The 89,327-nt window shown below is 37.5% G+C and carries 89 protein-coding genes; 28 read left to right on the plus strand and 61 right to left on the minus strand.

Going from position 1 to position 89,327, the window contains the following annotated elements:
• Window positions 1-297 precede the first annotated feature (297 nt).
• Entirely contained in the window at window positions 298-1,161 is an 864-nt protein-coding gene (locus tag D1953_RS19445) for a nucleotidyltransferase-like protein (RefSeq protein WP_119118806.1), read from the minus strand.
• Between the two features lie 246 nt (window positions 1,162-1,407).
• Here D1953_RS19445 and D1953_RS19450 point away from each other — a divergent pair, with 246 nt between their 5' ends.
• Window positions 1,408-1,755, plus strand: a complete 348-nt coding sequence (locus D1953_RS19450; protein ID WP_119118807.1) for a YgzB family protein — start codon at window positions 1,408-1,410, stop codon at window positions 1,753-1,755.
• A gap of 35 nt (window positions 1,756-1,790) precedes the next feature.
• Here the strand turns inward: D1953_RS19450 and perR are convergent, their stop codons facing one another.
• The 7 genes from perR to D1953_RS19485 all read right to left on the minus strand — a co-directional run bounded on the left by perR (window position 1,791) and on the right by D1953_RS19485 (window position 7,253).
• Window positions 1,791-2,234, minus strand: a complete 444-nt coding sequence (gene perR / locus D1953_RS19455) for a peroxide-responsive transcriptional repressor PerR (protein WP_119118808.1) — start codon at window positions 2,232-2,234, stop codon at window positions 1,791-1,793.
• A gap of 154 nt (window positions 2,235-2,388) precedes the next feature.
• Window positions 2,389-3,333: a D-2-hydroxyacid dehydrogenase gene (locus D1953_RS19460; RefSeq protein WP_119118809.1), complete on the minus strand. Its 945-nt coding sequence runs from the start codon at window positions 3,331-3,333 to the stop codon at window positions 2,389-2,391.
• A gap of 184 nt (window positions 3,334-3,517) precedes the next feature.
• Complete coding sequence (bcp, locus tag D1953_RS19465; protein WP_119118810.1) at window positions 3,518-3,988, minus strand: thioredoxin-dependent thiol peroxidase; 471 nt, start codon at window positions 3,986-3,988, stop codon at window positions 3,518-3,520.
• Between the two features lie 64 nt (window positions 3,989-4,052).
• Entirely contained in the window at window positions 4,053-4,472 is a 420-nt protein-coding gene (locus D1953_RS19470) for a potassium channel family protein (RefSeq protein WP_119118811.1), read from the minus strand.
• Between the two features lie 150 nt (window positions 4,473-4,622).
• Window positions 4,623-5,408, minus strand: a complete 786-nt coding sequence (locus D1953_RS19475; RefSeq protein WP_119118812.1) for an ABC transporter permease — start codon at window positions 5,406-5,408, stop codon at window positions 4,623-4,625.
• Window positions 5,409-5,412: 4 nt separating this feature from the next.
• Complete coding sequence (locus D1953_RS19480) at window positions 5,413-6,204, minus strand: ABC transporter permease (RefSeq protein WP_119118813.1); 792 nt, start codon at window positions 6,202-6,204, stop codon at window positions 5,413-5,415.
• Window positions 6,205-6,245: 41 nt separating this feature from the next.
• Window positions 6,246-7,253, minus strand: coding sequence for an ABC transporter ATP-binding protein (locus tag D1953_RS19485; RefSeq protein WP_119118814.1), 1,008 nt, complete (start codon window positions 7,251-7,253; stop codon window positions 6,246-6,248).
• Between the two features lie 177 nt (window positions 7,254-7,430).
• Between D1953_RS19485 and D1953_RS19490 the strand changes: the two genes are divergently transcribed.
• The 4 genes from D1953_RS19490 to D1953_RS19505 all read left to right on the plus strand — a co-directional run bounded on the left by D1953_RS19490 (window position 7,431) and on the right by D1953_RS19505 (window position 16,001).
• Window positions 7,431-8,726: a glutamate-1-semialdehyde 2,1-aminomutase gene (locus tag D1953_RS19490; protein ID WP_119118815.1), complete on the plus strand. Its 1,296-nt coding sequence runs from the start codon at window positions 7,431-7,433 to the stop codon at window positions 8,724-8,726.
• A 317-nt stretch (window positions 8,727-9,043) separates the two neighbouring features.
• Window positions 9,044-13,516, plus strand: coding sequence for a glutamate synthase-related protein (locus tag D1953_RS19495; protein ID WP_119118816.1), 4,473 nt, complete (start codon window positions 9,044-9,046; stop codon window positions 13,514-13,516).
• Between the two features lie 272 nt (window positions 13,517-13,788).
• Entirely contained in the window at window positions 13,789-14,883 is a 1,095-nt protein-coding gene (locus tag D1953_RS19500) for an FUSC family protein (protein ID WP_119118817.1), read from the plus strand.
• Window positions 14,884-15,101: 218 nt separating this feature from the next.
• Window positions 15,102-16,001, plus strand: coding sequence for an EamA family transporter (locus D1953_RS19505; protein WP_119118818.1), 900 nt, complete (start codon window positions 15,102-15,104; stop codon window positions 15,999-16,001).
• Window positions 16,002-16,102: 101 nt separating this feature from the next.
• Here the strand turns inward: D1953_RS19505 and D1953_RS19510 are convergent, their stop codons facing one another.
• The 5 genes from D1953_RS19510 to fabL form a co-directional block, all read right to left on the minus strand.
• The gene (locus D1953_RS19510; protein ID WP_119118819.1) at window positions 16,103-17,851 is read right to left on the minus strand and encodes an ABC transporter ATP-binding protein; all 1,749 of its coding nucleotides are present in this window, start codon (window positions 17,849-17,851) and stop codon (window positions 16,103-16,105) included.
• A gap of 84 nt (window positions 17,852-17,935) precedes the next feature.
• Window positions 17,936-18,466, minus strand: a complete 531-nt coding sequence (gene ntdP / locus D1953_RS19515; RefSeq protein ID WP_119118820.1) for a nucleoside tri-diphosphate phosphatase — start codon at window positions 18,464-18,466, stop codon at window positions 17,936-17,938.
• Window positions 18,467-18,855: 389 nt separating this feature from the next.
• Window positions 18,856-19,104 (minus strand): YgaB family protein, encoded by a 249-nt coding sequence (locus D1953_RS19520; RefSeq protein ID WP_119118821.1) that lies wholly within the window; start codon window positions 19,102-19,104, stop codon window positions 18,856-18,858.
• Window positions 19,105-19,270: 166 nt separating this feature from the next.
• The gene (locus tag D1953_RS19525) at window positions 19,271-19,528 is read right to left on the minus strand and encodes a gamma-type small acid-soluble spore protein (RefSeq protein ID WP_119118822.1); all 258 of its coding nucleotides are present in this window, start codon (window positions 19,526-19,528) and stop codon (window positions 19,271-19,273) included.
• Window positions 19,529-19,604: 76 nt separating this feature from the next.
• Window positions 19,605-20,354 (minus strand): enoyl-[acyl-carrier-protein] reductase FabL, encoded by a 750-nt coding sequence (gene fabL, locus D1953_RS19530; protein ID WP_119118823.1) that lies wholly within the window; start codon window positions 20,352-20,354, stop codon window positions 19,605-19,607.
• A gap of 72 nt (window positions 20,355-20,426) precedes the next feature.
• On the opposite strand from fabL, the gene D1953_RS19535 reads away from it, so the two are divergent.
• A complete protein-coding gene (locus D1953_RS19535) occupies window positions 20,427-20,651 on the plus strand; it encodes a hypothetical protein (protein WP_119118824.1) in 225 nt (74 codons plus the stop codon).
• 57 nt (window positions 20,652-20,708) lie between these two features.
• On the opposite strand, the gene mutY is transcribed toward D1953_RS19535, so the two are convergent.
• Window positions 20,709-21,827, minus strand: coding sequence for an A/G-specific adenine glycosylase (gene mutY, locus D1953_RS19540; RefSeq protein WP_245980276.1), 1,119 nt, complete (start codon window positions 21,825-21,827; stop codon window positions 20,709-20,711).
• A gap of 208 nt (window positions 21,828-22,035) precedes the next feature.
• Here mutY and D1953_RS19545 point away from each other — a divergent pair, with 208 nt between their 5' ends.
• Window positions 22,036-23,013 (plus strand): metal-dependent hydrolase, encoded by a 978-nt coding sequence (locus tag D1953_RS19545; protein WP_119118826.1) that lies wholly within the window; start codon window positions 22,036-22,038, stop codon window positions 23,011-23,013.
• Between the two features lie 140 nt (window positions 23,014-23,153).
• Here the strand turns inward: D1953_RS19545 and D1953_RS19550 are convergent, their stop codons facing one another.
• Window positions 23,154-23,420: a YfhJ family protein gene (locus tag D1953_RS19550; RefSeq protein ID WP_119118827.1), complete on the minus strand. Its 267-nt coding sequence runs from the start codon at window positions 23,418-23,420 to the stop codon at window positions 23,154-23,156.
• A gap of 110 nt (window positions 23,421-23,530) precedes the next feature.
• Between D1953_RS19550 and D1953_RS19555 the strand changes: the two genes are divergently transcribed.
• The gene (locus D1953_RS19555; protein ID WP_119118828.1) at window positions 23,531-23,686 is read left to right on the plus strand and encodes a small, acid-soluble spore protein K; all 156 of its coding nucleotides are present in this window, start codon (window positions 23,531-23,533) and stop codon (window positions 23,684-23,686) included.
• 213 nt (window positions 23,687-23,899) lie between these two features.
• Here D1953_RS19555 and D1953_RS19560 read toward each other — a convergent pair whose 3' ends face one another.
• A complete protein-coding gene (locus D1953_RS19560) occupies window positions 23,900-24,211 on the minus strand; it encodes a YfhH family protein (protein ID WP_119118829.1) in 312 nt (103 codons plus the stop codon).
• A 69-nt stretch (window positions 24,212-24,280) separates the two neighbouring features.
• Window positions 24,281-25,078 carry a recombination regulator RecX gene (gene recX, locus D1953_RS19565; protein ID WP_119118888.1) on the minus strand — a complete coding sequence of 266 codons (798 nt, stop codon included), beginning with the start codon at window positions 25,076-25,078 and terminating at the stop codon, window positions 24,281-24,283.
• Window positions 25,079-25,188: 110 nt separating this feature from the next.
• Between recX and D1953_RS19570 the strand changes: the two genes are divergently transcribed.
• The 3 genes from D1953_RS19570 (at window position 25,189) to D1953_RS19580 (ending at window position 26,623) form a co-directional block, all read left to right on the plus strand.
• Window positions 25,189-26,094, plus strand: a complete 906-nt coding sequence (locus D1953_RS19570) for a TIGR01777 family oxidoreductase (protein ID WP_119118830.1) — start codon at window positions 25,189-25,191, stop codon at window positions 26,092-26,094.
• A 190-nt stretch (window positions 26,095-26,284) separates the two neighbouring features.
• Window positions 26,285-26,410 (plus strand): YfhE family protein, encoded by a 126-nt coding sequence (locus D1953_RS19575; RefSeq protein ID WP_119118831.1) that lies wholly within the window; start codon window positions 26,285-26,287, stop codon window positions 26,408-26,410.
• A gap of 30 nt (window positions 26,411-26,440) precedes the next feature.
• Complete coding sequence (locus D1953_RS19580) at window positions 26,441-26,623, plus strand: YfhD family protein (RefSeq protein ID WP_119118832.1); 183 nt, start codon at window positions 26,441-26,443, stop codon at window positions 26,621-26,623.
• 445 nt (window positions 26,624-27,068) lie between these two features.
• Here D1953_RS19580 and D1953_RS19585 read toward each other — a convergent pair whose 3' ends face one another.
• On the minus strand, window positions 27,069-27,257 hold the full coding sequence (locus D1953_RS19585) for a hypothetical protein (protein WP_119118833.1): 189 nt from the start codon (window positions 27,255-27,257) through the stop codon (window positions 27,069-27,071).
• Window positions 27,258-27,546: 289 nt separating this feature from the next.
• Between D1953_RS19585 and cidR the strand changes: the two genes are divergently transcribed.
• Together cidR and D1953_RS19595 are read left to right on the plus strand one after the other, a co-directional pair.
• The gene (gene cidR, locus D1953_RS19590) at window positions 27,547-28,446 is read left to right on the plus strand and encodes a cidABC operon transcriptional activator CidR (RefSeq protein WP_119118834.1); all 900 of its coding nucleotides are present in this window, start codon (window positions 27,547-27,549) and stop codon (window positions 28,444-28,446) included.
• A gap of 173 nt (window positions 28,447-28,619) precedes the next feature.
• Complete coding sequence (locus tag D1953_RS19595; RefSeq protein ID WP_119118835.1) at window positions 28,620-28,991, plus strand: hypothetical protein; 372 nt, start codon at window positions 28,620-28,622, stop codon at window positions 28,989-28,991.
• A gap of 115 nt (window positions 28,992-29,106) precedes the next feature.
• On the opposite strand, the gene D1953_RS19600 is transcribed toward D1953_RS19595, so the two are convergent.
• The 4 genes from D1953_RS19600 to D1953_RS19615 form a co-directional block, all read right to left on the minus strand.
• Entirely contained in the window at window positions 29,107-30,150 is a 1,044-nt protein-coding gene (locus D1953_RS19600; protein ID WP_119118836.1) for an AI-2E family transporter, read from the minus strand.
• A 213-nt stretch (window positions 30,151-30,363) separates the two neighbouring features.
• Window positions 30,364-30,594: an excisionase family DNA-binding protein gene (locus tag D1953_RS19605; RefSeq protein ID WP_119118837.1), complete on the minus strand. Its 231-nt coding sequence runs from the start codon at window positions 30,592-30,594 to the stop codon at window positions 30,364-30,366.
• A 141-nt stretch (window positions 30,595-30,735) separates the two neighbouring features.
• Window positions 30,736-31,896, minus strand: a complete 1,161-nt coding sequence (locus tag D1953_RS19610; protein WP_119118838.1) for a toxic anion resistance protein — start codon at window positions 31,894-31,896, stop codon at window positions 30,736-30,738.
• On the minus strand, window positions 31,893-32,549 hold the full coding sequence (locus D1953_RS19615) for a 5-bromo-4-chloroindolyl phosphate hydrolysis family protein (RefSeq protein WP_119118839.1): 657 nt from the start codon (window positions 32,547-32,549) through the stop codon (window positions 31,893-31,895). The genes D1953_RS19610 and D1953_RS19615 overlap by 4 nt, the downstream gene beginning before the upstream one ends.
• Before the next feature lie 634 nt (window positions 32,550-33,183).
• On the opposite strand from D1953_RS19615, the gene D1953_RS21475 reads away from it, so the two are divergent.
• Window positions 33,184-33,486, plus strand: a complete 303-nt coding sequence (locus D1953_RS21475) for a hypothetical protein (RefSeq protein WP_425454294.1) — start codon at window positions 33,184-33,186, stop codon at window positions 33,484-33,486.
• Window positions 33,487-33,539: 53 nt separating this feature from the next.
• On the opposite strand, the gene rluF is transcribed toward D1953_RS21475, so the two are convergent.
• The 14 genes from rluF to D1953_RS19690 all read right to left on the minus strand — a co-directional run bounded on the left by rluF (window position 33,540) and on the right by D1953_RS19690 (window position 47,231).
• On the minus strand, window positions 33,540-34,241 hold the full coding sequence (rluF, locus tag D1953_RS19625) for a 23S rRNA pseudouridine(2604) synthase RluF (RefSeq protein ID WP_119118841.1): 702 nt from the start codon (window positions 34,239-34,241) through the stop codon (window positions 33,540-33,542).
• A gap of 252 nt (window positions 34,242-34,493) precedes the next feature.
• A complete protein-coding gene (locus D1953_RS19630) occupies window positions 34,494-34,718 on the minus strand; it encodes a helix-turn-helix domain-containing protein (protein ID WP_119118842.1) in 225 nt (74 codons plus the stop codon).
• A 6-nt stretch (window positions 34,719-34,724) separates the two neighbouring features.
• On the minus strand, window positions 34,725-35,537 hold the full coding sequence (locus D1953_RS19635; protein WP_119118843.1) for an HAD family hydrolase: 813 nt from the start codon (window positions 35,535-35,537) through the stop codon (window positions 34,725-34,727).
• Between the two features lie 11 nt (window positions 35,538-35,548).
• On the minus strand, window positions 35,549-36,658 hold the full coding sequence (locus tag D1953_RS19640; RefSeq protein WP_119118844.1) for a cysteine protease StiP family protein: 1,110 nt from the start codon (window positions 36,656-36,658) through the stop codon (window positions 35,549-35,551).
• A 20-nt stretch (window positions 36,659-36,678) separates the two neighbouring features.
• On the minus strand, window positions 36,679-38,058 hold the full coding sequence (locus D1953_RS19645) for a phosphoribosyltransferase family protein (RefSeq protein ID WP_119118845.1): 1,380 nt from the start codon (window positions 38,056-38,058) through the stop codon (window positions 36,679-36,681).
• Window positions 38,052-39,239: an HpcH/HpaI aldolase/citrate lyase family protein gene (locus D1953_RS19650; protein WP_119118846.1), complete on the minus strand. Its 1,188-nt coding sequence runs from the start codon at window positions 39,237-39,239 to the stop codon at window positions 38,052-38,054. The genes D1953_RS19645 and D1953_RS19650 overlap by 7 nt, the downstream gene beginning before the upstream one ends.
• 59 nt (window positions 39,240-39,298) lie before the next feature.
• On the minus strand, window positions 39,299-40,072 hold the full coding sequence (locus D1953_RS19655) for a TerC family protein (RefSeq protein ID WP_119118847.1): 774 nt from the start codon (window positions 40,070-40,072) through the stop codon (window positions 39,299-39,301).
• Between the two features lie 57 nt (window positions 40,073-40,129).
• Window positions 40,130-40,708, minus strand: a complete 579-nt coding sequence (locus tag D1953_RS19660) for a TerD family protein (RefSeq protein ID WP_119118848.1) — start codon at window positions 40,706-40,708, stop codon at window positions 40,130-40,132.
• Between the two features lie 87 nt (window positions 40,709-40,795).
• The gene (locus tag D1953_RS19665; protein WP_119118849.1) at window positions 40,796-41,380 is read right to left on the minus strand and encodes a TerD family protein; all 585 of its coding nucleotides are present in this window, start codon (window positions 41,378-41,380) and stop codon (window positions 40,796-40,798) included.
• Window positions 41,381-41,457: 77 nt separating this feature from the next.
• Window positions 41,458-42,075: a TerD family protein gene (locus tag D1953_RS19670; RefSeq protein ID WP_119118850.1), complete on the minus strand. Its 618-nt coding sequence runs from the start codon at window positions 42,073-42,075 to the stop codon at window positions 41,458-41,460.
• Between the two features lie 383 nt (window positions 42,076-42,458).
• Window positions 42,459-43,781, minus strand: a complete 1,323-nt coding sequence (locus tag D1953_RS19675; RefSeq protein ID WP_119118851.1) for an ATP-binding protein — start codon at window positions 43,779-43,781, stop codon at window positions 42,459-42,461.
• A 280-nt stretch (window positions 43,782-44,061) separates the two neighbouring features.
• A complete protein-coding gene (locus tag D1953_RS19680; RefSeq protein ID WP_119118852.1) occupies window positions 44,062-45,357 on the minus strand; it encodes an ammonium transporter in 1,296 nt (431 codons plus the stop codon).
• 2 nt (window positions 45,358-45,359) lie between these two features.
• Window positions 45,360-45,767: a hypothetical protein gene (locus tag D1953_RS19685; RefSeq protein WP_119118853.1), complete on the minus strand. Its 408-nt coding sequence runs from the start codon at window positions 45,765-45,767 to the stop codon at window positions 45,360-45,362.
• Window positions 45,768-46,043: 276 nt separating this feature from the next.
• The gene (locus D1953_RS19690; protein WP_119118854.1) at window positions 46,044-47,231 is read right to left on the minus strand and encodes a M14 family metallopeptidase; all 1,188 of its coding nucleotides are present in this window, start codon (window positions 47,229-47,231) and stop codon (window positions 46,044-46,046) included.
• 263 nt (window positions 47,232-47,494) lie between these two features.
• Between D1953_RS19690 and D1953_RS19695 the strand changes: the two genes are divergently transcribed.
• On the plus strand, window positions 47,495-48,187 hold the full coding sequence (locus D1953_RS19695; RefSeq protein WP_119118855.1) for a hypothetical protein: 693 nt from the start codon (window positions 47,495-47,497) through the stop codon (window positions 48,185-48,187).
• A 212-nt stretch (window positions 48,188-48,399) separates the two neighbouring features.
• Here D1953_RS19695 and D1953_RS19700 read toward each other — a convergent pair whose 3' ends face one another.
• From D1953_RS19700 to D1953_RS19725, 6 genes are all read right to left on the minus strand, one after another.
• Window positions 48,400-48,864 (minus strand): SMI1/KNR4 family protein, encoded by a 465-nt coding sequence (locus tag D1953_RS19700; protein ID WP_245980279.1) that lies wholly within the window; start codon window positions 48,862-48,864, stop codon window positions 48,400-48,402.
• A complete protein-coding gene (locus tag D1953_RS21855) occupies window positions 48,749-49,276 on the minus strand; it encodes a T7SS effector LXG polymorphic toxin (RefSeq protein ID WP_245980278.1) in 528 nt (175 codons plus the stop codon). The genes D1953_RS19700 and D1953_RS21855 overlap by 116 nt, the downstream gene beginning before the upstream one ends.
• A gap of 185 nt (window positions 49,277-49,461) precedes the next feature.
• Window positions 49,462-49,986: a hypothetical protein gene (locus D1953_RS19710; RefSeq protein WP_119118858.1), complete on the minus strand. Its 525-nt coding sequence runs from the start codon at window positions 49,984-49,986 to the stop codon at window positions 49,462-49,464.
• Window positions 49,987-49,998: 12 nt separating this feature from the next.
• Window positions 49,999-51,468, minus strand: coding sequence for an FAD-binding oxidoreductase (locus D1953_RS19715; protein ID WP_119118859.1), 1,470 nt, complete (start codon window positions 51,466-51,468; stop codon window positions 49,999-50,001).
• A gap of 171 nt (window positions 51,469-51,639) precedes the next feature.
• Window positions 51,640-52,086 carry a DUF6376 family protein gene (locus D1953_RS19720; RefSeq protein ID WP_119118860.1) on the minus strand — a complete coding sequence of 149 codons (447 nt, stop codon included), beginning with the start codon at window positions 52,084-52,086 and terminating at the stop codon, window positions 51,640-51,642.
• 37 nt (window positions 52,087-52,123) lie between these two features.
• Window positions 52,124-52,771, minus strand: coding sequence for a protein kinase family protein (locus D1953_RS19725; RefSeq protein WP_342769271.1), 648 nt, complete (start codon window positions 52,769-52,771; stop codon window positions 52,124-52,126).
• Between the two features lie 530 nt (window positions 52,772-53,301).
• On the opposite strand from D1953_RS19725, the gene proC reads away from it, so the two are divergent.
• The 4 genes from proC to D1953_RS19745 all read left to right on the plus strand — a co-directional run bounded on the left by proC (window position 53,302) and on the right by D1953_RS19745 (window position 58,583).
• A complete protein-coding gene (gene proC / locus D1953_RS19730; protein WP_119118861.1) occupies window positions 53,302-54,156 on the plus strand; it encodes a pyrroline-5-carboxylate reductase in 855 nt (284 codons plus the stop codon).
• Window positions 54,157-54,186: 30 nt separating this feature from the next.
• A complete protein-coding gene (gene proB / locus D1953_RS19735; RefSeq protein WP_119118862.1) occupies window positions 54,187-55,311 on the plus strand; it encodes a glutamate 5-kinase in 1,125 nt (374 codons plus the stop codon).
• An 84-nt stretch (window positions 55,312-55,395) separates the two neighbouring features.
• Window positions 55,396-56,868, plus strand: a complete 1,473-nt coding sequence (putP, locus tag D1953_RS19740) for a sodium/proline symporter PutP (protein ID WP_119118863.1) — start codon at window positions 55,396-55,398, stop codon at window positions 56,866-56,868.
• 206 nt (window positions 56,869-57,074) lie between these two features.
• Window positions 57,075-58,583 (plus strand): glycine betaine uptake BCCT transporter, encoded by a 1,509-nt coding sequence (locus D1953_RS19745; RefSeq protein ID WP_119118864.1) that lies wholly within the window; start codon window positions 57,075-57,077, stop codon window positions 58,581-58,583.
• Between the two features lie 81 nt (window positions 58,584-58,664).
• Here the strand turns inward: D1953_RS19745 and D1953_RS19750 are convergent, their stop codons facing one another.
• Window positions 58,665-59,633, minus strand: coding sequence for an alpha/beta hydrolase (locus D1953_RS19750; RefSeq protein ID WP_119118865.1), 969 nt, complete (start codon window positions 59,631-59,633; stop codon window positions 58,665-58,667).
• A 93-nt stretch (window positions 59,634-59,726) separates the two neighbouring features.
• Window positions 59,727-60,791 (minus strand): C45 family autoproteolytic acyltransferase/hydrolase, encoded by a 1,065-nt coding sequence (locus D1953_RS19755; protein ID WP_119118866.1) that lies wholly within the window; start codon window positions 60,789-60,791, stop codon window positions 59,727-59,729.
• A 164-nt stretch (window positions 60,792-60,955) separates the two neighbouring features.
• On the opposite strand from D1953_RS19755, the gene D1953_RS19760 reads away from it, so the two are divergent.
• From D1953_RS19760 to D1953_RS19775, 5 genes are all read left to right on the plus strand, one after another.
• Window positions 60,956-62,347 carry a hypothetical protein gene (locus D1953_RS19760; RefSeq protein WP_119118867.1) on the plus strand — a complete coding sequence of 464 codons (1,392 nt, stop codon included), beginning with the start codon at window positions 60,956-60,958 and terminating at the stop codon, window positions 62,345-62,347.
• Between the two features lie 248 nt (window positions 62,348-62,595).
• Window positions 62,596-63,195, plus strand: a complete 600-nt coding sequence (locus D1953_RS19765) for an undecaprenyl-diphosphatase (RefSeq protein ID WP_119118868.1) — start codon at window positions 62,596-62,598, stop codon at window positions 63,193-63,195.
• A 90-nt stretch (window positions 63,196-63,285) separates the two neighbouring features.
• Window positions 63,286-63,672, plus strand: coding sequence for a hypothetical protein (locus tag D1953_RS21480; RefSeq protein ID WP_182480690.1), 387 nt, complete (start codon window positions 63,286-63,288; stop codon window positions 63,670-63,672).
• On the plus strand, window positions 63,654-64,787 hold the full coding sequence (locus D1953_RS19770) for a hypothetical protein (RefSeq protein ID WP_182480691.1): 1,134 nt from the start codon (window positions 63,654-63,656) through the stop codon (window positions 64,785-64,787). The genes D1953_RS21480 and D1953_RS19770 overlap by 19 nt, the downstream gene beginning before the upstream one ends.
• 190 nt (window positions 64,788-64,977) lie before the next feature.
• Window positions 64,978-65,295 carry a hypothetical protein gene (locus D1953_RS19775; protein ID WP_119118869.1) on the plus strand — a complete coding sequence of 106 codons (318 nt, stop codon included), beginning with the start codon at window positions 64,978-64,980 and terminating at the stop codon, window positions 65,293-65,295.
• Between the two features lie 108 nt (window positions 65,296-65,403).
• Here the strand turns inward: D1953_RS19775 and D1953_RS19780 are convergent, their stop codons facing one another.
• The 8 genes from D1953_RS19780 to D1953_RS21575 form a co-directional block, all read right to left on the minus strand.
• Entirely contained in the window at window positions 65,404-65,910 is a 507-nt protein-coding gene (locus tag D1953_RS19780; protein ID WP_119118890.1) for a ferritin, read from the minus strand.
• Between the two features lie 118 nt (window positions 65,911-66,028).
• Complete coding sequence (locus D1953_RS19785) at window positions 66,029-66,433, minus strand: hypothetical protein (RefSeq protein WP_119118870.1); 405 nt, start codon at window positions 66,431-66,433, stop codon at window positions 66,029-66,031.
• Between the two features lie 380 nt (window positions 66,434-66,813).
• Window positions 66,814-68,736, minus strand: a complete 1,923-nt coding sequence (locus D1953_RS19790) for an RCC1 domain-containing protein (RefSeq protein ID WP_119118871.1) — start codon at window positions 68,734-68,736, stop codon at window positions 66,814-66,816.
• A gap of 407 nt (window positions 68,737-69,143) precedes the next feature.
• The gene (locus D1953_RS21485) at window positions 69,144-69,287 is read right to left on the minus strand and encodes a hypothetical protein (RefSeq protein ID WP_182480692.1); all 144 of its coding nucleotides are present in this window, start codon (window positions 69,285-69,287) and stop codon (window positions 69,144-69,146) included.
• 17 nt (window positions 69,288-69,304) lie between these two features.
• Window positions 69,305-70,519 (minus strand): Ger(x)C family spore germination protein, encoded by a 1,215-nt coding sequence (locus D1953_RS19795; RefSeq protein ID WP_119118872.1) that lies wholly within the window; start codon window positions 70,517-70,519, stop codon window positions 69,305-69,307.
• Window positions 70,512-71,621: a GerAB/ArcD/ProY family transporter gene (locus D1953_RS19800; protein ID WP_119118873.1), complete on the minus strand. Its 1,110-nt coding sequence runs from the start codon at window positions 71,619-71,621 to the stop codon at window positions 70,512-70,514. The genes D1953_RS19795 and D1953_RS19800 overlap by 8 nt, the downstream gene beginning before the upstream one ends.
• Window positions 71,618-73,186, minus strand: a complete 1,569-nt coding sequence (locus D1953_RS19805) for a spore germination protein (protein ID WP_119118874.1) — start codon at window positions 73,184-73,186, stop codon at window positions 71,618-71,620. Before D1953_RS19805 ends, D1953_RS19800 begins: the two co-directional genes overlap by 4 nt.
• Before the next feature lie 141 nt (window positions 73,187-73,327).
• On the minus strand, window positions 73,328-73,483 hold the full coding sequence (locus D1953_RS21575; protein ID WP_119118875.1) for an ATP-binding cassette domain-containing protein: 156 nt from the start codon (window positions 73,481-73,483) through the stop codon (window positions 73,328-73,330).
• A 156-nt stretch (window positions 73,484-73,639) separates the two neighbouring features.
• On the opposite strand from D1953_RS21575, the gene D1953_RS19815 reads away from it, so the two are divergent.
• Window positions 73,640-74,965 (plus strand): S8 family peptidase, encoded by a 1,326-nt coding sequence (locus D1953_RS19815; RefSeq protein ID WP_119118876.1) that lies wholly within the window; start codon window positions 73,640-73,642, stop codon window positions 74,963-74,965.
• 116 nt (window positions 74,966-75,081) lie between these two features.
• On the opposite strand, the gene megL is transcribed toward D1953_RS19815, so the two are convergent.
• Window positions 75,082-76,266, minus strand: a complete 1,185-nt coding sequence (gene megL / locus D1953_RS19820; RefSeq protein WP_119118877.1) for a methionine gamma-lyase — start codon at window positions 76,264-76,266, stop codon at window positions 75,082-75,084.
• Between the two features lie 230 nt (window positions 76,267-76,496).
• On the opposite strand from megL, the gene D1953_RS19825 reads away from it, so the two are divergent.
• Complete coding sequence (locus D1953_RS19825; protein ID WP_119118878.1) at window positions 76,497-77,033, plus strand: DUF2179 domain-containing protein; 537 nt, start codon at window positions 76,497-76,499, stop codon at window positions 77,031-77,033.
• A gap of 344 nt (window positions 77,034-77,377) precedes the next feature.
• On the plus strand, window positions 77,378-78,256 hold the full coding sequence (locus D1953_RS19830; protein WP_119118879.1) for a VanW family protein: 879 nt from the start codon (window positions 77,378-77,380) through the stop codon (window positions 78,254-78,256).
• Between the two features lie 256 nt (window positions 78,257-78,512).
• Here the strand turns inward: D1953_RS19830 and cysI are convergent, their stop codons facing one another.
• Both cysI and D1953_RS19840 read right to left on the minus strand, forming a co-directional pair.
• Window positions 78,513-80,231, minus strand: a complete 1,719-nt coding sequence (gene cysI / locus D1953_RS19835; protein ID WP_119118880.1) for an assimilatory sulfite reductase (NADPH) hemoprotein subunit — start codon at window positions 80,229-80,231, stop codon at window positions 78,513-78,515.
• Window positions 80,232-80,258: 27 nt separating this feature from the next.
• On the minus strand, window positions 80,259-82,067 hold the full coding sequence (locus D1953_RS19840; RefSeq protein ID WP_119118881.1) for an assimilatory sulfite reductase (NADPH) flavoprotein subunit: 1,809 nt from the start codon (window positions 82,065-82,067) through the stop codon (window positions 80,259-80,261).
• A gap of 336 nt (window positions 82,068-82,403) precedes the next feature.
• Between D1953_RS19840 and D1953_RS19845 the strand changes: the two genes are divergently transcribed.
• Window positions 82,404-83,309, plus strand: a complete 906-nt coding sequence (locus D1953_RS19845) for a LysR family transcriptional regulator (protein ID WP_119118882.1) — start codon at window positions 82,404-82,406, stop codon at window positions 83,307-83,309.
• 177 nt (window positions 83,310-83,486) lie between these two features.
• On the opposite strand, the gene yknW is transcribed toward D1953_RS19845, so the two are convergent.
• From yknW to D1953_RS19870, 6 genes are all read right to left on the minus strand, one after another.
• On the minus strand, window positions 83,487-84,161 hold the full coding sequence (gene yknW, locus D1953_RS19850; RefSeq protein ID WP_119118883.1) for a YknW family membrane protein: 675 nt from the start codon (window positions 84,159-84,161) through the stop codon (window positions 83,487-83,489).
• A gap of 355 nt (window positions 84,162-84,516) precedes the next feature.
• A complete protein-coding gene (locus D1953_RS21490; protein WP_164853119.1) occupies window positions 84,517-84,687 on the minus strand; it encodes a hypothetical protein in 171 nt (56 codons plus the stop codon).
• 202 nt (window positions 84,688-84,889) lie between these two features.
• Complete coding sequence (locus D1953_RS19855; RefSeq protein ID WP_119118884.1) at window positions 84,890-85,087, minus strand: aspartyl-phosphate phosphatase Spo0E family protein; 198 nt, start codon at window positions 85,085-85,087, stop codon at window positions 84,890-84,892.
• A 375-nt stretch (window positions 85,088-85,462) separates the two neighbouring features.
• Complete coding sequence (gene sfnG, locus D1953_RS19860) at window positions 85,463-86,545, minus strand: dimethylsulfone monooxygenase SfnG (RefSeq protein ID WP_119118885.1); 1,083 nt, start codon at window positions 86,543-86,545, stop codon at window positions 85,463-85,465.
• A 190-nt stretch (window positions 86,546-86,735) separates the two neighbouring features.
• Window positions 86,736-87,860: an FMNH2-dependent alkanesulfonate monooxygenase gene (gene ssuD, locus D1953_RS19865; RefSeq protein WP_119118886.1), complete on the minus strand. Its 1,125-nt coding sequence runs from the start codon at window positions 87,858-87,860 to the stop codon at window positions 86,736-86,738.
• A gap of 13 nt (window positions 87,861-87,873) precedes the next feature.
• A complete protein-coding gene (locus D1953_RS19870; protein ID WP_119118887.1) occupies window positions 87,874-89,052 on the minus strand; it encodes an acyl-CoA dehydrogenase family protein in 1,179 nt (392 codons plus the stop codon).
• Between the last annotated feature and the right edge of the window lie 275 nt (window positions 89,053-89,327).

The raw sequence follows: 89,327 nt of genomic DNA on the forward strand, positions 1-89,327 counted from the left end.
GTCCTGAGCCAGGATCAAACTCTCCGATAGAATTTGAATTAGCTCTTTGCACTTTTTATAGTGTGTGCTCACTTTAAAAATTAACGTTGACGCTTTGTTTTGTTCAGTTTTCAAAGAGCAATTTAGCATCACTTATCTCTCAAGCAACTTTTATATCTTATCACATCAACTTCTTACTCGTCAATATGTTTTTTATTTTTTGATTTCCACTTCGAAACGTGATGTTTCTCAGCGACGTTTATTAATATATCACGCTCTTTGTTTAACGTCAATATCAAACATAATTTTTTAAAAAAATTATGTTTGATAATATCTATGAAAAACTCCCTGCCCTTTTGTTTCTACTTTAACGGATTGGATAACATGCTTTTCTATTAAGTATTGAACTAACACACTTAAGTCCACTGTATAGTATATAAGCTCCGGGTGATTCATTAATTCAGCAATCGTCCACGGTTCTTCTTTCGTTTCCATGATTTCAAGCAAGTGCTGTGAACCAATACTTATTCGAGAATGAATTAAAAATTCACTAGCTAAAAATAAAAGCTCTAATCTTTTTTGTAACGTTTCTTCACTGCTGACTAATTCTTTATACAATTTATAAATTTCTGGTTCGATAAGTTTTACTTGATTCCATACTGTTGCTTCTGGGTAAAATCCTTGTTCAATAACTTCTAAACGTGCTAAATGATGAAGGGAATGAACAATATGATTAAACGCGTCTAGAAAATGACCATTCTCAAACAATGCTCTTCCATCTGTATAACGACGGATTAACTTCGCAAATTCTAAACCTTTCTTTAATTTCCGACCATAAAAAGGAAACTCTCGGATTTCCGTTTTAAGTTGTTTTAAGTATTCATTACGATCAAACAATATCTTACCTTCTTGAATCCAATTCACAACTTTTCGATTCGTGCCTAAAAGAAGCCACTTTTTTAATTGCTCTTCCTGAACAATGTGAAGAGCAGCTTTTTTCTCTTTATACATATAGTGTTTAACAAATACTGAATCTTCTGCTTCATTTACAATTACAAATAGGATGTAATCAAATGTATCTGTAATCAAACTAGCGTCTTCACTTTTTTCAATTAATAAAATTCCAAGAGTGGATTGCAAACTAGCACGTTCTTGATAAATAGGGCGAAGGATATCCTCCATCTTCTCTTCCTCCAAAAGCTTTATTTAGGCACTATCATTAAATTTAAACGTGATTTTAGCTCACTTTGCACAAAGTGAGCCGCATCCGAAAAACTTAATTATAACAAAGCCATTTTTTAAATTTCTACAAAACTCTTTATAATCCTGCTAAATCCTAATATAGATATGATTTCTTTCTTGACCCAAAAAAATTTTCATTTTTTTCCATAAACCATCTGTGATATAGTTGTTTCAGGAGGGACTATCATGGCTAAATATTCTAGTAAAATCAATAAAATCAGAACATTTGCATTAAGTTTGATTTTCATCGGTTTCCTTGTTATGTACCTCGGTATTATCTTCAAATCACATCCGATTGTGATGACAATCTTTATGCTTCTCGGTCTTTTATGCATTATAGCAAGTACAGGTGTTTATCTTTGGATTGGAATGTTATCTACTAAAACAGTCCAAGTTCTTTGTCCAAGCTGCCAGAAGCCTACCAAAATTTTAGGACGAGTGGACATATGTATGCACTGCAATGAAGCACTCACACTAGACAAAAGCTTGGAAGGCAAGACATTCAACAAAAAATATAATCAAAGGCAGCTATAAAAGAAAAAAGTTCCAACCAAAAAGGTGGAACTTTTTTAATGCGCTTCTTTTTTCGAACAATCTGGACATTGTCCGTAAATTTCCATCCGGTGTTCATTTACTTTAAATCCTGTAACCTGAGCAGCAAAATGTTCAACTTCATCCAATGCAGGATAGTCAAAGTCCACAATCTTTCCACAACTTTGGCAAATAACATGATAATGATTCGTTGTCACAAAATCAAATCTTGCAGAAGAATCACCATAGGTTAGTTCTTTCACCAATCCCACTTCGCGAAATACTCTAAGATTGTTATAAACAGTAGCTACACTCATGTTCGGGAATTTCCCTTCCAACGCTTTATAAATATCATCTGCTGTTGGATGAGACATGGAGTTTATTAAATATTCCAGTATCGCATGTCTTTGAGGAGTTATTCTAACACCGGTATCTTTCAAGGAATTTAAAGCTTCTTTTAATTGAACTTCAGACACCGCCATACACCTCTTTTTCTAATTAAGTATAAATTATTAAATTATAATATTTATAAATAGTGTACCTGTTATCGACTTATTTTGTCAATATTTCTACCACTAAATATAGTCCATTATACGAGGATTCATCGTTTTTTATTAGTTTTTTATACAAAGCTTTTTAATATCCTCTGTTTATATCAATGACATTGATATATTTTTTACCATTTGATACATACTCTTGTAAATTTTTCTCGAATATCACGAAACAGCGCGGCAGATATTGATCACTTTGACTTGATAAATGGGGGGTTACTGTAACATTTTCCATATTCCAATAAGGATGATTCCGTGGAAGCGGCTCAGATTTAAACACGTCCAAAATAGCATGTGTAATTTCCTTTTTCTCTAACGCTTCAAGTAAAACGAATTCTTTAACGAGATCCCCCCGACCGATATTGATAAATACAGCACTGCTCTTCATTGCCTGAAAATGTTTCTTCGTTAAGATATACCGTGTCTCTTTCGTGCTCGGTAATACCGAAACGATGTAATCAGCTTGAGGTAAAACAGCTAGTAATTCCTCCATTTTATAAAGAATATCAATATACTCAACAATCTGACCGCTGCGATTAATCCCCATTGTTGTCATTCCAAACGCTTTAGCTAATCGAGCAATCTCTCCACCAATCGCTCCTGTACCAAGAATAAGCATTGATTTACCATGTAATTCTCCTGTTACGATACTGCGCTGCCAATTTTCATCACGCTCTTGCTGAATTAATTGTTTGAGTCTTTTTTCATATTGCAGCATCATTCCAAATGTATACTCCGCCATAGGAATTTTATGAATGCCTCTAGCATTGGTGACAAGAATTCCACGCTCTTCAATTGACTTAAAAGGCATTTTCTCCAAACCTGCGCTCATCACCATAATCCATTTAAGCTTCTTTGCTTTTTCAATATGCTCGTCGGTCAAGTCCTCTCCATATGTAATCAGCACTTCCGCTTCTGCCAAGCTTTTGTCGTTCCATACCTCTTCATATTTGAATGTTACATTAGGAAACGCTTGCTTAATATGCTGTTGAATTTCTTCTGATGGTGTAATGGTTGAGACAATAAGCATCTTGCTCATTCTCCTTTCACTCTTCTTATTCATTTATAGTCTTTTATACAATAAAAAACACGGGAACCTAAGTCCCGCGCAACAGTTTGTGAGGAGGTATTCCCTTACTACAAGCATATTCATCTACGCCTGTTTTGAATTGGACAAAAGCCTTTCCAACTGAAAATAGGCATACCTTCTCCGACTATTCACCTAAACTTCGAACATATTCAAGAGCTTCTTCTACATGCCCTTTTACTTTTACTTTCCGCCACTCTTTCACAAGTACCCCTTCTTTATCAATTAAGAAGGTAGAACGTTCAATTCCCATATATTCTTTACCAAAGTTTTTCTTTAGCTTCCATACTTCATAAAGCTCTGCTACCTCATGCTGGTCATCTGCTAATAAAATAAATGGGAGACCGTGTTTTTCGATAAATTTCACATGTCTATCCACCGGGTCCGGACTTACTCCAATAATTACGGCATTTAATTGTTCAAACTGCTCATGCTGGTCGCGAAAATCACACGCTTCTGTTGTACAGCCAGGTGTCATATCTTTCGGATAAAAATATAACACAACATGCTTACCTTTAAAATCTGCTAACGAAACCATTCCTCCACGATGATCACAAACGCGAAAATCAGGAGCTTTCTCACCAATACGAACTGTCATAATATGTACCTCCATCTTTCTTTCTCATCGTAATCGTACTCAAACATGATAAGAAAGACAACTTTCATTTATCCTTTCTATCAAAATGTTCCATCTCAATCACTGTCCGAATGACAAAAGCAGCTGGCAACGTATATCCGATAAATGCTTGAATCGTTGCAATAATCCGCCCTACCCCAATCGGGCTAATATCTCCATAACCAACTGAAAACATTGTCATCGCACTAAAGTAAAAAGCTGTTTTTAATTGCTCTGAAAAATTCCCATCTAATCGATTGCCCAAATCTAATATAACTGCATAATTTTGCAGCTCAAATAATAAATAAATGAGTGCAAAACCAACTAAAATTGTCGTATACAAATTGCCAAGCCATAATAAGTTTTCTACTGAAAATCGCTTTTGTTCTGAATCCGCTAAAAAAAGTGTTCGAATACTCATCGTCATACAAAAAACGACGCCAACGACCAATACATAAAACATCATAAGAAACGCCTCATTTCAAAAGCAACTCATACCCTATCTTTACTCTTTGTCCTAGCGATATATGCCCTTTATAAAGTGAACTTCATCTTGAAGGTCCTTTGATTCCTCCGAACGTCAAAACTCCCTCCAACATCAGTTGAAGGGAGTTGCTTAATTTCCTGCTCCACGATATTTTTTTATTCCTTGATTCCAAATCATCACTGACACCGTAAAAAAGACAAGCCCAACAACCGGTGTTAAAAACGAGAAAATGTACCACTCTTCCTTCCCTAGGAAGTATGAAGCAGGATATACGCCGACAAAAGCAAATGGCAGTACCCACGTAAGCATGAAACGAATTACTTTATTATAAATATCCACTGGATAACGACCATAGTTGCCGATATTATACATCATCGGCATAATCGATGTTTTAGAATCCGACCAAAAGCCAACACTTGCGATAACAATAAACACAGATGCATAAGCAAGTGCCCCTCCTATCGCAAATAGCACAAATAAAATCGGATCATACCAAGCAAGCTCAAGTCCTAAATTGGCCCCTGCATAAAAAATGATAATAAAACCCGTCACTAACCCAAACAACGATTCTAGCTCCATTCTCTCAATCACAACTTGAAATAAACTATGAATCGGCCGCGTCAAGATACGGTCCATTTCCCCCTTTACAATATATCGATCATTAAAATCCCATATATTAAAAAAGGCTGAAAATAACGCATATGGAATAAGGAAAAAGCCGTAAATAAAAATAATTTCATCTCTGTTCCATCCATTTAAAAACTGTGTGTGGCCAAAAACAACGAGAATAAACACTAAATTCACCGTCTGATTAAATAAATCAGATAAAATTTCCACAATGAAATCTGAGCGGTATTCCAATCTCGTCTTCATATATTGACTAACATATTGAAAAAAGATTCCTATATAAAACATTTCCTCAACCTCCTTGAATAATGAGCTGTTTTTTAGCTACTATCCATAAAAGTTGAATCGGGATCAGCAGAATAATTACCCAAATACATTGTTGACCTAACGCCATCAAAAGCTCACTATGACTAAAACCGTTTGTAAAAATCATACTCGGTATATAACTAATCCCTTGAAATGGTAAGTACTGCATTACACCTTGCGCCCACAATGGGAAAAAGCTAATCGGTAAAAGTAATCCGGAGAATAAATCCACTATTACTCTCTTAGCACGAATTAAACCGGTATTGTTATAGAAGAAAAAGGCCATAATTCCTGTTAATAAATTAATTTGAGTATTAATAATAAAGCTAAATAGCAGCGAAATGGCGAAGTACCCCCAAGTTGCTCCATTATACGGAATATGTACTTGGAAAAGAAGCGTGACGAGAAGCATTCCTGGTATCGAAAAAAAGAAAAAGCGGAAAATCCCCTCTCCTAATCCAGCCATCGTCTTCATTCCTAAATAATGATACGGTCGAAGCAGTTCAACGGCGACCTTGCCATCCTTAATCTCCATGGCAATTTCTCGGTCAATATTATTAAAATAAAACGCTCGCGCCATCCAAGCAATCGCCACATATGAAGTCATCTGCTCAATCGTTAATCCTTCAATGGATCCTTTATCTCCATAAATGGCACTCCATAAAAAATAATACGCTCCGATATTAATCGTATAAATTACTATTCCTGTGTAATAATTTAATCGGTACGCCAACATCATTAAGAAGCGCATCCGAATCATCTCGATGTATTTACTCACACTCTCTCCCCTTTCATCTGTTCTGTTCACTTTAGCAAAGGTCAGACAGTGCCTGTTTCATATATATTTCGCACAATTTCTTCAATAGATGTTTCATGAATTTTAACATCCTTAATAGGAAAAGAAGTAACGACGATCGAAATGAGCTGTGAAATATGATCACCCTCATCTTTAATAACAGCTAAATACGTATGATTTTTTTCATCATACTCCCATATAACCGGAAATGATAAAGGCAATGCTTCCAACTCTGCTTGTTGGACAGGCTTTACAAATTGAAAATGGACTTCCTTATCTTCTCCCCAGTTCTCTTTTAAGCTTTGCAATTCCCCATCATAAATAATTTCTCCACTATCAAGCATGACGACTCGTTCACAAAGCGCCTCAATATCTCCCAGATCATGAGTCGTTAATAAGATGGTCGTATTGTATTTTTCATTAATCTCTTTTAAAAATTCGCGGATTTTTAATTTAACAAGTACATCTAAACCAATCGTTGGCTCATCTAAAAATAAAAGGGGCGGGTTATGAATTAAAGCAGCAGCTAACTCACAGCGCATACGTTGTCCAAGCGAAAGCTTCCGAACCGGTTTATCAAGCAACGGCTCAATATCGAGCGTTTTAATTACATGATTCATATGTTCGTTATATTGCTCATCTGATACTTTATATACTTTTTTCAACAATCGAAACGATTCTTGTACAGCGATATCCCACCAAAGCTGTGAGCGTTGCCCAAACACAACCCCAATCGTCCGAGTGAACTTTTCACGCTCCCGATGCGGATTCATACCATTGACTACAATTTCTCCTGAGGTCGGAGTTAAGATGCCTGTTAACATTTTAATGGTTGTCGATTTGCCCGCTCCATTTTCTCCGATATAAGCGACCATTTCTCCTTGTTTCACTGTAAATGAAATATCATTGACCGCAGGCACAATTTTATAATTTCTTGTTAATAAGTCACGAAAAGCTCCTTTCAACCCAGAGCGGCTTGAATACGATTTAAACTCTTTCCGCAACCCCTTCACTTCAATTGCATTACTCATTCCGTAGTCCTCCAATAAAATTCCTGTCTAATCACTTAGTTTATCCAATGACGTTTCTATAAACAATAGAAACGTTTAAATTGTCGCACACAATATCCCGGCCTTCATGTTTTTTACAGCAAAAAGTGCTATGATGGTGTATGAATATTTGTAAGTTTATTTAGGAGGCTTTTCATAATGAAATTCACTAATTCTGAGCGTTTACATAAAGAGGCTCTCGAACATATTGTCGGTGGTGTAAATAGCCCTTCCCGTTCATATAAAGCAGTCGGCGGCGGTTCACCTGTTGTCATGGAACGTGGACAAGGCGCTTATTTTTGGGATGTCGACGGAAACAAATACATTGATTATCTAGCAGCCTACGGTCCAATCATCACGGGGCATGCTCATCCTCATATTACAAAAGCTATTACATATGCAGCCGAAACAGGTGTCTTATATGGAACACCAACAAAACATGAAATTACATTCGCGAAAATGCTCAAAGAAGCCATGCCAAATCTAGAAAAAGTTCGTTTTACAAACTCAGGCACAGAAGCCGTTATGACAACCATTCGTGTTGCCCGTGCTTATACAGGCCGCGATAAAATTATCAAGTTCGCTGGCTGCTATCACGGACATTTCGATCTTGTACTCGTTGCAGCTGGGTCCGGTCCTTCCACACTCGGTACACCTGACTCTGCTGGTGTAACAAACAGCAGTGCTCAAGAAGTGATTACCGTCCCATTTAATGATATTGAACCATTTAAAGCAGCTCTGCAAAAATGGGGTCCTGAAGTAGCTGGCGTACTCGTTGAACCGATTGTCGGCAACTTTGGAATCGTGGAACCTAACAAAGGGTTTCTTGAAGAAGTGATTCAGTTATCACATGAAGCTGGTGCTGTCGTTATTTTTGATGAAGTCATTACCGCATTTCGTTTTATGTACGGAGGCGCTCAAGATTTACTAGGAGTTCAACCAGATTTAACCGCCCTTGGAAAAATTATTGGCGGCGGACTGCCTATCGGTGCATACGGTGGAAAAAAAGAAATTATGGACACAGTTGCTCCACTCGGCCCAGCTTATCAAGCTGGAACAATGGCAGGAAATCCAGCTTCTATGTTATCGGGCATCGCTTGTTTAGAAGTCTTACAGGAAAAAGGTCTTTATGAAGAACTTGATCGTTTAGGAAAAATATTAGAGGATGGCATTTTACAATTAGCAGAACAATATCATGTTCCCATTACGATTAACCGTCTTAAAGGGGCCTTAACGATTTATTTCACAACGGAAAAAGTTGAAAATTACGAGCAAGCAGAAAACACAGACGGAGAAATGTTCGGTAAATTTTTCAAATTGATGCTCCAACAAGGAATCAATCTAGCTCCATCTAAATACGAAGCTTGGTTCTTAACAACTGCTCATACAGAAGAAGATATTACGTATACATTAAAAGCTGTAGAGCACGCTTTCAAACATTTAATGACTAAGTAAGGAAGAAAAACTCCTCGAAAACAGCATGCCTGATTTCGAGGAGTTTTTTGCTCTTCTCCGCTGTTCTATAATCGTTCTAAAAAAAAGATTAGACCTCCTCAATCAATCTACCGTACATTTAAGCGCGATTGATTTCTGAATATTTAGATGATATCATTAACTTATATTCCCATTTTTTAATCCTTTATCTTATCATTCCATTTATTAAAAAGTTAAATACTTTATTTACTTTTCATATGAGTTTTCTTGCACTATTACAAGTTTTGTAGGAGGTGAAAGGCAGTTAATAAGGTGGATCCTTATTACGAGCCGAACAAATGACTCAACAATGGAACCCAGCTACTTTTAAAAAGTTTTATAAAGAAGAACATGATGCTTGCGGCATCGTTGCTTGTATTGAAAAAAAAAGAGTGCCCACAAATAAAAATATTTTCGCTTGTATTCATGCATTAGTGAAAATGAATCATCGCGCCGGATTTATTAACGGAGAAGGCGACGGTGTCGGGATTCATATTGATATTCCAAGAGCTCTTTGGAAAAAGAAATTAGCAGCAAAAAATATAGATCCTACCCTTGTTGACAGCAACCAATTTATTGTTGGCCACTTATTTTTAAGCAAAAAAGAAAATACTGACAAACTAAAAACAGAAGTTAAAGAAAAGCTCCTTCAGCATGGCCTATCATTAGTGTTCGAAACAGATCAAGCCTATAATCAAGACGCATTAGGCCCAATTGCCATTCAAGAAAATCCTATCTTTTGGCAGTTCGCCTGTACCGCAAACACGAAACAACAGTCTGAACTATCCAGCATCCTATTCGAGCTCATTCTCACAATTGAACAAAATCATCATATTCACGTCGCTTCTCTTAGCCAATATCATGCGGTATACAAAGTGATGGGCGCCGGTGATATTCTACCTAAATACTACCCAGATCTTGCAGATCCCGTAACAGCTTCAACGATGACATTAGGTCATAACCGTTTTTCAACTAATACATTATCCAGCTTCTTCCGCGTGCAGCCCTTTAGTGTGCTCGGTCATAACGGAGAAATTAATACGATCGCTAAACTGCGTGATGAAGCAAGAATGATAAATACCCCTCTCGCCAAGGACGGAAGTGATTCCCAAGATTTAAACCGAACAATTGAAACGTTTATTTATCGCCATAACTTCTCGTTATTCGAAGCCATAGATTTAGTCTTCCCGCCTATTATTAATGAAATAAAAGTCTATCCTGCTCATCTTCAAAATCTATATACGTATTTAAGAGAAGCTTGGGGACATTTCGCCCAAGGTCCTGCGGCCATCATTTCTCGTTTCGGTGACGAAGCCGTATTCTCTGTTGATTCATTAGGCTTACGTCCTCTTTGGCAGCTTGAAATAGAATCATCCTATCTATTTTCTTCAGAACCAGGTATCATTTCTTCTTCTGAGTACACTGGTGACCCAAAACCGCTTGGTCCAGGAGAAAAAGTCGGCTTAAAATGGGAAAAGGATTCTATTAAACTGTATAACTATAAAGCTTTTCAAGAAGAAATTTATGAACGATTTAAAAAACGATTTACTTTAGCTAATGATAGCGTGCGTCTTCAAACACCAGCTTTCAAAAAAGTGGTGACAACAACACAGCCTGAAGCCATTCATAATGGCCAGTACAAAGCATTTGGTTGGGAAAGAGAACATATTCAATTAGTCGAACAAATGGCTGAAAAAGGAGTCGAGCCGATTCGTTCCTTAGGGCATGACGCACCGCTCGCAGCTCTTAATTCACAGCGGACCAATATCGCAGACTTCATTAAAGAAAGCGTAGCCGTTGTGACAAATCCAGCGATTGACCGTGACCGGGAAACAGAACATTTTTCTACACGAACCATTATCGGCAAACGTCCGACACTGTTCGCTGCTGAACAAGCTGGAAAAGTAACGGAATTATTAACACCGTTATTAATAGAAGGACAGCTCGGCTATGACTGTTCAAGCCTTATTCAACAGCCTAGCTATGATCAACTCGTTCACTATTATGAAACAGAAAAGCAGACGGCCTTTATTTCTACGACATTTACTAAAACAGAAAGTATTCCGGACGCACTAACTAGAATTACAGATGAAGCAGTGGCCGCTGTTAATGCAGGCAAAACCTTGCTTATTCTTGATGATCAAGAAGCTCACCAAAACGGCAAACTGTGGCTTGATCCGCATTTAGTTACATCAGCTGTCGATCAAACGTTAGTCCAAACAGGCAAACGACGCGACTGTTCTATCTTGTTACGTTCTGCTGCACTTCGGTCCCTGCACGATATTATTCTTGCTTACGGTCTTGGAGCCAATTTAATTAGTCCTTATTACATGTTCTTCTCCCTCTCTACGGAAGAAGCTACACCTTCTGTTAACTTATATCAAGCTTTAACAAAAGGACTAGAAAAAGTCATTTCGACCATTGGGATTCATGAGCTGCGTGGATATGGACGCTTGTTCTCAAGTATCGGCCTGCATGAGGAAATTGTTCAACATTTAAAAATTGTCAACTTTTTCGGTTCCCATGAATTAAGCTATAATTTCGATGCACTCAAAGCAGATGCCATTCAACGTGCAGCAGATTATCAAAATGAAAAAGAACGTATCGGCAAAACCTTCCACCTGTTTCCACGAATTTGGAAATCAATTGGTGAAATGGCTACAACCGGAGAGTACGATGCCTATCGGGAAAAAATTTCTGAACAAGAAGAAAACAATCCAACAGCGATAAGACACTTAACATCTTTTAAGACAACAAATACATCGCTTTCTGCCGAAGACGTGAACATTTCAATAAAGGATCATGATCTGCCATTCGTTATTGCTTCCATGTCATTTGGGTCGCAAAATGAAACAGCTTTCCGCGCTTATGCAGAAGCAGCCAATAGACTGAACATGATTAGTATGAATGGAGAAGGCGGAGAAATTAAAGATATGCTCGGTAAATATCCGAAAACTCGCGGACAGCAAATCGCATCCGGCCGTTTCGGTGTCAATGCAGAGCTCCTTAACTCTTCTAACCTATTAGAGATTAAGATTGGGCAAGGTGCAAAGCCTGGTGAGGGCGGCCACCTTCCAGGTTCCAAAGTAACAGCCAAAATTGCGGAAGCACGAAATGCAACGATTGGCTCTGACTTAATCTCACCATCTAATAATCATGACATCTATTCGATTGAAGATTTAGCGCAAATGATTCATGAGCTAAAAACAGCGAATGATAAAGCAAAAGTAGCCGTTAAAGTGCCTGTCGTTCCCAATATCGGCACTATTGCTGTCGGCATCGCAAAAGCAGGAGCGGATATTATTACACTTTCTGGTTTTGATGGCGGTACAGGAGCCGCTCGGATTCATGCACTAGAGCATGTAGGGCTTCCTGTTGAAATTGGAGTAAAAGCTGCTCACAATGCTCTTCTTGAAGCGGGACTTCGTCAACATGTTGAAATTTGGGCAGATGGCGGGTTAAAAAGTGCCGCTGACATTTTAAAAGTAATGCTGCTTGGTGCCAATCGTGTCGGCTTCGGTACATTATCAATGATTGCTGTAGGCTGTACAACATGCCGCGGCTGCCATTTGGATACATGTCATGTTGGCATTGCGACACAGATTGAATCAGAAGCCCAAGCAAAAGAACATGGTTTACGACGTTTTGTGCCGCGTAAATTCGATTTAGCCGTTCTCGGTTTAACGAATATGTTTACCGCCTTCGGAAAAGAGCTAAAGGCATTAACTGCTTCTCTCGGTGCGAGAAACCTTCAAGATATTGTCGGTCGCTCCGATTTATTAGAACAAGTAAAAGGATTTGATGCACTAAATTTAACATACTTGTTAAAAACATTAGATATTGAACCATTTTCTAATATAGAAACGAATTCTTACTTAAATGAAAGTGCCGTGCAGGTAGCCGTAGGAGCAGAATATTTAGATGCACAAGTGGAAGATTTACAACAATCTCGTTCGTACAGCTCCATCACATCTGAGCAGCGTGTGCTTGGAAGTCGAGTATCTTGTCACCGTGTTCGCAATCGACTAGATGGCTCCTACAAACAGCTCCCTCCTGTTCAGTTGTCTTATCAGGATGGATCGATTCCAGGAAACGGTTTAGGCGCTTATAATAGTGAAGGCATCTCGATTAAAGTGAACGGCGGCGCACAAGATGGTATTGGTAAAACCGCAATTGGAGGAAATATTTTCATCTTCAAATCGCAAGGGAAAGACGGCAACTTCTACAACGGCTCTGTTGGGAAAGGCTTCGGGTATGGCGCACAGCATGGATTGCTCATCGCCCAAGGTGACGCAGATGCACGCGCAGGTATTCGTCTATCTGGTGCTGATATAATTATTGGCGGTCAATTAAAACAGCCAATCCCAGATAATGAGCAAGGAAATATCGCGGTCTCTGCCAATATTAAAGGTTTTGCTTTTGAATATATGACAAATGGTCGGGGATTAGTGTTAGGAGATCCGGGCCCATGGATTTGTGCCGGTATGACAGGTGGTGTCATTTATTTACGCCATCAACCAGAAGCTGGCTTAACAAAAGAGACTCTTAAACGGCGAATTGCCAAAGGAGCAAAGGTTTCCATCGATTCTTTAAATGACGAAGGCGTGAAAGATATCGAGGAACTGCTAGGCAATTATGTGACCTTATTAAACGAACAAGGTCAACGAGAGGAAGCTGCCTCCCTTGAAGCACTACTCCAAGAGCCGAAGAGGCATTTCATTCAAGTTGTACCAGTCAAAGAACAAGCGGACCCATCTGTGTCCACCGAGTAATCTAAATAAACAAAAATCCCCAATCCTCTTCGGTGCCTGAAGCGGATTGGGGATTTTATACTGCCTTATCTTTGAACGAAATCCAAAGCTGGTTTCCTAATTATAGGAGCCAGTTTTTTTATTCGTAATCAAACATATACTAATTGTAACAATAATTAAAATATTGATTTACCTATTGAAACTATGAGATAAACCTTGTATATTACAGTTGTTTACTTCGTTGCTAATTAGCAAAATGTTACAAACTATAAACTTTGAAAGGATTTAAATATATGAAGTTAGGCGCCCGCATTCTTAAGACGGGAATAGCAATTGTTTTAGCACTTTACTTATCGGAACTGCTAAACGTTCCTGCCCCGGTGCTTTCTGGAATCGCCGCAATCTTTGCGATTCAGCCGACGATTTATCGGTCTTATCAATCCGTCTTAGAACAGATTCAAGGAAATCTGATTGGTGCGATTGTAGCCATTGCTTTCGTTTTACTATTTGGAAATGATATTTTCATTATTGGTTTAGCTGTTATGATTGTTATTACAATTAATATTCAGTTAAAAATGGAGAATACGATTATCCTTTCCATCGTGACAGTCATTGCGATTATGGAAACACAGGGTGGAGAATTTCTTGAATTTGCCTTTATTCGTTGTGCTTCTGTTTTACTCGGAATTCTCTCATCCTTTGTCGTCAATCTTGTGTTCTTGCCACCTAAGTATGAAACAAAACTATATAACGGAATTACAGAAGCAACTGAAGATACATTAAAATGGATCAGAGTCAGCACAAGGCACGCTTCCGATCAAATGCTTCTTAAGAAGGATATCCATCGTTTAAAAGAAGATTTATTAAAAATTGAACAAACTTATTCGATGTTCAAAGAAGAAAGAGAATATTTCAAAAGAAATAATCTCGCCAAATCAAGAAAATTAGTCGTCTATCGACAAATGCTGATCACCACTAAAAAAGCATTTGAAACATTAAAACGAATTCATAAGTTTGAAAATGAAATTAATCATTTACCTGAGGATTTCCAACGTAAACTTTTACAACATCTTGATTATTTAAGCCACATGCACGAACAGCTTCTCCTCCAACATATTGAAAAAATTAAATCAATTAGTCATCTTGAAGAATGGAGCGGTGAAGATTATTTAAGTCAACAAGAATTACTCACACTCTTTTTTGAACAACATTATAAACTAGATGCCATACATGATGGCCAGGAACATGTATCAACAAGAATTGTTCCTTTAATCTCAGCCATTATGGAATATGGCGAACAGCTCGATCATTTAGAAAAACTCATCGTCAGCTTCCAATCTTTTCATAAAGGAGTCAACGAAGTCTCTGTTGAGGAAGAGGCTGATTAATAACTAAAGGCTGGCCTGAATCAGCCTCTAGTATTTAATAAACCTGCTTAAAAAATAATTTGACTTTTTGTAAGCAGGTCATTAATCTTAATTATATAACTCTAGTTAAACTTGGCTCTTAGCTGAGAGACGAAATTTTAAAAGGTTTCCTTTTTTCGTTCGTCACTTGTCGATTACGACAAGTGACGTTTTTTATTTTTACAAAGGAGTGTTAGTTCATGCAACTGTTAAAATATTCAATTATGATGTTAATTGGAGCCATTTGTTACGGAACATTATCATCCTTAATTAAAATTGGTTATTCCAACGGCTTTAATCCAGGAGAACTAGTCGGTTCACAATATGTAATCGGATGGGTTATTATCGCAATCGTTTTTCTTTTTTCAGGTTCTTATCGCGTTTCTTGGAAGCACACTGGATTATTGTTATTAACAGGAATGTTAGCTGCTTTGGTCGGTAAAACATACGCTGTTTCAGTACAAGAGCTTCCTGCCTCTATCGCTGTTGTCTTTCTCTTTCAATGCATTTGGATGGGAACTGTTATTGAATGTTTATTAGCTAGAAAATGGCCAGGTAAAAATAGAATGATAGCGATTGGTCTAGTTTTTGTCGGCACATTATTAACTGGAGCTATTTTCGGCCAACCCTTTTCTGCCCTAAGCATAAAAGGTGTTTTATTCGGGTTGCTTTCCGCCCTTATTTTTTCAATCTATATGTTCTGTAATGCTCGTTTTGCGACAAAAGTTAAGACAACTTCTAGATTATTTTATATTGGTACAGGAGGTATGCTAGCCGCTGCTGTCACAGCTAATCCTGTTCAATTAGTCACACGAATCATCACAACGGACTTATGGCAAATCGGCATCTTACTCGGCCTGCTTGGAGTCGCCATTCCATTCTTCCTCTTTGCCATCGCCTTGCCGAAAGTAGGCGTTGGATTAGGTGCGATTCTTTCTGCTGCGGAGCTGCCATCTGCCATGGTTACAGCTGTTCTTTTATTAGGAGAATATGTTTCTCCCCAGCAGTGGTTTGGGATCAGCTTAATTGTTGTTGGAATGCTTTTACCTGATATACAGCACTATATCAAGAAATCAAGAAACACCATGAAAATAGCGTAAAAAAAGGGTGCCGCCGAAGCGCAGCACCCTTTTTTATAAAGATAGGTTCTTGTTAAATAACGTGTTGATGTTTCAGCTTATTTAGACCAAAATCGGCTTTCTTATGCATCCAGCTGTTGAACTTGAAAAAGCTGATAATAATGACCCTGTTTTTTCATCAATTCATCATGTGTACCAACTTCGACAATTTCGCCATGTTCAATCAATACAATTCGATCGGCATGAGTAATCGTCGATAAACGATGAGCAACAATGAAAGTCGTTCGATCATGCGCCAATTTATCAAGCGCTTCTTGAATATAATGTTCACTTTCTAAATCCAGGGCCGAAGTCGCCTCATCCAGCACTAAAATCGGCGGGTTTTTTAAAAATACACGAGCGATCGCCACGCGTTGCCTTTGTCCGCCAGATAGCTTGATTCCTCGTTCTCCTACCTTCGTATCGTATCCGTCAGTTAAATTCATAATAAAATCATGCGCATTTGCAGCCTTTGCTGCGGCAATAACCTCATCATCTGTCGCCTCTGGATTTCCCATCAAAATATTCGCCTTTACCGATTCGCTAAACAAAATATTATCTTGAAGGACCATCCCGATTTTATCTCGAAGACTACGAACTTTTAAATCACGAATATCCTTCCCGTCTAGTAAAATCCGCCCTTCTGTAACATCATAAAATCGTGGAATTAAACTAACTAACGAGGACTTTCCGCCTCCGCTCATCCCAACGAGTGCAATAGTTTCTCCTTGATTCACCTCTAAGTGAATCCGCTTTAAAGTCCGCTCTTCTGTTTCATCATAGGCAAAAGAAACATTTTCAAATGTAATATTCCCTGCCACCTTCTCTAACTCTACAGCTCCCGGCTTATCCGTAATATCATATTTTTCATCCACAAATTCAAACATACGATCCATAGACGCTAATGTTTGGGTTAAAGTTGTCGAAGAGTTAACTAAACGACGAAGTGGATTATACAAACGATCAATAAATCCAATAAAAGCAACCATCTCTCCTAGTGATAGTCCTCCGTGAATCACTTGATACCCTGCATATCCAATGACAACAAGCGGAGCTAGATCCGTAATCGTATTGACAACAGCAAACGATTTAGCATTCCAGCTCGTATGCTGTAATGCTTTTTCAAGAAAGTTCTTATTTTGTTGATTAAACTGTTCTTGCTCGTACTCCTCTCTAGCAAAGCTCTTAATCACCGACATCCCTTGTACCCGTTCCTGTAAATGGCTCTGCACATCGGCGAGTGCCTGCGAACGGTTTCTCGTTAATGCTCGAAGCTTGCCAATAAAATGCTTAACCGAAAAGATATAAAACGGCAAAAGCAGTAACGAAACAATCGTTAGAGGCACATCCATCGAAAACATAATCACAATTGCAATGACAATGGTAGCAAGGTCAAGCCACAAATTCATTAAGCCTGTAATAATAAAATTCTTTGTCTGCTCTACATCTGTGATAACCCTTGAAACGACTTCACCAGCCCGATGATTCGCATAATACTTGAAGCTCAGCTTTTGAATATGAGTAAACAATTGATTGCGAATATCAAATAAAATTTTAGATCCTGTCCATTGCGCAAAATATTGGCGGAAATATTCAATCGGCGGTCGGAGTACAATGAAGACAAAGGCCATAATCGCCATAACCCAAAATAGTCGTTCTGTTTTTGTATCAGTCGATATTGTATGATTAGCCACAATGTCATCAATTACATACTTTGTAAGCAAGGGAAGAAGCAGTGGTATAGTAAATTTTAATAAGCCAATAATAATTGTTGCGAAAATAATCCATTTATACGGCTTTACAAATTGCAAATATCTCTTTACGCTGTCCACATGATTTCTCCTTATTATTTAAGTCTTTACAATACGTGTAGCCAAAGAAAAAGCCTGTTGATAATCCAACAGGTTTCCCCCTCATTAACGATATGTTAAATAACGTTCATACCATGTGTCAATAAACTCTGCCGAAAATGGCCCTTTTCGTTGACGTATCATATAAATCAGATAATCAACGTTTCTCTTTAAAATGTTATCAATTGCATCTGGATAATTCATCAGTTTTCGATGTCTTTCGTACTCATCCTCATCCAATAAATTAAACGTCATATCCGGGAATACTTTTATGTCTAAATCATAATCAATATATTTCAGCGCTTCCTCATCATACGTAAATGGAGAACTGATATTGCAATAATAATACACACCATCTTCTCTTAACATTCCAATTACATTAAACCAGTATTTAGAGTGAAAATAACAGATAGCCGGTTCTCTAGTAATCCACGTTCTTCCATCAGATTCCGTTACCATCGTGCGATCATTAGCTGCAATGACTAAATTTTGCGTTCCTTTTAAAACTGTTGTTTCTTCCCAGATTCGGTGGATATGTCCGTTATGCTTATAACTTTGGATTTGGATTTTCCCTCCCTCGGTAGGAACAATCCCCATGGTTTCTCTCCCTACTTTCTATAGGCACCCTATTTCACATTCCTGTGCCTGATTCCTAAAACGATTCATGTGTTCAATATATTTAAACTTTTCCATTTTTCTTATATTCCTTTATTATAACGATTTATTGATAAATTTAAAACAAAAGAGACCAATCTATTAGTAAATAAGTGTAAAAAGTCGAAATATTGTGACCTTCCACAGCTCCCTTACCTATAAATTAGCCTCTTTTATCCTAATTTTCATCTCACACTTAATGGGCAGCCGGACCCTTAAAAAAGGAAGATAGGTAGGGGAAGCTGCCCGTAAAGATTTGATTATTTCAATGAACCATCAGCAGGGATGAATCGCCCTCCCTGAGTGGACATTTCACTTTATCTAAACTTTTATTACAATGCCGCTTGTTCTAATTGAAAATGACGGATGACTTCTTCCGTTTGCTTTTCAAATACTTTTTGAATTTCTGCCAGTTCGCTCTTCTTCTGTTCAATTTCTTCTTGAATAGAAACGGCACCTAGCTCTTGCAATGCCCGAAGCTGTCTTTCAATCTCTTGACAGCGCTCAATTTCTGATTGCAAAAATAAAAGCTTGTCCATCGTTTGTAACTGCACACCAATCAAACGGTCGAATTCCTCCATTTTATGCACCTACCTTACCTTTATTTTCTTTATTATGTATATTCTTTATTTTTTGTAAATTACCTTTAATAAATTTTGTAAAGCAAACAGAACTTTTGTCGAAAAAGAATCATAAAACGTAAACAAAGCACCCCTCTACTAGAAGGATGCTTTTTGCGCTGTTTGGTTAGCGTTTTGCTCTGCTTTGAGACTGTTGGTTTTGTTGTCTCACTTCTTGAGCATTTGTTTCACTTGCGAATTCTGTACCGAACTGTCCTGCTGAAGCGCTTTGTCTCGCTCCTGCATTTTGTTGAGACTGTTGGTTTTGTTGTCTTACCTCTTGAGCATTTGTTTCACTTGCAAATTCTGTACCGAACTGTCCTGCTGAAGCATTTTGTTGTTTTACTTTAGCAACATTTGTACCTGTTTGTGTTTTTTTAGCCATTGAAATCACCTCCACGATAATAAGATAACCATCATCGCGGAGATTATCCTAAAAAAGAAAGAAAATAAATGAGTAATTAAACAAGTAATGAAATACCGCCATCAACAATAATCGTTTGACCACGAATCATGCTTGCACCGTCAGAAATTAAAAACATAATCGTCTTGACCATATCATCCACTTCCACCATGCGGCCTGCTGGTGTTTCTTCGGCTGCTTCTTTAAGCAGCTGCTCTCGGTTCGGGAAATGCTTCAATGCATCTGTATCAATAGCTCCACCAGAAACTGCATTCACACAAATGTTTTTTGGAGCTAACTCCACCGCCAAATAACGTGTCAACGCTTCTAATGCTGCTTTTGAAACGCCTACAACTGTATAATTCTCTAAATAACGAATCGAGCCAAGCGAACTAATACTCACGATTTTCCCGCCGCCATTTCGCTCCATTAGTTTAGCTGCTTCTTGAGCACAAAACAGAAGAGCTTTCGAATTAATATCCATCGTCCAATTCCAGTGCGATTCTTCTAACTCCATTAAAGGACGCTGAACACCAGAAGCAGCATTGCTAACGAACACATCTAATCGACCATAATATTCTTCAATTTCAGCAAACATTTTTTTTACTTTTTCAATATCGCCTACATTCGCTTTGATAACGAGTGCTCTGCGCCCCATCGCTTCAATTTCAGCGGCTACTTCCATTGCTTTTGTTTTACTGCGTGCATAATTAATGACAAGGTCATATCCTGCCTCAGCTAATTTTAATGCCGTACTTCTTCCTAATCCTTTACTACTTCCTGTTACAAGTGCAACTTTTTGTGTCATTTGTTTATTCCGCCTTTCCAAGTATAAAAGTTTATTTTTTAAAGAGAATAAGCAAAAAAGGAGTGTTTTTCAATGTATGTAGGTCGTGATATGACCGAGTTATCTATGTTACCAAAGTCAAAATGGAATCAAGATGAACTCGCTTATTTCCATCACTCTCTTCAACAAATGGTACCTTATTTAAATCAAGAAGGACAGACTATTCATCGAGAAATTATCGAGGAAATTGAAAACCGAGGAGGACTGCATCGACAAGAGGCAGACTATACTCATGGTACCGAGGTAAAATTCGATTAACTCCCTCTAGCGTATGTGTCCAACCACATACGCTAGCTTTTTATAAGGGGAACTTGTTTAATCCATCACATACGTTTGTTGATAGGACTTCCATATTTTTTGATGAGAAACAGGAAAAGCATATTGCTCTAACTCTTCCTTACTCACCCATTTTAAATTTTGTTCTTTCATCACACTTTCTTCAATATCCGTTAAAAGACTCCCTCTATAAGCATCTATTTTCCAAACTAAATGAGAAAAGACATGGTCCAGCATAGTAAACGAATCAGATAGTTTCACGTCCGTTCTATAACTTTCTAAAAAGCTCGCTTCAAAAAAAGCACGTTTCGGCTGAATCGACGTATGCATTTCATAATTCGGAAATTCCCAAAGGTTGGCAAGAAGACCTTCTGAAGAACGTTTATGAATTAAAAACTCATCGCGTTCATTCTTCAACACGGCAGCTACAATTGGTACATCCCGTGTCTTTTTCTTTTGAATTTTAACTGGTAATTCCGTCTGAATACCGGCAGCAAAAGCTTGACAATGTTTTTGAACAGGGCAGAGTAAGCAAGCTGGTTTTCCTGGCGTACAAATAAGAGCTCCTAGCTCCATTAACGCTTGATTAAAGGCTGAAGGATTTTCGTGAGAGATTAAAGCTCGTACAGCTTTCTCAAAGGTTTTACGTGTCTTCGGTTTTGCGATATCTTCATCAATAACTAAAATACGCGACAATACCCTCATGACATTTCCATCCACAGCCGGCTCCGGTTTTCCATAGGCAATGCTTAAAATCGCTCCTGCTGTATAAGGACCGACACCTTTTAACTTAGAAATTTCCTCCGGGCTATCCGGTACAACACTGTTATATGTTTCTTTCACTTCTTTAACAGCACTATGCAAATTACGAACACGTGAGTAATACCCAAGCCCTTCCCACGCTTTTAAAATTTTTTCTTCATCGGCTTCCGCAAAATCGTCTAACGTCGGAAACCATTCGATAAATCGATTAAAGTATGGAATAACCGTATCCACCCTCGTCTGCTGCAACATAATTTCCGATACCCAAACCCGATAAGGATCTTTATTTTCACGCCAAGGAAGATTTCGTTGCTCCGCTTCAAACCAATCAATTAAATCATTCTGAAATGATTCTTTATCTATATTTAATAAAGATTGTTCAAGTTTATCATTCACTTTCTTTCCTCCACAGATGTTAAACCCTTTTAAAAAATTGGGCATATATATAGTATAAAAACACTTCTTTCATTGTACTATAAGCCCGTTATTTGATGCAGGATAAATAAAAATCCAATAATTGGGTAGAAGTTAAACTATATTCGTTTGGTGGATGAACAAAAATAAGTTATGATGATACTATCTAAGGCTTAAGGAGGTCTCACGTTTGGATACCGGCACTCACTTTGTTATGGGAATTGCACTTGGAGGACTCGCAACTCTAGATCCAGTTGTAATAGACGGTTCTAGCACGGCTCAAGCAGTGCTTATAGGTACCATTTTAGGTTCCCAAGCTCCTGATATTGATACTATTCTTAAATTACGCAATAATGCAATCTACATAAGAAATCATCGTGGAATTACTCACTCAATCCCTGCTGTTTTGCTATGGCCAATTGCGATTAGCACTGTTATCTTTGCCTTCTTACCTCAAGCCGACTTTCTTCATTTATGGCTTTGGACATTTCTAGCTGTTTTTCTTCATGTTTTTGTCGATATTTTTAATGCCTATGGTACACAAGCACTTAGACCGATTTCCAAAAGGTGGGTGGCTCTTGGTGTCATTAATACGTTTGATCCCTTTATCTTTGGCATTCATGTAGTGGGGTTAATTTTATGGGGCTTCCATCTCCCTCCCGGTAGTCTATTTCTCACTATGTATGGCATTATTATTTTGTATTATATTACCCGTTTCAGAGAACAAGCTTTAGTCAAGCGAGCTGTTCGCCAACAAATTCCAAATTGCCATAAAATCGTACTATCGCCTACTATGCGGTTTCGACGCTGGAAAATCGCGGTGATGACCGACAAGAAATTTCATGTTGCTCGTGCAGAAAATGGGCAAGTGATTATTCTTGATACATTTGACCGAATTCCACTCCCAAATAGTGAAGTATTAGAAGCCGCAAAACATGATGTGAATTTAGCTGCCTTCCTTTCTTTCTCTCCTATTTATCGTTGGGAAATTGAAAAGACGGAGCACTATTACGCAGTTCGTTTTATCGATTTGCGTTATCGAAGTAATGGCTATTACCCTTTCGTCGCTGTCGTTCATCTCGATTACAACTTAAATATTTTGAATTCCTATACAGGTTGGATTTTTAGTGAAGCTAAACTGCAAAAGAAATTAAACATTATCTTATAGCAGATTGGGCATTTGAAGTTCAGCTCATTGAACCAGTAGACTATGTTATAGAATGCTGTTGGGTTTTAACCCATTTTTTGATGAACCATATAATTTACAAAAAAAGCTGAAGGCACCAGTAATTCCGTGCCTTCAGCTTTTTAATGAAGTGAATCCGAATTTCGTAACAAATGTCGATATTTAGGGTTTTGAGCAACAAATTCATGAAACTTTTCACCATACCGATTGATCCAATTATTTACCACTCGAAACGTCATCTCTTTTCCAGCATATTCATGTCCTGCCTTAGCATAGGTTGATTCAAAATCTTCCCATAATAATTCAACCCACGTTAACGCTTGTTCATAAGATATTTGCGTATTTTTTTCTAACAGTTTTTTCGTTAATTTTTCATGGTAATCCTTCATTAATCTCACCTCATTGCCAATATTTTTGTGTCATTTCTCCTCTGACGACGATTCATACTAGTAGTACGCGGAAACGCGTTTTTCATTTTAACGATTTGGAGGGAACATAATTGCGAAATAAAGAAAAAGGTTTTCCAAACCAAAATAACAACAAATTTCAAGGAGAGCCCCGGGCTAAACCCGAGTTTTCTTCCAAACGTGCTGATGGATCCATCAATACTCATCCACAGGAACGCATGAGAGCCTCTAACAAGCGAAATTCTTAAATTTTAGGATTCTGGATTAGTTTATGACAAACCAGCGTTTTAAAGTTCCAATTTAAAACCCTAAACATACATGATCACAAATTAATGGTCAAACGAAAGAAACATAAAACCTCATTAGTCTAAAACGAATGACTAGGAAGGAATCGTAACTGATAGAAGGAGTGGATTCCTCCACTCCTTCACTTCTTTTACAATGAACAGACAATACCAATTTTATTTCAACATAGAAATGGGCAAAGCCTCTTCTTTCCCAGTGCCGCCTAGGCGATAACCCCATGCAAAAACACCATTCATATAATCAATTTTAAAATAAACACCAGGGTCTCCTTCAATTTGATAAATTTCCCCCGGTTTAAAATCATCTGGATTTAATAAATAGGCTTTCGCCATAGTTGCTTTTCTTTCTAATACGGCATACTCATTTTCCATGCCTAACTGCTCCGCTTTTCGAGCCTTTTCAGTCAATTTTGCAATTTCTTGCTGCAATTCATATGGTGACATCAAGCTGTATCTTACATCATTCATCTATATGACCCCTTAATTATTGAATTCGTTCCATTCCATATTAACGAAAAAATTAACGTTTGGCTATTTTTACTCGCCTTCTAATTCGTTTAAATAACGCTCAATTAATTCAAGCGAAAAACCTTTACGAAATAACGCTTGCTTAACCTTTTGTTGAAATAAAAAGCCTTCATAAGCGCGGTAGCGACGAATGATTTTTTCCGCCTGATAGCATAAAGAATCCCACTCTTCTTGCTCATCCTTTTCAATCGTTACGCCTTCTAGGGCAACGACAATCACATCGCGTGAAAATCCTTTGCGGCTTAACATATGCTCAAGCTTTTGGTGCAAAGCCCGTTCTGAAATAGCTTTTTCCTTTTTGATTGATTTATTAGCTAAATGCCTAGCATGGTCAATTTGTACATCAAAGGGATACTCTAGAAGCGCTTGTTGAATCAATAGATCACTAATTCCCTTTTCCTTTAACTCACGCTGAAGTACGATTGGTCCTTTATTGCCGCCATTTACATGCGTACGTACATAAGCTTTAGCAAAGTCTAAATCATTTAGATAATTGTATTGATAAAGCTTATGAATCGTTTCATGAATAATCGGCTCCTCAATTCCTTTCTGCTTTAAATATAAACGAATCTCCTCTTCAGAGCGCATGCGGTACGATAAATATCCTAAAGCATCTATAAACGATTTTTGAATATTATCATGAAATTGAATTTGACTTAATAATAACGCATCAATTTCTTTTCCTTTTTTTAATTGAAACTTTAACAGAACATCTTCATCAACACTAAACGAATACTGTTCATCTATAAAGATATTATAGCGATCCGTTCGCTTTGTTTGAGTGGTTATTTTCGTAATTGTTGGCATCATACACACCCCCCTTTTACTTTACCACATTCAATCGTCGCTTTCGCTTTCAAAAGACTCCTATTCCATGATAAGGTTAGCTCAAATCCTCTTAAAAGGAAGTGTTTGCCGTGAATATTGCCATTGCAGGTGGAACAGGATTTGTTGGAACTGCCCTTGTGGACGAATTAATAAAAGCACATCACACTGTGTTTATCCTTACTAGGCATCCTGAAAAATATCACAATCAAAGTCGGGTTCACTATATTGGCTGGCTTTATGAGGGAGCTCGCCCCGAAAATGCATTGAACAATCTGGATGTAGTTATTAATTTAGCTGGCGAATCTTTAAACAGCGGACGTTGGACAGCCAAGCGTAAGCAGAAAATTACGGAAAGCCGACTGACTGCCACAAAAGAAATGAATCGGATTCTGGCCGCCTGCACACATAAACCTTCTGTTGTTATTAACGCGAGTGCAATTGGTGTATATGGAGTGTCTGATCAATTAACCTTCTCTGAAACAACAGAATCTATTGGGGAGGACTTTCTAGCACAAACGGTTAAGCTATGGGAACACGAAGCACTTCGCTCTAAGATATACAGCAATCGAGTTGTCCTAGCTCGATTCGGTTTAATTCTCGATCAACAAGGCGGGGCACTGCCAACGATGGTATTACCGTACAAGCTAATGGCTGGCGGCACAATAGGACGCGGAACTCAATGGCTCTCATGGATTCATATCCAAGATGTCATTCGTGGAATTCTTTTTTGCATCGACCAACCTAAAATCTCTGGTCCCGTCAATTTTACCTCTCCAGAACCAACTCAAATGAAACCATTCGGGCAAATGATTAGTTCTATCACCCATCGTCCACATTGGCTTCCTATACCGTCATTCGCACTTAAACTGGCTTTAGGTGAAATGAGCATGCTTGTTTTAGAAGGACAACGTGTACAACCAACTAAACTATTGCATCACCATTTTTCATTTTCTTACCCAACTTTAAAACAAGCCTTAACTGACCTTTTAACATAATAAAGTGAAACTTCCATTAGCGGGGGTTTTCCTTCATCCCCCACCTACCTTCTTTGGTTCCTTATAAGGTTGAGGTGAAGTTCTTACTGCCCATTAAGTGCGGGATAAAGTTAAAAGAAAAAAATTCCTGATGTATGTTTAGTTCATTTAAGGAAAAAATATAAATATTACCAAAATAGGAGATGATTAAATGGCCAATAAAAAACATGAAAAATTAAAAACAAATTTAACTAGTACACAAGCCGTACTATACTCACGTGAATTTAAAAGCGCAGATCGTGCAGGCGGATTCACGGATAAGAGAGGTCGTCGTTAACATCTAATCATCCTGATAGGAGGTACTTCAATGGGACAAAACCATAAACCTATTAAACGGAATAAAAACAACCAAGGACCATCACAATTTGAGAAAAACTTACAAAGTGATGGAATTGATGTGGAATACTCAGCAGAATTAGCAGATGCAGATGATTTAGAGGCACAAGCACGAGCAAATGCAGCTGATCAACGCGCCAAAAGAAATAAATAATATATAAAAGGCTTGCATAGAATCAATATGGGGCTGTCCCAAAAGTCATAAAAAAGGGCTTCCGGGGCAGCCTCTCCGTTTAGCTGAACAATCATTCTCCTCAGATCATTACGTTTTGCCTTTGTTAAAGGACAAAAACTGGGAAATATTAAAGAATAGAGCTCTTCACTTTTACACACAGGTTTATCCACAGAACTGTTAGTATTGTGGATATATTCTGAAAATATAGATAAATAATGAGCTGTAATTTCCATTTTACCAACATCATAATTATGGAAATTATGGATAACTTCGTGGATATTGTGGATAAACTCTACCGTTCATTTGTATCCCTTTATTTCTTTTGTGGATAATTTTTCGAAGTACCTTTATGGGAAATAAATTTTAAGTTACTTATGCGAAACAAAAAACTTTCCAAGTTGCGTTACTTGGAAAGCTTTGAGCTTTAACTAATTAATTCGACTAAAGAATCAATCCTAATCCATATTTTCCTTAAACGATACTCATGTGCTTTCTCAAAAATTAACTTATTAGCTGCTTCATAATCCGTTTCTGCCTCTACTAGGCTGCGCCCTTCTAAAAACGTATTTTCATCAAAAAAAGCATGCCAACTAATTTTAAATAACTTATTCACCTTATTCCCCCGCTTCTACCCTCTATACTAGCACCTTATTTATAGTATTTATCGGTTGCTCCCTTCAATATTTAAAGAAATCTACCAGATTATCTAGGAAATTTAACATAGTACAAAAAACCTTAAACCTTTCGTAAATCATAAAGATATCTATATAAATCCAAATTCATTTTCTAACATGCCCCCAATTTAGAAGTCCCCCTCTTTTCTACAACTCAAAAATTTACATTCCTATGACGATATGTGTACAATAAGAAATGATTGACCTAAAGAAAAGCAGGTGACGGCATTGGATATCAAACATTTACAGTACTTTATTCAAGTAACACACTTCAATAGCTTTACTAAAGCCGCCGAACATTTATACATTACTCAGCCTACGATTAGCAAAATGATTAAAAACCTTGAAACCGAATTAGGTGTAGAACTTTTTGATCGCTCACGTAAGCAATTAACACTTACCGATGCCGGACGAGTCGTACTCGAACAAGCAAAATTAATCGATAAGGCATTTAGCAATTTAGAAACAGAAATGGAATATCTATCGGGCTTGAAAAAAGGACATATTCGACTAGGATTACCCCCAATTATCGATGCTTCCTTTTTCCCAAAAATTATCGGCCGCTTTCATGAGGAGTATCCAAATATTACACTCCAATTAATAGAAGATGGTTCGAAGAAAATACAAGAGGCTGTAGAAAATGATTTACTTGATATCGGTGTAATTGCTTTCCCTACTAATACTGAGCTTTTTCACTCTTTTGCATTTTTAGAAGAAGATATTCGATTAATCCTCCATCCGGAACATCCACTAGCTCAAACTGAAGAAGTTGATTTAGGAGCTCTGGCTCAAGAGGACTTTATTCTTTTTAATAAGGAATTCATACTGCGTGACCTTGTCGTCTCCTCCTGTGAGGCAGCTGGCTTTACCCCTCGTGTTATGTCAGAGAGTTCACGTTGGGACTTTCTTGAGGAGATGGTAGCCTGCAAACTAGGTATTACACTATTACCCGAAAGTCTATGCAGTCACTTACAAAATGACGTTTGTTCTGTAAAAGTCATTAACCCATCTATAAAGTGGAAGCTAGGAGTCATTTGGAGTAAAAATCGTCATCTATCCTTTGCAGCTAAAGAATGGCTGCGCTTTGCAAAACAAGTATTAATCGAGCCAAAGCTAGATACAGATTAATCTTCCTTTCAAATCTATGAATGGACTATTCATCAAACCTGAACCATAGATAAAAGCTATAGTTATAATGAATTATAACCATTTTACTTTCTATAGAAGCAGGAGTAGACTGTTTATGAATATAAGCATTGTGAAATTGGAACCTATTTTTTCATAGTACGAAAGGAGATATTATGGTCACTTTATCAAGTGTAGATGAGTTGCAAACAACCGAAGAGGCCCTGGAGAAAATTAAAAATTCTTACCCCGAGTTATTTAAGAAATTACTCCATATCGTTGGCTTAACACGCGCTTTTCAATTTAAGTATCAATATATGGGCTGTTTGATTATGGACGAGGACGCAAGCGAATTTACCCCTGAATTTGTAATGCCCTCTGTCATTAGTCTATATAAAGAAGAAATACAAAAATTAAAAGATGATCCAGATATCCATATTTTACAAAAAACTTTCGTTGACTATGAAACAATTGGATATGCCAAAATAAGCATGTTGGTGCTTGGACAAAGCCCTGAATCGCTTCTCGGTGCTTCATACATTAAATAAATTACCCCTTACTTGTTCCCAGAACCCTCTTCTGATTTCAGAAGAGGGTTCGTTCTATATTATCCAACTAAACATAAAAACAACAATCCCTTTAATTAGAGATTGCTGTTTTTATTTAACGAGTTGCTTTAGGATTATCCTCATGAATATCCAACATATCTAATACGAAGATAAAGATTGGAATCCCGATAATTAATCCCCAAATACCAAGGAAGTGTTCCGAAAAGATAAGTACGATAAAAGTAAAAAATGTTGGTAAATTCGTCTTAGCAGACATAAACTTCGGATTTAAAATATAACTTTCTAAAGCATGGATGACAGCAACCATGATTAATACAGCAATAACCATTGAGATCCCGCCTATACTATAGGCAATCATACTAAGTGGAATAAGTGAAATAATTACACCTGCTACCGGAATTAATCCTAAAAAGAAAATCATAACACCGAGTCCTATTAACTGAGGGAAACCCATTATCCACAGGAAAGTGATAGAAAGGACCGCGTTTGTTATTGCAATTAAAAATTGAACTTCAATTACTTTTCCGAATGAATTCACAAACTTTCTACCAAAATGCTCGATATTTAAAAAGAAGCTACTGAATTTTCCTCGTTTAAATTTAGAGGTAAAACGAATAATTTTATCCTTTTCTAATAAGAAGAACAGGCTCAATAAGATGGAAAGGAATATTTGGAGAGTTAACTTCCCAAGGTCTGCAACATATAAATAAACAAAGTTCACTTGCTTTTGAAAATCAAGCGGTGTTTCTACATCATTCATGTATGAAATAATATACTTAATGATGCGACTATCAGGTGGATTTTGGAAGAAAAACACAATTTGCTTCACTAATTCTGTTAATTGCATCGTAATGATCGGTAAATATTTATATAACACAATGCCTAACGAAGACAGTACAATAGAATATAAAAATACAATGACTACTTTAGAGTTAATCCGAATGACTTTATTTAGTTGGGTCGTTATAAATCTCTCTAATCTGCCCATAAGAAATGTAAAAATAAAAGTAAACAATAATAAGTTAAGCATACTTCCAATACTCATTAAAAATATAACAACAACGACTAATGCAATCAGTCTTGAAAAACCTTTACTTTGTAAATATTCTTTGACCACTAACCTATCCCCTAACTTCATTTTGGCATATTCATCCCTACTCTATATATCTTACACAGATTAAGACAACTGTACTACTGATAGCCTTTATACAATATTTAGAAAAACTATCTCTACTTCTTCTTTTAGTGGTCGCACTTCATAACTATTCTAGAGCCTAAATAATGCTCCAAATGTTATCAAAAAAATCCCCTATATTAAGAATGTATAGAAATATCCGCTTTACAACAAATACTAATCTTCATCCTTCACATCAATATCCTCTGGAATAGGTTCATTTAAATACTCGGCAACCTGTTTTTTATAGGTCTCCAATTGTTCAAAATGTGTGTTAAATTGGTCTTTATAAATTAAATACTGTTCACCGTCATGAACAGCCCGTATTTTATTTTGTAAAATTAAGCTTTTAATATGTGATTCTGATAATGATATATACTCTGCTGTTTCTTTCACTGTTAAATACATACCCTCACTCCCTCTATTATTACTATACTAGAAAAAGCTAGGATTTTCACGTTCCTAAGAACTATTTTACAGATAATTTTTCTTCCCAATCAGACACAAAAAAAAGCCTAGTCGTGACTAAGCTTTCACCATACAAACAATCTATTCGCCTCTAATCTCTAACAGCTTTTGCTTTAACTCGGTTTCCATAGAAGCTAGTTCGTGCTCTGCTTGACGACGCTTCATACGGCCTTCCTCCTGAATTTTCAGCGTTTCTTCCAACGTAGAAATTAAACTTGCCTGCGTTTTCTTTAATGTTTCAATATCAACAAGACCTCTTTCATTTTCTCTTGCCGTTTCAATCGTATTTGTTTTTAATAGTTCTGCATTTTTCAAAAGCAAGTCATTCGTTGTTTTGGAAACTTGCTTCTGAGCTTCAAGTGCATGGCGCTGTCTAACAAGAGTGAGCGCAATAGCTACTTGATTTTTCCACAACGGAATAGCGGTCATAATAGACGATTGAATTTTCTCTACTAATGCCTGATTAGTATTCTGAATTAAGCGAATTTGAGGCGCACTTTGAATCGTAATTTCTCGACTTAATTTTAAATCATGCAAACGTTTATCAAGCCGATCCGCAAATTGAATCATATCATTGACTTCTTGAAATTTCATTTGATCATTGGATAGTTGTGCCGATTGTTTCAGCTCTGGAATGGTCTTATTATACAATTCTTCAAGCTTAATTTCACCTGCAGCAATATATACATTCAATGCATGAAAATAATCTTTATTCGTTTCATATAATTTTTCTAAAATAGCAATATCCGATAATAAGACATTTTTACTTCGATCAAGCTTAACGCTAATTCGATCAATTTGTGCACCGGTCTTTTGATACTTAGACATCATCTCTTGAACAGATCCTGAAACCTTGCCAAATAATTTTCCGAAAAACGATTGCTTCTCTGGCTTTAATTCATCAGGGCTCACTTCATTAAGTTTCTTCATTAAATCACTGATAATTTCGCCAACCTCGCCAATATCTTTCTTTTGAACATGATCCAGCATGGAATGCGAAAAGGTTAACAGTTTTGCTTGCGCGGGTGTTCCATATGAAATCATCGCCTGGTGGTCTTTTGGATTAATTTGTTCAGCTAACTGATAAGCTTTTGCCCTATTCTCTTCTGGAATTACATCAATTAGTCTAACAGGTTTGGATTCTTCTACCGGACTTTCCATAATGACCTTCTGCTCTCCAAATGGGTCCGCCAATAAGTCATCTAGTAGATTGTCATTTTTAGGAAAATTACTTTCACTCATTTAGATCTCCTACTTTCATCAGGTAATTCTAATTCCTTCTTCCTATTAATCGATTGCTTGGCCACGTCTAATTCAAAATGCAAATCCTCAATATCTTCAGCAAGCATCTGATATAAATCTTGCTCCACCGTTTTTGTCAACTCATCAAGCGTCTGACGTGTTTCAACTAAAGATCGATTTAATTCTTTACTTTTAGTAAGCTGCCGTGATAAAAACGCATATTTCTCTGATAACTCAACAATCGAGTCTAAATGCGAAAAATAAAACGGCTCCCCCTTATAAAATCGCTTCGGTTCATGTTTTGTTAAGCTATATATTCTCTTTAGTAAACGCATAAGCTCAATTCTTTGTTTCAAGGAAGAGATATGGCGAATAGTTAAAAGCGTTTTATTAATACGAGATATTTTTTCTTTTGCCTCAGTTAAATTTCTTCTTATATATTGATATTCTTTGCGTGTTAAACCGTGCTTTCTTACAAATCGCTGTTGTAAAAAGAAAGACGTAGCTCCATACAAAATAGCTCCTCCAGCTATTGCAGCGACTGTAGATAACATAGAAGTTAAATCAAAAGCAAAGAAACTCGCAAGCCACACAAGAAACGCACCCGGCAGTGCGATTAATAATTGAATGAAAACAGCTAAAAATCTGTTCATTATAAGGACACTCCTGACATATAAAGTGAAACTTCCCTCGGTGGGAGGGTTTATCCCCACTGAGGGTTAGTTGAACCAATCGGACCTTTACGGGCAATTGACCTCCACCTCATAATTTGGAGGTGGAGGTCTTACTGCCGTTAAGTGTGGGGTAAAGTGAAACTTTTATCACTGAAATATATACTTAATTTATTATACGGATGTAACAATATGAAGTTTCACTTCTTTTTACAATTTTAACGATATACGATTCTTTACATTTCTGCAAATTTTAATTAAATACGCTCTTTCTCTCGCTTTTCCTCCTCATTTAGACGTTTACCCAATCACTCTGCCCATCTCTGCATACTGTATAAGGAATTTACCTAGATATCAAAAGGAGAGCTGCAATATGAACCCATATAATTATTATCCTGAGTATTATACGCCTTATCAACCTGCACCGCATATGTCTTATCCAAATTATCCATACGCTCCGCAACCGAATATCCCACAACCAGACCTTTATGAAGCAGAACGCACAGAATCAACGATGTATGAAGTAGATCAAGTCGAATCGTATACGTCTTATCCAAATCACCCATATGCGTCGCAACCCAATATTCCACAACCAGACCTTTATGAAACAGAACGCATGGAATCAACAATGTATGAACTAGATCAAGTTGAACCAGATATATCTGAATATGAAATAGATCGCCAACCACCTCAAGCTCAAGGTCTTGAAAGAAGACTACGGGAATTAGAAAGAAGAGATGAACAGCAATCACGAGAAATCACTCGCTTGAACCGAGAAATTACACGTATTAATCGTGAAGTTACTCGTCTTAGCCAGAGTGATGAGCGTCAAAATCGCCGATTAAACCGATTAAATCAACGTCTACGTGCCGTTGAAAACCGCTTGAACATTCCATTTAGTGCACAAGACGGATTCTAATACTAATTTAGCAGCAAAAGTTTAATCGCTTTTGCTGCTGTTTTATTCCATAGTTAAGTGGTACTTTCCTTTAACTGCGATAGAAGCGTGTATAATTCTTCATCGGTCAGATCTCGCCATTCCCCTTCTTCTATGCCCTCTACATGAATGTTCATAATTCTAATTCGCTCAAGACGAACCACTTTATAACCAAGTGCTTTACTCATTCGTCTAATTTGTCGATTTAATCCTTGCGTTAAAATAATCCGAAATTGATAATCATTTATCCGAAAAACATGACATGGCTTTGTCTTTGTTCTAAGAATCTCTACTCCATTAGACATACCTTGAATAAACTCTTCTGTAACTGGCTTATCTACTGTTACTACATATTCCTTCTCATGCCCATTCTCTGAACGCATTATCCGATTAACGATGTCTCCATCATTGGTTAATAAAATCAACCCTTCAGATGCTTTATCTAATCTGCCAATCGGAAAGATACGTGAAGGGTAATTTACAAAATCCATGATGTTGCCTTCTACATGTTTGGCTGCCGTACATGTAATTCCAATTGGTTTATTTAAAGCAATATAGACTGGTTCGGCTTTCTTAGGGATGCTTTTTCCATCAATAAAAACAACATCACCAGGATTGACCGTCACTCCGGATTCACAAATCACACCATTAATGGTAATTCTCTTCGCTTCAATCAAACGATCTGTTTCCCGCCTTGAACAGTAGCCCGTCTCGCTAATATACTTATTAATTCTCATCTGTTTTCACTTCCATTATAAATACTACAGCGACAATAAACTTCATTCATGCAACAAGCTTGTTATTAAGACGCTATCGCTTTTTATCTCACACTTAACGGGCAGTAAGCCCCCACTGATGGAAAATTTTCATTTTATCTACATAAATTATTAAACATAGGTCCTACAAAAAAGAAGTGGTGACTCCCATTCTCTTTTGAGTCACCTACTTTTCTATAAATATTTACTATCCATATAAGTCCAAATGCTTTACTATTCTCTCTTTAATTTTCTTTCTTCTAACGTACCAAATACATACGCCATACCATCTTTCGTTACAATCCAATCTCTCCCCATTTTCTTAATGGTCCCTTTAGGAAATTGATCTATCCTTTTTCTTAACGTGGAGCTATCTATTCCCCATAATTTACAGGCATCCGCTGAGCTCATAATCGGCAGCTTATCTAAATCAGGTTTTGCTAAACTAATTTTCCCCATCTGTTATCACCTAATTAATGTTGTTTTACTCTCCAGAAGCTTCATAAGCAGCTCCTCAGTAAAAGCCACCCCTCGTCCGTTTAACCACGTTACTTTCGGAGCGCTCGGCATCGTCTCAAATATTTCTCCATGTAACGGACTATAGCCAATATCGGCTTCTTTCATCATCAAATAATCCATGAAAGAATCGCCTGCCGCAACATGTACCTCATAATCATCGATATACTCTTTTACTCTTTGAACAGCAAAGGCCTTATCTACTTGTTGAGGAAGGATGTATAACTTTCTTCCATGTAAAAATGTTCTCCAGCCTATCTTCTTTAATTCTACTTCAAAAGCCGCTAGCTCATCGTACGGAACTGCTTCTTTAACAATCTGAAATACATAGAAAAGGTCGTCAACATACGACTCTCGCAACACCCATGATTCATGCCTAATGGCAGCAAAAGCTTGCAGCATATCTTCCTTTGGCAAAGAAGTCCTCACAATTCTTGCATAGAGCTCTTGATGCCAATCTTGATCAACGACTCCGTCTATAAGGATTGTACCACCATTACTTGTTACTGCAAACGGGGGCTTAATGTCGTTCTGAAAAAGATAAATTCTTTTATACAGATGCAAGGCTCTTGTTGTAACCGGAACAAACAAATGATTCTCATGAAATGTGCTCAATAGTTTAATGGATTGATAAGACATAAAAGTAATAGAACGCTCATCCATCATTTCTACACAAGCCGTTTCGCTTTCTATAGGATACTCAGTCATCATTCTTTCAGAATAGATTAATGTTCGATCTAAATCAGAAGTAAACAGTATCATCTAATATCTCCTTATAATTCCTTAATAATGCCACAGCAAGAATATGACATGTCTGCAAATTCTTCTACCTGAACATTTTTATCTTTGGCTAACAATAAAATATGCGTTAAATCATTCGAATAATAAGGGTTGATAAGAATTTTCCAAGGCACTCTCCGAAGCAGCACCCTTGTCGTTTCTCCTACCCCCGGCTTTACGAAATTCGAATTCTTGATAGAGAATATTTCTTGAATACGTTCCACAGACTGAGCACCTTTCCAAGATGGTGTTTGGTCTTCATTCGCTAATTCTACTAACCTTTGTTGAATACCTTCTATTGCATGAGCAAATTCCGCAGCAATACAATCTACATATAAATTGGAAACATCAACTTCTTTCAGTTCTCGATAAAACTTCGCTCCATGAAAATCTCCTTTTTCCATAAACGATTCATTCCATACTGTTCGGCTGACAAGTCCTGATACAGTAGAATTTAAACAAGCAGAGGGTATTAAGAAGTCCTCTCTTGTTCCATATATATCGACACAATACCCAGGATCAGCCAGCACAGCAAGACTAGCATTCAATTGATTCGAATGTGCAGCATTATACTTCTGACATGCACCCTTCAATTCTTTTGTAATGGCTCCTTTTCCCGTCCAGCCATCTATAAATTGAATATCAGCTGCTGCATGATGAGCAAATATATAATCAATCGCTGTCTCATCAATCCCTCTGCCTCTAATAATCGAAATCGAGTAATGAGGAATCTCTACTCGATGGATAGCTTTGAAATAACGTTTCACTAATACGCCAATAGGTGTCCCTGCTCGTGCTAAACTGACTAAAACTAAATTGTTCAATCCACGTTTTTCTTTAATTTGTTCCGCTACAACTCCAATGGCTATCGCGATCCGTTTCGAATAGTGATTCAATGTACGATGGAATAAGGAAATATACTGCTCATCCGGCTGGTACTCCATTGGCAGCATTTCAGAATAATGGGTGCCAGATTGAATAAGCGCCTCCCGTTCTTCTGTTTTTATCTCTAACTGATACTTGCTAATATCTCGCAATAAAAAAACAACATCGTCTACACTATAACTCCCTATTCGATCCGGTCGAACTCCCGCTTGTACCATTCGCTCCCCTCCTTAAGCAATTACGAGCAGATGTCTGTCATCATCACCACTGTAATCGTAGTAATATTCATTCGTTTAAGCTCTTCTACCAAGCTTCGTATATCGTCTTCGGAATGCATGCGTTCGACTAAAATGATGAGCTCATCATATTGATTTGGTTTAATATTGTATAGAAAATTTGTTGTTCCTGTATTTTCTGGACTATCAAATGTGAATTTCTGCTGAATGGTATATGATTCTATATCCCTCTGATAGATCGGACTGCGGGTTGTAGATTGAAAAAATACACCTTCCCCTAACTGAGCAGCTATTTTCATAGGAACATACATAAATTCTCCCGTACCAATGACTAACGTGCGGCTCCCTTTTCGCTGTTTTTTCACATATTCTGCAACGGCTTTTAACTCGTTTGAATAGAGAGATTCCTCTGCTCTCGTCAATCCAAATCTTCCTGTCGCTAATAAATAAGGGGAACGATTAACTGTTCCATCAGTGGAAATCGATGTTATTCCTTTTATCTCACTCGTTTTTACATCGTTATCAGAAGGGAGGAAGGAAGTGGTTGATTCAAGATATGAAGAATAAATGGACTGATTCTCTTTACTTAAAACCGGTTCTCTAGAGACCGTAATCATCCCATCCAATAAAGCAACGGTATGAATCGTAATATTCAACTCTTCTTCTAATTGCTCATATCTTTCTCGATGCTCCTGTGATCTCCAATCTAAAATAGACACAACAGTAAATCGTGTTTTCTGAGGATACTGCTCTTTCATTGTTCGAATAATGTTAATGGCTGTTTTTCCTGTCGTAATTTCATCATCAACGAGTACGACTTCACTATCATCATCAAAAAAGGCTGAATCCAAGGCATACACCCTATGGCTCGTTGCATGTGAATGTTCTTCCTCAAAATTAATAACAGACGTCAATTCTTGAATCTGCTCTCTTGTCGTATGAATATACTTTGCCTGTTCTCCAAATGCGCTAAATACCGCATGGCCTAAGGCTGTTGCAGTTTCAGCAAATCCCATCACAGTAAGCGGTTGATCTAACAAAATAGGCCGATGTTCAATATCTGCTAGTACTTCTGAAAGACGGCTTTTGGTCTGCAGCGCATGAACAACTGATGGCATGCGCGGATCCTTCACCCCATGCACAAGTTCTACATAGCGCATGGCAAGCAACTTCCCTACCACTAACGGAATATTAGGATCCACCGCTAAATGTTTACCTAATACTTTGCTAACAAATAGAAAGCTTCTCCGTTTATTAATCCGCGTTGCCATTTGAAACAATTGAGATAATTCAAATTGATATGGATTTTGCAACACATTCACTTCAACAGTTAAACCATCCATAATATGATATATTTCTTTAGAAGCGATCGTTTCTACCATTTCTTTGCTCCTTCATTAAATTGTTTTTCTTCTGCCATTAAATGTGTAAATGTTTGGCCTTTGTTATATACACCAAATACTTTCGCTTGTAATAAAATTCGTTTCGCCCAAGAAAGGTGCGGTTTCATTTCATTCATTTTATTAGCATACTCACTCTTCATGACTCCTACTTGACCATCGTTATAACCTAGTACGCTAGTTGCATCAAGATAATCCTCATGACTAACAACATATAATGAATGAACTGGCTTAATATGTGTCGGATGAATGACCGTTTTACCAACAAAACCATTTAACTGATCCAGCATCACTTCATTCATTAAGCCATCTAGATACGGATTACTGCTTTGATTATTAGAAAAGAATTCCCACACTGGGCCTGAAAGCACGAATCCACTGCCACTTCGATTAAATAGATTCATAATATCTGTTAAACAATCGCGAATGACTAGAACATCATAAATACTTGTATTTACCTTCCTTCTAATACCGTATAATCCACAAAAATCCGTGGCTCCAATTCGGATATTTAATATATAAGCTTGATAAGCTTCTAATAGCTCTTTAATCTTGCTTAGAGTTTCGATTCTTGTTTCTTTATACACAATATCTGATGTCTCTAACACTGGCATACCATATAAAACCATATCTTCTGAATTATTATTCTTTAAAATCTCTAAATAGTCTTTCCCTGCTTTATACGAAAACTTTGGAAATACATATCCAGTCAATACACGCTGAAGCCGTCCTAATTGTTGCGTAACTCTGTTCATTTGCTGCGGGCTTCTTACTCGAATAAAAATAAGAGGCAACTCTTCTACTAATACTTTTTGTTCTTCCACAGCTTGGTTAATATTTGAAATATGCTGAATAAGCATTTGTTCTGCTTCCTCTAGTCGACTATCACCAATAGCATCTTCTAAATCAATGACGACAGAAGTAAGCTCTCTATATTTCTTTGTCACTAGCTCATCTGCAATACTCTCTCTAAGAGCTGGCATATACAAAGTAGCACCTAGCGCATAGGCTAACGTTTCCCGTTCTGTATATTTAGTAAAGGGCTCTGGTTCTTTATAGAAGATTTCTATTTTTCTTTTGGCCGATTCAACCTCAAAATGTTTCACAACGAAATCTACTTCCTTCCTATATAAAAGGATGGCTACTGCTGAAACAGTAGCCATCTAGAAATATTGATTCCATACTTAACAGGCAGTAATTCCCCATTAATGGAAGTTTTCCTTTATTCTTCTTTTGAAACAGCCGTTTCTTCTTTTATGACTCCAGCATTTTTTTTATGAATGATAATCGTAATAGCAAATGCTAGAACAATAATGGCAAAAAACGCTTCATGCGGCAAATGGAAGCCAAACACGCTTGCCAACATTTTAGCAGCAATAATTCCAATCAAAATGAATGCTGTGTTCTCCAGCTCAGGAATTTTATCAATTAATAGTAAGAAGAATCTAGCGACTGTACGCATTAATAAAATACCAATCATTCCACCGAGAAGAAGAACCCATACTTGATCCGAAATAGCAAATGCAGCTAGAATGGAATCTGCCGAGAAAGCAATATCCATCATTTCTACCATAATAACAGTTGCCCAAAATACGCCGAACGTACGAACTAACCAACTATTTTTATTAAACTCTTTTGCCTCACCATCGTCATTTCCTTTTTTGCGGAAGTGACTATAACAAATCCAGCCTAAATATGCAGCACCTAATACTTTAATGAACCAAAACTTAACAAGATATACGCCAATACCGATGAATAAGAATCTGAAGACATACGCACCAAGTAATCCATACATCAACGCTTTTTTTCTTTGTTTTTCAGGAAGATGCCTAACCATAACCGCTAGTACAAGGGCATTATCAGCAGAAAGTAACCCTTCCATAATAATCAATGTCCCAATTAATCCCCATGCAACAGGATCAGTTAAAACATCTGCCCACATTCCCCAATCAAAAAACAAAGCATACGTGCTTAAAATCTGATTAATAATGTCCAAAGGAAATAACCTCCGTAAAAAATGAAATGGGATTACTCCCTATATAAATAAGAATACTTATGCATCTAATCCATAAGCATTTACTAAGGCTTGCAGTCCGCCTTGGTAGCCAGCGCCAACAGCATTGAACTTCCACTCACCTTTATTTCTATAAATCTCACAAAACACAACAGCTGTTTCAATACTAAAATCTTCTCCTAAATCAAAACGAAGCACTTCCTCGTTTGTGTCTTCATTCACAAGTCTAACAAATGCATTAGACACTTGCCCAAAGTTTTGCGAACGAACCTCCGCCTCATGAATCGTAACCGCAATCGCTACTTTCTCTACATCATTCGGTACTTTCGCCAAATCAATCTTCAGCTGCTCGTCGTCTCCATCGCCTTCACCTGTTCTATTATCACCTGTATGAATGACAGAACCATCCGGGCTTTGTAAATTGTTGTAGAAAATAAAGTCATATTCATTGCGGCACTTTCCTGCTGCATTTAATAGAAAAGCCGAAGCATCAAGATCGTATGCTTGACCTCCATCAAACTGTTTAACATCCCAGCCTAAGCCAATCACAATATTTTGTAATGTTGGATCATTTTTTGTTAAATCAATTCGCTGGCCTTTACTTAACTGAATAGCCATGATTTATACTCCCCTATCCTGATAATATAGTTTTGAAAAATCATAACTAAGGAACAATGAGTACGATGCTCATTGTTCCTCTATTCATTACCCTACTTGTAATCCAAAATCATTACATAGAGAAGCTAAACCGCCTTGGTAGCCTGAGCCGATTGCATTGAATTTCCACTCGCCGTTATGACGGTATAATTCTCCGACAACGATAGCTGTTTCAATGCTGAAGTCTTCTCCAAGATCATAGCGAATAAGTTCTTCATTAGTATCTTCATTTACAATACGAATGAACGCATTTGATACCATACCGAAGTTTTGATTACGAGCTTCTGCATCATGAATCGTAACAGTAAAAGCAATTTTCTCGATATGAGCTGGAACATCTTTAATCGCGACCTTCACTTGTTCATCGTCACCTTCACCTGCTCCAGTTAAGTTATCCCCAGTATGAACAACGGATCCATTCCCGCCTGCTGTATTATTATAGAATACAAAATCTTCTGGGCCCTTCACTTTACCAGTTGCATCCAATAAGAAGATAGAAGTATCTAAATCGAAATCTTGTCCACCATCATATTTATTTGTATCCCACCCTAAACCAACTAGAACTTTAGAGATACCAGGGTTTGATTTTGTTAAATCAACTTTTTGACCTTTTTGTAAAGAAACTACTGCCATATTAAATGACCTCCTAAATGTTAATAATATTGAAAGACAATTTTATTCTACCCTTAAGCTGTGATAAATTTATGTAATTAAGTATATCGAGCAACAACTTCTGACAGATTACGATCTTTTGTTCCATCACCAATCGCATTAAACTTCCATTCACCATTATGGCGATAAATTTCACCCGTCACTAAAGTCGTTAACCCGCCGTAGTTATCCGTTAAGTTAAAGCGAGTTAATTCCTGTTTCGTTTGTGGGTTAACAATGCGAATAAAAGCGTTTTGAATCATGCCAAAATCTTGTTTTCTTCCTTCACAATCATAAATATTCACGACAAAAACAAGCTTATTATAGCAGTCTGGAACAGATTTTAAGTCAACCATAATAACTTCATCATCTCCGCTTCCATCACCTGTAAGATTATCTCCAGAATGGCGAACAGAGCCGCAGCTGCTTGTTTTATTCCCAAAATAAATCAAATCTCCTTTATTTACGATTCGGTCATTTTGCAGCAAAATAACAGACGCGTCACAATCGATATTCGCTGTTTTTGCACCGCCTCCAAAAAGCCCGCCAAACAGACCTCCACCTTTAGGAGAAGATTGATTCACAGGGTCCCAGCCTAAACCTACCATAATTTGATTTAAACTAGCATTTCCTTTAGTTAAATCAATCCGTTGACCTTTTTGTAGATTAATACTCACTAGCCACTCAACTCCTTACATATTTAGGATGCGCAACCATTCACGCTAGCGTGAACTCGGAACAATCATAACATCCAATTCATAGGCCTGCAACGAAAAGTACTTATAAAATTCCACTTCCAAAAACACTTTCCCAATCCTCTATTTTCCAATTAATTAACCTATTTCATTGAAAAATTCATGCTGCCTTGCACCTTCATAACTATATACGGAGATGAAAAAAAAAGGTTTCAAAAATTTTTCTTTTTTACGAAAGGTTTCGCTCAACAACGTCCTATAACAGAGCCTTATCAAAAAAGCACCTCACAATGAAAGAATTTTGACACAATCAAAACTTTCTCATTGCGAGGTGCTTTTTCCCTATGCTATACGATACTCTACCTTTAATTCGACTCACCACTTTTAGGAATCGGAATTCTAAGTGTAACAGTTGTTTCATTTATATTAGACTGAATGGAAATATCCCCACGATATTCTGTTACTAATTCTTTCACGATAAATAATCCTTGCCCTCTTACTTTTCCCTCTTGTACCTTTTTCGTCGAAAAACCACTTTTAAAAATCTTCTCTCGATTTTTGTCCGTAATCATCGGTCCTGTATTACTTACTTCAAATACATATTTAGAGTCACATACTTTACACTCAACCTGCATAAATCGTTCATTCTCAGGAAGCTCACTTGTTGCTTCAATCGCATTATCAATCACATTGGATAACAATTTAATTAAATCCGTTGTTTTAATCCTATCAAATGAGTCATTTGCTATCTCAAATTCCGTCTCGATATTATAATTTTGAGCAGCTAGTCTCTTCACTTCCAAAAGCACAGATAATCCAGGATTATTCACATTTAGATTCATAGAAGTAATCGAATGAATCTCTTTAGAAAGAGCACTTATATAATCTAATGCCTTTTCAAATTCTCCTAATTTAAGAAGGCCATGGATCACTTGAACATGATTGGAAAAATCATGCCGTAAAGAACGTACAGAAGCAAGTAAGGATTGAAATTCCCAATGATATGTCTCCTCCGTATCTCCTACTTTTGTTTTTAATTCATTTCGATACCATCGATGCATAATTAAAAACGCGATAAGCAGTATAACGACAAACAATCCATTAAAAACGAAGATTGACACACTGCTTTTTATAACTTTCTCGCTAATATTATTGATTTCATCCGCACTAATATCGATGGCTAAGTAACCAATAATTTTATCTTTGTCATCCTTTATTGGGGCTCCAACCGTTAAATACTCCCCATATTCGGAATCTTCTAAAATGCTCGTATAAAACGTATGTCCTTCATAAGCCATTCTAACCTGCTTTTCCGGGACCGTGCACACTCCACCAATCGGAAACTCTAGGTTATTAGGCATCGCTGCAATCATAGCTCTAGACACTTTAGGATTATCAATCTCAAGTGTATATACATGCAAAGCTCCAGTTTTCTTTCTGGCATCATCTAAATAATGTTTGATTTCCGAATATTCCTGGTTTTTTACCGGATTTTCAAGAAAACGCTTATATGTATCTACATTCAAATGATCGGCTATAGATTTTGCCACTTCCAGCATTTGGTTAGCGTTGGATTTCTCAGTTGACTTTTTAATACTTAATATCGAAGTAAACATATTAAGCATGACGAATAATAATAATAAAAGGATAGAATATACAATTATAGATTTCAGTTTTGCACTTTTCATAGAAATAGTTCTACCTCATCTCTATCAACCATCTGATAGTTAACCTTACCTTTTCATTCAGTTTACTATATTTAAGAATATAGCAACATCCTTTTCCGAAAAAATGCCGCTGCTACATCAATCGCTTTTCTAATAAAACTTGCCTGTTTATTATAATCGTTTATTTCAGATAAGTATATATCCTACTTATCCTATATGTAAAATAAATTTCTAACAAAAAAACAACCCCCTAATGATTGACAGATATCAAACTATCAATCATTAGGGGCTCATTTAAGTATCATTTATACATCTCATCTCGCATCTCTTTTACATCACCTCGATAAGAATAATCTTCTATTCGAATAAATTCATTATCTGCATGTGTCGCGCGTATACCATGGTAACTAATATCCAACCCTATCTCTTCCTCTTCATCTGTAGAGCGAATTGGAATCCAAATATTAATAGTTTTAAAAGCAATCCATGTTAATAAAAATCCCCAAGTACACAACGCTGTTAGCCCTAGAATTTGAACCCCTAACAAGTGCCAACTACCATCTGTAAAAAGTCCGCCTTCAGTAGCAAATAGCCCTACCGCTATCGTACCCCAAATCCCAGATACTGCATGTACAGGAAACGCACCTACAGGGTCATCAATTCTTCTTGCTTCTAGCCAATTCGTTGCAGCCATCATCAATAACCCCGAAACAGCACCGATGATAATAGCTGCATAATCATTTACAAAGGCACATCCAGCTGTTATTCCAACCAAACCGGCTAAAGAGCCGTTAATAACAGATGGTGCATCTGAACGTCCATAACGAAATAATGTATAAAGAAGAGTGACAGCTCCTCCTGATGCAGCAGAAAGCATCGTCACGATAGCAATATGCCCAATACGTGCATCCGTAGCCTGTAATGTACTTCCAGCATTAAAACCAAACCATCCGAACCATAACAAAAATGCGCCGACCGATACTAATTGTAGATTACTAGGTAAGGCAACGGAACTAGAACCAAACTCAGAGAATTTTCCTTTTCGCGGACCAATTAGGATTGCTGCTGCCAATGCAGCAGAACCACCTAGTGCATGGATGACCGCAGATCCGGCAAAATCCTGCATTCCTAACTCACTTAACCAACCGCCCCCCCAAATCCAATGACCAGCAATCGGATAAATAAAAGCCGTCATGAGAACGACATATAAAAGGTAGGCCCGGAAGTTAATTCTTTCTGCAACAGCTCCTGATACAATAGAAATTACCGCAATAACAAAAGCTCCCTGAAATAGCCAAAATGCATCTATTGAAATATTCAAATCTAAATGTGATAAATCTCCTTTTAATAAAAAGCCGCTCGTTCCGACAATTCCTAAAAAATCAGCCCCGTGCATTAAGCCAAAACCAATTAGAAAATAACAAAGTGTACCAATCGTAATATCAGCGAACACTTTCATAATAATATTCACGCTATTCTTGGATCGAACAAAGCCTGCCTCTAATAGAGCAAATCCCCCCTCCATCAATAAAATCATCGCTGCTGTTAACACTACCCAAATTGTGTCTAAGCCTGAACTCAAGGTTTCCAGTGTCATCTCTAGTTGTCCTCCGTTTCTTGCCACTCCCTTAGTTCCTCTATCAAACTAGGCGATAAGACTATTTCCCGTCTATTTGGTTCTGCTTCCAATAAGGAAAGAATACTATTTAATGCTCTAATTTTCTGCTTAATCTTTTCAATCTCATTAAATCGTTCTTTTACATTTACTAAGTATTCCACCGCTTGATGATGACCAGGCGGACGTCCAGTAAAGAGCTTTCGAAATGTAGATAAAGATTGATAATAAGCTTCCTCGATTCTTTTCTTCTTCTCAAATATATGGATTTTATATTTAAGCAAATCAATGTCTATTTCTTTTTTATTCTTAATCTCTTTTAATATCGAAATTAATTCATCTGATGAAACTTCAAGAATAACAGTATTATACAACCCATCCAAAATCAACATGATTTGTCATATCTCCTAACATGTAAATGTTATATAAAATATTATATGAATAAACCTAATATGAGTCAATACTTTAAAAATTCCGACATTAATTCCAGCAATTATATTGCTGGAATCATTGTTAATCATTAGAAAAGCTCATCCATTTAGATGAGCTTACCAGCTACTTTCAAAAAAATAGGAAATAAAAACCCAAGTCGAGAAAAACGAATTATTTTTCTCGACTTGGGTTTTGAGGGACTTATTAGACAGCCCTCTTTCTGCATTGCAGGTAAATCACATATACAGCCCTGCTAAAAATATTCCGAGTGATTCTTGATAGATTTCTTGAAACTGTGATAATGGAAGTGGATTCGTTCCCTGTCCTAATTCCACTGTAAACCCCGGTCTTCTCCAATCCTGGATAAACCAATCTTTATATCCAGCATAACTTTCGATTGTTTGAACAGGTTCATACCCGCTCACCCGACTAAACTCATTTACCATCACTTCCGATTCAGGAGGCTCTAAATTTTGAAATCCCCAGTAAATCACTCGACCTTGAGTATGAAACGCTAATGCTCTGCTAAAATCTCTTCTCCTGGTCAAATCCGCCATCGCAACAGCTTCTGGCTCTGTAAGTGGTCCTTCACCAGAATAATCTCTCGGCCCTGGCTTATCAGGATTACGCGCCTTTTCCAATTCCCATTTGGCCGGAAATTGGTCATTTAAATCAACACCTCGAATATTCGCTTTCCATCCTGAAAAATCCATACTCCCTCCATTCCATTGTATAACATTGCTTCTATAAGGCTCAGTAGACGGTGGACCTTGTAAAACGAGGTTTACTCCATCAGGGTTGACCATCGGAACAATCGATAATGTAGATTGCTGATATAAAGGTAGCATCTGTACACCACGGATCGTATTCATATTCGTTAACGCCAACAAATAATCATTAAGAAAAGTCATAATAACCGGTGTTGTGATCCATTCATTGGCATGAAACGCCCCATTATAATGCACTCGCTTATTGCCTTTTCCGATTAAAACTTCAGAGATATTTCTACCAAGTACCGAATTCCCAATGGAGGATGTTTGAATAAACGGGTAAACGCTCGATAATCTCCTTATATCATCCCTCAATGTTTCATAAGAATAGTTTTGCTCTCCTCGCACAAGCCTCCAGGTAATACGCAGCGGAACCTTAATGGTTTGACCGATGCTCAACGCGTTCGGATTAATAGACGGGTTCACAAGGTATAGGGCATCTAATGAAAGATTTCGGTTCGTTGCAATACTCCATAAAGAATCACCTTGCTTTATCCGATAATTTACCGTAGTAAAACCTGGAATCTTCACTCGTTGACCAATCGAAAGCATATTAGCTTGCATTACATTGGAGTCTTGAATAAGACGAATTGGTATCTTGAACAATTGACTGTAATACCATAAGGAGTCACCCCTCCTTACAAAAACGTCCATATTGTACCTCCCAGTGTGCTTATTTTCCTCGAGGGTTGGCACCTACTCCAATATATGCCTAATTCCACTATACATGTCGAGATTGATATGATGACATGTTGTTTTAAATTCCCTCCGCTCTGCTTAGACATCATAAAGCACCGTACTACCGCTAGCTTCAACCCGCACTGACTACTTCTCATCAAATTCTAATAATTATCTCATATTCACTTAATAATTCTTGTCTATGATAGAACCATCAAATAGAAAAAGGAGAGTTAATCATGAAAAATAAATGGAAGAAAATCCTCATTGGAACAGCTCTAATGGCTGGAGTGGGCGTAGCCGGAGGAGTAGCGGGAGTGGAATCAGCCAAGGAACAACCAGCATCTTCACAAGACTTCTTCGCCAATGTTCAATCCGTGGATGAAACAGGCAATTTAGTTAAAGTAAATGAAAACCAAGCCAACGTTCACAAAGCAATCGAATCCATCGCAAATGAAAGCACAACAAACGATGAGGTACAAATTCAACAAGTATCTTCTAACACTCGTGAAGTCCAAGGGAAGGTTGTTTCCTATAAGAAAACTAGCATTAAAGTATCCTTTCCTTTCGGAGGAACTGCCACATACAAAATTAATAAAAACACAAAAATTGATGATGATTCGATTCGATTAAAAAAAGGCGTACTCGTTGAGATAGAAGTATCAAACAAAACTGCCCGCGAAATCGAAACAGAACGAAACATTGAGTATTCAGCTACCATTATCTCCGATAGCAAACAGAAAATGACTGTCAATTTTAAAGGAAAAAAGAAAACATTCCAAAAGACAAGTGGATATGTATTAGATCGTGATGGCTACCGCGGCAGTCTAAAAGGGGTTCCAGTGGAGCTTAAATTGAATAGCAGCTTTAAATTAGTTAAAGCCGAAATCGATGATGATTTCTATGATGATGACGATGATCGCTTTGATTAATATCATTAATTAAATCATCACATTTTTTCAATTTGTTTATGCTAAAACGTAAAAAGCACTTGTTGCCTGTAATGAAGTGACCCCTAAAAATGTCTAACAATTGGGGTGCAGTTCAAAAAGGCAATCAGGTGCTTTCTTCCATACTATAAAATTTATCCATTATTAATATCACATTTTATTTCATATATTTTCAACTTGTACTCTCTTTGTTTCTATTCAAGTATCTTTAAAAATTCAGTAAAGTTATCTGCCACATTATATATAACAGGCTCAAACTCACCGGATTCTTCATGAGACCATATACAAACAGATGGATTATTTTTATCTGTTCTAAAATCTAAGCATACAAAGTCACCCGCAAATACACTAGCTATTGGCAATACCTCTGCCCCTAATAAGTCTTCGTTATCAGTTAACCTTTCACCTATTTGTGAAAATACAACATCTATGTCATAAATTCCTTTTGGATGATTCTCAATATCATCTAATATACACAAAAACCTTTCTATTGCATAACCGCGGTTGTTACACTCAAATGTTGCTTCCTCAACCTTTACACCATTATTTTCTTTTATAAATTCTAAGAAAGACTCTGGTAATGAAAGTCTCCAAAACTTTTCGTGATTTTTTATTAATTCCTCTGAAGGCAACGGCCTTACTACAGTGTCCTGTATTATTTTCATATTTCTTCTCCTTTCTTTCTTCAATGTCGTTAAAGATTTGCTGGAGATCTTCTTGCTGCTGGGTGACCATTTCTTTCGCTAACTGATTCGACTGAGACAGATTTTCTTCTAGGAAAGGTACTTTTACAACGGTGTCTCCTGATAGTTGAACATCTTCTTCCATTCCTTGAATGCCTTCGAAAAAAGCCACTTGTTGATTAATAAGCAAAATCCATACATCAACTACATCGATTTGTGCTTTATAAAATCCTTTGATAGCTTCTGCTCCGTTGCCGAGAAAATTCCCATTATCTACAATTCTAGCAAACTCTATTTTTAATTGCTGAAATTGATCTTTTAATGCTTTATATTGCTTGGCACGTTCTTCAACAGAATGAACCAACGTGTCGGCTTCATATATTTTCAAAATCAATGCCCCTCATATTTCTTTTTTAAATAACATTTTTACCCTTAGCTACAACTTTCTTCTTTTTTATAATAAAGGATTCATATTATTCTTAAAAAAGGAAATATACCTAAATCAATAGCTTCACTAACGTCTTATTAACCAAAAAACAAAGACTAAACCATAAAAAGTTTAGTCTCTGTTTGTTAACAACTATTTCTGAATTTCTTTCTCCTCACCACTTCCCATATTCCACACATGCATAAAATTATCCCGAACACAGTCAGAAATATGCTAGGAGAAACTACTTTCATAAATGAAAGTGCAATCATAATGACGCCAACTATTAAGTAGTGATTGATAGCATGTACATGATACGATCGTTGTTTAGTATGCCATGCTCGAAAATACCCTTGTAAAAAACCTAATACAATTTGTGTCATAAGAGCCACATAAGGGAGATATTCAATTAGAAGCTTCCAATATCCAACGACTATATACACTACTCCCATCGCTACATAAACAGATGTGATAAAAGAACGTGGTTTCTCTCCTCTGGATTGAAAGAAACGATACCCCCATGCAGCCGCAAAAGAGAATGTGGCAAATAACCAAGCAAATAAGGTATAACTAAAAGACACTTCTTTCAACCAAACAATATAATATGGAAAAATTACAACTTGTCCAACTGTGACAATAAGAGGAATATACCGTTCAATTTTATTCTGCATGTTTTCGCCTTCTTACTTCATGTAATGATCATAGAACAAATTTACAAACACTCCATTTGGATCTCTTTCTGCCTTTTGTTCCTTGAAGTTTTTCCAATTTGGATAAGATTCTTTAAACTGTTCCTTTGTTTGGTAAGGATAATAAGGCAAATAATAGGTGCCGCCATATTGTAATGTTACATCCGTCCACTTCTGAATCATCGTTTTAGCGTGAGCAATCTCTTTCTCTTTTAATCCATGCTGAATCAATACGACAAGACCTAGCATATCTTCCTTTGCATAAGGGAGACTTGTCATATGGTCTTTTGCTGCATATCGTACTGTAATATTATGCACTTTAAAATCTTCATCTTGATCATTATGGGGAAGCAGGTCTTTCAGGCTTTTCATATACTCTTCATATGAATCAACTGGAATAAAAAACTCTTGTAAAACCTCTACTCTGCCAGGCGTAGTAAATTCCATAAATGTAGATTCTGAACGCATAGCATTATTACGTGTAATCGTTTTACCATCGATTGAATTGATGTACAGCCTTTGCGATTCCCAAAATAGATCCTCAAGCTTCCCCCCTTTTCTTCCTAAATCAAGAGCAAACTTACTGACTCGAACTCCTTCTTCTTCTTTGAGCGACGTTATCTTAGCCTGTTTTCTTGTTCTGTTATAATCAATCACATACATTTCATCTAAAAATGTACCCGGTGCTACACTTATTCTTGCATAGTGCATCGCAATATTTTGATTTTCTAGCACTCTATGAAGATACGACTCATACTTTCCTGTCTCTATTTCTTCTGTGTGAATGGTGTATACTTCATTTTCCGTAAGATTTAAAGTCACATCTAAAATGACTCCGAATAAGCCATAGCCCCCTAATATGTACGTCATCCATTCTTCTGAATCATCACGTGTTAAATGCTTTATTTCTCCTGTTGGAGTTAATACCGTCATTTCACGAACTGTTTCAGCCATTGGACCAAAGCGAATATCTCTCCCATGAGCATTAACAGATAAGGAACCTCCAATCGTAAAGATTGATTGGGATTGTGTAACTTGCAACGCTAGGCCGTACGGAGTGACAGCTTCCTGAACATCTTCCCAACTAGCTCCACTTTCTACTCGAACTGTTTTAGCTTGCTCATTGACCTCTAATATACGATTGAACCTTCGCATATCAAGTACAATTCCGTCCTTGTAATATGTATGTCCACCTTGGGAATGCTGTAATCCAGCGATAGAAATATGCTTGCCCTTTTTATTAGCTTCTTGAACAATTCTTTGTAGTTCGTTTCGATTGTGGACATTCACAACTTTTTCAATTCGTTCAGGCAGCAGACCTGTATAGTCCGTAGCCAAACCGCTTTGTGAAAACCCATATTTTCTTTTCTCAATAGGTATATTCCAAATAACCACTATAGCCATGGCGAATACTAGAATACCGAGAAACCATGGTTTTTTCATGAACTTCGTTATTTTCTTCATGTTGTGCTCCTGTTTTTGTAAATCGATATAAAAAATGTACCATACTTCATTAAAGAAGGAGAGAGAATATAAAAAAAAGGCATCAGGTAATGATTATACCTGATAACCTCGTCATATTTCTTATTGAATGAGTTCAAACTTATTGAAAAAAACAAATCATACATCCTACAATCAATTTGTTAATTTCTCAATTTGCTCCATCAAACTCGAAACTTCATTTACTGTTTTTAAAATTTCCGAGTTCTCTAGTATAGCGGGATCCAGCTGACCATTTTCAATATTTGTTAAATATAGGTCAATCCCTTCTTCTAGCTTTTCATTGGTGCTGACAATCTGAGCATGAAGATCTTCTGCAACAGCAGGAGCTTCGATATTATTAAACTCATTTATTTCTTCCTTCATAAGAGTAAGTTCTTCTTCTAGCTGTTGTCTCGCTTCTTCACTTGTGACTGCATTGTTCGCTAGTTCTGGTACTTCATTCGCAAAATCTTGTGCTGTATTCATATATTCTGTCGTCGCATTCGCATACTCTAAAGAATCATTTACCTCTCCAAGCAAGGAACAGCCACTTAGAAACACCATTCCCATCATTCCAAAAGCTAGTATCCTTTTTTTCATTCTCTTCTCTCTCCTTATAAACTAGAATAAGTCTTTCTCACCGCTGATAAAACTCAGAGCTTCTTGTACGATGGACTTTAAGAAGGTTTTTCTTATACAGCACTGCAATACTATTCAACATAAATTCAGGAATTTTCTTTGGAAAGTACGGCTTTTTATAATAACAATAAAAGGCACTTTTTAAATCTTCCCATTGAGTACAAACCTTCACTTGTCTAAATCGAGCCACATCAATAATTTTCACTTCTCTATTCGATGTGATAAAAATGTTGCGCAAATGAACATCAGACGGATTCAATCCCTCTTTCCTAGCTAATTGTAAAGCCCTATCGGTTTCTTTTATAACATCCTCTGAGATTGGAGTCCCTTTTGTTAAACATTCAAAAAGTGTATTCCCCTCTAAATAGTCAATGACTAAATAATTAGGACCTGCCTCATAAAAAGTTGGAAAATAGGAGAGATGTTGAATCTCCCTATATATATTTGCCTCTTGCTCAGCAAGGTGAGCATAAGTCGGGAAAAATATCTTCATTGCTTTATTCGTTTGTTCGATTCTAAATACATAAGCACTTCTGCCTTGTCCAATTAACGTTAACGATTTATCGTAATCCAAAAGTGTATGTTTGTGGTCATTTGCCATTTTAACACTGACAGCTAACTTATCAAATAAAAGAATAATCGTCACCTCTCTCTATCCTTAGGTATATAAGAAAAGAAAAGGCGTTATAACCTATTTTCTCGGTTATAACGCCTTTACATAAAAAGACCTTACCAAGAATCGGTAAGGTCTCGCAAACAACTATCATTAGTTGCCAATAAAACCGAGGATTTGCATCCCGTAATGACGATTTTATTGTATAGCTACTCCCCTTATACGGAAGGATATATTCAATTTTCTTATTAATTTTATTATAAATATTTTCTTTTCAAACGTCAAACGGAAGGACTTTCACTCCCTCTGCTTTCCCAATTACTCTTACACAATTTGAAGAATAACAAGCCCTAATAATCTTCCAAATTTTATCCTGAGCAGTGATATTTTGGCTTGAGCCTTCATTTACCTTATTGAATAACCAAGATAAACGCTTATACTCACTAATTGAAGCATATACACATGACTTTCCTGATATCCCTTGATAATGATTTGATACATGTTAATATAAGGTCGTTGTTAAAAAATAAGAACAAAAACACGAACATTTTGGGAGGAATGGCATGTTTATTAACAAAAAAATTGCATTTTTAGGAGCCGGTTCGATGGCAGAAGCAATGATTTCAGGTATCATAAATGCTGACATCATTCCACGAAACCATATTTTTGTATGTAATCGAAGCAACGATAAACGGTTACAACAGCTCAAACAAACATATGAAATTAACGCCGTAACTCAAGATAAATTACCCTTTAAAGACATTGACTTAATGGTCCTCGCAATGAAACCAAAAGATGCAGCATCCGCTTTACAATCCGTCAAACATGTCGTTCAACCACACCATCTTATTCTGTCTGTATTAGCCGGTATTACAACCTCTTTTATAGAGCAGCATTTACCAGCAGGACAACAAGTCATCCGAGTTATGCCCAATACTTCCAGCATGATCGGAGAATCCGCTACCGCTATTTCTGCTGGAACACACACTACACAACAAAACGTAACACTCACACAAAAATTACTTAAATGTATCGGAACCGTATATGTCATACCTGAAGCACAAATGGACATTTTTACTGGTATTGCCGGCAGCGGCCCTGCTTACTTTTATTACTTAATAGAACATATGGAAAAGGAAGGAATAAAAAGCGGATTAGCTGAAGATATGACACGGCAAATCATTGCCCAGACTATAATCGGAGCAGCCAAAATGATTCAAGTACAAAGCGAAACACCAGCTGTTCTAAGGGAAAAGGTTACTTCGCCGAACGGTACGACAGCCGCAGGATTAGCTGCACTTGAACAATACGGCGGCGGCACAGCTATTTCTCAAGCTATTAAGCAAGCTGCTAATCGCTCAAGAGAAATGAGTACACAATTCAAAGTAAATGCTAGCAACTTTTCACCGATACAATAGATTGAATATTGAAAAAATAGGAGGGGTTAGATGACCGTAACCACTAATAAGCAACGTGTTGTAATTAAAATAGGAAGCAGTTCACTAACTAGTCGACACGGAGAAATTAGTCGTAAAAAACTCGAAAAACTTGTAGATGAAATTGTTTTATTAAAGGATACAGGATATGAAGTTGTACTCGTTTCATCTGGTGCTATTGCTGCTGGCTATCGAAAACTAGGCTGTCTTGAACGCCCTACTACATTGCCAGAAAAGCAAGCTGCTGCTTCAATCGGTCAAGGATTATTAATGGAGACATACTCCGAGCTATTTTTGTCTCACGGCTATGTTGCGGCGCAAATTTTAATTACGAGAGGTGATTTTTCAGATGAAAATCGCTATCAAAATATGCGTAATGCATTAAACGTCTTATTAGAAAGAGGCATTATCCCTATCGTCAATGAGAACGATACCGTAACAATTGACCGCTTAAAATTTGGAGATAATGATACCCTCTCAGCAAAGGTAGCTGTACTAGTCGATGCCCATTATTTAACCATTTTATCAGACATAGATGGACTATATGACTCAGACCCTAGCAAAAACAGCCGCGCTAAGCTGTTAACACATGTTCATAACATTACGCCTGAAATTGAAAAAGCAGCTGGTGACTCAGGAAGTGATGTCGGTACCGGCGGTATGAAATCAAAAATTCAAGCGGTTAAAATTGCCATGGCTTCTGGCATTTCAACCTTCTTAGGAAGAGCCGGCACTCCAAACATTGTCATGGATGCCGTATTAGGTACGGCTAAAGGGACGTACTTTAAAGCAAAAGCACCATTAATGGATTTAAACGAAAAAACAAAATGGATTGCCTTTAATTCAGGTCCTAAAGGAGAAATCGTCATCGACTCATCCTCAAAAAATCGCATTGTCGAAAAACGTGAAAGTGTGCACGCCTCTGGCATTATCGAAATAAAAGGACAATTTGAAAAGAAGTCCGTTATTCGGATAATCGATACTGAAGGAACAGAAATCGGTCTTGGGATTGTTCAATTTTCATCTGAAGAATTACATCAATTATGTAAACAAAACATGATAAGCACCCCACCGTTCATTATGGATATGAACCATTTTGTTTGTCGTGTAGATGCGCCGATTACAATTGGTGTTTAATAATTTGCTAACAGTCATTTCATTATAGATCATTACTCTAGCGTAATGATGACTATTACACAACAAGGGAGCGTGTTAATACAAATGGACATTAATATACCTACGCTTAGTTCCATCATGATTTATCTAATAGGGATGATGATTATTGGATATATAGCTGCAAGACGAACAAAAGACTTGAGTGATTATGTACTAGGAGGCAGACAGCTAAGTCCAGGAGTTGCCGCTTTAAGTGCGGGGGCCTCTGATATGAGTAGTTGGCTTATGCTCGGGCTGCCTGGGGCATTGTATGTTAGTGGCCTTAGTGAAATTTGGTTACCTGTCGGATTGGTCATTGGTGCTTATTTAAACTGGCGATTTGTTGCTAAACCACTTCGAATCTATACAGAAGTCGCGAATGACTCCATTACGATTCCAGATTTCTTTGAAAACCGTTTTCACGATACGTCCAAAATTCTTCGTGTCGTCTCCGCTATTGTTATTCTAGTCTTCTTCACATTCTATACATCTTCTAGTCTTGTGGGCGGAGCCATTCTTTTGGAAAATTCATTTGGAATGGACTATATTCTCGCCTTATGGGTTGGAGCAACAGTCATCGTTTCTTATACGTTCTTCGGAGGGTTTCTAGCAGCAAGCTGGACGGATTTTATTCAAGGAATTTTAATGTTTGGAGCCTTGATTATCATTCCTATTGCCGCGATTTATGAGCTTGGAGGATGGAATGGAACGCTGCAGCAAATTAAAGAAATTGATTCCTCTTACCTCGATATATACTCTGGAGCAACTGCTATAGGAATCATTTCCTTATTAGCTTGGGGATTAGGATACTTTGGTCAGCCTCACATTCTCGTTCGCTTTATGGGTATCAAGTCCACAAAGGATATCCCAAAGGCTCGACGTATCGGCATGAGCTGGATGGCTCTTTCATTGTTTGGGGCGATTTTGGTTGGATTTGTTGGTATCGCCTATTTTGTTAATGAGCCATTACAAAACGCTGAAACAGTGTTTATTATATTTTCTCAAGTTCTCTTTAATCCATGGGTAGCCGGTTTTTTACTTGCAGCCATTCTATCAGCAATCATGAGCACGGTTGACTCGCAATTACTCGTTTCTTCAAGTGCATTAGCACAAGACTTCTACAAATCCATTTTTAGAAGAAGTGCTTCCAGGAAAGAAGAAATGATTGTTGGTAGAATTGCTGTTCTAGGAATCGCCATCATTGCGATTCTATTAGGATATGATCCTAATAGTAAGGTGCTGCAACTTGTAAGTTATGCATGGGCTGGGTTTGGAGCAGCCTTTGGACCTGTCATTCTCCTTAGCTTATTTTGGAAACGCATGACCAGAAATGGTGCTCTTGCCGGCGTTATTACCGGCGCTGTTACAGTCATAATTTGGGCACAACTAACGGGCGGCCTTTTTGATTTATATGAACTTGCACCAGGTTTCTTATTCGCAGGTCTTGCAATTATTATTATTAGCCTTCTTGATAAAGTCCCTTCAACAGAAGTGCAAAAACAATTTACTGAGTATCAATCTAAGATAAAACAACCTTAAATAGATGAAATCACTATCGATTTATCAGTTTTTCATTAAATACTTTTTTATCTATATTTCACGTGTAATTTTCCTCATACACGCAATACTAAAAACATTAAATGAAGAACAGCTTAAAGGATATTCATGTAATGAGAACACCTTACTCATTACATGAATCTCTCTTTTATAAATCAGTCTACAGAGTTAGGAGTACATACAGTATTATGAAAAACATTTCTTCAGTCTTTACCTATTCCGCCGTTATACTAGCTCTTCTTATTATTGCTGGGCTCACGACTCCCAAAACCCTTGAAACTGTAACAGCCAATATGCAAGCATTCATTTCCAATGCTTTCGGCTGGTACTACTTAATTGTTGTTACCTTCTTTTTACTTATCTGTATTTACTTATTCATTAGTCCTGTTGGACGAATTAAACTAGGAAAACAAGATGCGAAACCTGATTTTTCAAGACCAACTTGGATTGCTATGCTCTTCAGTGCTGGCATGGGAATTGGGCTTGTCTTTTATGGGTCAGCTGAACCGCTTAGTCACTATGCCATTCAGTCCCCAACTGGAGAAACTGGAACCCCTCAGGCTATAAAAGACTCGCTTAGATTTACGTTCTTTCATTGGGGGCTTCATGCTTGGGCTATTTACGGAATTGTTGCACTAGTACTTGCTTATTTCATGTTTAGAAAAAATCAGCCTGTCGTGATTAGTGCTACTTTAAAACCTATTCTTGGAGATAAAGCAGATGGGAAGACGGGGAAACTAATTGATATTCTCGCTATTCTTTCAACCGTTATTGGTGTAGCGACTACACTTGGATTTGGGGCAGCACAAATTAATGGCGGTCTATCGTATCTGTTCGATATTCCTTCTAATTTTCTCATTCAAGTCATTATTATCGTAATTGTTACTATTCTATTTATTGGATCAGCTTTAACAGGGCTAGGAAAAGGAATTAAAATTTTAAGTAATACCAATATGATTCTCGCTTTCCTTCTTCTTGCACTCATGTTCATTGTAGGACCTTCTTTATTCATCTTGAATTTATTCACAGATACAATTGGTACTTACCTCCAAAACTTACCGTATATGAGTTTCAGGTTAGCTCCTCTTAATGAAGAAAACAGAGCATGGATTAATTCCTGGACTATTTTCTATTGGGCATGGTGGATTGCTTGGTCCCCATTTGTCGGCATTTTTATTGCTCGCGTATCAAAAGGAAGAAGTATTAGAGAATTTATTTTCTACGTATTGGTCATCCCTTCTCTCATCGGTTTCTTTTGGTTTTCAACTTTCGGAGGATCAGCGATTACACTTGAAAGCGAAGGAATTGCTACCATTTCCAGCCTAAGCTTAGAACAGTCTTTGTTTGGCGTCTTTGCTAATTATCCATTAGGTACTTTTATGTCGATTATAGCCATTATCTTAGTTGCAATCTTCTTTATCACTTCGGCAGATTCAGGTACATTTGTATTAGCAATGATGTCAACGAATGGATCGACGAATCCAACAAACAGCATAAAAATCATATGGGGGATTTTATTAACCGCCACAGCTCTTATTTTGCTTTATTCTGGCGGACTTCTCGCCCTTCAAAATACAATGATTGTCGCTGCACTTCCATTCTCAGTCATCATGTTACTAATGACGATTAGTTTTCTTAAATCTCTAAAAGTAGAAGCAAAAGAAATGATTCGACTCCATCCAAGAGAAAAGAGATAAATCTAGCCTATAATAAACACTCCCAAAACAATGGACACAACATAAAAGTCCGTTATTTCGGGAGTGTTTTTAGTGAGCTTCTTACTCAGCAATTGTTGGTTCTTCTCCAAAATACTGTAACAGCCAAAGCTTTATTTCACTTTCTAACACAGGATGTAAAGGTTTAATAATTTGCTCCTTATATTGCTTTTTTACATTTAATACAGATTTTTCACCTGTGTATTCCCTTAGTACATGATCCATATTAGGGATAGTAAGACAAGTCATGTTAGTTTTTTCTAATGCTTTAATTTCCTTTAATGCCTCGGAATCTGTTTGTACATCTTTATCTCCCACTATAGCTAGTACAGGGCATTGCGTCTCTTTAAGCATAGCTAATATCTGTTCGTCATTATAATGAAGATGTTCCCTTAACCACTTGGCAGGAAATTTCTGAGACTGAATTTTCATCACATCCTCATTCGATTCTAACACTTTATTAAATAGCTTATTTTGTTTATCTATTACCCCTTTTTCGCTTACCAACCGTCTTAACAACATGCCTTTTAGCCCTTTCATGGCTTGCACTTCTTTGACAATCATAAGATTTTGGCTTTGCATCGCCGTCTTCAATCCTGTTCCTGCACCAGCAATTAAGATAAGACCGGCTACAGGGTACTTTTGTTGTACAATCGTATTTAATATACAGCCCTCGCTATGTCCAAGTAAAAGAATCCTTTTTGGGTCTACACTTGGAACACCCTCCAAATACTTTATATTATGAATGATATCATCCATTAAATCGTGCATTCCTGTTTCATAAGAGACTCCTTTACTTTTACCGATTCCCCGCTTATCGTATCTTATTGTAACAAAGCCTAAACCCGTCAAAAAGTCGGCCAGTTTCTTATAAATATTCATTTCAAAATTCTTCATATTTCCGTCCCGGTCAGCTCCGCCTGTTCCTGGAACAATAACGATTGCCGGGAATCTCTCTTCTTCATTTTCTGGAATGGTTAATGTGGCAGAAAGCTCGTATTCTCCATTCACAACAACTTCTTTTTCAATCAACTAGTATCCCCTCCTCATTTTCAACCATTAATACTGTATATACATAAAAAAACTAAGTCTAACGTTATAGAGCTAATCGAAAAGCCAATCTATCTATTTTCGATACCAATTGGCCCCCTCATCCATATGTACAAATGGAATATCCGTATCAATCTCTCCTGTAATTTGCTCTAGTTCTACATCTTCTCCATTAAGCCATTTGGCAAAATCAAATACAGTAGGTTCTTGATTTCCCCCTAATGCTATCCACGCCTTCATTTCCCTTGGTAAATAAGCCGATGTATGGATTGTTCCTGCCCAGCTGCCATATAAATCGGAAAAAACCCCTCGATTCTTATCATTTAATAATCGAAAAGCATCATAGGCTTCTGAAAGATTCTCATATTGTTCTTTCATAACCCCTAGTCGTCGTTGAGAATCGACGAGATGATTACGATTTTCATGCCTCATAATTTCAAAGTGATTTGTGCAAACAGTAGAATGGCGAACCTCAACACCGCGCGGAGAGGTTTCAACTACATAAGTTTCTCCACTTTGATCATACACAACATACGTAAAAGAATGGCGATGTGGTATCTCCTTCAGCATCGATACCGCTTCCAAAACATTGGCACAAGACTCTATAACAAGCCTTCCAATCATACAACAAATAAATCCGTCCCCTGGATTTTTTCGATTCATAAAGTTATAACCAATCGCTAACCCTTTTTCATTCATTCCATCCATTCTTCCCGTTGCTCTTTGGCTCGGCCCAATGCTTGCATACCCTTGGTCAGTTGGTTGAAAAAGAACATAACGACCCTCATACGTCTTCGGATGATAGTCATAATTACGAATTAAATAATCCCTTCCTGTTAAAATAGAACAGCCCGACTTTACATAATCTAATCGATAGCCCCCAAATTCTTGCAATATACGTTTCATCGGCCATTCTAGTGCTTCTTGCATTCCAAGCAGCTCCTCCCAAACACCAGGAGCAAATTGTGTAATGGCCTTTCTCACTTCCTCTGCTTCTATCGTAAATCGAGGCTTTCTCACCTTCCACTGCTCTTCACGATTGATAACGGTTAAAGAATCTCGTAGTTTTTCCCCTTGCATATATCCAAAATCATAATGTGTCCCGCGAAATTGAATAATTTCACTATAGATTTGCTTCATGTCATATCCCTCTTTTATATCGTAACTATTTCTTTTTAGAATACTTGATGGATAATTGAAAAGAAAGAAGATAATGGATTACGAATAAATTTATGGAACAATTCACCTAACTAGGCATTTCCCCATAATCTATCATCAAGCCTATTCATGAGGGGGAGAAAATTATGGGAGTAGAATTAACGGCTCTCCATTGGATTTATGTAGGGTTTATTGTGTTAATCATCGGATTTATGGTGAAACGTCGAGACACTTCCCTCATTTGTATAGTTGGAATTTTCACACTAGCCATTGTCGCAACAAGTAGTGTAACTTCATCCATTATCGGGATTTTTAACAGCTTTATTTTCGCCATTACAGAGCTAATGTCGACAATTTTAATTATTTCCATCATTGTTTCAATGAGCCATGTGTTAACAAAAACGGGCATTAATGATGCCATGGTTGCTCCTTTTACTAAGTTTATGAAAAATCCAACGATTTCCTTTTGGATTATCGGCATTCTGATGATGGTCATTTCTTGGTTTTTCTGGCCTTCTCCCGCTGTTGCCTTGCTAGGAGCGGTTCTGCTTCCAGCAGCCCTGCGCGCAGGACTCCCAGCACTTGGTGTAGCAATAGCGATGAACCTCTTTGGGCATGGAATTGCTTTATCGAGTGATTTTATCATTCAAGCAGCCCCTAAGCTTACAGCCGATGCGGCTTCAATCCCAGTTGGAGATGTCATTTCAGCAAGCATTCCGCTCGTCATTACAATGGGAGTGGTCACAACGGTTTCTGCCTTTATCTTTTTAAAGCGGGATATGAAGCGAGGAGTTCTCACATTAGGGGAAAATAAAGAAATTATTCAAGATCCAGCAATGAATGAACATTTACTTACCACAAAACAAAAGCATTTTTTTGCTATACTCATTCCAATTGCCTTTTTGATTGATGTCATTGCTATGTTCCTTTTAAAGTTACAAGGTGGAGATGCGACGGCATTAATTGGCGGTACGGCGGTCTTTATTCTGCTTATTCTATCCGTTGTAGCGCATAAACAACAAGGACTTGAAAAAACAACCACCTATCTAATTCAAGGATTTCAATTCGGTTTTAAAGTATTTGGCCCCGTCATTCCTATTGCTGCCTTCTTTTATTTAGGGGATTCTGGATTCGCTCAAATTATCGGTGACCATTTACCGAAAACATCCCACGGTATTGTGAATGATCTCGGCGTCGCTTTGGCTGCTGCCGTTCCTTTAACGAGAGAAATAGCAGCCCTTACATTGACAGGTATTGGAGCCATTACTGGTTTAGATGGTTCAGGCTTTTCCGGCATTTCTTTAGCAGGTTCGGTAGCAAATCTATTCGGCACAGCCATCGGAGACGGTACCGCTACCTTAACCGCACTTGGGCAAATTTCAGCTATTTGGGTAGGCGGCGGAACACTTATTCCTTGGGCACTCATCCCAGCTGCCGCCATTTGTAATGTTAGTCCATTCGAATTAGCGCGTAGAAACCTCCTTCCAGTAATAATTGGGTTAGTCGTGACGACGATTGTGGCGATGTTTTTGATATAATAAATCAGCTCTAGATTTATTCCTTGAACAATACAAAAGCTCAATCACTAAAAAAGTGATTGAGCTTTTGTTTACTTGTACATTTCATTCTCATTTGTTATTCCCCTAAACTAAACCATTCCCTATGATCAAAAAACTAAAAATACGATTCTTACAAAACTGTAAGCTTGTGTAAGCAAAATCCATATTTTTAGTTCTAGTAATTAACCTATAATGAACGTATTACAACATAAAGGGGAAATGAATCAATGGATTTTTCGGATTTAAATATCCAGGTTTTTAGAATAATCAATGATTTAGGTAAAGATTATCCACCCTTAAATGATTCTGCTGTTTTCGTTGCTGAATATATGGTGTATGTCTTAGCATTAGCTGTCATACTCTATTGGTTTACACGAACTAATAAGAATAGAATCATGATAATTTGTTCCATGATTTCTTTTATAGTCGCCGAGATAATCGGGAAACTAGCAGGAACCATTCATTCCAACCATCAACCGTTTGCTGAGTTATCTAATGTCAATCAGCTTATAGAAAAGGCTGTAAATAATTCATTTCCAAGCGATCATACGATTTTGTTTTTTTCCTTTTGTATCACATTCTGGCTTTTTAACAAAAAGACAGGCGTTTTCTGGATAATACTTGCTTTTTGTGTCGGTCTTTCACGTATTTGGGTTGGTGTTCATTATCCAGCAGATGTCGCAGCAGGAGCCATAATCAGTATGACCTCAGCCATCATTGTGTATGTAACTGTACCTAAATTAAGTGTGATAAATAAATTGCTTCGCATCTACGAAAAAGGCGAACAAGTTATTCTGCCCGTAAACAATAAATCGAAGAGCTTTTAACTCGATAGAAAAAACGCTGGCGTTCCAGCGTTTTTTAATGATCATTTTCATTCGTTCTGTTACTTTTGATACAATTTAATTGGTTCAAAGATGATTGGCATTGCTCCTCTGCCCTTTTATTTATCTGAAAAGGCAATTATCCTTACAGTAGGAGCGTTCTTACTTCTCTTCTTTAGTATTTCATTATTTACGACGATTCTTGTACGAGTCAGTAAATTAATTGATTTATTCCAAGCAGGAGAAAAACCGAAAACGGAACCAAAAGTGTCCATCCTTCTATCTCTTCTCTCTGCATTCTTACTCATCATCAGTTATTATTTAGCTACTACTGCGACGATGCAAACCTTACTTTTCCGAATGTTGCCGGTCATTGGAATGACAATTGTCGGAACGTACTTTTTTTACACACAGCTATCGGTATTTATAATGAAAATGCTGAAAAAAAACCGGATGCTTGTTTGGAAAAAACGAATTTAATTACGATTTCCAGTTTAGCATACCGCTTAAAAGATAATACACGCATGTTTTTTATGATTACCATTTTTTCGACCGTTGTCTTTTGCGCAGTTGGATCGCTTGTTTCTATGAATGTAATGAATAAGCAATTCGATATGGAGTATCCAGCCGAAATTAGTTATATCGCGTTAAATGACGAACCAGTTCATCAACAACATTTACAGCAAATCGAAGGAGAATTGCAAGGAAAGCAAGTGAGCTATACAACAAATCAAGTTCCCATTAAATATATAGAAGTTGCTTCCTCAACTTCTCCATATCCTTCTGATAAGCTGGCCATTATTTCCTTCTCAGATTATCAAGCCATCTCTAAACAGGCGGGATATGAGTTTACAGAAAAGCCATTAAAAGGAATAGAAACCCTAAATATGCGAACATCCAGCTTCGAGGGCGGCTTCTCTAAACCTGTAATATACACGTTAAAACAAGATCATCTACAACTTCATCCAAAGACCTATACACAAAATGTTGTCCTGCCTTATCAGCTTGTATGGGATGAAGGCCTAGTAGTGAGTGATGAATTATTTACAAAGCTCTCCTCTGTAACGACAGGAACATATACCGGTTTTTATACGAAAGAACTTGAGAAAACAATAGGTATGGTAGAAAACCTTGTGGAAAACGGAAAAAAACTGCCTTCTAGTGATACCTCCTACTTCATGACGGTAAGCGGAACTTTGTATGAAAATCAAATGACTATGTTCAAAATGATGTTATTTGTCGCACTGCTTATTGGAGCTGTATTCTTTATTGCTGCAGGAAGCTTCTTATACTTCAGACTGTATGCTGATTTGGAATATGACAGCCGTCAATATTTAACGATTAAGAAAGTAGGGTTAACTGACCAAGAATTGAATAAAATTGTCACTCGTCAGCTTGCTTTACTGTTTTTCGTTCCTATTTTGGTTGCATTTGTCCATAGTGCTTTTGCCTTTACAGCCTTACAAAGCTTTTACGTATTATCTATCGCTACAGAAATGATAATTGTACTAGCTGGTTTTCTCATTGCTCAACTTGTTTATTTTTACTTAATCCGTTATCGATATTTGAAAAACTTGAAAAAAGCGTTAATCTAAACGTACGTCCGAAGAGGTTGACTGGAAAGCATCTACTTTTCAGCAGCCTCTTCTCTTTTTTATAGAGCTCATTCACATTTTTATTCACAAATGATTAATAAATAATTTTGTCAGTGTGACACATAATTCACTTTCTACAGGGAAATATAAGTACAGTTCCATAAAAAATATGAAAGGGGAATCATTTACGATGACAAAAAAATGGTTTCTTACATTAATGAGTGCTTGTTTATCTATTATGATGTTAGCGGGGTGCAATAACGACAATAATAATGAAAATCCGCCTCCGCAAGAAGAACCAAATGATGTGGATCAAAATGATAATCTAAACGATACAAATGATTTAGATGATACTGACTTAAATGATGATAATGATAACGATAACGTACCTGGTGTTGATGAAGACGATACAATCCTTAAAGATGATGAAAATGATACTGATCCAGATCCAGAAGACGCTATTGAAGATCCAGAAGATATGACTGATCCAGATAATAAAGACGAATAATGTACAACTTTAGTGCTTGCCCTCTATACTAGGTGCAGACACAAGAAAACCCTAAATAAAGGACTTATTTGTCCATTATTTAGGGTTTTCCAAAAAATCCAGGGATTCCTATTCAACAAATGTTGTATGTGTACGTTTCGCCAGTTTTGAATCGTACGTGAATAAAGAAGTAGGATCATTATTAATTTGTTTTAACTTTTGAACAATACCATTAAATAGCGATTCTTCCTCTACTTGCTCATCGAGGAACCAATTTAAAAAGGAAATCGTTGCATATTCTTTTTCATCACGAGCAATATCAGAAAGATTATAGATTCGGCTCGTCACTTCTTTTTCATGTTCTAGTGCTTTTTCAAAAGCATCTAAAATAGATTCGTACTTATTATTTGGATGGTCAAAACCAGAGATAATCGCTTGTTCTCCACGATCATGGATGTAATTATAAATCTTCATTCCATGAGTTCTTTCTTCCTCAGCTTGAGCAAGGAAAAAACTCGAGAAACCATCATAATTTTCACTTTTACAGTAAGAAGCCATCGCAGTATAGACATGGGCAGAATAAAATTCATAGTTCATTTGATCCGTTAATGCTTCGTGTAAGTTACTCGATAACATTGTACTTGCGCTCTTATTTAACTTCGATAGCATAAGTAATCCCACCTTTTACTTGATAGACTGATTTTACTATAAAAAGGTTCGTATTACAATTATCGTGATATGTACTAAATAAAAACTATAGGCCAACTGGTAGTTTTCCGGATATTCTATCGTAAAGAAAAGATAACTTTGTTTTCTTCTCTGAAAGACTTAAAAATGATTGCTTATTCCGAGATTCTAAAGCTCGATCTAATTGAAAAGATACATTAAAGTAATCAAGCATACAATCAATAATGGGCATAGCTTTATTAGAATGAATAGCTTCCTCTAGCTCTTTAATCCACATATAGTCTTTTATTTTTTTATTAACACTTATTAAAACAAACCATCCAACTCCTACAACATATTTTCCCTTATTAGAAATGGTTAAAACATCTCCACATTGCAAAGTTTTTGAATGACTCACAAGATTCTCTTTTTTATAACCATACTCTAGACACTCTACCTTAATCCCCTTTTCACTACTGACAATTAAATCCATCCTTTTACGCTCCTTCCAAAACACCCTAGAATAAAATTTCTATACACTCAACAAAATCTATTTTAAATACATTCTAATTTATCAATTGATAATCATTATTAATGATAATGATTATTGATTAATAATGCAACAATAAATGGCAAATTACTTGTTGATTTATGTTTTGGAAGTTTGCAGCTTACTCCCTTCATATACTTCGTCACCACGAGCAACCTACCTCTACATTAGGCTGACCGATCCCTCTGTCTTAACAGTTAGGAATTGTTACATCCGTGCCTTGCGCATACCTAAAAATAGGCCAACCACAATTTGTGGTTGGCCTATTGTTGGCCTATTTGAATGCTTCTCTATTTACTCATAACAAAGACGAATGAACGTTATTAATTAGCACGTAATACTTTAGCAGGTACTTTCTTTTTACTATATTTTTTCCCAACACCTAATTGCCCATAATCATTAAAACCCCACGTCCAAATCGTCCCATCTGCAGTTATCGCGACTGTATGCTCAGATCCTGCTTCTGCTTGAATTACTTTAGTCAGCGATACTTTTGCCGGTACAGCTGAATTAGCGCCATCTGACCATACATCATAAATTGAAGTTTCAGTACCGATGCCTAGCTTTCCGTATGTGTTTTCTCCCCATGTATATAAGCTTCCATCGTTAGCAACTGCAAGTGTATGTCTATATCCGCCGTCAGCTTGTTTGATTTGATTCAAGTAGCCTTCACCATCTTCGCCTAGAACTTTAGCTGGTTTATTTTGATAAGCACTTGTTTTAACAATTCCTAATTGGCTAGCATCGTTAAAGCCCCAAGACCAAACCGTTCCATCTGATTTCACAGCAAGACTATAATAAGTGCCTCCAGATACGGATTTCACTTTCGTTAATAATTTAACTTGATATGGTACTAAAACATTTTTCATTAAGCTAGATCCTGTTTTTCCATCTCCAATTTGATTTCGTTCATTATTTCCCCACGTCCAAATCGTCCCATCGCTCTTTACTGCAAGTGTATGATAACGCCCACCTGCAATCTCTGTTACTTTACTAAGCTTTGTTACTTTAACTGGATTTGTAATCGTTGCTGGGGAAGTCTTGCCAATTCCACCTTGACCATATGAGTTATTTCCCCACACCCATACAGTACCATCTTTTTTTAAGGCAATCATATGCTCTTCACCCGCTGCGATATCTACCACATTTTTGAGCGATTTAATTTGATATGGTGTAGATCTTGGCCCGTACACGCTGGCAAGCGGATTTCCCCACATCCAAACCGTACCATCCTTTTTTAAAGCTAAAGAAAAATTATATCCGGCTGCAATATCTTTTACATTTTTAAGGCCTTTTACCTGAACAGGAGTATATTGATTCTTTGTGTTCCCATTCCCTAATTGTCCTGTTTGGTTTTTACCAAAACTCCATACTGTTCCATTCTTTTTAAGCACAAGTGTATGACTGTCACCTGCTGCAACAGCTGTCCCAGCTATTCCTTTAATTGGTTTTACTGTTTTACTTTTTACACTTACCTTAATTTTTATCGTTATTCCTTCATATTCTGCTGAAATTATTGTTTGTCCAGCAGAAACTCCTTTTATTGTTCCTTTTGTCACACTCGCAATGGAGGGTTTTTCTGACTTCCATTTAGCAGCATTTGTAACTGTTTTCTTGCTATTATTAGAGTATTTTGCTGTAAGTGAAACAGATTTTGATTGACCGACATCCATGGATACAGAGGATTGCGAAGAGGTTAAGTCAATCACGTCCACTTCTTCCTCATCTTCATCAGGTAGTGTCGGATCTTCATCCGGTAATGTATCTGTTTGAACGACAAATGTAAAATTAACTTTTGAAGATGAAACTTGATCAATATGCACTTTCGCAAAATCCCCGCTATCCAATTGAATCAAATATGTACTGTCTAATTTTACTTTTAGGCTTGTTAACGGGTAGCCTAATCCATCTGTTGGAAATGACACATTCGCTATATTTATCGGTTCATCCAAAGATTGTTTAGGCAGTTCAGCAATCTTTCTCGCTCCTATATCCCCATATTGATTAATAACAAAGTCGGCAATAGTTTTATCAGTTGTTATACGACCTGAATCTAGATCAAACCCTCCATTTTTTAATACATCCCCACTCCATTCTAATGTATAAGGAAGTAAAGGTTCATACACTTCCTCTGTTTCTTCAGACCAATAAGCAAGAGCTTTGGCAGCTTGAACCTTTAATGTTGGAAGTAACATTTGAAAAGCAAACATACAAATAATAAAAACTAGTAAACTCTTTTTCTTCAAATACAATCCCTCCTTATAAGTAGAGCCAAAAGGCTATATTATGGTACTTTTGACACTTCCTAATTAAACATATATCAATTTTATGATAATTTCACCATGATATTCGTCGTTATTCATTACGATAAAAAAGATTTAAATTGACTAAACAAACTAATCTTTAACAAAAATTAAATCCGCCTTTGCAAAAGGAAAACTAATCAAAGATGGCCATTAACTGAAAATACACTTACACATTATCTACAACAAAGATATCCTGTTATAGCGTATGAATTAGCGTCTTCTAGAATGGACCCCAAAATAAAAATAAGTTAGAGCAGACACCTCTCAAGGTATGCGCTCTAACTTATTTTCATTTCAACAATGACCTATCCACAAAGTTATACACAAATTACCCACAGTTCATTTTTTCACTGTGACTCATCATCTTTTTTCCATGGCGGGTCAGCGTATTGATGAAAGGCCTGGTTCAATTTATATATCCCCCATGGAATGAGCGAAGATAATATAGCGAGTATAAAAGTGGGAACTCGCTCCTCTATCCAGTGCAACATAATTGTTCAACTCCTCTCTATTTCACCATTTTAATGGACGCTCCAATTTGCCTTACGTCAACCCTTACTTGAACGTCAACCACACTTTTTGAAAAATAATTCTCCCCCTTCTCCCATTCTTTATTTACTTGTTTCCATGTCTTATAATGTTCTTGCTTTAAATAAGCTCCTAATTCAAAGACATCAGCCTTGTACTTTTTTTGTACTTTATCAATAACACCATTAATGATACGTTCTATTTCCTTAGCGGTTTTTTCTTCGATTTCAGATAATACCGATCGACTTTTTAAAGCTACGTCCCCGTATACTTCCCCCACATTGCCGTCTACGTTAATTTTCACTGTAAATTTAATTTGATCTTTGTCAAAAACATCAGCCTTGATTTTACTTCTAGCATCTTTAATTTCAAAAGCAACAAGTTGGCCATTCATCAAAAATTCAAGTACGGCACTCTCAACCTTTTCTGTAATAAAATTAAGCCCTAGTGTTTCACTTTCATTAAGGGTGCCAATCATTTTTTGATCTTGAGAATCAAACATAGTGGCTCCTAAAATAGCCCCTTTATTGTTCTTAACGACAATTCTCGGTATAACAAAACTATTTCCCTTTAATAAGTAACTATGAACATCACCAATATTTATAGGCGGTAAAGAAGTACCATGTTTCACCATATTTTCACTTAGTGAATCAATAAACAAAACCGGCATTTTTTCATGTTGCGGATTAATTTCCAAAACCTTGCTCGCTTCCCCCTCGGCCACCATCACTTTTGCTACTCTCCTCATTTCATGGTCACGCACAAAAAAATCCATAACATCCTTAAGATACCCTTTTCTTGCAAGTTCCTCTGACAGAACAATTAAATTAATATGTTCCAGATATGGTTTACGACTGGTCTCAGCAGCCATCTTTCTAGTAATTTGATGAATGGATGTTCCTTCCGCTGTAAGATTTAAGAATGGTTTTCCTTCTGATGCCCCTCCGCCCGATTGACCGCCGCCGCTACTACCTCCAATAAAATTTCCCGGCACAACAAATTGATAGGTTAACTTATACTTATCACCTAGCTCTTTCTCGGACATCTCCCCGCCAGAATCACCCTTTTCCTCTTCAACCATATCAATGGCCGCACCAATCACAAACCCTCTTTCTTCGATTTCATTTTGATCCCAACACCCCGTCACCAAAAAGAGTAAACAAAAAATCCATATACTTCTATATAACTTATCCATTCCCCTTTACCCCACGCATCATAGCAATCACAAGTAGAAGCAACGGCATGAACATGCTAAATCCAATCCCTAGGTAGCTAATCCATTCTCCAAATATAGAAGTCTCAGCAAAATTCTGCGGTGACATGGCGATAATATAAATAAGTGGAGAAAGAAAAAAAATAAACGTCATTCGTTTTATCTTTTTTAAAAAAATAGAAGCAAAGGCTAATAAGGTTACATCAAAGGCCATCGATGCCGTACTAAAAAGGGTAACAACCCAAATTGTGAAAAAGACTGATTCAAATCTCTCAAAGAATCCTCCTGGTATTTCCACACGTTTAGCTAGCTCTGCTGTTGGATAAAGTGTGTTTTCCGCAACCTCGACACCAAAAACTCCAACTACAAACACAAATACGAGTAAATATAAAAGTAATGGAATGGCCATGCCCATTATAGTGAATTTAACCGTATTCTTAGTTTCATTTATAAAAGCGTTGTAAAATAATAAAATTTCAAAACCTAAAAAGGAAAATATCGTTTCTTTTGAACCTCGCAGAATTTCACTCCAACCAGTGTGAAAGAAGGGCTTTGTGGTTTTAAATTCAAAAAAGCCTATATTCATTACAATTAAAAGCAAAATAATAAATAATATGATAGGCATGAACAAGAGGTTAAGACGAAGTATAACTGTACTTGGTCCAGAAACGGCATAAATAGTAACCAAGAAAAATACAAAACAGATAACTTCTGTAGGTGTCCGATCAAACAAATATAATTTGGATATTTCTGCAACGACCCTCATTTCATAACAAACAAAGAGCATCATGTATGAAGCAAATAAAAACGTTAAAATGGTTGCTATCGGTTTATTAATGATTAAACTTGTGAATTCATGAAGATTCTTTTTAGGAAATCGGCTTATCAACTTGGCTAATACCCCTGCAAAAAAAATAACAATCAATCCGCCAAGGCTAATTGAAATCCACCCATCTATTGAATGCGTAGCATTTGCGACTGTACGTGGGAGAGTAAGAACCCCAAATCCAATGACCATATTGGCAACACCCACTAGAACTTCTTTTCTACCTACCTCGCTGTCACCATATTCAAAGGACTTCATGAACTCTCGTCTCCTTTACCTATTTTTGTCTCATCAACCGTCTGCATATATTGCGGCCTTTTGGATATCGCAGTTATTGGGGCACGAATAGCCACGTCCTTCCAATCTCTATAAAATGTTGGAGCAAATGGCGTGGAATAAGGAATCCCAAAGCTTTTTAGTCTAGCAATATGAATGTTAATCATAATGTAAGTGAGAATAATTCCGTATAACCCAAAAATTCCGGCTGCGAGCATCGTACCAAACCGTAAAATTCGAAAGGCAATTCCTGCACCATATGAAGGAATCGCAAAGGAGGAAATAGCTGTAACTGCTACAGCCACAATCATAACCGGACTCACTAATCCAGCTTGTACAGCTGCTTCCCCGATGACTAACCCACCGACAATGCCAATCGTTTGCCCAATCGGTTTGGGTAATCGAATCCCCGCCTCACGGAGTAACTCTAATGTAGCCTCCATCATCAGCGCTTCAATGATTGCTGGAAAGGGCACACCCTCTCTCGACCCAGCAATCGAAAAAGCTAACTTCGAAGGAATCATTCCTTGATGAAATGATACAAGCGCAATATAAAGAGCCGGTAAAAACACAGCAAAAAAAGCTGCTACATATCTCAATATTCGAAGCAACGATCCAATAAGCCAACGCTCATAATAGTCTTCCTGTGATTGAAAGAGGGAAACAAATGTAGTTGGTGCAATTAATGCAAAAGGTGTACCATCTAAAAGAATAGCAACTTTTCCTTGTAAGATTGCGCTCGTTACCTTATCCGGCCTTTCAGTATGCAACACCTGTGGAAAGGGCGACAAGGAACTATCCTCAATCCATTGTTCGATGGTCCCACTTTCTGCAACCTCATCAATATCTATTGTCTTCAATCTTCTGTTAACCTCTGCTACTATATCTGGATGAACAATTCCTTCAACATAACAAACAACAAGGTCTCTTTTAGATCGCCGTCCCACCTTACTTGATTCAAGCCGTAGATTAGGATCCTTTACCTGTCTACGAACAAGCATAGTATTCGTACGAATATTCTCAGTAAACCCTTCCCTCGGCCCCCTTACCAATGATTCCGTTTGAGGTTCGTCAATTCCGCGACTAGCCCATCCCTTGCTTCCAACTAGCAATACTTTATCTGTTCCATTGATAAATAAAGCTGTATCACCAGACAAAATAGCAAGCAGCACGTCATCCAATATATGTGCTATTTTAAGTTCATAAGTGGATAAAACCTCATTCTTCAATTTCTCCATTACTTCATCGCTAGAAGCCGGCACTTCCTTTTTGGCAGTCTGCATACCCAATTGAATATTCTTAATCAATTGGTCATTTATCATATCCTTATCTACTAGCCCATCTATACAAACAATCGCACACTTTTTTTCACTATCGCTTATTGTAAAAGTTCTTTGGATAAAATCAGATGGTGCATTCAATATCCTTTTTATATTGTCGAGATTAGCGTGGATATCTGTATAAATAGTACTGGGTATATCATTTTGCTTATCTTCAACATTTTGTTTTTGATATTTCAATCGCTTATTGAATACATGCCTTAACATTTTACATACCTCCGGAAAACGCGACAGAAAAACCCATTTAGAAACAAATTCTTCTAATAACTACTATTTTTACCGAAATAAATAATGTTATGTACGACCTCTCCCTGGCATTGATTGGATTAAAAATAGAGAGTTTCAAATTCATCTTGTTTTTGTATCCAAAGCAGCAAATGGCCCATCTATTAGTAATACAGTGGGATTATTTACAAGTGCTTTAGCAATGAATACACGTTGTTGCATCCCACCTGACAGTTGGTATGAATCATGTTGTCCCGATCCATAGATTTTTAAAAATATTCGTTGATTAAAAACTGTAGGCCTTACTAGACTTGATTAAACTATTGCTAGGAGTATAGAGCGTATAATTGTTTTTTTACGTTATAAATACCGTTACCAAAAATCGATTCCAACCATAATCTAATGATGAATCTATTTTTTTACAGGAGTGATAGAATGTTTGATTATTCAGTGATTCAATTTATACAAACTTATGCTCATCAGCTGGACAAGCCACTTCAAATAGAGATTCTGAATCTTTATAAACGTTTTAAACGAGCTCCCGAATTTCTACAACATCGGCTGGGACCTTTATTCATGCATACTGTGAAATTATCTGTCATTGTGGAATTTGAAGATATGGAATGTCAAAAGCAAAGTGTACAGCAGTTACAACACTCCTTAACAACAAATGCTCACTGTCAATTCAAAAATCAATTTTCTTCTGTACCTTGTTGTAGTGTAGACGTCACACTTGCTGCTTTAGCAGATTTGTTTAAAAGCCATTCGACAGTTCGAAAAGTTCATTTAAACAGACAAGTACAAGCCCTCCTCGATCATGCCATTCCTTCCGTTCAAGCAGATCATGTTGTCCGAAATAATAACCAATTAACCGGACAAGGAATCACAATCGCTGTTATCGACACAGGAGTTTATCCACATTCGGACCTTGAGGGAAGAATCGTTCATTTTGTAGACTTTATCAATCGACGATCTGCTCCTTATGATGATAATGGCCATGGAACGCATTGCGCTGGTGCCGCTGCTGGAAACGGAGCTGCTTCAGGCGGAACGTATAAAGGAGCAGCTCCAAAAGCTAATATTATTGGTGTTAAAGCACTAGATCGTTTAGGGGCAGGTTCGCTTGAAACAGTCATGCAAGGGGTTGAATGGTGTATAGAATATAACCGTAATCACCCAAATAATCCAATCCACGTTATTAGCTTGTCTTTAGGAAGTCCTCCTCAGCGATTTAAAGAGGAAAATGCTGACCCAATGGTACAGGTAGTGGAAAGAGCTTGGCAAAGTGGCATCGTCGTATGTGCAGCAGCAGGTAACTCCGGTCCTAGGGATAGAACCATTACAAGCCCAGGAATTAGCAATGAAATCATTACAGTAGGTGCCCTCGATGATCGAAATACGCAGCATACACGACAAGATGATGTGGCTGCTGATTTTTCTAGTAGAGGACCAACTCCTTACGGTGAAACGAAGCCAGATTTATTAGCTCCAGGAGTCAACATCATCTCCCTTCGTGCCCCAAATTCCTATTTAGATAGATCACAAAGTTCCCGCCGAGTCCACCCCAGCTATTTCTCCCTTTCCGGTACGTCCATGGCTACGCCCATTTGTGCAGGGATTGTTGCCTTAATGCTTGAACATCATCCACACCTAGCTCCCAATGAAGTCAAAGAAAAGTTAAAAAACGGGACCGTTCAATGGAAAGACATCAACTCCAATCTTTATGGCTCCGGTTATATAAATGCTGAAAACTCCATTTAAAGAAAATTTGATAACTATATCAAAACGATACGCCCTAGAATAAGGCCTAAATAAAAAATCAGTACCCCGTCATAAAATGAGGTACTGATTTTTTTGATTAGGTTCCACCCTTAATTTTACAAGCTATCCAATGCTTGATTTAAGTCTTCCCAAAGGTCTTTCCAGTTTTCCAAGCCGACCGAAAGGCGAATAAGCTGGTCAGTGATTCCCATTTCCTCTCGCTTTTTAGAAGGCACACTGGAATGTGTCATCGTAGCTGGGTGCTGAATCAGTGTTTCAGCATCCCCAAGGCTGACGGCAATCTTAATGAGCTTTAGAGCATTTAATAGCTTTTGGGCATCCTTTTTTGTTCCTTTAATTTCAAATGAAATAATCCCTCCACCTTGCCTCATCTGCTTCTTCATAATCTCGTAATCCGGATGGTCTTGATCACCCGGATAGAAAACCTGTGCTACACTTGGGTGTTTCTTCAATTTATCAAATAGCTTCTCTGCGTTTTCCGAATGACGGTCCATTCTAACAGGAAGTGTCTTTAGGCCTCGAAGCAGCAGCCAAGCATCAAAAGGCGAGATAATTCCACCAATGTCTTTTTGAGTTGTCCTCGCTACCTTATTAATAAATTCTTTTGAGCCGACAACAAGCCCTGCAACTACGTCACCGTGCCCACAAATATACTTTGTCGCACTGTGTAAAACAACATCACAGTCTAAGACAAGCGGCTGCTGGAGGTAAGGAGATGAAAAAGTATTGTCCACGACAACGGCAATCCCATATTTTTTCGCCACTTTAACAACCATCGCAAGATCTACGATTTTCATTGTCGGATTAATCGGTGTTTCTACATAGATACAGACAGTTTCCGGACGAATTATGGCTTCTACCTGTTCCTCGGTTCGCAGCTCAGAGAAATCATGAGTAATATTGTATTTCTCCTCCATTAAACGTAAAAGTCCGAATGTACAGCCATACAAACCTTGTGAGCAGATAATATGGTCATTTGCTTTCGTGAGTGCAAGCAACACAGCAGACACAGCAGCCATCCCCGAGCCAAATGCTAGACCTGCTTCGCCTCGCTCAAGCATGGCAATCCGATCTTCGAGTATTTTCACGGTTGGGTTGCCGAGCCTGGAATAGATATATCCCTCTTCCTCACCGGAGAACCGTCGCTCTCCTTGTTCAGCATGATCAAAAACAAATGTGGATGTTTGAAAAATCGGCGCAGCCAGACTCCCCATATATTGCTTCGGATCGTACCCCTCATGAATCACTGCAGTTTCAATATGCTTATACAACTTATCCATCATATCTCCCCCTCCACCTACTTTTACTGTATGTTGAAGTAGCCCAAGATGGTAAAGCACATATGATTTAATTATTTTTTACTCTTTGAATCAGCGTTGCAATAAACATATCCACAGAATTATCAACAATTTATCCACATTCAATTATGTCACTGTGACTTTTACTACAAATGCAGCTTTTAGGTTAAGTTATATAGAAAGAATGTAGATTAAAATAACGAGGTGTTACCTTGAAAGAGATTTTGCTTATTTTATTGTTACAACTGGTATATGTTCCACTCTTTACACTAAGGACTATTTTTCTCGTCAAAAATATCACAGCTCTTGCAGCAATATTAGGTATTGTAGAGATGTTGATTTATGTCTTCGGACTATCACTTGTTTTTAGCGGGGATCAAAGCTTTGCGGCTATGGTGGTCTATGCTCTAGGTTTTGGAATTGGCATTATATTTGGAACAAAAATTGAGAAGAAGTTGGCAATTGGTTATATTATTGTCACCGTAAATACCCAAACGAAAAATAGTGAATTAGTTGATACATTAAGGGGAAGCGGTTTTGGAGTTACTCTTTATACCGGGGAAGGAAGAGACAGCAGCCGGCATCGAATGGAGATTTTAACTAAACGAAATCGTGAAGAAGAACTACTAGCAATTATTGAAAAGTTTGAACCGAAAGCCTTCATTATTTCTTATGAACCCCGACAATTCAAAGGTGGCTTTTTACTAGAACGGATGAAGAAAAATGCCCGAAAGAATTCGTCTTTCTAAAAAAGCGCAGGCTCATCGAAGAGCTTGCGCTAGAAACCGAAATATGTGGGAAATTTTACACCCCCTTCCTACATTTCAAAAAAAGAGAACCTTAATATAAGAACTTCCTCCTTCTTACATAAAGGTTACTTCTGGATAAATCATCAATAGTCCTCCGACAAGTTCAAGAATTCTCTCCAACCAGTTAAGCTAAATATTATTAGTCATTACACTTGTTAACCCATTCAAAGATTCTTTAAAAGAAAGGGATAGCATTGCTCCCTTTATCCAAACTAAATAAAAGACGAAGTCAGCGTCTTTAGACTGATTTACGACACTTACATTTATATTGTGAGGTGATATCAATGAAATTTGCATGGCTTACAGCAATCTTACTATTCATTCAACCAGCACATCCTTCAAACGATTTATTAATTACCCATCAAGGACAAACAATTGCTCATGTCTCCCGTTCAGATTTTACGACTGCTTTACCGGATACACCAATGGTAGACAGAGATAAATACAACCAACTGATTGAAGAAATAGACAAACAAGTATATAAGGCGCCTGTAGAATCCAAGATTGACAATGCAGGAAACATTATCCCAGGGAAACCAGGTTATAAATTATACAAAAAAATATTTGAGGAGAAATTTTATACCTCTTTTTTCAGTAGTGGACCAGCCAATATAGAGGTGCCTTTGCTCCCTATTCATCCAAGAGTAGACAGCGAGCTGCTTGCTAACATTCGTGTAAAAAAAATTGGTCAATACGTGACTTACTTTAACAGCGCGAATAAAAATCGTACACAAAATATCTCACTGGCTACAGAAGCTATTAATAATCATGTCGTTTTCCCTGGAGAGATATTTTCATTTAACAAAGTCGTTGGTAAACGAACCGCAGAAAGAGGCTATTTATCGGCTCGCGTTATCGTCAAAGGAGAGTTTTCAGAAGGGATTGGAGGGGGGATTTGTCAAGTATCCTCCACTTTGTTTAATGCTATTGACCGCACAGGGATGCAGATTATGGAGCGTTATTCTCATAGTAGACGTGTTCCTTATGTTCCACCTGGTCGCGATGCTACAGTCAGTTGGTATGGTCCTGATTTTAGCTTTAAAAATAATTATAACCAACCGATTTTAATCCGAGCTATAAGATACGGAGGTCAAGTAATCATTACGATTTATTCCTCAGATGACATTAATTATAAGGCAAGAAACATTCCTCAAGCTTCCTAACAATTATCTAAAGAAGTAGGCTGTTCGAGTGTTAATACTTGTGAATAGCTATCATAAGAAGCAACTTTGGCGGATAAGCCGTTCAAAGATGATTAAATTGGGCAAGAGAAGTTATCCATAAACTCCCCTTGCCCAAAAGTACTCACCCTTCTATCCACAAACTTATACACACATTATCCACAACTTTTTATGTCACTGTGACTTTTCGGTAAAAAAAGAGACAGGAATCATTCCCTGCCTCTCGTACATCTCTTCATTAATCGTGGAAATTCGTACCATCTGTCGTTGCTTTAATAATACCTGCGCGAATAACAAAGTCACCGAAGTGCTCTCCTTCTTGACGCTCTTTCGCATAACGAGGAAGGAGCACGCGTAGTTCATTTAAAATTTCTTCTTCACCAATGTTTTCGCGATACATTTTACTTAAACGGCTACCATCAAAAGCTGCACCAAGATACATATTGTATTTGCCTGGTGCTTTACCGATAAAGCCGATTTCACCTAGAGCATGACGTGCACATCCGTTCGGGCATCCTGTCATACGAATCGTGATTTCTTCATCGCGAAGACCATTTTCATCCACGATTTCTTCAATCTTATCAATCAATCTTGGTAAATAACGCTCCGCTTCCGCCATCGCTAAACCGCATGTTGGTAAAGCCACACAAGCTATAGAGCTGCGGCGTAATGCTGAATAGTGTTTTCCGTCTGTTAATCCGTATTTTTCAACTAATTCGTTGATTTGCTTCTTTTTCTGACTGGATACATTTCCAATGATTAAGTTTTGATTACTTGTTAAACGGAAATCCCCTTTATGAATCTTAGCAATTTCACGTAAACCAGTTTTTAACTTGTAATCATCAAAATCGGCAATACGGCCACCTTCAATGAACAATGTTAAATGCCATTTTCCTTGGATACCTTTCACCCAGCCATAACGATCGCCATTACGTTCAAAATGATAAGGCTTCGCTTCATCCAAGCTCCAGCCAAGACGGTGCTCTAGCTCATCTTTGACTGTTTGTAGACCAAGGCGGTCCACTGTATACTTGAAGCGAGCATTTTTACGAACAGAACGGTTTCCGTAATCACGCTGAATCGTAATCACTTTCTCTGCTACATCGTAAAGTTGATCTGGCTTACAGAAACCAATTACTTTAGAAAGCTGTGGATATGTTGCTTTATCACCATGAGTCATACCCATACCGCCGCCGATTGCTACGTTAAAGCCGACAAGCTTTCCATCTTCAACAATAGCAATGAAGCCAAGATCCTGTGAAAAGACATCTACGTCATTGGATGGAGGAACGGCAATCCCGATTTTAAACTTTCTCGGCAAGTAAAGCGGTCCGTACATTGGCTCGACTTCTTCTACTTCCGGTGTGCCAGCTACTTTTTCTTCATCAAGCCAAATTTCATGATAAGCTCTTGTCCGCGGCAATAAATCATCACTCAATTTTTTAGACCATTCATATACTTCTGCATGGATTTCAGATTGATATGGATTTGAAGCACACATCACGTTTCGGTTCACATCGCCGCATGCTGCAATTGTATCTAAAAGAGCCGCATTGATTTCCTGAATTGTTTTCTTCATATTCCATTTTAAAATTCCATGCATTTGGAATGTTTCTCGTGTAGTCAATTTCAACGTGCCGTTACCGTATTTATCGGCAAGCTCATCCATAACAAGCCATTGAGCCGGTGTAGACACACCACCTGCCATACGAACACGCAGCATGAATTGATACGCTGGTTCAAGTTTTTGCTTTTGACGCTCATTACGAAGATCACGATCATCCTGTAAGTAACTGCCATGGTGTTTCATCAAGCGGTTATCATCTTCAGGAATTCCGGCGCTAAGTCGATCCAACATTTGTTCTTTCAGTGTACCGCGCAAATAGTTACTTCTCTCTTTAATGCCTTCTACATCACTTGGCGGTCCCTCGGGCGCTTTTAAAATTTGGTTCACCATCTAGAAAAAACTCCTTTCAATAAACAATCAATATACATCGCGTTGATAACGTTTTTGTTGTTGCATATCCGTTAAATATTGTACAGCTTCTTCACGGCTCATGCCGCCTTCTTTTTCAATAATCTCAAGTAAAGTGTTATGGACATCGTGTGCCATGTTTTTCTCATCTCCGCAAATGTAAACAACTGCTCCTTCTTGAAGCCATTCAAACACTTCTTTACTATGTTCAAGCAGGCGGTGCTGTACATACACTTTTTCATCCGTATCACGCGAAAACGCAACATCCATTTTTGTCAATACACCATCTTGCAGCCATTTTTGCCATTCTGTTTGGTAAAGGAAATCTGTTACGAAATGCTGATCTCCGAAGAACATCCATGATTTCCCCTCAGCACCAATCTCTTCACGCTCCTGCATAAAGGATCTAAACGGTGCAACACCTGTTCCTGGTCCAATCATAATAACTGGCGTATCTGGGTTTGCTGGTAGCTTAAAGTTTTGATTATGCTGAACATAGATTGGCAGAGTATCTCCTGGTTGCAAACGTTCTGCACATAAAATTGAGCAAACACCATTTCGTTCACGTCCATGTGCCTCGTAACGAACCGCACCAATCGTTAAGTGCACTTCATCTGGATTCGCAGCTAAGCTGCTCGAAATAGAATACAGACGAGCTGGAATTTTTCGAAGAATCGAGATAAATTTCTGTGCAGGTATACCTGATAGACTAAAATCTCGAATAACATCAAGTAAATCGCGTCCTTCAAGATACGCTTTTACTTTTTCTTCATTTCCTGGTGATACAAGCTCAAGTAACTCTTCACTTGCTGAAATCTCGGCTACCTGCCCAAGAAGCGGTTTTGTTAGAACAGTAATTTCAAAGTAAGAAGTAAGTGCATCTTTAAGCGAACGGACCTCTCCTTGTTTATTAACCGTTACTTTTTCTTCCGGATCCCATTTCATTTCCCCAATAAGTGCTTCTACAAGAGCTGGATCATTTTCCGGATACACACCAAGGGTATCTCCCGGTTCAAATGTAAGCCCAGATCCTTCAAGTGATAATTCAAGATGACGTGTTTCTTTATTCGAGCCACGGCCATTTAAATTAATATTTTCAAGTACTTCCGCTTTGAACGGATTTGTTCGAGAGTAGACCGATTCACCTGTTGGAGCTGCTGCTGCCTCAACAGGAGCAGCACTTCCGCCTTGCGCTTCACTTAGGCTGACCAAAACTCCCTCAAGCCATTCCGCTGCCGGCTCATCGTAGTCAAGATCGCAATCAAAACGTGGGTAAAGTCGTGTACCACCAAGCTCCGCTAAGCGTTGATCAAAATCTTTTCCTGTTTGACAAAATAATTCATAAGAACTATCTCCAAGAGCCAAAACAGAAAAGTTAAGATTGTCGAGCTTTGGAGCACGTTTACTATATAAAAATTCATGGAAAGAGATCGCGTTATCTGGCGGTTCTCCTTCTCCATGTGTACTTGCGACAATTAGAAGATTTTGAATCTTCTTCAAGTTATTCGGCTTAAAATCACTCATCGCTGAGACAGTTACTTGGAAGCCGCTCTCTGTAAGTGTCTTGCCCGCATTTTTCGCAAGTCCCTGCGCGTTTCCACTTTGCGAACCATAAAGAATGGTCACTTCTTTAGAAATTGCCGGAGCGGCACTTTGAGCTTTGGCCTCTTCTACCGGTGCTGCAACTGTTCCTGGAACAGAAGCAGCCATATAACCGCTCAACCAATTTTTTTGTGTTTCTGTCAAAGTTGGCAGAAGACGGTTAAGGAGCTCCGCCTGCTCCTGATTAAACGGACTGTTCATTACCTGAATTTGCAACGATATCCACCTCACAAAAGAATATATGCTTTTAGTACGTTGTTTACTGACTAGTTTTAACAAAATTCGACATTAACCTTCCAGTAAAAAATACTTACTATCATTTCCTTAATATACCAACATAATCTTTATAGGATAAGTCGGTTTTAGTGTTATATAAATCATTATAGCATTCTTATATAACGTTTCCTAATTAATTTTTTCTTTCAGTTGCCCTCCCAGCTAAAACGCTTCCTAAAAAAATCCTAATTGAAGTTTACAGCAAGATAAGGGATTAGTAAAATATATATAAATTATTGTAACTATTAAGATTATTAATAATAAGGTGGGTTTCTTGTGTATTATGATGCATTAAAAACATTTGTAACTCTTGTAGAAGTTAAAAATTTCACCAAAACAGCTGAAACCCTTCGCATGTCGCAACCAAGTGTCAGCTTACACATTAAAAATCTTGAAAAAGAATTTCAAACTAAATTATTTCTACGTTCTCCGAAATTGTTAAAAATCACCCCAACTGGTGAAATTTTATACGATCGTGCTAAGCAAATCATCACAATTTACGAGCAGACTAAGCAAGACATTCTTGAACAGCATAACTCCATCAAAGGAGAATTAAAAATAGGAGCCAGTTTTACAATCGGTGAATATATATTGCCTTCCTTACTTTTTGACCTTCAAAAAAGTTATCCTGAGCTTGAACTTCATGTTGTTATTGGAAATACAAGAGAAATCATTCAATTTGTTCGCTTGTATCAAGTAGATATTGGTTTGATTGAGGGCCAAACGAATGAAAAGGAGCTTTCCGTACACGCTTTTATGCAAGATGAACTCTTTATTGTTTCCTCTAACAATCATAAGCTCGCTTGTAAAGACGAAGTTACAGTAGCTGATCTTCAAAATCAAGCATGGATAACAAGAGAAGTTGGGTCAGGGACACGTGAATATCTGAACCATGTCATTCGTTCAAATGGGTTGAAAGTTAAATCACTCCTTACAATAAGCAGCAATCAGGGAATTAAAGAAACGCTTATGAATGGCATGGGCCTCTCTCTCTTATCCCATAGTGTCATTGAAAAAGACGTACAACATAGGAATCTCTCTATTATTCAATTGAAAAATCAATCCTTCACTAGAACGCTTTCCTATGTGTATTCTCCTATCATGCAAGATAAAAAAAATGTTAGGTTATTTATCAATGCTTTAAATAATAAATGGCCTTATAAAGCCCAATCAACAAAATAAATTTAAACAGCATTATTAATCATATGATTTTGAACTCATTTTAGCCAAAACCAACAACGTCATATAATCAATAACGCCTTATGAAAAGCAGCCAATGAACATCATTAGCTGCTTTTCTCTTTCAATGGACTATTCGAATGTCTTCTTTCCTAAATGAAGTACCCTTTTAATCTATAACTACATTCCGCCCAGTCCAGCAAGCATACCGCTGATAACCGCCAGTCCAATTTGAAAAAGGAAAAACATAATGGCAACCGTCCGAGAAAGCCATTTAGATAAATGAGCTACCTTGTTCAAACCAATTCCAGTCAAAATAAGACTCCAAATCGTAAACACTTCGATAGCTCCTAATACGTAGGACTCTGAATTAAGCAGCCCTGCCAAACTCGTTATGTAAATTTCAGGATTTCCCCCTATAAGAAAACGAACAATTCCATTAAGTAATACACCAATAGCCGCTATAAAACAAATATATGTATTCATCGAAAAAAGCTGTTTAAACGTAACATCCGATTGAGCAATCTTCGCAATAATTAAGATAATTACACTATTAATTAAAGAAGAGATAATAGGTGTAAATAGTCCAATTACAATACCTACTACAATCGTAAAAATCTTCATTAATGCTTGTCCTTCTGCTGGTATATCCTCACCAATAAGACTAGCTGTGTCCATCGCCATCATCGTCAAAGCGGTTCCAACTGTAAACATCGCTGTTATAATCAGCATAGCCAGCCAAATTTTTGGATATTGCCTGATTCTCCCCAATTGCTCTCCGGGGCTTCCAATCATTCCAAATAAGGAGGGCTTCAACTGTGCCCCCTTATTCACATTTTCCAATCTCTCCTCCATATCGAACACTCCTTTATTAACTAGCTTCCTAATTTTATACGAATCTGGCATAAAAAGGTTTCGTCTTTTTGCTCTTATTGTGTCAATCCTTAGTATTCATAACAGAAGAGGTTCGCTCAAAAAGTCCATTCATCATGTCCTCTTAGAGTGAACCTCTTCTTTGAATTCCCTATATGAAGTGAAACTTCCATCAGTAGAAATTTACCTTCATCCCCACCGATGGTTAATCACTTTCCACGGGCAGTTGTCACCTAACTATCTTCTTTGTTTCCTCATAGGCTTGAGGTGGCAGGCTTACCGTCCGTGAAGTGCGGGATAAAATCACATGCAAAATCCTTCAACTTCATAACGAGGACTATATTGAGTTCCCTCTCCCTTCTCTACCTTGTTTAGAGTTACGATTTGCCCCTTTCATTGGATCTTCTCCAGCAGCAAATTCAACCGTATAGTCCGCTTCCTCAATGTTTTTCTTCGGTGTTTTACTATATTTCTCTACAGCGTTTCTTTCAGCTTTTCGCTTAACCATCTAATCAATCCCCTTTCTGATGTAATGAATACATCAATAGTTTCTCCACTCCGTCCTAGAATATGAATCATTTCTCAATTCATACAAGAGGTGATATTTATACATATATAGGCTTGCCATAAAAAAACCCTTCCTTGTCAAAACTCAAAGGAAGAGTAAAATGATAAAACCATCAAGTATCTAAAAAAATTAAGTTCTCTAACTAACCTTTATCAATGTAAAAAAATAATTGCTCCCTATTATTAGGTTTGTATAAATCATTCAATAAATTATCTAATCTATGACTGAGTTCTATTGTATCAGGGTGTGTTAAGCCAAATCCTAGTCCAGTTAGTACCATATTTTTTCTTGTTACTTCAATCTCTTCTATTAGTTCTCTATTTGATAATTCCCCAATCATAGTACACCCCGCCCTTATAAATTATATAAACCATTACTTTATGTAAAGTTGATTATTTTTACCATTTTTAAACATTATATACGAAAAACAAAGTAATTTGAAAGAATTTCTATATAAACGATAGTAAAAATTCCAAATATTTAGAAAACAAGGATGGTTTTCAGTGATAGAAAGACTATACTCCATTTTGATTGAACGATAGCTATTCGTTAAAGCACCTAATTACACAACAAAAAACCCTGCATATTTAATACAGGGTTTTTGCTCAAAACTCTATTCACGCTGCAACGATTATTTATAGTACTTCCACAGCCAAATTCTAACCGAGTGACTAACCATCAGTAAAGAATGGGAAAAACCTTTACTACTAGAAGTTTAGTTTACCTCTAGCAAACTACTAATTCTTTTTTCTTTTTCTCTGACAAGAGGAATGACCTTTTCCCCAAATGCTCTTAGGTCTTCTTCATAGTGAAGAAACCCTGTAAGTACAATGTCAACGCCAATTTTTTTCAATTCAAGGATACGGTCGGCCACTTGTTCAGCCGTTCCAATAAGTCCTGTTTTAAAACCATCATTATATTGTACAAGATCTTCAAAAGTGGATTCCGCCCACATGCCTTTTCCTTCAGGCGAGGCTGCGCCTGCGGTTTGAACAGAGCTTCTGAATCCTTCAACTGCTTCTTTATCCGCATTTTCCACAATATCGCGTAATACCTGTCTTGCCTCTTCTTCTGAATCACGGACAATGACGAAACCATTAACTCCAAACTGGATGTCACCTTTACCGCTAGCCTTTCTCAATGCTCTTACTTCATCAATTTGCTCCTTAATTTTTTCAAGGGAGCCTCCGTTCATGAAATATACGTCAGAAACGCGTCCAGCCATTTCCTTGGCTGCTCTGGAATTCCCTCCTTGAAAGATTTTTGGAGGATTAATAGGTTTAGGCTTTAATGGCGCATCGTTTAATCGGTAAAAATCTCCTCGATAATTCGCCTTTTCTTTTGTCCACATTTCTTGAAGAACTTCGATAAATTCTTCAGAACGGCGATAGCGTTCATCGTGATCCAACCACGGTTCTCCGTATCCATGGAATTCACCTTTAAACCAGCCGCTGACAATATTAATAGCAGCACGACCATTGCTAATATGATCAATTGTTGAGATAATTTTCGCCATAACCCCTGGATGCCATAGACCTGGTAGAACAGCTGTAATAATGTTCAATTTTTCTGTTGAAGCGGCAAGTGCAGAAGCAAGCGCAGAAGCCTCTAATTGATTTTCAGCACCATAGCTTGCGAAAAACCTTGTTTGCAATAATACATAATCGAAGCCAATTTCTTCGGCAATTTGAGCGTAGCGTTTATTATCTTCAAATGACCAGCCTGTTTTTTGCGGTAATTGAGAGACGACTAGACCTCCACTAACGTTTGGTGCCCAATACGCAAATTGTAAACTCATAATAGTTCCTCCTTCATATTTAGAATAAAAAAGAGACTCACATCAGAATCCTTAACAAAAGGAATCAATATGAGCCTCTGGTCGTCCAGTAAGCAATATTAAATAAAAATACGGATATCTAAAATTTGAACTTATATACTAAGTCAAAAACCTCTAGCTTTTAGCAGGCTAATTCTATTTCATAGGCCTGTTATTTAACAACGGCTGGTTTAATATCCCCACCGAACGGACTAAGGAATGTTCGTTGGTTCGACGTATCCTTTCTTTCTATTGGAAGTTTAGGGAATAATAATTCGGCTGTTGTATAGGCTTCTTCTAAATGTGGATAACCGGATAGAATAAACGTTTCGATGCCTAAAGCAGCGTATTCTTTTATACGTGCAGCAACCGTATCAGGATCTCCTACAAGTGCTGTACCTGCACCTGTTCGCACCAATCCTACTCCGGCCCATAGATTTGGACTCACTTCTAGTCGAGCACGGTCCCCTTCATGCAGGCTCGTCATTAAGCGTTGACCTTCTGAATCCATACGCTTAAATACTTTTTGCGCTTGTGCAATGGTTTCGTCATCCACATGTTCAATGAGCTTATTAGCTGCTTCCCATGCTTCCTCTTCTGTTGGACGTACAATAACGTGTAGTCGTATGCCAAATTTTAATGTTCTTCCTTGCGCTGCTGCGAGCTCACGCATTTTATTAATTTTTTGCTCCACTTTAGCTGGCGGTTCACCCCATGTTAAATAGACATCGACATGCTCTGCAGCCACATCCATTGCAACGGGTGAAGAGCCTCCGAAGTATAATGGTGGATATGGTTTTTGAACCGCAGGGTATGGTAATTGTCCCCCTTCGATTTGTAAATACTCTCCTGTTAAATTGACTTCTTCTTCTGTAAATAATTGACGCCAAATTTTTAAAAACTCATCTGTTAACTCATAGCGTTTGTCGTGATCTAAAAATACACCTTCTCCTGCAAGTTCTACTGGGTCCCCCCCAGCAACCACATTAATTAATAATCGACCATCAGAAAATCGATCTAATGTTGCAGACATACGTGCTGCAAAGCTTGGTGACATTAAACCTGGGCGTACCGCTACTAGATACTTTAGGTTTTTTGTTACAGGTGCAAGTGTCGAGGCAACAATAAATCCTTCTTCACACGTTTTTCCTGTTGGAATTAAAACACCTGTATATCCTAAATCATCCACTGCTTGTGCAATTTGCTTACAATAGTTATATGTTGCAGGACGTGAACCTTCACTATTATTTAATTGACGAAAATCACCATTCGTCGGGATAAACCAAAAGATTTCCATTAATAATTCCTCCTCATGAATATGCCGAAATTTCTGGGTATTGATTATTCAAAGTATACTGACCAAGATCACGAATTTTATAGTCAATTGGATCATGTAATGTATGCGTACGTACATTACGCCAGTATCGATCAAAATTATATTGAGCTGAAGTTGCCCGAGCCCCCATCATTTGGAATACCCGGCTTGTCACATCAAGTGCCGTTTGTACGACTTGCACCTTCGCAGTGGCAATAGCGATACTACATTCCCCACGCTGTTCTTCGGTAATACTTGTTTTTAACGCCCATGTATTGTCTAATAACTCATTAGAAATATGTACAAGAGCATCCGCAGCCTTCAATTTAACAAATAAGTCACCGTAGTGATAAATGTTATAAGGGTCATTTATTGCTGCATCGACATGAGATGTCACCCACGGACGCGTCTTTGTTTTTGTATAGTCTTTGGCAACTTCAAACGCTCCTTCAGCTGTCCCTAGTAAAACATGAATTAAAATAGACTGAGCAATATGCGTACGTACTGTGGCAAATAAGTTGCTATCAGTTGCTTCGTAGGCATCCAATACTTCTGCGTCATGTACAATTACCTGTTCAAATGTCACAGAGCCACTATCTGTCTGACGTTGTCCAAAGCTATCCCAGTCATGCCCCAACAAAACACCTCCTCGATTTGTTGGAATGACAGCAACTAAGACACCAGAACCATCATCCTTTTGAGCAGAGATGAGTAGCCTATCTGAATCTACTGCACCAGAGCAAAAGCTTTTTTTACCATTAATGACCCATCCGTTATCTCCCTTTGTAGCAGTTACATGAGTATCAAGGGGATTAAACGCATTCCCCCAGAAATAATTGTTTTCTACTGTTTCCTTTGTAAAATAATCAACTTGTTCTGGTGTACCATATAACTCAACGGAAGCAAGACATAAAAAATGATAACCAAATAAATGAGCTACCGAGCTATCTACTTTAGCCATTTCACGTGTAATATGTAAAACCCTTTTCCAATTCTCCCCGTAACCGCCGTATTGTTCAGGTGCTGTTAAACGGAGTAACCCACTGTGCCGAATGAGATCACGCTCCTCTTTTGCAGTACCGCCACGCTTATCTCGTTCGCTTGCTGTTTTTGCAAATTCCTCTGTTAATGATTTCACTATATCTTGTAGTTTTTGTGCTTTTTCAACTAGCATGGAAAAGCCCTCCTCTTATGCAAAAGCCCTCGCAATTTCATATCGATGGGACCTTCGGTTATCCAATCGGCCATATAATACACATTATATACATACGTTAACTATGAATTGATGCTATATTATTTTCTGATTTTCTTGTAACACCTCATTTGCTTGACACCAAAAATCCTCTAGTTTTCTTGTCAAACCGCCCGGCCCAAATTTTATTTTTGCTTCATCCGTACAACTAAAAATCATAAATCGTAACATCACTTTTCTTCTATTCAAAATATTAG

Source organism: Peribacillus asahii (genome assembly GCF_003570725.1).
GTDB classification, from domain to species: Bacteria; Bacillota; Bacilli; order Bacillales; family DSM-1321; genus Peribacillus; species Peribacillus asahii.

Excerpts from the sequence above, each read along its gene's own strand:
- D1953_RS19520 (WP_119118821.1), bottom strand. The coding sequence starts at position 19,104 with ATGGAGGAATTCGACCGTTTGATTGGTGTGCAGTTACAAACGATGGAC.
- D1953_RS19485 (WP_119118814.1), bottom strand. The coding sequence starts at position 7,253 with ATGAGTAATGCAATTGAAGTGAAGGGGTTGCGGAAAGAGTTTAAATCG.
- D1953_RS19830 (WP_119118879.1), top strand. The coding sequence starts at position 77,378 with ATGAAATTTGCATGGCTTACAGCAATCTTACTATTCATTCAACCAGCA.
- D1953_RS19535 (WP_119118824.1), top strand. The coding sequence starts at position 20,427 with ATGTATGTAGGTCGTGATATGACCGAGTTATCTATGTTACCAAAGTCA.
- D1953_RS19600 (WP_119118836.1), bottom strand. The coding sequence starts at position 30,150 with ATGAAGTTAGGGGATAGGTTAGTGGTCAAAGAATATTTACAAAGTAAA.
- D1953_RS19795 (WP_119118872.1), bottom strand. The coding sequence starts at position 70,519 with ATGGATAAGTTATATAGAAGTATATGGATTTTTTGTTTACTCTTTTTG.
- D1953_RS19500 (WP_119118817.1), top strand. The coding sequence starts at position 13,789 with ATGAAGTTAGGCGCCCGCATTCTTAAGACGGGAATAGCAATTGTTTTA.
- D1953_RS19815 (WP_119118876.1), top strand. The coding sequence starts at position 73,640 with ATGTTTGATTATTCAGTGATTCAATTTATACAAACTTATGCTCATCAG.
- D1953_RS19720 (WP_119118860.1), bottom strand. The coding sequence starts at position 52,086 with ATGAAAAAAAGGATACTAGCTTTTGGAATGATGGGAATGGTGTTTCTA.
- D1953_RS19690 (WP_119118854.1), bottom strand. The coding sequence starts at position 47,231 with ATGGACGTTTTTGTAAGGAGGGGTGACTCCTTATGGTATTACAGTCAA.
- D1953_RS19445 (WP_119118806.1), bottom strand. The coding sequence starts at position 1,161 with ATGGAGGATATCCTTCGCCCTATTTATCAAGAACGTGCTAGTTTGCAA.
- D1953_RS19680 (WP_119118852.1), bottom strand. The coding sequence starts at position 45,357 with ATGACACTGGAAACCTTGAGTTCAGGCTTAGACACAATTTGGGTAGTG.
- D1953_RS19855 (WP_119118884.1), bottom strand. The coding sequence starts at position 85,087 with ATGATTGGGGAATTATCAAATAGAGAACTAATAGAAGAGATTGAAGTA.
- D1953_RS19675 (WP_119118851.1), bottom strand. The coding sequence starts at position 43,781 with ATGAAAAGTGCAAAACTGAAATCTATAATTGTATATTCTATCCTTTTA.
- D1953_RS19505 (WP_119118818.1), top strand. The coding sequence starts at position 15,102 with ATGCAACTGTTAAAATATTCAATTATGATGTTAATTGGAGCCATTTGT.
- D1953_RS19800 (WP_119118873.1), bottom strand. The coding sequence starts at position 71,621 with ATGAAGTCCTTTGAATATGGTGACAGCGAGGTAGGTAGAAAAGAAGTT.
- fabL (WP_119118823.1), bottom strand. The coding sequence starts at position 20,354 with ATGACACAAAAAGTTGCACTTGTAACAGGAAGTAGTAAAGGATTAGGA.
- D1953_RS19710 (WP_119118858.1), bottom strand. The coding sequence starts at position 49,986 with ATGCAGAATAAAATTGAACGGTATATTCCTCTTATTGTCACAGTTGGA.
- D1953_RS19605 (WP_119118837.1), bottom strand. The coding sequence starts at position 30,594 with ATGTATTTAACAGTGAAAGAAACAGCAGAGTATATATCATTATCAGAA.
- D1953_RS19550 (WP_119118827.1), bottom strand. The coding sequence starts at position 23,420 with ATGAAGGATTACCATGAAAAATTAACGAAAAAACTGTTAGAAAAAAAT.
- D1953_RS19580 (WP_119118832.1), top strand. The coding sequence starts at position 26,441 with ATGGGACAAAACCATAAACCTATTAAACGGAATAAAAACAACCAAGGA.
- megL (WP_119118877.1), bottom strand. The coding sequence starts at position 76,266 with ATGGATAAGTTGTATAAGCATATTGAAACTGCAGTGATTCATGAGGGG.
- D1953_RS19665 (WP_119118849.1), bottom strand. The coding sequence starts at position 41,380 with ATGGCAGTAGTTTCTTTACAAAAAGGTCAAAAAGTTGATTTAACAAAA.
- D1953_RS19460 (WP_119118809.1), bottom strand. The coding sequence starts at position 3,333 with ATGCTTATTGTCTCAACCATTACACCATCAGAAGAAATTCAACAGCAT.
- D1953_RS19650 (WP_119118846.1), bottom strand. The coding sequence starts at position 39,239 with ATGGCTACTGTTTCAGCAGTAGCCATCCTTTTATATAGGAAGGAAGTA.
- sfnG (WP_119118885.1), bottom strand. The coding sequence starts at position 86,545 with ATGAGTTTACAATTTGCGTATTGGGCACCAAACGTTAGTGGAGGTCTA.
- rluF (WP_119118841.1), bottom strand. The coding sequence starts at position 34,241 with ATGAGAATTAATAAGTATATTAGCGAGACGGGCTACTGTTCAAGGCGG.
- ntdP (WP_119118820.1), bottom strand. The coding sequence starts at position 18,466 with ATGGGGATTGTTCCTACCGAGGGAGGGAAAATCCAAATCCAAAGTTAT.
- D1953_RS19765 (WP_119118868.1), top strand. The coding sequence starts at position 62,596 with ATGGATTTTTCGGATTTAAATATCCAGGTTTTTAGAATAATCAATGAT.
- D1953_RS19525 (WP_119118822.1), bottom strand. The coding sequence starts at position 19,528 with ATGGCTAAAAAAACACAAACAGGTACAAATGTTGCTAAAGTAAAACAA.
- recX (WP_119118888.1), bottom strand. The coding sequence starts at position 25,078 with ATGCCAACAATTACGAAAATAACCACTCAAACAAAGCGAACGGATCGC.
- perR (WP_119118808.1), bottom strand. The coding sequence starts at position 2,234 with ATGGCGGTGTCTGAAGTTCAATTAAAAGAAGCTTTAAATTCCTTGAAA.
- D1953_RS19495 (WP_119118816.1), top strand. The coding sequence starts at position 9,044 with ATGACTCAACAATGGAACCCAGCTACTTTTAAAAAGTTTTATAAAGAA.
- cysI (WP_119118880.1), bottom strand. The coding sequence starts at position 80,231 with ATGGTGAACCAAATTTTAAAAGCGCCCGAGGGACCGCCAAGTGATGTA.
- D1953_RS19805 (WP_119118874.1), bottom strand. The coding sequence starts at position 73,186 with ATGTTAAGGCATGTATTCAATAAGCGATTGAAATATCAAAAACAAAAT.
- D1953_RS19660 (WP_119118848.1), bottom strand. The coding sequence starts at position 40,708 with ATGGCTATTCAGTTAAGTAAAGGCCAGCGAATTGATTTAACAAAAAAT.
- putP (WP_119118863.1), top strand. The coding sequence starts at position 55,396 with ATGGACATTAATATACCTACGCTTAGTTCCATCATGATTTATCTAATA.
- D1953_RS19645 (WP_119118845.1), bottom strand. The coding sequence starts at position 38,058 with ATGGTAGAAACGATCGCTTCTAAAGAAATATATCATATTATGGATGGT.
- D1953_RS19775 (WP_119118869.1), top strand. The coding sequence starts at position 64,978 with ATGACAAAAAAATGGTTTCTTACATTAATGAGTGCTTGTTTATCTATT.
- D1953_RS19760 (WP_119118867.1), top strand. The coding sequence starts at position 60,956 with ATGGGAGTAGAATTAACGGCTCTCCATTGGATTTATGTAGGGTTTATT.
- D1953_RS19450 (WP_119118807.1), top strand. The coding sequence starts at position 1,408 with ATGGCTAAATATTCTAGTAAAATCAATAAAATCAGAACATTTGCATTA.
- D1953_RS19470 (WP_119118811.1), bottom strand. The coding sequence starts at position 4,472 with ATGATGTTTTATGTATTGGTCGTTGGCGTCGTTTTTTGTATGACGATG.
- ssuD (WP_119118886.1), bottom strand. The coding sequence starts at position 87,860 with ATGGAAATCTTTTGGTTTATCCCGACGAATGGTGATTTTCGTCAATTA.
- D1953_RS19745 (WP_119118864.1), top strand. The coding sequence starts at position 57,075 with ATGAAAAACATTTCTTCAGTCTTTACCTATTCCGCCGTTATACTAGCT.
- D1953_RS19475 (WP_119118812.1), bottom strand. The coding sequence starts at position 5,408 with ATGTTTTATATAGGAATCTTTTTTCAATATGTTAGTCAATATATGAAG.
- D1953_RS19630 (WP_119118842.1), bottom strand. The coding sequence starts at position 34,718 with ATGGGGAAAATTAGTTTAGCAAAACCTGATTTAGATAAGCTGCCGATT.
- D1953_RS21490 (WP_164853119.1), bottom strand. The coding sequence starts at position 84,687 with ATGGTTAAGCGAAAAGCTGAAAGAAACGCTGTAGAGAAATATAGTAAA.
- D1953_RS19610 (WP_119118838.1), bottom strand. The coding sequence starts at position 31,896 with ATGAGTGAAAGTAATTTTCCTAAAAATGACAATCTACTAGATGACTTA.
- D1953_RS19780 (WP_119118890.1), bottom strand. The coding sequence starts at position 65,910 with ATGTTATCGAGTAACTTACACGAAGCATTAACGGATCAAATGAACTAT.
- D1953_RS21475 (WP_425454294.1), top strand. The coding sequence starts at position 33,184 with ATGGAATCAACAATGTATGAACTAGATCAAGTTGAACCAGATATATCT.
- D1953_RS19685 (WP_119118853.1), bottom strand. The coding sequence starts at position 45,767 with ATGTTGATTTTGGATGGGTTGTATAATACTGTTATTCTTGAAGTTTCA.
- D1953_RS19490 (WP_119118815.1), top strand. The coding sequence starts at position 7,431 with ATGAAATTCACTAATTCTGAGCGTTTACATAAAGAGGCTCTCGAACAT.
- D1953_RS21485 (WP_182480692.1), bottom strand. The coding sequence starts at position 69,287 with ATGTTGCACTGGATAGAGGAGCGAGTTCCCACTTTTATACTCGCTATA.
- D1953_RS19615 (WP_119118839.1), bottom strand. The coding sequence starts at position 32,549 with ATGAACAGATTTTTAGCTGTTTTCATTCAATTATTAATCGCACTGCCG.
- proC (WP_119118861.1), top strand. The coding sequence starts at position 53,302 with ATGTTTATTAACAAAAAAATTGCATTTTTAGGAGCCGGTTCGATGGCA.
- yknW (WP_119118883.1), bottom strand. The coding sequence starts at position 84,161 with ATGGAGGAGAGATTGGAAAATGTGAATAAGGGGGCACAGTTGAAGCCC.
- D1953_RS19785 (WP_119118870.1), bottom strand. The coding sequence starts at position 66,433 with ATGGATTTAATTGTCAGTAGTGAAAAGGGGATTAAGGTAGAGTGTCTA.
- D1953_RS19640 (WP_119118844.1), bottom strand. The coding sequence starts at position 36,658 with ATGGTACAAGCGGGAGTTCGACCGGATCGAATAGGGAGTTATAGTGTA.
- D1953_RS19715 (WP_119118859.1), bottom strand. The coding sequence starts at position 51,468 with ATGAAGAAAATAACGAAGTTCATGAAAAAACCATGGTTTCTCGGTATT.
- D1953_RS19635 (WP_119118843.1), bottom strand. The coding sequence starts at position 35,537 with ATGATACTGTTTACTTCTGATTTAGATCGAACATTAATCTATTCTGAA.
- D1953_RS19575 (WP_119118831.1), top strand. The coding sequence starts at position 26,285 with ATGGCCAATAAAAAACATGAAAAATTAAAAACAAATTTAACTAGTACA.
- D1953_RS19695 (WP_119118855.1), top strand. The coding sequence starts at position 47,495 with ATGAAAAATAAATGGAAGAAAATCCTCATTGGAACAGCTCTAATGGCT.
- D1953_RS19755 (WP_119118866.1), bottom strand. The coding sequence starts at position 60,791 with ATGAAGCAAATCTATAGTGAAATTATTCAATTTCGCGGGACACATTAT.
- D1953_RS19870 (WP_119118887.1), bottom strand. The coding sequence starts at position 89,052 with ATGCTAGTTGAAAAAGCACAAAAACTACAAGATATAGTGAAATCATTA.
- D1953_RS19560 (WP_119118829.1), bottom strand. The coding sequence starts at position 24,211 with ATGAATGATGTAAGATACAGCTTGATGTCACCATATGAATTGCAGCAA.
- D1953_RS21480 (WP_182480690.1), top strand. The coding sequence starts at position 63,286 with ATGATTGGCATTGCTCCTCTGCCCTTTTATTTATCTGAAAAGGCAATT.
- bcp (WP_119118810.1), bottom strand. The coding sequence starts at position 3,988 with ATGACAGTTCGTATTGGTGAGAAAGCTCCTGATTTTCGCGTTTGTGAT.
- proB (WP_119118862.1), top strand. The coding sequence starts at position 54,187 with ATGACCGTAACCACTAATAAGCAACGTGTTGTAATTAAAATAGGAAGC.
- D1953_RS19595 (WP_119118835.1), top strand. The coding sequence starts at position 28,620 with ATGGTCACTTTATCAAGTGTAGATGAGTTGCAAACAACCGAAGAGGCC.